70 protein-coding genes and 2 pseudogenes are annotated in these 96,327 nt (G+C 72.3%); 44 read left to right on the forward strand and 28 right to left on the reverse strand.

Annotated features, from left to right (window positions below):
- Positions 1-209: 209 nt before the first annotated feature.
- Positions 210-2,906: a PKD domain-containing protein gene (locus tag AC2TEW_RS09650; RefSeq protein ID WP_484622935.1), complete on the forward strand. Its 2,697-nt coding sequence runs from the start codon at positions 210-212 to the stop codon at positions 2,904-2,906.
- 83 nt (positions 2,907-2,989) lie between these two features.
- On the opposite strand, the gene AC2TEW_RS09655 is transcribed toward AC2TEW_RS09650, so the two are convergent.
- Positions 2,990-5,413: a DUF8508 domain-containing protein gene (locus tag AC2TEW_RS09655; protein ID WP_484622936.1), complete on the reverse strand. Its 2,424-nt coding sequence runs from the start codon at positions 5,411-5,413 to the stop codon at positions 2,990-2,992.
- 476 nt (positions 5,414-5,889) lie between these two features.
- On the opposite strand from AC2TEW_RS09655, the gene AC2TEW_RS09660 reads away from it, so the two are divergent.
- Positions 5,890-8,013 carry an NPCBM/NEW2 domain-containing protein gene (locus tag AC2TEW_RS09660; RefSeq protein WP_484623015.1) on the forward strand — a complete coding sequence of 708 codons (2,124 nt, stop codon included), beginning with the start codon at positions 5,890-5,892 and terminating at the stop codon, positions 8,011-8,013.
- A gap of 118 nt (positions 8,014-8,131) precedes the next feature.
- Here the strand turns inward: AC2TEW_RS09660 and nicT are convergent, their stop codons facing one another.
- Entirely contained in the window at positions 8,132-9,238 is a 1,107-nt protein-coding gene (gene nicT, locus AC2TEW_RS09665; RefSeq protein WP_484622937.1) for a Nickel transporter NicT, read from the reverse strand.
- Between the two features lie 279 nt (positions 9,239-9,517).
- Between nicT and AC2TEW_RS09670 the strand changes: the two genes are divergently transcribed.
- Positions 9,518-11,563: a CocE/NonD family hydrolase gene (locus AC2TEW_RS09670; protein ID WP_484622938.1), complete on the forward strand. Its 2,046-nt coding sequence runs from the start codon at positions 9,518-9,520 to the stop codon at positions 11,561-11,563.
- 86 nt (positions 11,564-11,649) lie between these two features.
- Here the strand turns inward: AC2TEW_RS09670 and AC2TEW_RS09675 are convergent, their stop codons facing one another.
- Genes AC2TEW_RS09675 through AC2TEW_RS09690 form a run of 4 tightly spaced genes read right to left on the reverse strand, consistent with a single transcriptional unit; the run spans position 11,650 to position 16,093 of the window.
- Positions 11,650-12,990, reverse strand: a complete 1,341-nt coding sequence (locus AC2TEW_RS09675) for a GH1 family beta-glucosidase (RefSeq protein WP_484622939.1) — start codon at positions 12,988-12,990, stop codon at positions 11,650-11,652.
- 35 nt (positions 12,991-13,025) lie between these two features.
- Positions 13,026-13,868 (reverse strand): carbohydrate ABC transporter permease, encoded by an 843-nt coding sequence (locus AC2TEW_RS09680; protein WP_484622940.1) that lies wholly within the window; start codon positions 13,866-13,868, stop codon positions 13,026-13,028.
- The gene (locus tag AC2TEW_RS09685; protein ID WP_484622941.1) at positions 13,861-14,778 is read right to left on the reverse strand and encodes a carbohydrate ABC transporter permease; all 918 of its coding nucleotides are present in this window, start codon (positions 14,776-14,778) and stop codon (positions 13,861-13,863) included. Before AC2TEW_RS09685 ends, AC2TEW_RS09680 begins: the two co-directional genes overlap by 8 nt.
- A gap of 1 nt (position 14,779) precedes the next feature.
- On the reverse strand, positions 14,780-16,093 hold the full coding sequence (locus tag AC2TEW_RS09690; protein ID WP_484622942.1) for an ABC transporter substrate-binding protein: 1,314 nt from the start codon (positions 16,091-16,093) through the stop codon (positions 14,780-14,782).
- Between the two features lie 145 nt (positions 16,094-16,238).
- On the opposite strand from AC2TEW_RS09690, the gene AC2TEW_RS09695 reads away from it, so the two are divergent.
- The 4 genes from AC2TEW_RS09695 to AC2TEW_RS09710 all read left to right on the forward strand — a co-directional run bounded on the left by AC2TEW_RS09695 (position 16,239) and on the right by AC2TEW_RS09710 (position 23,062).
- Positions 16,239-17,483 carry an ROK family transcriptional regulator gene (locus AC2TEW_RS09695; RefSeq protein WP_484622943.1) on the forward strand — a complete coding sequence of 415 codons (1,245 nt, stop codon included), beginning with the start codon at positions 16,239-16,241 and terminating at the stop codon, positions 17,481-17,483.
- Between the two features lie 367 nt (positions 17,484-17,850).
- Positions 17,851-20,385, forward strand: coding sequence for a pectate lyase-like domain-containing protein (locus AC2TEW_RS09700; RefSeq protein ID WP_484623016.1), 2,535 nt, complete (start codon positions 17,851-17,853; stop codon positions 20,383-20,385).
- 162 nt (positions 20,386-20,547) lie between these two features.
- On the forward strand, positions 20,548-21,591 hold the full coding sequence (locus AC2TEW_RS09705) for a LacI family DNA-binding transcriptional regulator (RefSeq protein WP_484622944.1): 1,044 nt from the start codon (positions 20,548-20,550) through the stop codon (positions 21,589-21,591).
- 136 nt (positions 21,592-21,727) lie between these two features.
- Complete coding sequence (locus AC2TEW_RS09710) at positions 21,728-23,062, forward strand: VanZ family protein (RefSeq protein WP_484622945.1); 1,335 nt, start codon at positions 21,728-21,730, stop codon at positions 23,060-23,062.
- 72 nt (positions 23,063-23,134) lie between these two features.
- Here AC2TEW_RS09710 and AC2TEW_RS09715 read toward each other — a convergent pair whose 3' ends face one another.
- On the reverse strand, positions 23,135-23,911 hold the full coding sequence (locus tag AC2TEW_RS09715) for a HEAT repeat domain-containing protein (protein ID WP_484622946.1): 777 nt from the start codon (positions 23,909-23,911) through the stop codon (positions 23,135-23,137).
- A 215-nt stretch (positions 23,912-24,126) separates the two neighbouring features.
- Between AC2TEW_RS09715 and AC2TEW_RS09720 the strand changes: the two genes are divergently transcribed.
- Together AC2TEW_RS09720 and AC2TEW_RS09725 are read left to right on the forward strand one after the other, a co-directional pair.
- Positions 24,127-25,266, forward strand: a complete 1,140-nt coding sequence (locus AC2TEW_RS09720; RefSeq protein WP_484622947.1) for an alpha/beta hydrolase — start codon at positions 24,127-24,129, stop codon at positions 25,264-25,266.
- A 211-nt stretch (positions 25,267-25,477) separates the two neighbouring features.
- The gene (locus AC2TEW_RS09725; protein WP_484622948.1) at positions 25,478-27,853 is read left to right on the forward strand and encodes a glycosyltransferase family 39 protein; all 2,376 of its coding nucleotides are present in this window, start codon (positions 25,478-25,480) and stop codon (positions 27,851-27,853) included.
- 106 nt (positions 27,854-27,959) lie between these two features.
- On the opposite strand, the gene AC2TEW_RS09730 is transcribed toward AC2TEW_RS09725, so the two are convergent.
- On the reverse strand, positions 27,960-28,577 hold the full coding sequence (locus AC2TEW_RS09730) for a TetR/AcrR family transcriptional regulator (RefSeq protein ID WP_484622949.1): 618 nt from the start codon (positions 28,575-28,577) through the stop codon (positions 27,960-27,962).
- 48 nt (positions 28,578-28,625) lie between these two features.
- Between AC2TEW_RS09730 and AC2TEW_RS09735 the strand changes: the two genes are divergently transcribed.
- Both AC2TEW_RS09735 and AC2TEW_RS09740 read left to right on the forward strand, forming a co-directional pair.
- A complete protein-coding gene (locus AC2TEW_RS09735; protein WP_484622950.1) occupies positions 28,626-28,952 on the forward strand; it encodes a rhodanese-like domain-containing protein in 327 nt (108 codons plus the stop codon).
- A gap of 212 nt (positions 28,953-29,164) precedes the next feature.
- Positions 29,165-30,010, forward strand: coding sequence for a hypothetical protein (locus tag AC2TEW_RS09740; RefSeq protein WP_484622951.1), 846 nt, complete (start codon positions 29,165-29,167; stop codon positions 30,008-30,010).
- Between the two features lie 317 nt (positions 30,011-30,327).
- On the opposite strand, the gene AC2TEW_RS09745 is transcribed toward AC2TEW_RS09740, so the two are convergent.
- A complete protein-coding gene (locus AC2TEW_RS09745; RefSeq protein WP_484622952.1) occupies positions 30,328-31,089 on the reverse strand; it encodes a transposase family protein in 762 nt (253 codons plus the stop codon).
- A 1,137-nt stretch (positions 31,090-32,226) separates the two neighbouring features.
- On the opposite strand from AC2TEW_RS09745, the pseudogene AC2TEW_RS09750 reads away from it, so the two are divergent.
- Positions 32,227-33,046 (forward strand): annotated as a pseudogene (locus AC2TEW_RS09750) (transposase family protein).
- Positions 33,047-33,083: 37 nt separating this feature from the next.
- On the opposite strand, the gene AC2TEW_RS09755 reads toward AC2TEW_RS09750, so the two are convergent.
- Positions 33,084-33,464 (reverse strand): hypothetical protein, encoded by a 381-nt coding sequence (locus AC2TEW_RS09755; protein ID WP_484622953.1) that lies wholly within the window; start codon positions 33,462-33,464, stop codon positions 33,084-33,086.
- A 1,023-nt stretch (positions 33,465-34,487) separates the two neighbouring features.
- On the opposite strand from AC2TEW_RS09755, the pseudogene AC2TEW_RS09760 reads away from it, so the two are divergent.
- Positions 34,488-34,859: pseudogene (locus AC2TEW_RS09760) on the forward strand (tyrosine-type recombinase/integrase); the annotation flags it as partial.
- Positions 34,860-34,865: 6 nt separating this feature from the next.
- Here the strand turns inward: AC2TEW_RS09760 and AC2TEW_RS09765 are convergent.
- Positions 34,866-35,165 (reverse strand): hypothetical protein, encoded by a 300-nt coding sequence (locus AC2TEW_RS09765; RefSeq protein ID WP_484622954.1) that lies wholly within the window; start codon positions 35,163-35,165, stop codon positions 34,866-34,868.
- 20 nt (positions 35,166-35,185) lie between these two features.
- Positions 35,186-42,718 (reverse strand): polymorphic toxin-type HINT domain-containing protein, encoded by a 7,533-nt coding sequence (locus AC2TEW_RS09770; protein WP_484622955.1) that lies wholly within the window; start codon positions 42,716-42,718, stop codon positions 35,186-35,188.
- 484 nt (positions 42,719-43,202) lie between these two features.
- Here AC2TEW_RS09770 and AC2TEW_RS09775 point away from each other — a divergent pair, with 484 nt between their 5' ends.
- Complete coding sequence (locus tag AC2TEW_RS09775; RefSeq protein WP_484622956.1) at positions 43,203-47,369, forward strand: LamG-like jellyroll fold domain-containing protein; 4,167 nt, start codon at positions 43,203-43,205, stop codon at positions 47,367-47,369.
- Between the two features lie 261 nt (positions 47,370-47,630).
- Here AC2TEW_RS09775 and AC2TEW_RS09780 read toward each other — a convergent pair whose 3' ends face one another.
- From AC2TEW_RS09780 to moaA, 3 genes are all read right to left on the reverse strand, one after another.
- Positions 47,631-48,860, reverse strand: a complete 1,230-nt coding sequence (locus AC2TEW_RS09780; RefSeq protein WP_484622957.1) for an AI-2E family transporter — start codon at positions 48,858-48,860, stop codon at positions 47,631-47,633.
- 153 nt (positions 48,861-49,013) lie between these two features.
- Entirely contained in the window at positions 49,014-49,766 is a 753-nt protein-coding gene (locus AC2TEW_RS09785; RefSeq protein ID WP_484622958.1) for an HNH endonuclease family protein, read from the reverse strand.
- 228 nt (positions 49,767-49,994) lie between these two features.
- Positions 49,995-51,011, reverse strand: coding sequence for a GTP 3',8-cyclase MoaA (moaA, locus tag AC2TEW_RS09790; protein WP_484622959.1), 1,017 nt, complete (start codon positions 51,009-51,011; stop codon positions 49,995-49,997).
- A 130-nt stretch (positions 51,012-51,141) separates the two neighbouring features.
- Between moaA and AC2TEW_RS09795 the strand changes: the two genes are divergently transcribed.
- The 4 genes from AC2TEW_RS09795 (at position 51,142) to AC2TEW_RS09810 (ending at position 55,154) form a co-directional block, all read left to right on the forward strand.
- The gene (locus AC2TEW_RS09795) at positions 51,142-51,780 is read left to right on the forward strand and encodes a nucleotidyltransferase family protein (protein ID WP_484622960.1); all 639 of its coding nucleotides are present in this window, start codon (positions 51,142-51,144) and stop codon (positions 51,778-51,780) included.
- Between the two features lie 178 nt (positions 51,781-51,958).
- Entirely contained in the window at positions 51,959-52,819 is an 861-nt protein-coding gene (locus AC2TEW_RS09800; RefSeq protein WP_484622961.1) for a hypothetical protein, read from the forward strand.
- 197 nt (positions 52,820-53,016) lie between these two features.
- Positions 53,017-53,826: a hypothetical protein gene (locus tag AC2TEW_RS09805; protein WP_484622962.1), complete on the forward strand. Its 810-nt coding sequence runs from the start codon at positions 53,017-53,019 to the stop codon at positions 53,824-53,826.
- A gap of 254 nt (positions 53,827-54,080) precedes the next feature.
- Positions 54,081-55,154, forward strand: a complete 1,074-nt coding sequence (locus AC2TEW_RS09810; RefSeq protein WP_484622963.1) for a DUF2637 domain-containing protein — start codon at positions 54,081-54,083, stop codon at positions 55,152-55,154.
- Positions 55,155-55,308: 154 nt separating this feature from the next.
- Here AC2TEW_RS09810 and AC2TEW_RS09815 read toward each other — a convergent pair whose 3' ends face one another.
- From AC2TEW_RS09815 to AC2TEW_RS09825, 3 genes are all read right to left on the reverse strand, one after another.
- Positions 55,309-57,537 carry a SpoIIE family protein phosphatase gene (locus tag AC2TEW_RS09815; RefSeq protein WP_484622964.1) on the reverse strand — a complete coding sequence of 743 codons (2,229 nt, stop codon included), beginning with the start codon at positions 57,535-57,537 and terminating at the stop codon, positions 55,309-55,311.
- A gap of 327 nt (positions 57,538-57,864) precedes the next feature.
- Positions 57,865-58,662, reverse strand: coding sequence for an ATP-binding protein (locus AC2TEW_RS09820; protein WP_484622965.1), 798 nt, complete (start codon positions 58,660-58,662; stop codon positions 57,865-57,867).
- Positions 58,663-58,944: 282 nt separating this feature from the next.
- On the reverse strand, positions 58,945-59,922 hold the full coding sequence (locus AC2TEW_RS09825; RefSeq protein WP_484622966.1) for a quinone oxidoreductase family protein: 978 nt from the start codon (positions 59,920-59,922) through the stop codon (positions 58,945-58,947).
- Between the two features lie 307 nt (positions 59,923-60,229).
- Between AC2TEW_RS09825 and AC2TEW_RS09830 the strand changes: the two genes are divergently transcribed.
- The 3 genes from AC2TEW_RS09830 to AC2TEW_RS09840 all read left to right on the forward strand — a co-directional run bounded on the left by AC2TEW_RS09830 (position 60,230) and on the right by AC2TEW_RS09840 (position 63,822).
- Positions 60,230-60,940, forward strand: coding sequence for an urease subunit gamma (locus AC2TEW_RS09830; protein WP_484622967.1), 711 nt, complete (start codon positions 60,230-60,232; stop codon positions 60,938-60,940).
- Between the two features lie 52 nt (positions 60,941-60,992).
- Positions 60,993-62,711 carry an urease subunit alpha gene (locus AC2TEW_RS09835; RefSeq protein ID WP_484622968.1) on the forward strand — a complete coding sequence of 573 codons (1,719 nt, stop codon included), beginning with the start codon at positions 60,993-60,995 and terminating at the stop codon, positions 62,709-62,711.
- A gap of 73 nt (positions 62,712-62,784) precedes the next feature.
- Positions 62,785-63,822, forward strand: a complete 1,038-nt coding sequence (locus AC2TEW_RS09840; RefSeq protein ID WP_484622969.1) for an agmatine deiminase family protein — start codon at positions 62,785-62,787, stop codon at positions 63,820-63,822.
- Between the two features lie 367 nt (positions 63,823-64,189).
- On the opposite strand, the gene AC2TEW_RS09845 is transcribed toward AC2TEW_RS09840, so the two are convergent.
- Genes AC2TEW_RS09845 through AC2TEW_RS09855 form a run of 3 tightly spaced genes read right to left on the reverse strand, consistent with a single transcriptional unit; the run spans position 64,190 to position 64,804 of the window.
- Positions 64,190-64,426, reverse strand: a complete 237-nt coding sequence (locus AC2TEW_RS09845; protein ID WP_484622970.1) for a hypothetical protein — start codon at positions 64,424-64,426, stop codon at positions 64,190-64,192.
- Complete coding sequence (locus AC2TEW_RS09850; RefSeq protein WP_484622971.1) at positions 64,419-64,637, reverse strand: hypothetical protein; 219 nt, start codon at positions 64,635-64,637, stop codon at positions 64,419-64,421. The genes AC2TEW_RS09845 and AC2TEW_RS09850 overlap by 8 nt, the downstream gene beginning before the upstream one ends.
- Entirely contained in the window at positions 64,634-64,804 is a 171-nt protein-coding gene (locus AC2TEW_RS09855) for a hypothetical protein (protein ID WP_484622972.1), read from the reverse strand. Before AC2TEW_RS09855 ends, AC2TEW_RS09850 begins: the two co-directional genes overlap by 4 nt.
- Positions 64,805-64,912: 108 nt before the next feature.
- Here AC2TEW_RS09855 and AC2TEW_RS09860 point away from each other — a divergent pair, with 108 nt between their 5' ends.
- The 7 genes from AC2TEW_RS09860 (at position 64,913) to AC2TEW_RS09890 (ending at position 71,004) form a co-directional block, all read left to right on the forward strand.
- Positions 64,913-65,671, forward strand: coding sequence for a helix-turn-helix domain-containing protein (locus tag AC2TEW_RS09860; protein WP_484622973.1), 759 nt, complete (start codon positions 64,913-64,915; stop codon positions 65,669-65,671).
- Positions 65,658-66,122 (forward strand): NUDIX hydrolase, encoded by a 465-nt coding sequence (locus AC2TEW_RS09865; protein WP_484622974.1) that lies wholly within the window; start codon positions 65,658-65,660, stop codon positions 66,120-66,122. The genes AC2TEW_RS09860 and AC2TEW_RS09865 overlap by 14 nt, the downstream gene beginning before the upstream one ends.
- Positions 66,123-66,408: 286 nt before the next feature.
- Positions 66,409-66,723, forward strand: coding sequence for a hypothetical protein (locus tag AC2TEW_RS09870; protein ID WP_484622975.1), 315 nt, complete (start codon positions 66,409-66,411; stop codon positions 66,721-66,723).
- A 138-nt stretch (positions 66,724-66,861) separates the two neighbouring features.
- Entirely contained in the window at positions 66,862-68,289 is a 1,428-nt protein-coding gene (locus AC2TEW_RS09875; protein WP_484622976.1) for a M1 family metallopeptidase, read from the forward strand.
- 100 nt (positions 68,290-68,389) lie between these two features.
- On the forward strand, positions 68,390-69,028 hold the full coding sequence (locus AC2TEW_RS09880; protein ID WP_484622977.1) for an HAD family hydrolase: 639 nt from the start codon (positions 68,390-68,392) through the stop codon (positions 69,026-69,028).
- A gap of 226 nt (positions 69,029-69,254) precedes the next feature.
- Positions 69,255-70,139 carry a spherulation-specific family 4 protein gene (locus tag AC2TEW_RS09885; RefSeq protein ID WP_484622978.1) on the forward strand — a complete coding sequence of 295 codons (885 nt, stop codon included), beginning with the start codon at positions 69,255-69,257 and terminating at the stop codon, positions 70,137-70,139.
- Positions 70,140-70,305: 166 nt separating this feature from the next.
- Positions 70,306-71,004 (forward strand): TetR/AcrR family transcriptional regulator, encoded by a 699-nt coding sequence (locus AC2TEW_RS09890; RefSeq protein ID WP_484622979.1) that lies wholly within the window; start codon positions 70,306-70,308, stop codon positions 71,002-71,004.
- Between the two features lie 15 nt (positions 71,005-71,019).
- On the opposite strand, the gene AC2TEW_RS09895 is transcribed toward AC2TEW_RS09890, so the two are convergent.
- On the reverse strand, positions 71,020-72,516 hold the full coding sequence (locus AC2TEW_RS09895; RefSeq protein WP_484622980.1) for a protein phosphatase 2C domain-containing protein: 1,497 nt from the start codon (positions 72,514-72,516) through the stop codon (positions 71,020-71,022).
- 295 nt (positions 72,517-72,811) lie between these two features.
- Between AC2TEW_RS09895 and AC2TEW_RS09900 the strand changes: the two genes are divergently transcribed.
- The 3 genes from AC2TEW_RS09900 (at position 72,812) to AC2TEW_RS09910 (ending at position 74,887) form a co-directional block, all read left to right on the forward strand.
- Entirely contained in the window at positions 72,812-73,321 is a 510-nt protein-coding gene (locus AC2TEW_RS09900) for a hypothetical protein (RefSeq protein ID WP_484622981.1), read from the forward strand.
- 112 nt (positions 73,322-73,433) lie between these two features.
- Positions 73,434-74,147, forward strand: coding sequence for a thioredoxin-like domain-containing protein (locus tag AC2TEW_RS09905; protein WP_484622982.1), 714 nt, complete (start codon positions 73,434-73,436; stop codon positions 74,145-74,147).
- Positions 74,148-74,278: 131 nt separating this feature from the next.
- Positions 74,279-74,887: a DUF305 domain-containing protein gene (locus AC2TEW_RS09910; RefSeq protein ID WP_484623017.1), complete on the forward strand. Its 609-nt coding sequence runs from the start codon at positions 74,279-74,281 to the stop codon at positions 74,885-74,887.
- A 219-nt stretch (positions 74,888-75,106) separates the two neighbouring features.
- Here AC2TEW_RS09910 and AC2TEW_RS09915 read toward each other — a convergent pair whose 3' ends face one another.
- Positions 75,107-76,654, reverse strand: coding sequence for an MFS transporter (locus AC2TEW_RS09915; protein ID WP_484622983.1), 1,548 nt, complete (start codon positions 76,652-76,654; stop codon positions 75,107-75,109).
- Positions 76,655-76,885: 231 nt separating this feature from the next.
- Between AC2TEW_RS09915 and AC2TEW_RS09920 the strand changes: the two genes are divergently transcribed.
- On the forward strand, positions 76,886-77,488 hold the full coding sequence (locus tag AC2TEW_RS09920; RefSeq protein ID WP_484622984.1) for a MarR family winged helix-turn-helix transcriptional regulator: 603 nt from the start codon (positions 76,886-76,888) through the stop codon (positions 77,486-77,488).
- Positions 77,489-77,619: 131 nt separating this feature from the next.
- On the opposite strand, the gene AC2TEW_RS09925 is transcribed toward AC2TEW_RS09920, so the two are convergent.
- Positions 77,620-78,126: a methylated-DNA--[protein]-cysteine S-methyltransferase gene (locus AC2TEW_RS09925; protein ID WP_484622985.1), complete on the reverse strand. Its 507-nt coding sequence runs from the start codon at positions 78,124-78,126 to the stop codon at positions 77,620-77,622.
- Between the two features lie 9 nt (positions 78,127-78,135).
- Entirely contained in the window at positions 78,136-79,779 is a 1,644-nt protein-coding gene (locus tag AC2TEW_RS09930) for an AlkA N-terminal domain-containing protein (RefSeq protein ID WP_484622986.1), read from the reverse strand.
- Positions 79,780-79,938: 159 nt separating this feature from the next.
- Between AC2TEW_RS09930 and AC2TEW_RS09935 the strand changes: the two genes are divergently transcribed.
- The 3 genes from AC2TEW_RS09935 (at position 79,939) to AC2TEW_RS09945 (ending at position 82,241) form a co-directional block, all read left to right on the forward strand.
- Positions 79,939-81,012 carry a LacI family DNA-binding transcriptional regulator gene (locus AC2TEW_RS09935; RefSeq protein WP_484623018.1) on the forward strand — a complete coding sequence of 358 codons (1,074 nt, stop codon included), beginning with the start codon at positions 79,939-79,941 and terminating at the stop codon, positions 81,010-81,012.
- An 83-nt stretch (positions 81,013-81,095) separates the two neighbouring features.
- A complete protein-coding gene (locus AC2TEW_RS09940; RefSeq protein WP_484622987.1) occupies positions 81,096-81,518 on the forward strand; it encodes a DNA-binding protein in 423 nt (140 codons plus the stop codon).
- A gap of 288 nt (positions 81,519-81,806) precedes the next feature.
- Positions 81,807-82,241, forward strand: a complete 435-nt coding sequence (locus tag AC2TEW_RS09945) for an ASCH domain-containing protein (RefSeq protein ID WP_484622988.1) — start codon at positions 81,807-81,809, stop codon at positions 82,239-82,241.
- Between the two features lie 79 nt (positions 82,242-82,320).
- Here AC2TEW_RS09945 and AC2TEW_RS09950 read toward each other — a convergent pair whose 3' ends face one another.
- Positions 82,321-85,233, reverse strand: coding sequence for a glycosyl hydrolase (locus AC2TEW_RS09950; RefSeq protein WP_484622989.1), 2,913 nt, complete (start codon positions 85,231-85,233; stop codon positions 82,321-82,323).
- A gap of 338 nt (positions 85,234-85,571) precedes the next feature.
- Between AC2TEW_RS09950 and AC2TEW_RS09955 the strand changes: the two genes are divergently transcribed.
- The 4 genes from AC2TEW_RS09955 (at position 85,572) to AC2TEW_RS09970 (ending at position 90,191) form a co-directional block, all read left to right on the forward strand.
- On the forward strand, positions 85,572-86,876 hold the full coding sequence (locus AC2TEW_RS09955; RefSeq protein ID WP_484622990.1) for an ABC transporter substrate-binding protein: 1,305 nt from the start codon (positions 85,572-85,574) through the stop codon (positions 86,874-86,876).
- Positions 86,877-86,953: 77 nt separating this feature from the next.
- On the forward strand, positions 86,954-87,892 hold the full coding sequence (locus tag AC2TEW_RS09960; RefSeq protein ID WP_484622991.1) for a carbohydrate ABC transporter permease: 939 nt from the start codon (positions 86,954-86,956) through the stop codon (positions 87,890-87,892).
- Between the two features lie 5 nt (positions 87,893-87,897).
- Positions 87,898-88,734 carry a carbohydrate ABC transporter permease gene (locus tag AC2TEW_RS09965; RefSeq protein WP_484623019.1) on the forward strand — a complete coding sequence of 279 codons (837 nt, stop codon included), beginning with the start codon at positions 87,898-87,900 and terminating at the stop codon, positions 88,732-88,734.
- A 29-nt stretch (positions 88,735-88,763) separates the two neighbouring features.
- Positions 88,764-90,191, forward strand: a complete 1,428-nt coding sequence (locus tag AC2TEW_RS09970; protein WP_484622992.1) for a GH1 family beta-glucosidase — start codon at positions 88,764-88,766, stop codon at positions 90,189-90,191.
- A 195-nt stretch (positions 90,192-90,386) separates the two neighbouring features.
- On the opposite strand, the gene rsgA is transcribed toward AC2TEW_RS09970, so the two are convergent.
- Positions 90,387-91,478: a ribosome small subunit-dependent GTPase A gene (gene rsgA / locus AC2TEW_RS09975; RefSeq protein WP_484622993.1), complete on the reverse strand. Its 1,092-nt coding sequence runs from the start codon at positions 91,476-91,478 to the stop codon at positions 90,387-90,389.
- A gap of 278 nt (positions 91,479-91,756) precedes the next feature.
- Positions 91,757-93,052, reverse strand: a complete 1,296-nt coding sequence (locus AC2TEW_RS09980; protein WP_484622994.1) for a YihY/virulence factor BrkB family protein — start codon at positions 93,050-93,052, stop codon at positions 91,757-91,759.
- A 227-nt stretch (positions 93,053-93,279) separates the two neighbouring features.
- On the opposite strand from AC2TEW_RS09980, the gene AC2TEW_RS09985 reads away from it, so the two are divergent.
- From AC2TEW_RS09985 to AC2TEW_RS10005, 5 genes are all read left to right on the forward strand, one after another.
- Positions 93,280-93,363, forward strand: coding sequence for a putative leader peptide (locus AC2TEW_RS09985; protein WP_310593185.1), 84 nt, complete (start codon positions 93,280-93,282; stop codon positions 93,361-93,363).
- Between the two features lie 195 nt (positions 93,364-93,558).
- The gene (locus tag AC2TEW_RS09990; protein ID WP_484622995.1) at positions 93,559-95,283 is read left to right on the forward strand and encodes a nitrite/sulfite reductase; all 1,725 of its coding nucleotides are present in this window, start codon (positions 93,559-93,561) and stop codon (positions 95,281-95,283) included.
- Positions 95,280-95,456, forward strand: coding sequence for a hypothetical protein (locus AC2TEW_RS09995; RefSeq protein WP_484622996.1), 177 nt, complete (start codon positions 95,280-95,282; stop codon positions 95,454-95,456). The genes AC2TEW_RS09990 and AC2TEW_RS09995 overlap by 4 nt, the downstream gene beginning before the upstream one ends.
- Positions 95,440-96,138: a phosphoadenylyl-sulfate reductase gene (locus AC2TEW_RS10000; RefSeq protein WP_484622997.1), complete on the forward strand. Its 699-nt coding sequence runs from the start codon at positions 95,440-95,442 to the stop codon at positions 96,136-96,138. Before AC2TEW_RS09995 ends, AC2TEW_RS10000 begins: the two co-directional genes overlap by 17 nt.
- Before the next feature lie 56 nt (positions 96,139-96,194).
- The coding region (locus tag AC2TEW_RS10005) for an adenylyl-sulfate kinase (protein WP_484623020.1) at positions 96,195-96,327 on the forward strand (133 nt) is incomplete at its 3' end.

The following is a 96,327-nucleotide window of genomic DNA, read 5'->3' on the forward strand; positions in this document are numbered from 1 at the left end:
CCCTCCCCCCCCCCTCCCCCCCCCTCCCCCCCCCCCCCCCACCCCTCCCCCCCCCCCCCCCCCCCCCCCCCCCTCCGCCCCGGAATCCGGTTCGACGGCAGGGTCGTTCGAGTGACAAGCTGTGCGGATCTTCACCGCTTCTCCGCCCAGCGTTCGAAGGTGCGCCAGGGCGGCGTCGCGGGCTACGCCCTGACCCAGGAGAAGCCCACGTGCGTCTGAGACATGCCACCGGACTGACCGCAGCAGCGGTCACCACCGTCCTCGGACTTCCGATCCCCGCAGCGACGGCCGCCTCCGCCGTCCTGGTCGTGAACAACAACGACACCGCGCAGTGCACCGACACCGGCGGCGGCACCGTCGCGCAGCCGTACTGCACCATCTCCGCCGCGGCGAAGGCCGCCGAACCGGGCCAGACGGTCCGGGTCCTGCCGAGCCCCGCCGGCTACCAGGAGGAGGTGCACGTCACCAGGTCCGGCACGGCGGACAAGCCGATCACCTTCCTCGGCGGGACGCTCCAGGTCGACAACTCCTCGCTGCCGGCCCTCCACCACAAGACCCCCGGCGAGAAGGCCTTCGTCCTCGCGAACGTCCATGACGTCGTCGTCCGGGGATTCCAGGACGACGAGGCCGAGACCGCGGTGGCGGTCTCCGACTCCAGCCGGGTGACGGTCGACCAGAACCTCTTCACCGTCGAGACCGGCCCCGCGGCCGTCCGGGTCTCCGGCGCGAGCGACCACGTGACGGTCAGCCGCAACCTCTTCCTCGGCTCCGCCGGGGTGCTCGTCGAAGGCGCGCGGTCGACCCTGGTGACGGCCAACGACTTCAACTCGGTCATGCCGACCGCGATCACCGTCACCGACGCCCCGGACTCCGCGGTCACCAACAACACCGTCGCCTTCCCGTGCGGCGCCGGGGTGGTGCTCGGCGGAGCCTCCACGGGCGCGGTGGTCGAGAACAACCTCATCACCCTGCACAACGAGGACAACTCCCGCTACGACGGCCGCACCTGCGCACAGAAGCTGTCGCCGGTCGTGGTCTCCGCGGGCGCCGCGGCCACGGCGAAGGTCGACTACAACACCGTCCACCCGTGGCCCGGCGGGGCCTCCTACGACTGGGCCGGCACCGGCTACCAGACGGTCGCCGCGTTCCGGTCGGCGACCGGCCAGGGCGGGCACGACACCGACCTCGACACCAACTTCGACCCGTCCCTGAACTGGCCCTTCAACCGGCTCCCCGACAGCGCGCCGGCGGCCATCGACTCCGGCGACCCCGACGCGCCCGGCGTCGGCACGGACCTGTTCGGCGCCGTCCCGGTCGACCACCCGGCCGTCGCCAACACCGGTCCCCGCGGCACCACCCGGGACCGCGGCGCCGTCGAGCGCACCGGCCTGCGCACCGCCAACGTCACCCTCCGCGGCGAGCAGGTCCGCTTCCCCAAGGGAGCCGCACCGTTCGCGGTGAAGGCGCAGGCCCAGGCCGCCAACGAGTGGAACTCCCCCCTCGTCACCTACACGTACGACTTCGGCGACGGCACCGCGCCGGTCGTCAGCAGCTCGGGCGCCGAGGTCGGCCACACCTACGAACGGCCGGGCAGCTACTCCGTGGTGGCGACCCTGACCGACGCCCGCGGCGAGCGGGTCGCCACGACCGGCTTCCCGGTGCAGGTGTCCGCGCCGGCCGACCTGGTCGCCGACTTCACCACCGAGGTCGACACCACGCTCGGCGTGCAGGTCAAGCCGGCCTCGACCTCGCCCTACACGGTCACCTCCACCCAGGTCGACTTCGGCGACGGCACCGTCCTCACCAACGACCAGTACAACGTCCACACCTACTGGCAGTCCGGCACCTACAGCATCAAGGTCACGGCGACCGACGACGCCGGCCGCACGGCCTCCAGGACCAAGCAGGTCGTGGTCAAGGCCGACCCTGCCTACGAGGTCCTGCTGCCGTCGGCCCCGCGCGTCCAGGTGATCGCCCGGACCTCCGACGGGCTCCTCGACGCCGGGAACGTCCCCGACCGGAGCCTCTGGGCGCCGTTCGCCCCGGTCGGGGCCACCGGTGCGGCCTTCTCGCCCGACCAGGTGACCGCGCTGACCACCGTCGGCGTCCACTGGGACCGGCTGCGGACCTTCGCGGTCGCGGGCGGCCGGATCTACGGCGCGGACCGGAACATGAGCCAGGTGCCGATGACCGGGACCCTGGGCCAGTGGAGCGCCTGGTCCGAGGTGACCGGTGCCGCCGGCGCCGGGGCCCTCCCCAACGTGACCCAGGTGGCCGCCGCCGCCATCGGGACCACCACCCACCTGGTCGCCGTCTCCAACGGCCGGGTGTACGAGGCGACCCACGACCGCACGACCGACCGGTGGAGCGCCTGGGGCGACATCACCGGTGAGGCCCGGCTGCCCGCCGGCGCCACCCGCATCGCCGCGGCCACCATCGGCAACGCCCTGCACGTCGCCGTGCTGGGCGCGGACGGCCGGGTCCGGATCGCCGACGGCGACTACACGGCGGGCCGGTGGAGCAGCGGTGACCTCAGCGCCGCCATCGGCAACCCCTCGGGCATCACCGAGCTGTCCGCCGCCGCCATCGACGCCAAGTTCCACGTCCTGGCGGTGGCCGGCGGCAACGTCCACCAGGCCACCGGCGACTACCGGGCCGGAACCTGGACCACCTGGGCCGACGTCACCGCCGTCACCGGGCTCCGCGGCTCGGTCACCCAGCTCAGCGCCACCACCTGGGGCGGCAGCTACAACACGCTGCGCCTGTACGGCCTGAGCAACGGTCACGTCTTCAACGCGAACGGCGACTACACCGCCGGCCGCTGGTCCACCTGGGCGGACGTCACCGCGCCCGGCGCGGGCGGCGCCACCGCCCCGGTGACGCTGCTGTCGGCCGCGCAGCTGTAGCCCTCCCCGCATCCCTGCCCACGGCAGCACGAAGCCCCCGGGTCGTCCCGGGGGCTTCGTGCCGTGCGGTCACCGACGGGGCGTCACGGCTTGACGCGGACCACCTGCGGGTCGTGGTCGCTGGCCTGGTTCGCGAACTCGCTGTTGATGTGCACCACGTCGTACTTGGCGTGGGTCAGCCCGGGGCTGACCAGGATGTGGTCCAGCACCTGGGAGTTGCCCTGGTAGACGTAGGAGTAACGCTGCTTCTCCGGGAGCTCGTCGACCAGGTCGCGCAGCACGCAGTCCTTGGTCAGCGCGGTCAGCGCCGGGGAGAACTGGTAGTCGTTGAAGTCGCCGAGCGAGACCACCTTGGCCTGCGGGTCGGCGGCCAGCAGCTTGGCGACGAAGGCCTGCTCGATGCCGGCCTGCTTGACCCGCTGCACCTCGGAGGAGCGGGTCGGCGCCTGGAAGCGGCTGTCGATGCCCTGGTCGCCGCCCTTGCTGTTGAAGTGGTTGGCGATGACGAAGACCTTCTTGCCCTTGAACGAGAACTGGCCGACCAGCGGCTTGCGGCTGGTGTTCCAGGCCTCGTTGCCGGGGTCGATCCGGCCCGGGGAGGCGGTCAGCGCGGTGGTCTTCCCCTTGCCGGTGACGTCCACGGCGGTGGTGGCGCTGCCGCCGGCGATGTCGGTGAAGGAGACCCGCTGCGGGTTGAACAGGAAGACCTGGCGGATGTTGCCGCCGGGCTCGCCGCCGTCCTTGTTGTTCTCCGGGTTGATGGAGCGCCACTCGTACGCCGGGCCGCCGGCCGCCTTGACCGCGGCGATGAACTTGGCCACGGTGGCGCTCGCGTCCACGGTGCCGTCGTTGGTGGCGCCGTTGTTGTCCTGGATCTCCTCCAGGGTGACGATGTCGGGCGAGCGCAGGTTGGTCACCACGCCCTTGGCGAGCTCGCTGAACTTGCTGTCCGGGTCGCTCGGGTCGAGGTTCTCGACGTTGTAGGTGGCGATGGACAGCTCGCCGGCCGCCGCCTCCTTGGTGACCTCGCGCTGCAGGCCGTTGTCCTGGAGCGTGCCGAGGGCGGACGCCACCAGGGTGTAGCCGCCGAACTGGTTGTAGTCCAGCGGGCCGGAGGTCACGCCCTGCAGCCGGTCGCCGACGTTGGCCAGCGGGAACGGCTTCTCGGCCTCGGGCGCGAGCGCCTGCACCATCAGCCGGCCGGAGTTGGGCCGGTCGTAGCCGAGGTAGATGGCGCCGCCGCGCTTGGACTTCTCGTCCTCGCGCCGGGCCTCGACCCACAGCTCGTGGTACTGGTCGGTGGCCTGCACCACGCGGACGTTCTTGACCTGGACGTTCATCCCCTCCAGGGACTCGAACAGGTCCAGCGCGTAGCTGCCGGGCTTGAGGGTGTTGGCCTCGATCGAGGCGCCGGCCGCGTCGGCGGTGTACGCCTCGGGGATGGAGTCGTCGTTCAGCACCACCGGGGCGGGCACCGGGTTGCCGGAGGAGACCACGGTGACCAGCGGGTTGGTCAGCTCGGTGACGGACTGGCTGCCGCCGGCCTGGTTCGGGTAGTACTCGCTGACCTTGGCGGTGACCAGGACCGCGTCGCCGGCCTTGACGGTCGGGGTGGCGCTGCCGGTGTAGACGAACACGCCCTCGCTGGTGGCCGGGTCGGCGTCCGGGGCGGTGTCCTGGATCCAGAAGCCCTTGGAGCCGTAGGTGCGCACGCCGGTGACCACGCCGGGGATGCCCTGGATGGTCTGGCCGGCCTTGGGCGAGATGCGGGTGTTGCCCTGGATGTCGTGGATCCGCACCGAGCCGGGCTCGGTCGGGTTCGGCGGGGTGGTCGGGCCGCCGGTGGTGTCGCCCTTGCTGTTGGTCGGCGTCGGGTCGCCGGCCTTGAGGTCGGCCGCGTTGTCGTCGGTGTCGGCGAGGTCGGCCGCGCGGGCCACCGAGGCGGTGTTGCTCGCGCCGGCGGCGGGGCCGCTGCCCTCGCGGACCACGGCGGTGCCGAAGCCCACCAGGTCGCGGACCTTCGGGTCGGCGGCGCAGTCCGCGGCGGTCTTGCAGGTGAGCGCGGTGGTGCCCTGCACCAGGGCGACGGTGCCGGCCGTGCCGGACAGCGCGAGGGTGCCGGTGGCGTCCGGGGCGGGCAGCTCGACGGTGCCGCCGGTGCCGGCCGACTCGGCGACCAGGAAGCGGCCGCCGGGGGCTATCGAACCGGTCAGCGGGGTGACGCTCCAGGTGGAGGTCGGGCCGGGGCTGGCCGAGATGTACTGCACGCTCCAGCCGGTCAGGCCGAACGCGGCGCCGCCCTTGTTGGCGAGCTCGATGAAGTCGTTCTTCAGGGTGGCGCCGGAGTTGCCGCCACCGCCGTAGACCTCGGAGATCACCGCGTCGGCGGAGGGCGCGGCGACGGCGCCCGGCAGCGGGACCAGGACGAGCGAGGCCGCGACGCCGGCCGGGATGATGGTGGCGCGCAGCAGCGCCCGGCGTGAGCGGGCGGCGGTGGGCTTGGACACCGGTATCAGGACTCCTTAGGTCTGCCCGGCCGTCACGGCGGGCCGGTTCCGGGCAGCGAGGTGGCCCGGCCGACGGGACGTCTCCGGGCGCTTGAGGGTGTGTCAGAGCGCTTACTACTCGCGTAGATCCGAAGCCTGTGGGCGCTTCGGCGAAGCCAAGATACGCGCGTAGAAAATGACCCGACAAGGGCCTGTGCGTTAACTCTTGGCGCAGACACGCCCAACCGCCGCCCGCGCCGACCGACCCGGGCCGTTCATGATCCACCATTTTCCAACGCGCGGTCCGCGGGCTGTTGGTTTCGGTCAGTTCTCCCCGGGCGCCGGGTGCCACGCGGAACAGACGGTGTGTCAACACTCTTGACGCGGCCATGAAACGGCGCTGTCATGTGTGACATTACGTTGGAACGCGTTGGCTTTGGTTGCTTTCTGATCGCCTTCGCAACCGGCCACCCCTCACCCGCAGGAGCCCTCACGTGCTGTCCCGCAGAGCCTCCTGGCGCCGCCGTTCGGCGTCCGCGCTCACCTCGCTCGCGTTACTCGCCGGCGGCGTGGCCCTCACCGCGGCCGTCCAGCTGGCCGGCGCCCCGCCCGCGCTCGCCCTCGACAACGGACTCGCCCTCACCCCGCAGATGGGTTTCAACAACTGGAACTCCACCTGGTGCGGGGACGACTTCGACGAGGCGATGGTCAAGGGCATCGCCGACCTGTTCGTCTCCAAGGGCCTCAAGGACGCCGGGTACCGGTACGTCAACCTCGACGACTGCTGGGCCCTGCCCGCCCGCGACGCGGCCGGCAACCTGGTGCCCGACCCGGTCCGCTTCCCGCACGGCATCAAGGCGCTGGCCGACTACGTGCACGACAAGGGCCTCAAGTTCGGCCTCTACTCCAGCGCCGGCAGCAAGACCTGTGACGTCAAGGGCTTCCCCGGCGGCCTCGGCCACGAGCAGCAGGACGCCGCCCTGTGGGCGTCCTGGGGCGTCGACTACCTGAAGTACGACAACTGCAACAACCAGGGCGTGGACGCCCAGCAGCGCTACAAGGCGATGCGGGACGCGCTCGCGGCGACCGGCCGCCCGATCCTGTTCTCGATCTGCGAGTGGGGTGCCAACCAGCCCTGGGGCTGGGCGCAGCCGGTCGGCAACTCCTGGCGCACCACCGGGGACATCAGCGACACCTGGTCCAGCATGATCACCATCGCGCACCAGAACCAGCAGCTCGCCCCGTACGCCCGGATCGGCGCCTGGAACGACCCGGACATGCTGGAGGTCGGCAACGGCGGCATGACCGACACCGAGTACCGCACCCACTTCAGCCTCTGGGCCCAGATGGCCGCCCCGCTGCTGATCGGCACCGACCTGCGCACCGCCGACCCCGAGACGCTCGCGATCCTGACCAACAAGGACGTGATAGCCGTCGACCAGGACCCGCTGGGGCGGCAGGGCACCGTGGTGTCCTCCGCCGGCGGCAAGGTGGTGATGTCCAAGCCGCTCGCGGACGGCAGCCGCTCGGTGACCCTGACCAACGAGGGCTCGTACACCGCCACCGTGGCCACCACCGTCCAGGCGGTCGGCATCGGCGGCGCCACCTCGTACGCCGTCAAGGACCTGTGGAGCAAGCAGAGCAGCAGCACCACCGGTGCGATCAGCGCCTCGGTGCCGCCGCACGGCACGGTGATGCTCAAGGTCACCCCGGGCACCCCGGTCCCGCCGCCGGGCGGCATGAACCGGCTGAGCGACCTGTCCTGGAGCTCCGCGGTCAACGGCTGGGGCCCGGTGGAGCGCGACCGCTCCAACGGTGACACCGCGGCCGGCGACGGGCGCACCCTGGCCCTGCGCGGCACCCAGTACAGCCGCGGCCTCGGCGTCCACGCGGGCAGCGAGGTCGGCTACTTCCTCGGCGGGACCTGCCGCAACCTCACCGTCGACGTCGGCGTCGACGACGAGACCGGCGGCAACGGCTCGGTGGACTTCCAGATCTGGAAGGACGACGCCAAGGTCGCCGACAGCGGCCGGCTGACCGGCCGCGACCCCGTCAAGCACCTGAGCGCCGACCTCACCGGCGGCGCCCGGCTCCGACTGGTGGTCACCGACGCCGGCGACGGCATGAACTACGACCACGCCGACTGGGCCGAGCCCCGGCTCGCCTGCGGCGGCGGCCCCTCGGCCGGCACCCACCCGCTGAGCGACCTGCCCTGGTCCGCCGCCGTCAACGGCTGGGGCCCGGTCGAGCGCGACCGCAGCAACAACGAGGCCCCCGCCGGGGACGGCCACCCGATCACCGTCCAGGGCGCCACCTACGCCAAGGGCCTCGGCACCAACGCGTACAGCGAGATCACCTACTACCTCGGCGGCGACTGCACCGGCCTGACCACCGACGTGGGCGTGGACGACGAGTCCGCGACCCGCGGCTCGGTGGTGTTCCAGATCTGGAAGGACGGCACCAAGGTCGCCGACAGCGGCCTGCTCACCTACCAGGACGCGGCGAAGCACCTGACCGCCGACCTCACCGGAGCGCTGGAGCTGCGACTCGTGGTCACCGACGGCGGCGACGGCGCCGCCTCCGACCACGCCGACTGGGCGGCCCCGCAGCTGACCTGCTGAACCGCTGACCGCGGTCCGACCCGGTACCCGGCGGCACCGCGAAACGCACGCAGGGCCCGCCCGACAGCTGTCGGGCGGGCCCTGCGCCACCGGTCCGGGGCCCTGGTCCGGGGTCTGCTCAGTCGGCCTCCACGGCGGCCGGCTCGCGCAGCGCGGTCGACCACTTCTGCTCGACCTTGCCGAACTTCCAGTACGCGGCCGCCACCGCCCAGGTGAGCACGAACAGGCCGACGATGGCGTAGCCGACCAGGTTGAGGTCCAGCTCGGCGATCCAGCCGATCGGGCCGGCGGTGATGTCGAGCTTCTCGGAGAGCAGGCCGATCAGCTCGATGCTGCCGATCACCAGGGCGACCAGCACGGAGAGCCCGGTCACCGTGAGGTTGTAGTAGATCTTGCGGATCGGCTTGGAGAACGCCCACTCGTAGGCGAAGTTCATGAACGAGCCGTCGATGGTGTCCAGCAGGCTCATCCCGGCGGCGAACAGCACCGGCAGCACCAGCAGCGCGTACCAGGGCAGCGAGAAGGCGGCCGCGCCGCCGGCCAGCACCAGCAGCGAGACCTCGGTGGCGGTGTCGAAGCCGAGGCCGAACAGCAGGCCGACCGGGTACATGTGCCAGGACTTGGTGACGGCCCGGGTGACCCGGCCGAGGATCCGGTTCATGAAACCGCGCTTGTCCAGCTGGCGTTCCAGCTCGGCCTCGTCGTACTCGCCCTCGCGCATCCGGCGGAAGACCTTGAGGATGCCGTTGAAGGCGCCCAGGTTGATCAGGCCGATCAGCAGCAGGAAGGTGCCGGAGACGCTGACGCCGATCAGGCCGGTCGCGTTGTGCAGGGAGGACTCGTCCGACTCCACCTGGCCGGCCAGCGACTTGATGCCGAAGGCGAGCAGCGCGCACAGTCCGAAGACGATCGACGAGTGGCCGAGCGAGAACCAGAAGCCGACCGACAGCGGGCGCTTGCCCTGGCCCATCAGCTTGCGGGTGGTGTTGTCGATGGCGGCGATGTGGTCGGCGTCGAAGGCGTGCCGCATCCCCAGGGTGTAGGCGGTGAGGCCCATGCCCGCCCCGAAGACCTGCCCGCCGACGTCGTAGTGGTGCGGCGCGATGACCGCCAGCAGGGTGAACCAGCCGATCACGTGCAGGGCGAGGATGAACGCACCCATCCCCGCGAGGCGGATCCACTCGTCCCGGGTGAGCCGGTCGCGGAGACGGCTAGGCGCTGGCATGGGGGTCCTCTCGGTACGGGGGTCGAGCCGGGACAGTTTTCCCTGCCGTTGTACCCATGTGCAAATCATGTGCAACAGCGAATTCCCCCCGCCTGCCTGCATCTCGCATGGCGGACGCCCGAGGCTCCCGGGAGCAAGGGTCGGACGGGCCGGCCGGGCCCGGCGACGCGCAGGCGGCGGCCGCCCGGGCAGGCGGCGAGATGTCCACTATTGTCGGATTCGGCGACCGCCCGGCGGCCACCCGCCAGCAGCACCACCCACGCCCAGGGAGCAGCCACCATGCGGCACCCCGCCTCCTACCCGTACCCGACCACCCGCGAGGACGTACGCATCCCGCTGCCCGACGGCACCCTGCTGTTCGGCCGGATCTGGCGCCCTGTCACCGAGCAGCCGGTCCCGGCCCTGCTGGAGTACCTGCCGCACGGGCTCACCGACCGGACCGTCGTACGGGACGCCGAACGGCACCCCTGGTACGCGGGCCACGGCTACGCCAGTGTCCGGGTCGACGCCCGCGGCCACGGGAACTCCGAGGGCCTGCCGGAGGACGAGCAGACCGGGACGGAGGCGGCCGACGGCGCCGCCGTGGTGGAGTGGCTGGCCGGGCAGGCCTGGTGCAGCGGCCGGGTCGGCATGTTCGGCCTCGGCCGCGGCGGCCGCACCGCGCTGCGGGTCGCCGCGCTCGACCCGGCCCCGCTCCGGGCCGTGGTCGCGGTCTGCGCCGGCGACGAGGACCACGAGGACGCCCACTACCTGGGCGGCACCCTGCTGGCGACCGGCCTGCAGAACCGCACCTGCGCCGACCTGGCCTCGGCCGCCCGCCCGCCGGACCCCCGCTACGTCGGCGACCGCTGGCGGCAGCTGTGGCTGGAGCGCCTGGACGCCCTGGAACCGGTGGTCCACCGCCGGCTCGCCCACCAGAGCCGGGACGCCTACTGGCGGGACGGCGGCATCCGCGACCGCCACCACGCGGTCACCGCCGCCGTCCTGGCCGTCGGCGGCTGGGCCGATCCGCACCGGGACGCCGTGCTGCGGCTGGTCGAGCAGCTCGACGCGCCCACCCGCGGCATCATCGGCCCGTGGCCGCGGCAGTACCCCGACCAGGGACTTCCGCCGGGCCCCGCCATCGGCTTCCTCCAGGAGACCCTGCGCTGGTGGGAGCAGTGGCTGCACGGCCCCGGCGGCGACGGCGGTTCCGGCAGCGGCACCGCCGGCGGACCCGCGCTGCGCAGCTGGATGAACGAGTCGGTGCCGCCGGCCGCCGCGTACGCCAACCGGCCCGGCCGCTGGGTGGGCGAGGACGGCTGGCCCTCCCCCGACGTCCGGGAGGTGCACTACGGTCTCGACGGCGCGCTGCGGGGCGCCGGGACCGCCTCCGCCGACCGGTTCGTACGGGTCCGCTCGCCGCAGCACACCGGGGTGGACGCCGGACGCCAGGTGCCCGCCGGTGGCGGCGCCGACCTGCCGCCGGACCAGCGGGAGGAGGACGGCAGGTCGGTCTGCTTCGACTCCGCGCCGCTGCCCGAACCGGTCGAGCTGCTCGGCCGGCCCGCCGTACGGCTGCGGCTGCGCTGCGACACCCGGCGCGGGCAGGTCGCCGCCCGGCTCTGCGACGTGGCGCCGGACGGTTCGTCCGCGCTGGTCACCCGGGGGGTGCTCGGCCTGTCCGCCCGGCACGGCACCGACCGGGTGGTGGACTGGGAGCCGGGCGCGGTCGAGGAGGTGGAGTTCGACCTGGCCGGCATCGCGCACGACGTCCCGGCCGGCCACCGGATCCGGCTGGCACTGTCCTCCGCGTACTGGCCGTGGGTGTGGCCGCAGCCGGACGCGGCCGGTTTCGAGGTCGACCCCGGTGGCAGCGTGCTCACCCTGCCGGTCCGCCACCTGGCCGCCGACGCGGGCAGCCCGCCGGTCGCCTTCGAGCCGCCCGAGCAGGCGCTCCCGCCCGCCGTGCGGGTGTCCGAACCGCTCACCGCCAGGCCCGAGCGGCTGCTGGTGCACGACGTCGCGGCCGGCGAGTGGCGGCTGGAGACCTCGCCGGGCCCGGCCGGCCCGTACACCCTGCCCGACGGCCTGGTCGTCGCGGAGCACACCGTGGAGGCGTACCGGATCCGCGCCGACGACCCGCTCAGCGCGCAGGCCAGGACCGATCTGACGGTCCGGCTGGAGCGTCCGGAGATCGGCTGGGACGCCACCGTGCAGCTCCGGGCCGAGATCCGCTGCGATGCCACGCACTTCGTCACCCGCAACCGGCTGCGGGCGCTGGAGGGCGGCGCCGTGCTGTTCGAACGCGACTGGGAGCGCCGGATCCCGCGGTCGGCCTGCTGAGGCCGCCCGGCAGGTCCGGCATGCCGCGGGGCCCGGCGGCCGGCGCCGCCGGGCCCGTTTCGGGGGCGGTCCGGAAGGGGGTGGGCTCAGCGGGCCCGGTGGGCGCGGATCAGCTCCGCGTACCGGTGGCCGCTGGTCTTGACGGTGCGCCGCTGGGTCTCGTAGTCGACCCGGACCAGGCCGAAGCGCTTGTCGTAGCCGTAGGCCCATTCGAAGTTGTCCAGCAGCGACCAGGCGAAGTACCCGGCCAGCGGGGCGCCCTGGGCGGCGGCGGAGGCGCAGGCGGCGAGGTGCCGCTCCAGGTAGGCGGTCCGCTCGGGGTCGTGGACGGTGCCGTCGGGGGCGACGGTGTCGCGGTAGGCGGCGCCGTTCTCGGTGACGTAGAGCTGCCGGGCGCCGTACTCCTCGGTCAGCCGCAGCAGCAGTTCCTCGATGCCGGGGGCGTGCACCTCCCACGGCATCGCGGTGTGTTCGGGGCCGGGGCCGGGCAGCTGGCGGAAGTACGGGGCGGGGCCGGTGGGGTCGTCGGCGACGATCTGGCGGAAGTAGTAGTTCAGGCCGAGCCAGTCGAGCGGGGCCGAGATCAGCTCCATGTCCCCGTCCTGGACGGGGAGTTCGACACCGTAGAGGTCGACCATGTCCTGCGGGTAGCCGCGGCCGAGCACCGGGTCGAGCCACCAGCGGTTGATGTGGCCGTCGGCCCGGCGGGCGGCGGCGTGGTCGGCCGGGCGGTCGCTGCCGGGCCGGATGGTGGAGAGGTTGTTGACGATGCCGATCCGGGCGCCGGGCACGTGCGCCCGCAGTGCCTGGACCGCGAGGCCGTGGCCGAGGTGCAGGTGGTAGGAGGCGCGGACGGCGGCGGTCAGGTCCTGCCACCCGGGGGCCATGTCGCCGTCGAGGTGGCCGATCCAGGCGGAGCAGAGCGGTTCGTTGAGGGTGGCCCAGTGGGTGACCCGGTCGCCGAGGCGCTCGGCGACCACGGCCGCGTACTCGCCGAAGCGCAGCGCGGTGTCGCGTTCGGGCCAGCCGCCGCGGTCCTGCTGGGCCTGCGGGAGGTCCCAGTGGTAGAGGGTGGGGAAGGGGGTGATGCCGGCCTCCAGCAGGGCGTCCACCAGCCGGTCGTAGAACGCCAGGCCGGCCGTGTTGACCCGGCCGTCGGCGTGCGGCACCACCCGGGGCCAGGCGATGGAGAACCGGTAGGCGTCCAGGCCGAGTTGCCGCATCAGGGCGAGGTCCTCGGGCCAGCGGCGGTAGTGGTCGCAGGCGGTGTCGCCGGTGTCGCCGCCGGCGACCTTCCCCGGGGTGTGGGAGAAGGTGTCCCAGATGGAGGGTGCGCGGCCGTCAGCGGCCACGGACCCCTCGATCTGGTACGCGGCGGTGGCCGCACCCCAGACGAATCCGTCCGGGAGAGCACTGAGGTCGTTCACGGCATGCCTTTCGGGGAGGGTTGTCCGACGGTGGATCACTTGACGGCGCCGGCCGTCAGCCCGGCGACCAGGAAGCGCTGCAGCAGCAGGAAGCCGGCCACCACCGGGACGCTGACCACGAGGGACGCGGCCATCACCTGGTTCCAGTACACGTCGGTCTGGGTGGCGTAGCCCTGGAGGCCGACGGCGAGGGTGCGGGTCTCGTCGTTGGTCATCACGGAGGCGAACAGCACCTCGCCCCACGCGGTCATGAAGGCGTACACGGCGACCGCGACGATGCCGGGGACGGCGGCGGGGACGACGATCCGCACCAGGGTCCGCAGCGGCCCGCAGCCGTCCACGGCGGCGGCCTCGTCGAGGTCGCGCGGGATGGAGTCGAAGTACCCGGCCAGCATCCAGATCGAGAACGGCAGCGAGAAGGTGAGGTAGGTGAGGATCAGTCCGCCGCGGCTGCCGTAGAGGGCGACGCCGGTGGAGTTGCCGATGTTGACGAAGAGCAGGAACAGCGGCAGCAGGAACAGGATCCCCGGGAACATCTGGGTGGAGAGCACCGTGACGGTGAACAGCCGCCGCCCCCGGAAGCGGTAGCGGCTGACGGCGTACGCGGCGAGGATCGCGATCAGCACCGAGCAGACGGTGGCTCCGGCCGAGACGATCAGCGAGTTGACGAAGTAGCGGCCCAGCGGGACGGTCTTCCAGATGTCGGCGTACGGCCGGAGGGTGACGGTGCTGGGGATCCAGCGGAACGGCCCCTGGACGTCCCGCAGCGGTTTCAGCGAGGAGCTGAGCATCACCAGCACCGGGGTGAGGGTGAAGGCCAGCAGGACGGTGAGGGCGATCCGGCGGGTCCACCGGTAGGAGGCGGGCGGGTCAATCATCGGCACCCTTCCGGCGCGAGGTGGCGAACAGGTAGCCGGCCGTCACCAGCAGCAGGAAGAGCAGCAGCAGGACGGACATGGCCGAGCCGGAGCCGAAGTTCCAGGTGACGAAGGAGGACTGGTAGATGTGGATGGAGATGAGGTCCGCCGCCTGCGGAGCCGACTTGCCGAACAGCACGTACGGCGTGTTGAAGTCGTTGAAGGTCCACAGGAACAGCACCAGGACCAGGACCAGGTTGACCGGGCGCAGCGAGGGCAGCGTGATCCGGCGGATCTGCTGCCACACGCCGGCGCCGTCCATCGCGGCGGCCTCGTAGAGCTCGCGTGGGATGTTCTGCAGGCCGGCCGTCAGGGTGAGGAAGGCGAACGGCCAGGACTTCCAGACCGAGACGGTGACCAGGGCGGTGAAGCTGTTGTCGCCGATCAGCCAGAACGGCCGGCCGGAGGTGAGGTGGAGCTGGTCGTGCAGCAGGTGGTTGACCAGGCCGGTGTCGCGCTGGAACATGAACGACCAGGTGATCACGGCGGCGTACACCGGCAGCGCGTACGGGAGCAGGAAGGCCGCCCGCAGCAGGCCCCGGCCCTTGAAGGTGTCCTGCATGAAGATCGCCGCCGCGGTGCCGACCAGCCAGGACAGGCCGACCGACAGCGCGGTGAAGGCGCAGGTCACCCAGAACGAGTTGAGCAGCGACCGGCCGACCGGCGCGCTGAGGTCCACCGCCACCCGGTAGTTGCCGAGGCCGGCCCAGGGTGCGGCGGACCAGTCGCGGATGAAGAACTGGGTGAGCTGTTTGACGCTCATCACGATGCCGACCACCATCGGCGCCAGGTGGATCAGCAGCTCCAGCGCGAGGGCGGGGAGCAGGAGCAGGTAGGGCAGGCCGGTGCGGCCGAGTCGCTTGCGGATCACGTCAGTTGGCCGGCATCTGCTGCTGGGCCTTGGTGAGTTCGGCCTTGACGGTGTCGTCGGTGACCGGCTTGCCGGCGGCGGCCTCGGCGAGCAGGTTCTTCACGGCGGTGCCGACCAGGGTCTCGAACTGGCTCTCGTTCGCGACCTGGGGCAGCGGCTGGGCGCTGGTGGCGAGGACGTCGGAGAGCGCCTTGAGCTCCGGGGTGGCGAAGGCGGGGTCGGCCTGGGCGGCCTTGACCGGCGGGATGGAGCCGTAGGTCCTGTTGAGCTGCTTCTGCTCCTCGTCGCCGGTCATGAACTTCACGAACTGCAGGGCGCCGTCCAGGTTCTTGGTGTTCTTGAAGACGGCGAGGTTGATGCCGGCCACCATCGAGGTGGTCGCCTTGGTGCCGGTGGCGCCGGCCGGGACGGGGATCGGGGCGACCGCGAAGTCGTCCGGGTTCATGCCGTGCGACCTGAGGTTGGCGCCGGCGGACTGCCACATCAGCATCGCGGCCTTGCCGGTGGCGAAGTCGGTGACGGACTGGTTGTTGGCGTACTCGGCGTTGCCGGGGGCGGCGATCTTGTCCTTGGCGATGAGGTCGACGTACTGCTTGACCGCGCCGACCGCCTCGGGGCTGTCGAAGGCGGGCTTGCCGGCGGCATCGAACCAGCCGGTGCCGTGCTGCCGGCCGAGCGCGAAGGCGTGGTGGACGTTCTCGGAGACGTTGCCGCCCTCGATGGCGAGGCCGTACTTCCCGTCCTTGGTGAGCTTCTGGCCGTCGGCGACCAGTTCGTCCCAGGTGGCGGGCGGGTTCGCGATGCCGGCTTCGGCGAAGGCCTTCTTGTTGTAGTAGAGGCCGTAGGCCATGGAGTAGAGCGGGACGGCGGCCGGGTCCTGGCCGGCGGCGCCGGCCGAGGCGATGGTGGCGGGCAGGAAGCGGTCCTTGCCGCCGATCTTGGCGAAGGTGGCGTCGTCGAAGGGCAGCAGGGCGCCGGTGGCCTGGAGCGAGGCGGACCAGGTGTTGCCGATGTTCAGCACGTCGGGGCCCTGGCCGGAGGCGGTGGCGGCGAGGATCCGGTTCAGCAGGTCGGACCAGGGCACCACCTCCAGCTTCACCTTGATGCCGGTCTGCTGTTCGAACTTTCTCAGCTCCGGCTCCAGGACCTCCTTGTCGTTCTCCAGGCTGGTGCCCTGGTTGGAGGCCCAGTAGGTGAGAGTCCCGGGGCTGCTGTTGTCGCCGCCGAAGCTGCTGGAGCCTCCGCCGCAGGCGCCGACGGTCAGGGCGAGTGTGGCGGCGAATGCGGTGGCGGCGGCGAGGCGGTTGATGCGCATGACCGTTGCCCCTCTCGGGCGGGGTGGCGTGGTGGGGGGTGAAGTACGAGGCCCAGCGGCTTACTTCAAGGCGTGATTTAACGTGTGAGAAAAGCTGGCGTCAAGACTTCGCGCAGCGATAGATTCAACCCAGGAGGGAGAGTCCATGACGCTTCGAGGCAAGCAGACCGTACGTGACCTGCGGCGGGGCAGCAGATCCACGCTGCTGCGCCGGCTGTACTTCGACGGGCCGCTCAGCCGCCAGGAGTTGGGGCGGATCACCGGCCTCAGCGCCGGCTCGGTCAGCAACGTGACCGGCGAGCTGCTCGCCGACGGGCTGGTCGAGGAGTGCGGCTCGGTGGAGTCGGACGGCGGACGGCCGCGGATCCTGCTCCAGGTGACCCCGGGCCGCGCCCACCTGGTCGGCGTGGACGTCGGTGAGACCCAGGTCCGGGTCGCCCTGTTCGACCTGGCCCTGGGCGAACTCGCCGCCAGCGACCACCCGCTCTCCGACAAGGGCCACGACGTCGACCACGTGGTCGAGCTGATCCTCACCGGACTCGCCGAGGTGCTGGCCCGTACCGGCACCGACCCGCGGACCGTGCTCGGCGTCGGCGTCGGCGTGCCCGGCATCGTCGAGCAGGACGCGGCGGCCGAGGACGGGCTCGGCATCGTGGTGCACAGCCAGACCGTCGACTGGGACGCCGTGCCGCTCGGCCGGCTGCTGCGGGCCGGCACCGACCTGCCGCTGTTCGTCGACAACGGCGCCAAGACGCTCGGCCAGGCCGAGATGTGGTTCGGCGCGGGCCGGGGCGCGCTCCACGCGGTGGTGGCGCTGTTCGGCTCCGGCGTCGGCGCCTGTGTGATCGCCGACGGCGCCCGCTTCCGCGGCGCCACCAGCAGTGCCGGCGAGTGGGGCCACACCAAGGTGCACGTGGGCGGGCGGCTGTGCCGCTGCGGTTCGCGCGGCTGCCTGGAGGCCTACGTCGGCGCGGAGGCGCTGGTCGAGCGGTGGGGCGCCGCCCCGGCCGGGAGCAGCGAGAAGGCGGGGCTGGCCGCGCTGCTGGCCGCCGCGGAGTCCGGCGAGAGCGCCGCCGTCGAGCTGCTGGACGAGGCCGCCGAGTACCTCGGCGCGGCCATCGCCGACCTGGTCAACCTGTTCAACCCGGAGCGGATCGTGATCGGCGGCTGGGCGGGCCTGATGCTCGGCCCGCGGCTGCTGCCCGCCGTCCGGGACGCCGCCACCGCGTACGCGCTGCGCTTCCCGCGGGCGCAGACCTCGATCGAACTCGGCCGGCTCGGCCCGGACGCCGTGACGGTCGGCGCGGCCACCCTGCCGCTGTCCCGGTTCCTCGACTCGGGCGGCGAGTTCCCGGCCCGTTCCGGTCCCGCCGCGCCCGCCGCGAGCTGACCGGCCGGGACCGCCCCACCAGCGCCGATCCCGTCCGCGCAGGCCGCCCCTCCGCTCAACCCGGCTGCCCGGAACGGGAGATGACGCCCGATGCGATTCTGGGCACGGGGGTTGACACCCGCTCTCGGGCGCCCCGACACTCCTGCCGGGGAGCGCTCTCCCGGCCATCGCCCCACCCGGGCCCGCCACCTGACCGGCGCCCCTGCGCCGCTCGCCGGACACCTTCCGCCGGGCCCGGCCGGCCACCCCCGCGCGCCCCCACCCGCGTCACCCCCACCCACCCCACCCATCGCAGGAGAAGCCCGTGAGGCTCACTTCAGCACGCCCCGACGGCCGGACCGGCCCCGGCCGGCGCGGCTCGGCCGGACTGCTCGGCCTGGCCCTGCTCTCCGGTGCGGTGCTCGCCCTTCCGAGCACCGCCGCACACGCCGCCGACACCCTGATCTCCCAGGGCAAGGCGGTCACCGCCTCCTCCACCGAGAACGGCGGCACCGGCGCCGCGCTCGCCGTCGACGGCAACACCGGCACCCGCTGGTCCTCCGCCGCCAGTGACCAGCAGTGGCTCCAGGTCGACCTCGGCGCCACCGCCACCATCGGCAAGGTGGTGCTCAACTGGGAGGCGGCGTACGGCAAGGCGTACCAGATCCAGACCTCCGCCGACGGCACCACCTGGACCACCGTCTACGCCACCACCACCGGCACCGGCGGCACCGAGACCCTCACCGTCGCCGGCTCCGGGCGGTACGTGCGGATGAACGGCATCACTCGGGGCACCGGCTACGGCTACTCGCTCTGGGAGTTCCAGGTCTTCGGTTCCTTCGCCGGCACCACCCCGGGCGGCTGCGGCACCACCGACGCCGCCCAGGGCCGGCCCGCCACCGCGTCCTCCACCGAGAACGGCGGCACCGGCGCCGCGCTCGCCGTCGACGGCAACACCGGCACCCGCTGGTCCTCCGCCGCGAGCGACCCGCAGTGGCTCCAGGTCGACCTGGGCACCACCCAGCAGATCTGCCAGGTGGTGCTCAACTGGGAGACCGCCTACGGGAAGGCCTACCAGCTGCAGACCTCCGACAACGGCACCAGCTGGACCACCGTCTACTCCACCACCACCGGCACCGGCGGCACCGAGACCCTCGATGTCACCGGCTCCGGCCGCTACCTGCGGATGAACGGCACCGCGCGCGGCACCGCCTGGGGCTACTCGCTGTGGGAGCTGGCCGTGCACACCGCCAGCGGCGGACCGAGCGTGCCGCCGGTCCAGGGCGGCGGCGACCTCGGGCCGAACGTGCTGGTCTTCGACCCGGCCACACCCGGCATCCAGGCCAAGGTGGACGAGGTCTTCGCCAAGCAGGAGTCCAACCAGTTCGGCAGCGACCGCTACGCGCTGCTGTTCAAGCCCGGCACCTACAGCAACCTCAACGCCCAGATCGGCTTCTACACCTCGATCGCGGGCCTCGGGCTCAGCCCCGACGACACCGTGTTCAACGGCGACGTCACCGTGGACGCGGGCTGGTTCGGCGGCAACGCCACCCAGAACTTCTGGCGCTCGGCGGAGAACCTCTCGCTGAAGCCGGTCAGCGGCACCGACCGCTGGGCGGTCTCGCAGGCCGCGCCGTTCCGCCGGATGCACGTCCAGGGCGGCCTCAACCTCGCCCCGAACGGCTACGGCTGGGCCAGCGGCGGCTACATCGCCGACTCGAAGATCGACGGCACCGTCGGCAACTACTCCCAGCAGCAGTGGTACACCCGCGACAGCGCGATCGGCGGCTTCACCAACGGCGTCTGGAACCAGACCTTCTCCGGCGTCCAGGGCGCCCCCGCGCAGAGCTTCCCCAACCCGCCGTACACCACGCTCGCCACCACCCCGGTCTCCCGGGAGAAGCCGTTCCTCTACCTGGACGGCAACGACTACCGGGTCTTCGTACCCGGCAAGCGCACCAACGCCACCGGCGTCTCCTGGGCGAACGGCCCGGGCGCCGGCACCTCGCTGCCGCTGAGCCAGTTCTACCTGGTCAAGCCCGGCGCCACCGCCGCCACCATCAACCAGGCGCTGGCCCAGGGCCTCAACCTGCTGTTCACCCCGGGCGTCCACCACGTCGACCGGACCATCGAGGTGACCCGGCCGGACACCGTGGTGCTGGGCCTGGGCCTGGCCACCGTCGTCCCCGACAACGGCGTGGTCGCGATGCGCACCGCCGACGTGGACGGCATCCGGCTGGCCGGTCTGCTGTTCGACGCCGGCACCGTCAACTCGCCCGCCCTGCTCCAGGTCGGCCCGGACGGCGCCACCGCGGACCACGCGGCCGACCCGACCACCGTGCAGGACGTCTTCGCCCGGATCGGCGGCGCCGGACCCGGCTCGGCCACCACCGCCATGGTGGTCAACGCCAACAGCACCATCGTCGACCACACCTGGCTGTGGCGCGCGGACCACGGCGCCGGCGTCGGCTGGACGGCCAACCCGTCCGACTACGGCATGGTGGTGCGCGGCAACGACGTGCTGGCCACCGGCCTGTTCGTGGAGCACTTCAAGAAGTACGACGTGGAGTGGTCCGGCGAGCGCGGCCGGACGATCTTCTACCAGAACGAGATCGCCTACGACGCGCCCAACCAGGCCGCCGTCCAGAACGGCGCCACCAAGGGCTTCGCGGCCTACAAGGTGGACGACAATGTCACCGTCCACGAGGGCTGGGGCCTCGGCTCGTACTGCTACTTCAACGTCGACCCGACCATCCGGATGGACCACGGCTTCGAGGCCCCGAACCGGCCGGGCGTCAAGTTCCACGACGTCCTGGTCAACTCGCTCGGCGGGAACGGCCAGTTCGACCACGTGATCAACGACGTCGGCGCCGCCACCTCGGGCACCTCGACCACCCCGTCCAACGTGGTCTCCTACCCGTGAGCCGTCCCGACCGCGGCTGACGCCCCCGGGCAGGTCCGCCCGACGAGCGGTCCCCCTGGACGAGCGCTCCACCCGCGGGGCCGGCCGGTCCCGACCGGCCGGGGGTGGAGCGCTCTCCCGGCCCGCCTGACGGCATGTCGCCCAAGTGCTATAACAACGCGTATGACTGACGCCCTCCAGCGCACGGCAGCCCGCCCGGCCACCCTGGAGGACGTCGCACGGGTCGCCGGGGTGTCCCGCTCCACCGTCTCCAGGGTGGTCAACGGCGTGCGCAACGTCGACCCCGCCATCCAGGAGACCGTCCGCCGCGCGGTCACCGCCACCGGGTACGTCCCCAACGGCGCCGCCCGCTCGCTGGTCACCCGGCGGGCCGACACCGTCGCACTGATCGTCTCCGGGGCCGGGCGGACCGGCGGCGACGGGATGCTGTTCACCGACCCGTTCTTCGGCCGGGTGGTCGGCGGGGTGCTCGGCGGACTCCGCCCGCTCGGCATGCACCCGGTCCTGATGCTCGCCGACGACCCAGCCTCCCGCGACCAGGCCGTCGGCTACCTGCGGCGCGGCAGCGCCGACGGCGCCCTGCTGGTCTCCACCCACGCCGGGGACCCGCTGCCCGCCCGGCTCGCCGAGGCCGGACTCCCGACCGTGCTGTTCGGCCGGCCCGCCACCCCGCTGCCGCTCGGCTACGTCGACCTCGCCAACCACGACGGCGCCCGACTGGCCGCCGACCACCTCGCCGCCCGCGGCTGCCGGCGGGTGGTCACCGTCACCGGGCCCGCCGCCCTGCCCGCCGGACAGGACCGGCAGGCCGGCTTCCGGGAGGCGATGGCCCGGCACGGCCGGCCCTGGGCGCCCGAGGCGGCCGGCGACTTCACACTGGCCGGGGGCGCCGCCGCGATGACCCGGCTGCTCGCCGAACACCCGGACCTGGACGGGGTGTTCGCCGCCAACGACCTGATGGCCCAGGGCGTCCTCGCGGTCCTGCGCGAGCACGGCCGCCGGGTGCCCGACGACGTCGCCGTGGTCGGCTTCGACGACAGCAGCGCCGCCACGACCGCCCACCCCCGCCTCACCACGGTCCGCCAGCCGGTCGAGGAGATGGCCCAGCGGATGACCGCCCTGCTGCTCGACCGGATCGAACACCCCGGCGAGGGCCCCGTCTCGGTCCTGTTCGAACCCCGCCTGATCGTCCGCGAATCCGCCTGACCGCCGCCCACCGCCGTCAGGCCCGGCTCCGGCACCTCGAGCTCGAGGTTGCAGAACTTCACCGATCCGGGCTTCACCGACTGTTCCGGTGTGGTCGGCTGGTCTGCTGACACTCCGACCCAGGAACGCCCGCCTCATGATCGAAGCAGCCCTCCGCGGCAACCAGTCCATCGTCGTGCTCTGCGCCGTGCTGTCCGTGCTGGCCGGCGCGCCGGTGTGGTTCGCCGCCCGCCGGTACCGGCTGCCGGTGGTGGCGGCGCTCGGCGCCACCGTCTCGCTCTCGCTGGTCCTGGCCGCCACGCTCTACCCGTTGAGCCCGCAGGCCCCGGCCTCGATGGCGTGCACGGTGCAACGGGACGTCGTCGGCGCGCTGCTGGCCGACCAGGGGCTGCTGAACGTGGCCCTGTTCGTGCCCGCCGCCGTCTTCCTGACGCTCACGGTCCGGCGTCCGCTGCCGGTCGCCGCCTCGCTCACCGTGCTGTCCGGGGCCGTCGAGGTCACCCAGGCGCTGGTCTCCGGCATGGGCCGGGCGTGCGACTCGGTGGACCTGGAGGCCAACCTGGCCGGGGCGCTGCTGGGCTGTCTGATCGGCCGACTGTGCCTCGGGCGGGGCGGTCGGCGGCGGCTCGGCCGGGAGCTGCGATTCGGCCGGGAGCTGCGGCTCGGTGCACTGGTCGGCGTCGGCGGGGCGGCGGTGCTGACCGCCGTCGCGGCGCCGACCCTGCTGTTCGTGGTCTCCGACACCAGCGACGGCCACCGGGCGGACCAGGCCCAGACCACGGCCGCGATCGACGCCACCCACGCCTTCTTCGGCGCCGGCACCTCGCCGGGGCGGGTCCAGTTCACGGCGGGCAGCTTCGGGCAGCCCGGGCGGCTGGAGGTCGCCACCCCGGCGGGCAATCTGGTACTCGACTGGCCCTCACGTGAGATCACCTCCGGCGTTCTCGGCGCGGTCGCCGAGCAGCCGGGCGGCCACCCGCCGTTGCCGGACCAGGACGCCCTGGCGATCGGGACCGACTTCGCCCGCGCGCACTTCCCGTGGGCGGTGGCCGACTCGGCCACCACGGTCCTCCCCGCGGGCGGCCCCGGCAGCCAGGCGAAGCTGGTGCAGTGGCGGTCCCGGGTGGACGGTGTGCTGATGCCGATGCGGCTCGACGTGATCGTCGGCGACGACCGCCGGGTGGTGTCGTTCACCGCCCGCAACGTGCCGCGTCCGGCGCTGCCGAAGCCGGCCGTGACGGCCGAACAGGCCCGGGCGCTGGCCGCCCGCCCCGGGATGGCGGTGACCGGTGGTGAGCTGCTGGCGAAGGCGGACCGCTCGGGCGGCTGGCGCGTGTGCTGGCTGCTCTCGCTGACACCGGCCGGCCTCGCGACACCCGCGCCGGACGGACCGGGCCGGGCCCTGGTGGTGCTGGACGCGGTGACCGGCGCACCGTTCACGGACGGCGATCCGGCCGGACCCGGCCGCTGACCCCGCCGGACGGCCGGCCGACCGCTCAGGGGCCCGACTGCTCAGGGGCCCGGCCGCCGAGTCCTCGGCCGTTCAGGAACCCGGCTGCTCAGGGACCGGCCGCTCAGGACCCGTCAGCAGCCCGCGCAGCACGGCGTCGTCGTCCGGTGCCAGGGTCGAACCGAGGTGGTGCAACTGGGCCAGCCGCTCGGCGTCACCGTCGGCGTCGGCGTCGGCCACCAGCCCGGAGGCCCAGCCCCGCCGCCGCTCGGCGTCCGGCCCTACCGTCCCGTCCCCCGCCGTCCCCTCCCCCACCATCCTGTCCCCCACCGTCTCGTTGAACAGCGCGTACAGGGCGTACCAGCGGACGTCGGAGTCGGTGTCCCGGCCGAGGGTCAGCAGTGCGTCGACGACGCGTTCCTCGGTCCGGTCCGGGTCGGCGAGGGCGGGCAACGCCTCGGCGACGGCGAACCGGACCGGCTGCGCGGCGTGGTCCCGGTAGGAGAGCACCAGGTCGAGCGCCTCGCGTGCGCCGTGGTAGCCGAGGACGGAGATCAGCACGCGGGTGACCCAGGGGTCGGGCTCGTCGGCCAGCTCGCGCACCACCACCGCCACCGTCTCGGCGGCGAACGGGCGTCGCCCTTCCTCGTCGGGCGCCCCGAGCTCCCGCAGGATCCACGCGCCGAGCTCCCGTTCCTGCGGCTCGTCGTGGCCGAGGAGGGCGGCCGCCCGGTCGAAGACCTCCCGGGTCGGCCGGCGGTGCAGCGCAACCAGGTGCGGCACCGGGGCGTCCTCCTCCCCGTCGGCCAGTTCACACCGGGCGGCGGCGAACAGCTCGTCGGTGGTCGGTCCGACCGGATCGATCGTCATACGGGTGCCGTCTCCATGCCTTCGGCCGCACCGGTCGGCGGGCCGGCGCCGATCCTAGGGCCGCCCGAGGCACCGCGTCCGGCACCGCGTCCGGCGAACAGGCCTCACGCGAACGACCCGGGTGATCAACGGCGGCGGGGCTGACTCCTAGCCATCCCTCAGACTGCACCCAGCCCGCTCTCAGATCGGCAGCACCGGTCAATTACGATCAGCGGGTGCCAAGCCTCACCGGACTCCCGCTCCAGATCATCGTCGCCCTGCTGGCGGTCGCCGCGTTCGCCGCCACCATGTGGCTGTGGCCCAGACTCGGCGGGAACGGCTGGAAGGCGTGGCTCGGGCGGCTCGGGGCGTTCTTCGGGACCCAGGCCGTGGTACTGGCGGCGCTCGGGCTGGTGGCCAACTCGTACTTCGGCTTCTACAGCACCTGGAGCGACCTGCTCGGCCTGGACGGCGCCCCCGGCCAGGTGGTGGACCACCAGCCGGGCGGCAAGGCGATCCGGGTGACCGGCGAGCAGAAGATGTACTCGGCGCAGGGCCCGGCCAAGGAGCGCTCCGGGAAGATCGAGAAGATCGACATCCGCGGCGAGGCCTCCGGGCTGAACTCGGACGCCTACGTCTACCTGCCGCCGCAGTACTTCCAGCCGGAGTTCGCCGGCAGCCGGTTCCCGATGGCGCTGGTGCTGTCCGGCTACCCCGGCATCCCGGAGAAGCTGATCAGCCTGCTGAAGTACCCGGAAACCGCGCTCAAGGGCATCGAGGCCGGGCAGCTGCCGCCGACCGTGCTGGTGATGATGCGCCCGACCCCGGCCGGCGTCGGCAACCGCGACACCGAGTGCATGGACATCCCGAACGGTCCGCAGGTGGAGACCTTCTTCACCACCGACCTGCCCAAGGCGATGGCCACCGACTACCGGATCTACGACAAGCCGGAGGCGCGGGCCGTGATGGGCGACTCCACCGGCGGGTACTGCGCGCTGAAGTTCGCGCTGCGCAAGCCCGACGCGTACCGCTCGGCGGTGTCGCTGTCCGGCTACTACGAGGCGCCGTCCGACCCCACCACCGGTGACCTGTTCGGCGGCAACGCCGACCTCGAGCGCGAGAACGACCTGCTGTGGCGGCTGGAGAACCGGCCCGCCCCGCCGGTCTCGCTGCTGCTCGCCACCAGCCTGAACGAGGACAACTACCACGCCACCCAGAAGCTGGTGGCCGCCTTCAAGGCGCCCACCCAGCTGTCGACGATCACCCTGAACTCCGGCGGCCACAACTTCCACACCTGGACCCGGGAGATCCCGCCCGCGATGGCCTGGCTGGGCAAGCGGCTGACCCCGCCGCAGCCCGCCTCCCCGCAGGCCTGACGCGCCGCCACCCCACCCCCGTACGCCGCGGCCACCGCGCTCCGGCCGCGCCCCTGGCCACACCGCCAACGGCGCTGCGGCCCTGCCCGGAGGGCCGAGCGGAGGGGCTGACCGGAGCCGCGCTCCGCCGGACGGGTGACTTCCGGCAGATCACAGGGCGCTCATAGGACGCGTTCACGGACCTCTCAGGCGGGGCCGCGAGCGTATGCCCATGACCACGACCGACTCCGTTCCTCCGACCAGCGAACCGTGGCCCGAGGCTGCGGACCACCCGCCGCCGGTGCCGCCGGCCCGGGCCGCGGTCGACGACCCGTTCCCGCCCGCCACCGCACCCGCGCCCGCACCCGGCCCCAAGGGCCCGGGGTCCTGGGGCGGACGGCTGCGCACCCTCCCGGCCCGCGCCTGGCGCGGCCGCCCGGACGACCCCCGCTGGGCCCGCCCCGCACTGCTCGGCCTGCTCGCGGCCACGGCGGCGCTGTACTTCTGGAACCTCACCGCCTCCGGCTGGGCCAACGCCTTCTACTCGGCGGCGGTCCAGGCCGGCAGCCAGAGCTGGAAGGCCTTCTTCTACGGCTCCTCGGACGCCGCGAACTTCATCACCGTCGACAAGCCCCCGATGTCGCTGTGGCCGATGGCCCTGTCGGTGCGGCTCTTCGGCCTCAGCTCGTGGAGCATCCTCGCCCCGCAGGTGCTGATGGCCGTCGCGACGGTCGGCACGGTGTACGCGGCGGTGCGCCGCCGGTTCTCGCCGCTCGGCGGCCTGGTGGCCGGCGCGACGCTGGCGCTGACCCCGGTGGCGGCGCTGATGTTCCGGTTCAACAACCCGGACGCGCTGCTGGTGCTGCTGATGACGCTGGCCGCGTACGGTCTGCTGCGGGCGACCGAGACGGCGAGCACCCGGTGGCTGCTGTTCACCGGCGTGATGTTCGGCTTCGGCTTCCTCACCAAGACGCTGCAGGCCTTCCTGGTGCTGCCCGGGTTCGCGCTGATCTACCTGGTGATCGCGCCGACCGGGCTGGGGCGCCGGGTCCGCCAGCTGCTGCTGGCCGGGCTCGCGCTGGTGGTGTCGGCCGGCTGGTGGGTGGCGATCGTCGAGCTGGTGCCCGCCTCGGCGCGGCCGTACATCGGCGGCTCGCAGGACAACGACTTCCTCTCGGTCACCTTCGGCTACAACGGCTTCGGCCGGATCACCGGCGACGAGACGGGCTCGGTCGGCGGCGGTGGCGGTGGCCGCGGCGGCCCGGGCGGTGGCGGCGGGATGTGGGGCAGCACCGGGATCACCCGGCTGCTCGACGGCGACATCGGCGGCCAGATCGCCTGGCTGATCCCGGCCGCGCTGATCCTGCTGGCGGCCGGCCTGTGGGCCACCCGCCGCTACGGCCGCAGCGACAGCGCCCGCGCCGCGTTCCTGGTCTGGGGCAGCTGGCTGCTGGCGACCGGGCTGACCTTCAGCTTCATGTCCGGCATCTTCCACCAGTACTACACGGTGGCGCTGGTCCCGGCCGTCGCCGCACTGGTCGGCATGGGCGTCGACGGCCTGTGGCGGGCCCGCCGCCGGATGCCGTACGCGGCGCTGCTGGCCGGCGTGGTCGCGGTGACCGCCTGGTGGGCGTACGTGCTGCTGGGGCGTAGCGCCGACTTCCTGCCGTGGCTGCGCTGGACGGTGCTGGTGGGCGGGCTGGCTGCGGCCGTGCTGCTGCTGGCGGCGGGCCGGATGACCGGCCGGACCGGCGCCCGGGTCGGGGCGGTGGCGGGGCTGGCCGCGCTGGCGGCCGCGCTCGGCGGCCCGGCCGCGTACGCGGTGGACACCGTCTCCACCGGGCACTCGGGCTCGATCGTGACGGCCGGGCCGCGGGTGCAGAGCGCCAACGGCTTCGGCGGTCCCGGCGGCGGGGGTCCGGGCGGCGGCCGGATGGGCTTCCCGGGCGGCGGGTTCCCGGGCGGCGCCTTCCCCGGTGGCGGCACGGCCCCGGGCGGTACCGGCCAGGCCGGCGGCACCGGGCAGACCGGCGGCTTCCCGGGCGGTGGCTTCCCGGGTGGCGGGTTCCCCGGCCAGACGCCGGGCGGTACGGGTACGGGTACGGGTACGGGTGGCACCGGTACCCGTGGCGGGGAGGGCTTCCGCGGCGGGATGGGTGGCATGGGCGGCGGTGGCGGCATGGGCGGCCTGCTGAACGGCGCCCAGGTCAGCAGCGAGGTCGCCGCGCTTCTGAAGCAGGATGCCGGTTCGTACACCTGGGTGGCCGCGGCGGTCGGTTCGCAGAACCAGGCCAGCTACCAACTCGCCACCGGTGAGCCGGTGATGGCGCTCGGCGGCTTCAACGGCACCGACCCGTCGCTGAGCCTGGAGGCCTTCCAGCAGTACGTCGCCGAGGGCAAGATCCACTACTTCATCGGCGGTGGCGGCATGGGCGGAGGCATGGGCGGCGGGATGCGCGGCGGTACGACCGGCGGCGCGGGCGGCGAGGGCGCCTCCGCCACTGGCTCCTCCGGCAACGACTCCTCGAAGATCACCGCCTGGGTCGAGGCCAACTTCACCGCCAAGACGGTCGGCAGCACCACGCTCTACGACCTGACGGCGAAGTAGCACCACACGTCCCCGCACACGGACCGGCCCGTCGGAGCACCCCTCCGGCGGGCCGGTCCGCTGTCCGCTGTCCGCTGCCTGCTCGTCGACCGCCGACCCGCCCGGCTCAGCCCGCGGCCCGGGCAAGGCGCCGCAGGCCCGCCCGCATCCGCTGTTCGCCGAGTTCCGGCAGCAGGGCGGCGACGTGGTCGGCGGCCAGCGCGGCGAGCAGCGCGTGCGCGGTCTGGTCGGGGTCGGGTGCGGAGCCGAGCAGGATCGCCAGGTGGCGGTGCCAGAACCGGTACGCGCCGATCCGGTAGCGGGCGCCGGGGGTGGCGGTCTCGGACATCCGGACCAGGTCCAGGTGTTCCAGCAGGTAGTCGAAGTAGGCGTCGAGGAAGGCGTCGAGGCGCTCGGCCGGGGCGGCGCCGGGGCCGAGCGGCGGCGGCCCGTGCAGGACCTCCTCCTGCAGTACGCGTTCGCGGGCGTCCAGCAGGGCGGCGGCCAGGCCGGACTTGTCGCCGAAGCGCCGGAACAGGGTGCCCTTGCCGACGCCGGCGGCCGCGGCCACCTGGTCCATCGACACGGCCTCGACGCCGCGTTCGGCGAACAGCCGGGCGGCCGCCTCCAGAACCGCGGCCCGGTTGCGGGCCGCGTCGGCGCGCTCCTTGGGGGGCGGGGTCCGCAGCAGCTCCAGCGGCTCTAGCGAAACGGACTGCGGTCCGCTACTGTCATGGTGAGTCACAAGAGGACTGTAGTCCGATTCTCTCGGAATTCTCTCGGAGGCACTGCCATGACCACACTCATCTCCCGCGACGACCTCGCCAAGGCGATCACCGACGGCACCGTCACCGTCGTCGACGCACTCGGCGGCGCGTACTACGAGCAGCAGCACCTGCCCGGCGCGGTCCCGCTGACCCTGGCCGACACCGACGCCCAGGCGCCCACCCTGCTGCCCGACCGGCACGCCACGATCGTCACCTACTGCTCCAACCCGGCCTGCCCCAACAGCGGCCAGGTCGCCGACCGGCTCACCGCCCTCGGCTACACCGACGTCCGCAAGTACCGCGAGGGCATCCAGGACTGGGTCGAGGCGGGCCTGCCCACCGAGACCTCCTGACCCCCGCCCCCACCGTTCACACCGCTCACACCCCGGCCCGTCGGAGCACCTTCCGGCGGGCCGCTCCCGCTCCACCGCCCGGATCACTCGATCGTGTGACGCAGCGTCATATGCGTTTCAGGAGCCCTACGATGTCCTCAGTTGGTCTCCGAACATAATCGACCCCGGCGGTGCGCCAACACCCCGGGGTCCGGCAACAGGGAACAAGCCTGATGCACGTCCATCGTAGCGCGCCCACGCGCAATTTCACGGTCCTCCCCAACACCGTCCTGCAGGACCGGCGGCTGAGCTACACCGCCCGCGGCCTCCTGCACGACCTGCTCTCCCGCCCGGACGGCTGGCGCGAGGACGGCCGGCAGATGGCGGACTCCAGCCCCCAGGGCCGGGGCGCGATCCGCCGGGCCCTGAAGGAGTTGACCGAGGCCGGGTTCTACCGCGTCGACAAGGTCCGCCGGGCCGACGGCACCGTACGCTCCGAGGCCCACGTGTTCGACACTCCCCAGCGGGCGGTACCGGATGCCCCCCGTCCGGCCGCCGGTGAATCGGCCCCCGGGCCCCGTGACACCCCTGAAGTAAAGGACCCCGGGAAAGAACCCACCCTCCCTCCCCCGGACCGCCGGATCCGCGAGGCGGTCGCCACGCTGTTCCGGGTGATCCGGCCCGAACCGCGCCTGCGGCTCGGCGAGCCGGAGGCACGGGAGCTCGCACCGCTGGTCGCCCGCTGGCTGGAACACGGCAGCACCCCCGCCGACCTGGCCCACGCACTGCTGCCGGGACTGCCCGCCACCATGCACTCCCCGGCCGGGGTGCTCCGCAGCCGCCTGGAACGCAAACTGCCGCCCCCACCGTCCACGGCCCGCCGCGCCCCGCTCCCGGAGTGCGCCCGCTGCCACGACCCGGTGCCGCGGCCCGGCATCTGCCGCCCCTGCGCCGGCCTGGGCAGACCGGCCGCCGAGGTCGGCGGCGGCGCAGCCACCACCCGAGCGGGCGCAGCCCGCGCCCGGCTCGCGATGCACAGCGCCAGAGCACTCGCCGGGCCGGCGCCTTCCGCTCCGTGATAAACCATCCGCAGTGCGCCGAGCCTCACGACCCCGAACGCGCCCTTCCCGGTGGCCACGACGCTCGTCGACTCCTCCGCCGACGCCGATGACCAATCTGGTAATCCAGCAGCAGTTCGCCATTTGGGCTGATCAGAGGTCGTGTGAGTCTAATGGACTGATGCCAGGAGCGGGTTCGGGGGCGGGAACCACTCAGCAGGGCGGTGCGGCGCCGGTGGCGGCAGCATTGGGCACCGGCCTGGCGTCTGCGCCGTCGAAGAGACCAGGCCAGATTGGGGTCCAGCACACTTCGGTGAACGCCCTTCACTGAGCCCTTCTCATCCTGAGCGCCAGGCGATCTCGGCGGTGTGAACGGCAGCGACTGTCAGCCCGATGCGGTTGGTACTACAGCGGGCCTTTCGAAGGATCCGCCACTGCTTGAGCCGGGCGAAGGCCCGTTCGCCCGGTGCGCGGAGTCGCGCATGGTCGTGGTTGAACTGTCGGTAGTTCTCCGTAAGTTCGCGGCCCTTGTACGGGGTGCGGACCGTGCCGTTCGCGCCTTGGTAGCCCTTGTCGGCCAAGACGAGCACCATCCGGGACAGGCAGTGCTGGATGACGCCGTGGGCGTGGGCCGCGGTGATGTCCGCGGTCCAGCCGGGCAGGGCGCGGGAGAACCACAGTGGAGTGCCGTCCGGTGATGCGATGACCTGCACGTTCATCCCGTGGCGCTTGTGCTTCTGCGAGTAGTAGGGCTCATCCGCCCGCACGCGGTCGATCGGAATCAGCGTGCCGTCCAGGATGACGAAGCCCTCGGGCGGCAATGTCCGCAGGGCCTCGTGCAGCGTGGGGGCGTGCTCGGCGAGGACGTCAACGGTCTCGTTCACGTACCGGCCGGCGGTCGCGGTGGAGACGTCGAAGCCTGTGGCGAGTTCGGCGAGCGTCTCGCCCTTGCGGAGGCGGACCAGGGCCAGCAGGGCTTGCCTGAAGCAGCCGATCTTGCGCCAGCGTGAGCCCAGCTCACACCTTCGGGCGTAGATCAGCGACGAGACGTGCTCCACTACCTCGTGTGGAACATCGAGCATGGCACGATAGGGAACCAACAGGGCTCCTGTGTCACAGTGTTGGCGAGTGGAATCACCGACGCAACGACCAGGGGCCCTGCCGCGTCACGCGCCCCCGCAGGAAGCCCTGTCACCATCACAGCTCAGGATGAGAAGGGTTCACTGAGTAGCCAGTTGCCATGAGTCGGTGGATCTCTACCACAGTGTGTCGCCGACTCGTGAAAAAACTGGTTCTGGACGCTTTCCGTGCCTGAGCCACGGAGCGTCACCGAAGCCGCGATCATGAACGGTCGTGACTGACTGCTTGATCCGTTGATATGTGGAGAACTCGCCAAGATCCCCGTGGTTCAGTCCAGGCGTGACTGGGCACATGCCTACGCCATTGCCGTTGTGGACCAAGATCAGGACGGTCCCCGCGAGCACACAGTACGTTCGCTGTGCGACCCCTCTTGACCCGAATTTTCGCAGGTCAACGACGGCTCGACGGTCTGGCTACGTCCCTGGATGTGTGGTGAGGTCCGCGGTTGCTGCCGTCGCCGCTCCGTCAGAGGTGTAAGTCAATTTCTTCGCTGCCGGCTGCGCGCCAGTTCGGCACGGATGATGGCGCGGACGTTGTGCTCGTGGGACGGATGGCCAGCCTGCGCACAGCGTCCGGCAATCCAGCGGGTGAGCACCTCGCGCGTATGCATCTCGCCTGACGCTGCGGCGCAGTCCTGATCTTCGCCGGTGACACAGACCGCCTCGAATAACGGCAGCGCGAGGGGGTTAGTGACGGTGCTGACGTGGCACCTGCGGAACCGGCGGCAGCCGGTGGTCTGGCCCGTCAGCGTTCCTCTGCCCCCTTGCTCGGGAGCAGGGATGCGCCGCCCGCGCGAGTCAGCGACCCGGAGCGCGTCCGGCAAGGCCCCTGTCAGCCGGCAAGCGAGACGCCATCGACCTCGACCTTCCCTGACACTCGCTCGGCCCCACCAAGACCGCCGATGATCTCGACGACACACCACCCGTTTAAGCACCGCCCGTCCGCTGACGTTGCCGTCAACTACTGCTGTCAGGGACCTCAGTGTCCCACCGGAAACAGATCCCGGTGGGACACTGAGCCTCTTTCATCCTGTTCCGGCAGGGTGAAATGGCTGGTCAGCAGGGCGTAGTGACGCGACAGGGCCCCTCGTCGTTGCCGTGGTGATCTCACTCATCACGTCGTCGCCGGGGGGCCCTGTTGGTTCCGTATCCTGCCATGCTCGATGTGCCGCACGAGCTGGTCGAGCACGTCCCGTGGCTGATCCATACCCGAAGGTGTGAACTCGGATCGCGATGGCGGAAGTTGGGCTGTTTCAAGCAGGCCCTGCTGGTCCTGGCCCATCTACGCAAGAACGAAACGCTCGCCCAGGTCGGAGCCGGGTTCGGGGTGTCGCAGGCGACCGCCTGGCGGTACGTCGACAAGACCCTGGACGTTCTCGCCGCTTGGGCGCCGGGCCTACGCGAGGCCCTGGTGGGCCTGGGCGAGGGCGACTTCGTGATCGTGGACGGCACCTTGATCCCGACCGACCGGATCGCCGCGGACGAGCCGTACTACTCGCAGAAACACCGCAAGCACGGGATGAACGTGCAGGTCATCGCCGCCCCGGACGGCACACCTCTGTGGTTCTCCCGCGCCCTTCCGGGCCGCACCCACGACCTGACCGCCGCCCGCGCCCACGGCATCGTCCAAACCTGCCTGACCAGGGAGATCCTCGTTCCGGCAGACCGCGCCTACCAGGGCGCCGGCGCGACCGTCCGCACCCCCTACCACCGGCACGACGAGCTTCCCGAGCACTACAAGCAGTACAACCGCGACCACGCCCGCCTGCGCGCACCCGGCGAACGCGCCTTCGCCCAGCTGAAGACCTGGAAGATCTTCCGCAAGGCCCGATGCTCCACCAACCGGATCAGCCGCATGATCACCGCCGTCCACACCCTCATGATCCACAGCCCCGCGACCTGCGGAAACTCAGGATGAAAGAGGCTCACTGAGATGCTTCTCTTCCCCTGAGATGTTACTCGAGACCGGAGATGGGGTCAGCTTCGGAGGAGGAGCCAAACCCTATACATCCGACCACCTTGAGCGGCTGTGGATCGAGATAGAGGGGAAATAGATATCCGGCTCGTTTGCGATCGTCCACGTAGGCTACAAGAAGTCCCTGATCGCCCTTTTCGGCAAGACTCGCAAGGCATTCCGAAACCCCGAAAACCGACTTGCCGCGCCGCCGTAAGCCCCCCACCCTCCCCCGAAGGATGCCCCGGAGCCTCGATGCCGGAGGTGGCTCGAGCCAGATCTTGAAAGGCGATCCGGAAATCAATGCATTCTTGGCCTGAATGCCGACATCGGAGTCGGAATCGAATGCAGCGATCAATTCACTTGCAGAGACTTCCTTCATCTCATTTTCTCCCGACGGACGACCAGGTTAGCCCGAAGTCGAAGCTGAAATCGCCAGCCATGATTTCGCCAGCTATGAGACGTTCGTCTTCGAAGAATCTCCCATACTGGGTCCCATGGATCTGAATGATTCTTGACGGATCGATGCAGCTCACCCTGGCGCGCAGCATCACGCCTTCTCCAATAGAGGTGTCACCCAGAGTTTCGACAAAGAACTGGGCAGTCTCCGGATCGTCCGCCTGACGTATAGATGCTATCCGTGGCATTTCCGCCTATGTGAGAATCTATGTCCGCGCGGGTTCCGCGAGGTCCCGCAAGGCCTTGTGCGGCTTTGTCGTATTCATGGCACCCCTTAGCGAGTCCGCGATACAAATAGCCATCGTTGAGATCACAAATATTGTGAACCAGGATCGGCGTGGTTCCCGCAAGGACATAGTACGTGTGATAGGCGACCCCCTACTGACTGCATCTTCGCAGGTGGGCGGCAATCTACCGGTCCGTCAACGTCCGCGGAAGTGCGCTGTTTATCCGACCCTGTCACCGTCAGCATTGCCGTCATAGGTCTACACCACTAGGGGTTTGTTGCAGGTGGCACTGAAAGGGAGGCGGAGCGGGCGTTGGCCGGTGTCCTGCCCGGATTGGGGTCGGGCATGGTCAGGGGGCCGCAAGCTTGCCCGCGATCTCGGGCAGGCTTCGGGCCTGCCCGAATTTGGCCGAGTGGCCCCCTGACCATGCCCGACGCGGGCCCCGGACCGGGTAGGTGGGTAGACCAGGCTTCGCCGCCCGGCCCGCGCCGGAGCACCGATCCCCGCCATGGTGTGTCAATGTTGAGCCACCCTGCCGATGGCAAGCCCGTCGGCCCTTCGTTCAGCATCAACCCGGAGGCGCGGCTCGGATGCTGGCCGATCCCGCCTTCCCTGGCCGGCCTCATCGTTGGCCTGCTGCCAGGCCATCGCCGGGCCCTGCCCGGCCCTTTCCCGCTTCTGCGCGCGCAGGTGGCCGGGCCGTCGCGCGGTGGGGCGTAATCGACCCGGCCAGCTTGACCCGCCACTACATCGCACAGTGCCGGGCAGGCAGGCTCCGCCGCATCCGGTTCCACGATCTCAGGCACACCGCCGCAACCCTGCTCCTCGGACAGGGCGTCGAGCTCGTGGTGATCAAGGAACTACTCGGACACGCCCACATCGGCGTCACTGCCACCGTGTACGCCCACGTCCGGCTCCGCGTCCAGCGCCAGGCTATCGATTCGGCGACGCCCTCCGAGCTGCCGAGAGCCCTGACGACCCGCCAAGTGAAGAGCCCGTCCGCTGACGTTGCCGTCAAACCACCCCAGACAGCACAGAGGCCCCACCGGAAGCAAACTCCGGTGGGGCCGTCGGGATTTAGTGGAACTTAGTCCGGGCTACTCGTCATCCCCAACGAGCCTAGCCCCCAAGGAAATAGCAATCGACTCCGCCAAGGCCCAGTCGTCGTCGTCCATATGCCCCGTTACAACGACACGCCCATGCCTCCAGGAGAAGGACGCCGATGAACTCTTGATTCCATAGACAGGCTGAGTTCCAATATCTGCCCACCGGACAAATCCCTGACGTTCCAGCCTTGAATTTCCGTCAGCAAGAGCCTCCCACTCCTCGCGGGAAACTGGTTTACGCTCACTCTCTGTCCAGAGTTCAGCTCGCGTGATATGGAAGTCGTATCCCATTCCCGGCTCCTCTCGGTGAACTATCCACTTGTATGCCCAAAGAAGAGGCCGACTCCTCGCTCCTGCGCGTAGTTTACGGCTCTGGACATCTGCGCTAGATGCATGTCATTGAGCGTTCCGGACCTTAGGATCACGTAGACCGATCGGCTTCCAATATTCGCCGGATCAGTGAACGCGTACGGCCCAACTCCATCATACTTTGCCGCATCGTCAACCGCTCCCTTAAGGCGCTGGAACAGCTGGCCCCTAACTTGGAAGCTGGGGAGACTCGTATCCATCGCCTTGAGGCTGATCGCATTACCCGTGTCAGGCTCGAACTGGTCAAATGCCTGATGGTTTGCTGGAAGGTTCGAGAATCCCATTTCTTCCTCGAATGCAAGTCCCTTATCACGCGAACTCATGGTCCAGATATTCTGTTGGGCACCACTCGTCATGGCGCCGAGGTCCTGAATTTCGGGACCACATTCATTGTGGACGAGGACCGGCGTCTTGCCCGCTAGCACATAGTACGTGTGGAAGCTGGCGACGGTGAGGTTGTACATCGACTTGGTACCGGGCACTGCGACCACTGAGGCGATCTGTACCTGCTTGCCGTCAGCACTCTTCAGGCTGTGGCCTGCCACGAGGTCCGAGGCCGGCGTCCACGATCCCGTCGTCTCGTCCCAGAAGGGGTGTCGGGCGGTTGTGTGGAGAGTGACGTCGGTCCCCGCGACATCCTTGACCGTGACGTCGATCAGGTCCTCGTCCGAGTGGACCAGTTTTGCCGTGACGGGCTGAGCACCCTGGGTCCCGACGTCGTGCTGGTCCGCCGCCTCGACCTGGTCACCGACGGACAGATCGCCAATCGGCTTCGCCGCCCCGTCCGCCATGAGGACCGGAGTGTCGGGGGTGAAGCTACAGGTGACCGGCTCCGGTTCATGGCCGCCTCCGCCTGCCCCTTCGCTCGGGCTCGACGGCTCGGCGGCGGGTTCGGCCGGTGGCGAGGGATCGGACGGAGGGTGGGGGTCGTCGCCCTTGGGCGTGGCGGGCTTGTCGGTCTTTCCGAGGCGCAGGGTGTCGTCGAACGTGTTCTCGGCGACAGCAGCGCTGTCCTCGGCCCCCTTGGTCAGAAGCCCCTTGACCTTGGACCCGATCTTGGCCGCGTAGCGTCGGGCAAATGCGCTGAGCCCACCTTCCACCTCGATCTCGGGACCGACCGCAAGGGTCGATGCATCTGCCAGGAACTTCCCCGCCTCGTACTGCGACGTGTTCTTCCTGGGTTTCAAATGCTTTGAAACCGACTCCGAGATAGCGGAGTTGATCTTCTTTTTGATCGGCGCGGCCCAGGGGAAGAGGACCTTGGCCGTGAGATTGTCGATCTCGAGACCTTCGTCGATGAAGCCACCAAGGGTGTCGTGGTAGTCACCCTGCGGTGGTGGTGCGTCCCCGCCGCTCATGTCGAACCGGTTGGCGATCAGGCCGGTTGGGTCGCTGCCGGTGATGGGGTTGTTGGCGGCGTACGTATAGCCGCCCATCTGGTCCGGGTCGCCGGCCTCGAAGACGGGATCGACGGTGAGGAAGCGGCCGATGGCGGCGTCGTAGTTGCGGGCACCGAGAAGGCTGAGGCCGGTGGTGGTGTCGGTGGGTCGGCCGAGGTAGCCGTGGTTGTCGGCCCAGGCGTTGGGCGGGGTGCCGCGCGGGTTGCCGTAGGGGTCGAAGCTGCGCCGGGTGATGGCGAGGGTGGTGCTGTCGACCTGGAGTTGGGCGGTGCCCTGAGTGCTGGTGGGCTGGTAGCTGATGGTGCCGTTGCTGGAGCGGACGATGGCGGTGCCGTCGGGTGAGGAGTAGTACCGCTGCCCGGCGACGGCCTTGGTGGTGTTGTTGAGGGTGAGTTGTTCGGCGCCACCGAAGAGATAGAGGACGTTGGAGCCGGTGGTCGGCCCGCGCTGGACGAGCAGCCCGCCGTCGGCGTCGTAGACGTACTTGGTGGCGGTGCCGTTGGTGGTGACGGTGTCGGTGCGGCCTTCTTCGTTGTAGGTGAAGGCCTGGTTACCGGTCTTGCTTCCGCTTGTATCGCGACTGGTGGTGTTTCCTGCGGGGTCGTAGTGGGGGGTGAGGGTGGTGGTGCCGGTGGTCGGGTTGGTGGTGGTGATGGCGGTGGCGGTGTTGGGCTGGGCCGCGACAGCGGTGCCCGCGCCGGGGTAGGTGCTGGTCTGGGTGGTGTTCTTGGCGGGGTTGCCGGTGATGTCGTGCTGGACCTGCTGGGTGCGGTCGCCGAGCTGGTTGTACTGCCAGTCGATCCAGTACGGGGCGGGGCCGCCGATGGTGGCCGGCGTCGGCTGCGTGTTGACGCACTTGGCGAGCTGACCGGCGGTGACCGCGGTGATGCCGCCGGTGTCACTCCAGGCAGTGGTCAGGCGGTTCTGGGCGTCGTAGCCGAAGCACTGGGTGTCCGTGGTGCGGTCGGTTCCGCCGCTGGACTGGGTGTCGGTGATGGTGGTGGGGTTGCCGGCCTGGTCGTAGCCGTAGGTGGTGTTGGAGATGGGGTTGGCGGTGTTGGTCTGGAGGGTGACCTTGTTGGTGGCGAGCCGGCCGGTGGCCTGGTCGTACGTCCGGTTGGTACGCAACTGCTTGCCGGGCATACCGACGGTGGTCTGCAGGACCTGACCGAGCGGGCTGTAGGCAACGGGACCGGAGTACTTGGTGGAGTCGGATCCCGCGCCGATCAGCAGGCCCTGGGCGTTGTACCCGTACCCGACGGTCTCGGCCGGCAGACCTCCTTCGGTGCCGTAGGTGGTGGATCCGAGCCAGCCGACGTCCTGGGTGTAGTCGGTCCTGGCGGTGTAGCTCCCGGCGAGGTTGCCCTCGGCCGCCGGGATGGTGGTGGTGGTGCTGGTGGGCTGGTAGTTGGAGTTGTAGGAGTCGATCTTCTTGATGTAGGCGCTGCCGGTCTTCCCGCCGACGTACCGGGTGGAGCTGTCGGGTAGGCCCTTGTACTTCTGGTCGTAGGTCCACTCGGCGAGGAGCTTGGAGCTGTCGGTGGTGCTGGTCCCGGAGTATTCGCCGATCCGCCGGCCCGCCAGGTCGTAGCTGAAGGCGAGGCTCTGGTTTCGGGCGTCGGTGGTGGTGGCAGTGCGGCCGTACTGGTCGTAGGTGGTCCTGGACGAGCCGGTGTCGGGGTCGGTCTTGGACGTGAGCTGACCCTGCAGGTCGTAGGTGTAGGACCAGGTGTTTCCGGCGCTGTCCTTGACGGTGTCGAGCTGGCTGCCAGGGGTGTACGTGTAAGTGGTGGTGATGTCGGCGGCGGGTGCGGCGTTGGCGGTGTTGCTGGACCAGATCTTGACGTTGGCCGCGTCGTAGAGGGCGAGGTTGGCATCGCCCTGGACCTTGAGGTAGCCGCCGGGGTGGGTGCCGGAGCCGCTGGACCACAGTTGGGTGGTGCCGTTGGTGTCGAGGACCACGAGGTTGCCGTCGGCCGTGACCTTTGCGCAGGCACCCGGGTGGCCCGCGGTACCACTGGACCAGAGCACCTGGCCGCTGGCGATGCCGGTCAGGACCAGGTTTCCGTCGGCCTGCATCGACAACCGGACGCTCTTGGAGAGCACGGACGTTCCGGGCGTGATCGTCGTCCCGCCGGCCAGCTGCCGGTCGGGGGTGGTGTCACGTGCGACGGTGGAGGTGGTCCGCCCGAGCGCGTCCGTGTAGGTGGTGGTGGCGGTTCCCCCCGCGGGCGGAGTGGTGTCGACCCGGTCCGCGCCCTTGAAGATGGTTGCGGACTGCCAGAGCACGTCCGCGAAGGAACGGAGCGAGCTGGTCACGGCACGGCCCTGACCGTCGTAGCCGATCTGGGTGACCGATGGTCCGGTCTGGTTGGTCTCCGCCCACAGGGTTGTACCCGGCGCAGTCGTCGTGTCGACGTACGGGGCGATGCTGCGGACGTTCCAGCCGTGCGAGTCGTAGAAAGCGGAAGAGATCAGCCGCCCGGCACCGTTGTCGGGTCGGGTCGACTGGCCCTGACGGGGCTGCAGGAAGCCGTCGTAGAGAGTGACGGCGGTGTTGTAGAGGCCGCCCTCGAGAAGGGTCTGTGTGGTGACAGTTGTCGGGTCGGGGTTGTCGCCCGCGCCGTGCACGGAGTAGCCGAACTTGCGGTCGGGGCTCTGGGTCGCCTTGTCCCGGCCCGGGGTCCACACCGCGAGACGGCGGCCCAGCGTGTCGTAGGTCGACTCGGTGACCTTGCCGTTGGCGTCGACCGCCTTCGTCACCAGCCCACGAGCCGGCGCAATGCTGCTGGTACCGGTCCAGCCCATCGGATTCGTGGTGGAGAACGACGTCGGCAGCGTCGACGTCGCCGGGGAGTACGCCGTGAGGGTCGCCTGACCACCAACGTCCAGGCTCTTGATCACCCGGCCGTAGCCGTCGTAGGCCACCGCGCCGGTCGTCTGGAACTGCGGAGCGCCGGCGCCGTCGTAGCCCGTGATGATCTGGTTCGAAGTCACGAGGCCGAGCGTGGAGCCGTTCTGACCGAGGGTACCGAGCGCGCCGGGGTTGGTGACGGTGCCGTCACCGTCGTAGAAGACGCGATTGTGGTTGATCGTCGTGGCGCTGCCGGCCGCAGTGGAGCACGACCCGGCGACCGTGACGGTCTCGCTCGGGTAGCCGAGCATCATGGGATTGCCGACCGGAGCAGCCGCGTAGGAAGTGGTGGTGCAGGTCTCCTGCGAGGGGACTGCGAGGTCACCCGTGCTGTCGACCTTCGACACCCGCCCGAGGCCGTCGAATGTGGTGCGATCCTGAGCGGTCCGCCAGGTGACGCCGTCCGACATCAGTCCGAGCGAGCGGGAGGACACGGCCTGGGTCCGGTGGACGGTCAGGTCCGGCAGGGTCGACAGGCGCGCCGGCGCCGGGGTCTCGGAGGTCCACGCGGTGCGCGGAAGATCGAGCACTGTCGCAACCACAGGCTCGTCGATCAAGGCCTTGCCGGTGACGGTTCCGCCAGCCTGGGTGTAGGAGGCAGCCTCCTGCGGCGTGCCCGCAAGCCAGGAGCTGTCGGTGATCTGCTCCCCGAGCGAGTTGGCCGGCTTGACGCTGCGCCGGGTCCCGTCGGCCTTGTAGTCGCCATCCATACCGCGCAGGTACGAGACCGTGCTCTGGGTGATCGGGTCCGGAGCGGTGCCGGCAGTCGTGGTGACGGTGCGGTAGCCGCGGAAGTCGTTCCAGGTGCGGTACTTGTCGTCGGTGAGCTCGGAGTCGTCACGGTGCCAGGCAGCGCCGCCGATGTAGTCGTACTTGACGACATGTCCGGGGGATCCGGCCTTCGTGCGGTCACTGGAGGCGATCTGAGTGACGAGGGTTTTGTTGAACCAGTCCGCAATGGGGTCCTTGGCCCCCGGAGTGGCCCAGTAGACCGGGTAGCAGGCCATGGTGTTGCTGTCGGCGGAGATCGGCATGGTGCCCTTGGAACGCGAGCACTCGGGGTCGCGGTAGGTGACCGCGATGGATGCGCCGGTCTCGGTCTGGACGCTGGAAATGCGCGGGTGGTAGAGCGGCGGGGCGGCTGGGGTGAGGCCGTCGACCCGGTTGTCCATCTCGATTCCGGTGAAGGTGACCGGGTCGAGCGGGATGCTGTCGGTGCCGCCCGCCGAGGTGTCCCTGCCGGTGTGCTGGATGGACTGGAGCCACATCACGGCTTGGAGGGCACCGACGTTCTTCGGGTCCTGCGTCTTGCCGGTGACGGGGTCCATGGTGCCGCCGGCGTCCGAGAAGGCATGGGTCAACGTGTAGGAGTCCACGTCCTGCCAGCCCGACCCGGTGCGGATCCTGGTGTCCACGGACTTCAGCCGGTAGGTCGACCAGAACGTCGGAGCCGCGACCTGACAGACGTCGTCGCCGGTGCCGGAGGTCTTGTCCGTGGAGGGGCAGTTCAGGTCGTACGGGCTGTCCGGCCAGTTGGTGGCGGTGGTCTTCGACAGGTTCCCGTACTGGCATACGGCATCGGAGACGGTGCAGCGCTGGGCGGTGTTGAAGACGACCTTCGCGGCCGGCTCCCGACCGCCGACGGCGTCGGCGAGCTTGTAGCCGTAGGAGATCTGGGTCAGGTACCCGCCGCGGGTGTAGGCGGTCAGGGTTCCGCCGGTGCCGCTCTGGGCGACCTGCCCGTAGCCCATGTTGTAGTAGTTGGACTCGTTCGCCCAGTCGTAGCGCTGAACGTTGCCGTTCGGGTCAACGATGAAGTCGAGGTTGAACCGGTAGCCGGGCTGCTTGTCGCACTGGGAGTCCTTGCCCTTGACAGCCGAATAGCAGGGATCACCGTTGTTGGGGTGGTAGACAGGCACGCCCCAGGCGCTGTTGGTCGCAGCATCCGTGGTCGTACCCGGTGCGTGGTTCAGACCAAGGTAGAAGGCCGTACCGTCGGTCGTGGTGACCTTGAAGTACTCGCCTTCCCAGAGTCCGTTCGACGCACCCGTCAGTCGCTCGATCCGCGTCCCGTCGTCGGTCTGGAGGTGGTACAAACCACCGCTGTCCCGAACCAGCTGGCCGGTGTGGGAGCCGAGCGAAAGGGTCGCGTTCCAGCCGGCCCAGCACTGATCGCCGGAGTCCTTGATGCCGGAGTTCGCACAGGCCTTGTAGGAGCGTTCGATGAAGCCCGGGCTGTAGGACCAGCCGTCGCCGATCCACGAGGACTGCGAGTTGCGTGCCGAGGTCTCACCGTCGATGGACTGGGAGTCGTACGAGAGACCGACCACGGGTGCGTCACCGGTGAGCGACGGCGGCACGGTGACCGGGTAGCTGTACGTGAACGACCCGGCCGCCGAGGCCGACCAGGATCCCGCGGCGGACAGCGATGTCGCCGTGTAGTCGCCCTGCGAGCCGCCCGTGCCCGCCACCGCGGCCACCGCGGTACCTCCCGAGGCCGCCGCGGTGGCCATCGGCGCGGCGAACGCCGACTTGGCCGGCGAGGCCGCCCCGGCAAGTGCGACCGTACCGGTGATCTTGCGGGTCAGCGGGTCATTGGTGAACTCCATCGGCTGCTGCACCCGGCACGCCGCCACCTCGGGGGTGGTGAGCGCGCAAGCCGGCATCCTGACCAGGTGCAGGCGGGAGGCCCAGCCTCCGCCGTAGGCCTGCTCGATGGAGGTGTAGTCGAGGGACACCGCGACATTGTCGGAGCCGGAGCCGCCGTCGGCGCGGGTCAGGCCGACCAGCAGACCGTCAACGTCGGCGGACTTGGCCTGGCTTCGGTCGGCGACCTGCACCCTCACCGACGGAGGCGGCGAACTCTTCGCTGCGGACGTGGCCATCGGCCCGACAGGGGTCGCCACACGCAGGGAGACCGGTGACGGCTTCGGCGCCGACGTGGGGTCGGCCTGGCTGGTCGAGGCCTTCGGCCAGGCGACCGGAACAACCGCGTGCTGCGTGAGTTCACGTGCACCGGCCGGTACGCGCGTCGTCGGCTTCGCGTCCCGTCCATCCGCAGGATGTCCGGGTACCTTCGGCGACTCGGGCAGCGGGTCGGCCGCCCAGCTGCGGTCGATGGCTTGGAACGGACCGATGACGACCTCGGCGGCGGCAGCCACCGGCACCGTCAGGGAGAACGCGGTGAAGGCCGCGACCGCGACCGTCCCCCGTCTGCCCCAGGCCCGGGCCCGGGCCCGTAGGAATGTGTGATACCTCGCGCGCAAAGCTGACCCTCACTCGGGGGAGAGGACGAATGCCGGGGCGCGATCCATCCAGAAACCACCCCCGACCACGGTCAGCGAGAACCGTATTGCCACGCACTGACAGCAGCAATAGCCTTTCCCGGCAAGCTTCCTGAGTGACTGCCATGGCAGCGCTGACCTGTGGAATCGCCACAGGACGAAGACCAACAAATGAGTTCCAAATCCGACACTTCGTCAGCTCCGACACGAACGGTGTGACTTCCGTCACGAAAGCTGCGAATGATGCCGTGCTCCTTCCGGAAAGGGATATCTCGTGGGGGAATCCGCCAAGGCCCGCGGCCACGCCAGTCGGCGAGGCCGCAGGTCACCAAGCACACAACTGGCCACATCGGCCGTACTGATGGGTCTCCTGCTCGCCGGGATGCCGGCGGGCGCCGCAGCCGCTGCGCCCGCCACCAATGAGCAGGTCGGCCCGTTGGCCGCTGCTCGTACGGCTGCGGCGACGTCAGGCAAGCCGGTCACCGTGGACGCGCTGACCACCGAGACCGCGCAGACCGTGGCCAACCCCGACGGCACGTTCAGCCTGACCTCACACATCCTCCCTGCCCGGGTGAAGAGGAACGGCACCTGGACCGGGGTGGACGCCACGCTCGCCAGGAACAGCGACGGCACGCTGTCCCCGAAGGCCACCCCATCCGGACTGGCTCTCTCCGGGGGCGGCACCGGCCCGCTCGCCACCCTGGCCGATGTCAAGGGCCGCAGGCTCTCACTCACCTTCCCGGTCTCCCTTCCCGCCCCGGTCTTCTCCGGCGACACTGCCACCTACAGCGCGGTCCTGCCCGGGGTCGACCTCAAGGTCATCGCCTCCGACCAGGGCGGCCTGCGTGAGGTCCTGGTCGTCCACGACGCGGCCGCAGCCGCGAACCCGAAGCTCCAGTCCCTCAAGCTCGCGACCGGCACCAGCACCGGCCTCGAGCTCGCCGCCGGCCAGGACGGCACCTTCACCGCGAAGTCCCCCGACGGCAGCACAGCGTTCGCCGCGCCCGCCCCCGTCATGTGGGACTCGTCCACCGCCGGTGGCGACACCGCCACGCAAGCGGCCGCCCCGAAGGCGAAGTCCGCCGCCCGGGGATCGGCCGCCGCCCCGGATAGCGCCGCCGTCCCGCCTCAGTCGGGGTCCACCGAGCGGGAGCCCGGTACCGGCGCCAAGGTCAAGCCGATCACCCTCACGGCGGAGGCCGGCACACTCACCCTCACCCCCGACAGCGGAATGCTGACCGGCCCTGACACCGTCTGGCCGCTGTACATCGACCCGTCGGTCAGCCCCGTCACCACCGGTACCAACCACTTCGCCACCGTCAAGGAGGGCTGTCCCGGCCAGGGCGCCTACGACATCGCCCAGGACAACGGCCAGGGAGTCGGCTACCAGCACTGGGACACCTGCCAGGGCCTCTATCGGTCGTTCTACGAGCTCAACACCAGCAACCTGACCGGCGACATGGTGGTCTCCCGGTCGGAGTTCCACATCACCGAGACCTACGGTGCGGTCTTCGACTGCAACCACCAGGCGCCGGTCGCCCTGGCCACCGTCAGCGCGCTCAGGTCCGACGTCTCCTGGAACACCAACCAGCCCTGGGTCGCCGGTGACGGCTGGCTCGGCAGCACCCAGTACCCGAAGAGCTCAAACATCTCCAACCACTGCGGCAACCATGAGGCCGTCTTCGACGTCACCGGCCAGATGCAGAAGATCCCCGGACACGGCGACACCTGGACCGTCGGCATCTACGGCAACGAGACCAAGTCCGGCACCAACAATGACTTCATGCGGTTCAACGCCAACCCGTACGTCGTCACCGTCTTCGACATCGCACCCGACGTTCCCGGCGACATCGGCAGCACCCCCAGCCCACACAACCCGGACGGCAACGGCTGCGACGGCACCCCCGGCTGGATCGGCGACACCGGCTCCACCAACGGCGTCTCCAACATCACCCTCAATGCCCGTCTCAGCACCAGGATGAGCGGGGTCAACCTGCGCGCCGGCTACCACGTGTGGGACGACATGGTCGACAACGGAAGCGGTGGCTCCGCCGACGCGGCCTGGCTCGCCAGCAACTGGGTCGCCAGCGGCGGCACCGTCCTTACCAGTATCGGAGGCATGGTCAGCGATGGCCACCAGTACGGCTGGAACACCTGGGCCAACGACGGCACGCTCAACAGCGCCTTCTCCCCCTACTGCTACTTCAAGGTCGACCTGACCGCCCCGAGCATCCCCTCCATCACCGACAACGCTGCCTTCCCCCCGATCGGCAGCACGAAGGCACCCACCGGCCACGCCGGCGACACCGGCGCCACGGTCACCGTCACCGCCAACGACCCCACCCCCGGGGGCTGCAACCGCGCCGCCTGCGTCAGCAGCGGCATCGACCGCTTCGAGTACTCACTCGACGCCAGCATCGCCGCCGTCGGCGCCCGCTCCGTCGCGGCGACCGCCACCGGCGCCGGGAACGCCACCGCGGCCGTACCGATCGATGTCCCGCGCGACCTCTGGGGGGCGCACACCCTGTTCGTCCGCGCCGTAGACAAGGCCGGCAACACCCGGGCCACCGTCGCCCAGTACAACTTCTTCGCGCCCTGGAACCCGACCACCACTGTCGCCCCCGGCGACCTCACCGGCGACGGCGTCCCCGACCTCGCCGCCACCACCACCGACGGCAACCTCGTCCTCATCTCCGGCGGCACCGACCCCAACGCCACACCGGTCACCGCCTCCACGCCCGCGCAGAGCCCCGGCGGGGCCAGCTGGTCCGACTTCCTCATCACACACCGAGGCTCCGTCAGCTCGAGCATCGACGACCTGTTCGCCTTCAACAAGAACACCCACCAGCTCTGGCTCTACCCCAATGACGGCAGCACGCTGATCAACGGGGAAGCCGGCGTCCCGGGGCACTTCACCAACGGCGGCTACAGCAACATCAAGAATGTCGGCAGCTGCCCCGCCAAGGGCTCCGACGGCACCTGGAACAGGGTCACCCAGATCCTCGCCGGCGGTGCCCTCGCCCAGCCCAATACCCCCAGTGACCTCATCACCGTCGACAACAAGGAGCTCTGGTACTACCCCGGCACCTTCCGAGACGGCTGCTACCTCGGCACCGGCGTCCGGATCGGCACCGGCGACTGGTCCAACACCACCCTGATCGCCCCCGGAACCGTCGCCGGAGCACCCACCCTGTGGGCCCGCGACAACTCCACCGGAGCCATCACCAGCTACCCCCTCACCTTCGCCAACGGCATGCCCACCACCGCCATCACCGCCCCTGCCGCCTCCACTCTGGTCTCCGGCGTCCGCAATGCCGCCGGGCAGACCATGTGCCTGGACGGCACCAACAGCGGAACCGCGAACGGCACCGCCATCCAGCTGTGGGACTGCAACGGCACCGGCGCCCAGCAGGTCACCTTCGGCACCGACAAGACCGTCCGGGTCAACGGAAAGTGCCTGGACGTCAGCAGCTCCGGCACCACCGATGGCACCACCGTGCAGATCTGGGACTGCAACGGCACGGCCGCCCAGCAGTGGGAACCGGGCCCCACCCCCGGCAGCCTGAAGAACACCAACTCCGGCCGGTGCCTCGACGACCCGTTCGCCTCCAACACCCCCGGCAACAAGCTCGTCATCTGGGGCTGCAACAGCGACGGCAACCAGAAGTGGACCACCGCCGCCGACAGCACCACCCAGCCCGCCCCACAGAACATCCTGGCCATCGGTGGCGGCAACCGGACGACCACCATCTCCTCCCCCGGTGACATCGACGCCGACACCTACCCCGATCTCTACACCACCACCGGCGGCGAGATCACCCGCTACCCCGGTATTCGGCCCACCGGCGGCCTCGCCCGATTCGGCGCCCCCGTCCCCATGGGCGCCGTCCACCAGCCCAGCGACCGCTGGACACTCACCGACACCACCGACAGCGTCCGGCCCGCCAACAACCTCACCCTCACCGGGGCCGCCACCATCAGCACCGGCCGGACCAGCAAGGCCCTCAACCTCGACGGCAACAGCCCGTCAACGGCCAAGACCACCGGCCCGGTGCTCGACACCACCCAGAGCTACACCATCTCCGCCTGGGCCTACCTCACCAACACCAACGGCTACGCCACCGTCGTCGGCCAGTCCGGCACCAACCTCAGTGCCTTCTACCTCCAGTACTCGAAGGCCTACGGCGCCTGGACCTTCATCAGCCCCGACAGCGACACCGCCGGTCCTGGCTTCTCCACCCCCGCAGCCGCCCCGAGTCCGCCCGAGCTCAACAAGTGGACCCACCTGGTCGCCACCTACGACATCACCAGCAAGGCCATGAAGCTCTACGTCAACGGCACCCTCGTCGCCACCGGCAGCAACCCCAGCCCCTGGAACTCGAGCGGCCCTCTCACCATCGGCAGCGCCAAGACCGGCGACTACTTCCCGGGCCAGATCAGCGACGTCCAGACCTGGAACACCGCCCTGACCTCCGCCACCATCGCCACCCTCGACACCGACCGGCCCAACTTCACCCAACTCGGCTGACCAGCAATTGCTTCCTGCCGACAGCGGCCCTGCCGTCCACCCTGGACGGCAGGGCCGCGTTGCTGCTCCCCCGAGCCGGCCTCAAGGCACCGAGCGCCTCCTCCTCGGAGTCGAAAGGAGAGCGCCATGCCCTTGTGGCGTTGCAGATCTCCCACCCCACCGAAGGCATGCTCTCCAGCCCCGTACCGCCCGCTCCCCTCCCACTGCTCCCCCGCGCCGAGGGAGCTCGGGCCCGCACGCCGTCCAGCGGGCCGCGCGCCGTCAGGAGGACCTTCCGGCCGCCCGGTCCGCGGCGTCGGTCGGCTCGTCGCCGCGCCGCAGTTCCCTGGTGACCGCCCAGACCACCGAGACCGCCGGGACGGCGACCACCGCGCCGATCACCCCGGCGGCGATGCTGCCGCACAGGACCGAGGCGGCAACCACCACCGGGTGCAGGTTGACCGCCCAGCTCATCACCAGCGGGTGCAGCAGGTGCCCCTCGATCTGGCCGATCACCACGATCAGCGCCAGCACCACCAGCGCGATCACCGGCCCCCGGGAGGCCAGCGCGACGACCGACGCGACGACCATCGCGATCGGCGAGCCGACCAGCGGGACGAAGGAGGCGAAGAACTCCAGCAGGGTCAGCGGCAGCGCGAGCGGGACGCCGAGCAGGAAGAGCGCGATGCCGACCAGGATCGCGTTGGTACCGGCCACGATGACGATGCCGCGGGTGTACCCGGAGAACGTCCGCCAGGCGGTGCGCCCGGCCCGGTGGTACGGGTCGCGGGCGCCCTCCGGGAGCTGCCCGCTGGTCCACAGCCACATCCGGTCGCCGGAGTGCAGCATGAACACGGTGGTGAACAGCGCGAGCGCGGCCCCGGTCGCGACCTCCGCCACCCGCCCCGCACCGCTCAGGGCGCTGCTGATCAGGGTGGACCGGTGCTCCGAGACGTAGGTGGTGACCTTGCCGCGCAGGTCGTCGAAGACCTTGGGGTCGATGTGGAACGGGTTGCCCGCCAGGAAGCGTTCGAGCCGGTCCACGCCTCCGGTGAACTCCTCGCCGAGGCTGGACGCCTCCATCGCCACGGTCTCCCCGATCAGGGCCAGCAGGCCGGCGATCACCAGCACCGCCCCGACCAGTCCGAGCAGCACCGCCAGGGACCGCGGCATCCGCCGGGCGAGCAGGTCGACCAGCGGGCGCAGCACCGAGGTGATCACCAGCGCCAGGAAGAAGGCCAGCGTGACCAGGTGGAACTTCCCGAGCACCATCAGGATCAGGTATCCGGCCCCGGCGACCACCAGCAGCCGCCAGGCGTAGTCGGACAGGTGCCGCAGGGCGGGCCCGGCGTACGGGCCCGGCCCCTGGTTCGCGCTGGCGTGCCGTCGGGTCGCCGGCCGGTCGCCGCGGGCGGACCGCCCGCCACGGCCGGATGTGTCGCCGCGTCCGGATCGGTCGCCGCGTCCGAATCGGTGGCCGCGGCCCGGCCGGACCGGGTGCTGGTAGGACATCAGTCCTGCATACCGGCGACCGGCCGGGGCGGGCGGCTCCCGCGCCGGGGAGCGGCCCGGGTCAGCCCGACCGGCTCAGGGCCGGGACCGGTCGCGCGGTCCGGCCGCGTGGTCCGGCCGCGTGGTCCGGCCGCGCGGTCCGGCCGCGGGCGGTCAGCCGCCGCACTGCGCCAGCATGGCCTTCTTGTCGGCGGGCGTGACCGGCAGCTGGTACTTGAGCGAGACCTGGGCGAACCGCACCACGTACGAGCAGCGGATCTCGGCGTTGGCGGGCAGCCAGGCGGCCGGGCCGGAGTCGCCCTTGGACGCGTTCTGCGAGCCGTCCGCCGGGATCAGGTTGAGCGGGTCGTTGGCGATCTGGACCCGCTTGCCCTTGTCCCACTTGGCGGCGCCCTGCTGCCAGTCGTAGGACAGCGGCATCACGTGGTCGATCTGGATCTTCGACGCCTGCTGCTTGGTGAACGTCACCAGCTTGCCGGTGTAGGGGTCGTAGATGGTCATCCCGGTGACCACGCAGGCGGAGCCGTCCTTGTGCTCGACCTTGGTGCCGTCGCGGCTGAGCAGGTCGTCGCGGGTGGAGCAGTTGTTGTGGCCGAGCGGGACGCCGTCCACGTTGTCCGTCCAGGCCGGGCCGAACTGGTCGCGGTCGTAGCCGGTCTTCGGGCCGGGCTCGGCGGTCTTCACCTGCGCGATCAGGTCGCGGGCGGCCTTGCGGTCCTGGTCGGAGGTGATCGCGGCGAGGCCGGGCCGGGTGCCGTCCGGGTTCTGCAGCGGGTTGGTGCCGCGGGCCCGGGCGGACACGGCGTCGGAGGAGGAGGTGGCGGGCCCGCCGGTGCAGGCGGCCAGGGCGAGGGCGGGCAGCAGGAGGAGGGTGGCGGCGGACAGGGCGGGGCGGCGGGCGCGCACGGAGTTCTCCCCCGTTGGAGTGAGGCTGACGGCGCACCAGGAGACCAGGGCCGCTCTCGCCGGGTCAAGTCGGCGCTGCGGGGCTCGCCGGGAGCGGGTCGAAGCTCACACCGGGCGTACGGGCTGCCGCCGGGCGGACCCGGGACAGTCGACCGCCGGGCGGGCTCCCGGGGCGGTCAGCCGCCGGGCGAGCCCGGGACAGTCAGCCGCCCGGCGGGCCCGGGGCGGTCAGCCGCCGATCGCCGACATCGGCCGCTCGGGCCGGACGAAGTCGGCGGAGTTGATGGCGTGCCCGGGGCCCTTGCGGGCGATGGTGTTCCGCCAGGCCGACTCGACGGCCGCGTCGTCGGCGCCGCCGCGCAGCAGCGCCCGCAGGTCGGACTCCTCGGTGGCGAACAGGCAGTTGCGCAGCTGGCCGTCGGCGGTGAGCCGGACCCGGTCGCAGCCGCCGCAGAACGGCCGGGTGACGGAGGCGATCACGCCGATCACGGTGTCGGTCCCGGCGATCCGCCACTCCTCCGCGGGGGCGTTGCCGTGCCGGCCGACCGGCACCAGGGACCAGCGGCGGCCGAGGACCTCCAGGATCTCGTCGGCGGTGACCATGGTGGCGCGGTCCCAGGCGCCCTGGGCGTCGAGCGGCATCGACTCGATGAACCGCATCCGGTAGCCGTGCCCGGCGGCGAACTCGACCAGGTCGAGGATCTCGTCGTCGTTGGTCCCGCGCACCGGCACCGCGTTGATCTTCACCGGGTCCAGTCCGGCGGCCCGGGCGGCGGCCAGGCCGGCGAACACGTCGGCGATCCGGTCGCGGCGGGTGATCGCCGCGTACCGCTCGGGCCGCAGGGTGTCCAGGCTGACGTTGACCCGGCCGAGGCCCGCCGCGGCGAGTTCGGCGGCGGTGCGGGCGAGGCCGATGCCGTTGGTGGTGAGCGAGAGCTCGGCGCCGAGCGCGGTCAGCCGGGCGACCAGGCCGGGCAGGCCCCGGCGCAGCAGCGGTTCGCCGCCGGTGAGGCGGATGGTGCGGATGCCGAGGCGGTCCACGGCGATCCCGACCAGCCGGGCGATCTCATCGTCGGTGAGCACCTCGGCCTTGGGCAGCCAGTTCAGGCCCTCGGCGGGCATGCAGTAGGTGCAGCGCAGGTTGCACCGGTCCGTGAGGGAGACCCGCAGGTCGGTGTGGATCCGCCCGAAGCGGTCCACCAGGGGGGACGGTGCGCCGTGCCCGTTCGCTGTACGTGGTGCCATCGACCCAGTACAGGGGGCGCCGGGCCGCAGATCCAGCGGCTGAAGCGCCGGGCCGGGCCGCCACCCCGCCCCCGCCCCTCGTGCGATCATCCAACTGTGCGGCGTTGACCTGGGAGGACAGACTGTGGACATGGCAGCTCCCCCCACCCCAGGGGCTCCCCCCGCCCCCGGGGCACCCTCCGTCCCCGCGCTGATCCTGGCGGCCGGCGGCGGCCGGCGGCTCGGCGGACGCCCCAAGGCGCTGATCCGCTACCGCGGCCGGCCGCTGGTCGAGCACGCCCTGGCGGTGGCCCGGGCCGGCGGCTGCGGTCCGGCGGTGGTGGTGCTCGGCGCGGCGGCCGCCGAGGTCCGGGCCGCGGCCGACCTCGGCGGCTGCCGGGCCGTCGACAACCCCGACTGGGCCACCGGCATGGGCTCCTCGCTGCGGACCGGCCTGGCCGCCCTGCCGCCCGGCGCCCCGGCCGCGCTGGTGCTGCTGGTGGACACCCCGGGGGTCACCCCGGCCGCGGTGGCCCGGCTGCTGGCGGCGCACGCCGCCGGGGCGCAGCTGGCCGCCGCCGGGTACGCGGGCGTACGCGGGCATCCGGTGCTGATCGGGGCGCGTCACTTCGCCGAGGCGGGCGCCGGCGCGGTCGGCGACGCGGGCGCGCGGGCGCTGCTCGCGGCGCACCCCGGGGAGCTGCTGCTGGTCGAGTGCGGTGACGTCGCGACCCCGGAGGACCTCGACACCCCGGCGGACCTGGCCCGCTGGACGGGCCCGGCCGACTGACCGTCAGCCGTCCCGCGGCTCGCCGGTGGCGGTTGTACGACGGTGCGGGGCCCTCCTCCCACGGCGGGACCTCGCCCCCGAACTGTCCCGGAGGATTGCCGCATTCCGCGTCCTAACCTGCGCGAATGGGCGAGGATGGGAGGAATAGCCGCCCAGCCGACGGAACGGGGTGCCAGCCATGGCCGCAGTGCCGCTGCCCGACGACTTCAGCGAGCCGGCCCGGTTCGGGTCCAACCCGCCCTCGGGCGCGAGCGCCATCCGCTGCCCCGCCTGCCGCCGGGAGCACCTGTACGAGCCGCCGAGCCTGCCCTGCCCGTGCGGGGCCCAGCTGCGGGTGCCGCTGCTGCGCGGCGGGGTGCCGGTGCAGGTCCGGTTCCGCTCCTGGGAGGACTCCTGGCTGAGCATGCGGTGCCCGCACTGCGGCCGCAGCGACCAGTGGCCGCAGCCCGAGTTCACCTGCAACTGCGGCGCCACGGTCCGGCTGCCGGTCGACCGGGCGCCCCGGCTGCAGAGCACCGGGCTGCCCGGCGCACCGGCGGCGGGCCCGCAGGGCAGCCGGCCCGCGGCCGCCCGGCCGTACACCACGGCGGTGCCCTCGGACCCGGTCGAGCCCTCCGGGCCGCCGGGCGGGCACGGGCAGCGGCTGATGCGTCCGCCGTTCCGGCCGCAGCCGGTGCACACCTCGCAGGACGCGGTACTGACGGCGGCGCGCTACCTGCAGTGGCTGGGCTTCGACGACCTGGAGCTGACTGAGGGTCAGGACCGGGATGCGATCACGCTGTTGGGCGGTCACATGGTGGCCAGGGTGGACACCTGGGCGGAGCCGGCCGATGTGAAGGCGGTGGAGTGCCTGTGGCTCGAGACGCTGCACGCGGAGCAGGTGGCCGCCGCGATGTTCACCACGGCGGGCTACTCGCGGCAGGCGATGGTGCGCGGTGAGCAGTTGCTGGTCGCCCTGTTCACCCTGGACGCGGCCGGGATCCCGCAGGCGGCCAACGGCGCGGCCGAGGCGCTGATGGAGACCGGCTGGACCTCCTGACCTGCGCGCCCGAGGCCGGTCCCGGGTTCCGGGCCGTCCGTCGGCGGCCGGTGCAGCCGTTTGACGGACCGCCGGATTCCGGATCCCGTCGCGCTCGTGATCTGGTGCACAAGCTCACCCCCGTGTTGAATTGCGGCCACAGCGGGCCCGCTTGCCGAGAATCCCGCTTGCCGGATGGCGCACACAAGGAGGTGGCGTTGTCGGAGCACGGAACGGCCCCGGGGGGGACGGCGGGCGCGGTGTGGCGGCTGCGGTCGCGCGGCTGCTGGCAGGAGGCCGCGGAACTGCTCAGACCGGGCGCCGCCCACGACCCGGCCGCGGCCCTGCACCGCGCCGAACTCCTCATCGAGCAGAGCCTGTTCACCGCCGACCACTGGGAACCCGCCGAGGACGCGCTGCGGCTGGCGGAGGCCCGGGTGGCCGGGACGGAGCAGCGCGCCGCCGCGTCCTGCGCCCGTGGCTTCCTCGCCTACGTGGCCAGTGTGCTGGGTCCGCGCGACCGGCTGGACGAGGCGCAGGCCGCGCTCGGCCGGGCCTCGGCGATGCTGCCGCCGGCCTCGCCGCGCCGCCCGCTGCTGGACTTCCGGCGCGGACTGGTCGCCGAGAACCTGCTGCGCGACCCGGGGGCGGCCTGGATCGCGTACCGGCGGGCGCACGACGGCGCCGCCGAGCACGGGGACCGGCTGCTGCACTCGTACACCTGGCAGCACCTGGCGTCGCTGGCGCTGGCCGGCGGGGACCGCGAACGGGCCAGGGAGGGCTTCCGGGCCTCGCTGCGGCTGCGCGAGGAACTCGGCTTCACGGTCGGGGTGGCGCCGGTCCTGGCCGCGCTGGCCGACGCCTCGGACGGGACCGAGGCGGCCCGGCTGCGCGCCGAGGCGGCCCGGCTGGTCCAGGCGCTGGGCGGGGTACCGGTGTGGCTCGCGCGCCGGTTGCGTGCGCTGCCCGCGCCGGGCGCTCCGGCCGACGGGCGCATCGACCGGCCGGTGGCCGACGGGATCGGCTGAGCCGGCGGCGGTCCGGTCCCGGGGGCGTCGGCACCCGGGACCGGGAGGCCCGCCGCCGGGCCCGCACGGGGCCCCGGCGGGCGGAATTCCTTTTCGAACACCCGCACCGGGATACATTCTGACGATATTTCGATCCCGCGTTCGGAATTCCCTCTCCCCGGTGTATCGACGGCAAACCGGTCATTCCCTCCGCATTTCTCCGCCATGATGGTCCCCGCCCATCACTAGGCAGGAAAGCGAGGCTGGTTCAGGTCATGAGACTGTCGGACATACCGCTGGGCTGGGCCGTCGCAGGGGTGGCCACCCTGGTGGTCACCGCCATCCTGGTGGCCGTCGCCCGGACCCGGGCCGCCGCGGCAGCGGCGAGCAGCTCGGATTCCTGGGAGCGCAGCGAGGAGCGCCGACGGCGCAAGGAATCGATGTACGGCGGCGCCTCGTACGTCCTGCTGTTCTGCTGCGCGGCCGTCGCGGCGGCGCTGTCCTTCCACGGCCTGGTCGGGTTCGGCGTGCAGAACCTCAACCTCTCCGGCGGCTGGGAGTACCTGGTGCCGTTCGGCCTGGACGGCGCGGCGATGTTCTGCTCGGTGCTCGCCGTGCGGGAGGCCAGCCACGGGGACGCGGCGCTCGGATCCCGGCTGCTGGTCTGGCTGTTCGCCGGCGCCTCGGCCTGGTTCAACTGGGTACACGCGCCAAGGGGGTTCGGCCACGCCGGGGCGCCGCAGTTCTTCGCCGGGATGTCGCTGTCGGCCGCCGTGCTCTTCGACCGGGCGCTGAAGCAGACCCGGGTGGCGGCGCTGCGCGAGCAGGGCCTGGTGCCCCGTCCGCTGCCGCAGATCCGGATCGTGCGCTGGCTGCGCGCTCCCCTGGAGACGTACGCCGCCTGGTCGTTGATGCTCCTGGAAGGGGTGCGGACGCTGGACGAGGCGGTCGAGGAGGTCCGCGACGACAAGCGCCAGGCCGCGGTCAACCGCGAGCAGCGCCGGATGGCGCAGCGCCGTGAGCGGGCCGAGATCCGGGCGATCGGCCGGACCAACGGCGGGGTCTGGCGGCAGCGAGCGGCGCCGCGTCAGCTGGAGCACCATCTGGAGCACCAGCTGGAGGCCGGTTCGGAGCCTGCCATAGCCGGCGTCACCGAGCAGGAGCAGGACCAGGTCCTCGCCGCCCCGGCGGTCGAGGGGCGGGCCACCCAGCCCGGGCTGCCGGCCCGGCCGGCCCGCGGCGCGGACCGCAGCAGCGTCGACCTGACGCCGGAGGAGGACACCCTGGCCATCCCCCGGCTGGACTCGCTGGAGCAGAAGCTGAAGGACCTGGAGCAGCAGTTCGGCTGAGCCGGGGCCAAGGGGCCTCGGATGCAGGCTCCCTCGAGAGGGTCGGGCGGGTCACCGGAGCGCTCCTCCGGTGACCCGCCCGGCCGCGTACCACCCGACCGCGTACCACCCGACCGCGTACCACCCGGTGTACGGCGGCGCCGGGTGCGGGCCGTCAGCCCTCGGGGCCGGCGGCCGGCCCGGCGTCCGCCGAGAGTTCGAACCACATCCGCTTGCCGGAGCCGCGCGGCTCGACGCCCCAGCCGTCCGCGAGCGCCTCGACCAGCATCAGGCCGCGGCCCGAGGAGGCCTGCTCGCCCGGGGTGCGGCGGGTCGGCCAGAGGTCGGACTCGTCCTCCACCTCGACCCGCAGCCGGGCGCCGCTGCCGGGCTCCCGGTAGAGCCGCGCGGTGAACATCGCGTCCCGGTCGGTGTGCCGGATCGCGTTGGTGACCAGCTCGGAGGAGAGCAGCTCGGCGGTGTCGATCAGGTCGGGCACGCCCCAGCGGCGCAGCGCGTCCCGCAGCTCGCCGCGCAGCTCGGCGATCCGGGCCAGGTCGGCCTGGCCGATCCGGCGGCGCAGCTGCTGGGCGGCCAGGCCGCCGGCGGGACCGTCCCAGCGCAGCAGCAGCAGCGCTATGTCGTCCTCGCGTTCGCTGGAGTCGGCGGCCTGGGAGGCGATCCGGTCGGCGAGGTCCTCCAGCGGTTCGCGGGCGGCCTCGTCGATGCCGGGGAGCCGGCCGGAGATCGCCCGGCAGAGCCGGTCGAAGCCGGTGTCCAGGTCCATCCCGCGGGCCTCGACCAGCCCGTCGGTGCAGAGCACGACGGTCTCGCCCGGGTCGAGGCTGAACCGGGTGACCCGGTACTCCTCGTCGGGGGAGATACCGAGCGGCAGCCCGCCGGCGACCGGGACGAGGTGGGCGGAGCCGTCCGCCCGGCGGACCACCGGGTCGAGGTGGCCGGCCCGCACGGCGTAGACCACGCCGTAGTCGACGTTGACCTCGGCGTAGGTGCAGGTGGCGAAGTGGTCGGTGTCCAGGTCGGCGAGGAACCGGGAGGCCCGTGCCATCACGGCGGCCGGCGGGTGGCCCTCGGCGGCGTACGCGCGCAGCGCGATCCGCAGCTGGCCCATGATGCCGGCGGCGTGCACGTCGTGGCCCTGGACGTCGCCGATCACCAGGCCGACGTGGCCGCCGGGCAGCGGGACGACGTCGTACCAGTCGCCGCCGATCTGCAGGCCCGAACCGGCCGCCAGGTAGCGGACGGCGGTGGTGACGCCGGGGACGGCGGGGACGGTGCGCGGCAGCATCACCCGCTGGAGGCCCGCGGCGAGCTCGTGCTCGGCGTCGTGCAGCCGGGCGCGGGCCAGCGACTGGGCGACCAGGCCGCCCAGGGTGGACAGCAGGGTGCGCTCGTCGGTGTCCAGTTCGCGGTCGTCGTCGAAGCTGACCACGCAGACGCCGATCGCCCGGCCGCTGGCCACCAGCGGCAGGAAGGCCCAGGCGCTGCGGCCGGTGCTGCTGGCCCAGTCCCAGGCGTCGGGGTAGCGCTCCCGGTACTCGGTGCCGCTGGCGATGAAGATCGGCGCGCGGGTGCGGACCGCCTCGGCGAGCGGGTGGGCGGGGGCCAGCGGGGAGCGGTCGTACAGGGCGACGTCCTCCTCCCGGTAGCCGCTGGCACCCAGGATGGCCAGCCGGCCGGCCTCCATCGCGGCCAGCACCAGGCCGTCCGGCGGCAGGCCGGGCAGCGGCAGCTCGGTGAAGACCCGGGCCACGTCACGGACGGTGACGGCTTCGGCCAGCGCCCGGGCAGCCTCCTTGATGAAGCGCGAACGCTCCTCGCGCAGCGCGGCCAGCTCACCGGCGCGCTCGCGCTTGTGCAGTTCGACGGTGGCGTCCCAGACGAAGCCGACCATCCGGGAGGGCCGCCCGAAGGCGTCCGCCAGCACCCGGCCGCGGAACCGGACCGCGTGCAGCTCACCGCTGGGGAACAGGGTCCGGTAGTAGGCGCCGCACTGGCCGAGCTCGGCGACGGCCCGCTCGACCCGGCGGCGCACCACCGGCGCGTCCTCCGGGTGCAGCATGGCCAGGAAGGCGGCGGCGCTGCGGTCGAAGCGGTCGGCGTCCAGGCCGAGGATGGCGCAGGCCCGCGGGTCCGCCTCCAGCACGTCGTGCCGGATGTCCCAGTCGAAGGAGCCGATGCCGTTGGCGGCCATCGCCGGTTCGAGCCAGTCCGGCGTGGAGTCGCCGGTGCGGGTGGGCAGGCCGCGGGAGACCGCCGGGCCGATCCGGCTCATCGGCATGCCGGAAGCGGTGCGCAGCGGGTTGACCGCGGCAATGCTCCTGGTGGCCTGGGCCGGGGGGACGCGCCGGGCGGACCCGGGCGGCTCGGGCTCTGTGGCCATGCTTCTCCTGCCGCTGCCGGGGCATGCGGTCCGGTCGGTCGGACGGACTGCGTTAGCCGTGGGATTGGTCTGGCTGGTGTGCCTGCTGTGTCACGGTGACCGGTCGAGGCGCTTTTCTCCCCGCCGTCCCGGACACACATTCTCACTAGCCTCTCGTATGTTCGGCAAGGCGGCAATGCCGACGAACCATCCGGGGGACAATCGTGGACGATCCGAGTGACCTCGCGGCGCGGCGGGCCGCCTCCGGGGCCGCCATCGGCTTCCGGCCGCGGGGCCGGGGCGAAGCCGGGTCGGGGCGAAGCCGGCACCGAACGGGGCCGGGCCGGCTCAGGCCGCGTCGGCCCGGGCCGGGCCGAGCTCGAACCAGGTGACCTTCCCCTCGCCTCGCAGCTGGACGCCCCAGGCGTCGGCCAGCGAGTCCACCAGCAGCAGCCCGCGGCCGGAGGTGGCCCACTCCTCCGGGACCCGGCGGCCGGGCAGCCGGGTGGTGCAGTCCTGCACCTCGATCCGCAGCCGCTGCCCGGCCGTGAGCACCGCCTCCAGGACGGCCCCCTTGGTGGTGTGCAGCAGGGCGTTGGTCACCAGCTCCGAGGTGAGCAGCTCGGCGGTGTCCGCGAGCTCGGGCACGCCCCAGTGTCCGAGCGCGGCCCGGAGCCGGTGCCGGATCGCCCCGACGGCGACCAGGTCCGCCGGGGCGAAGGAAGCGTGCAGCCGGTGGTGCAGCACGCAGCCCGGCTCGTACACGGGTGTGCCGGTGCCCGCGTACGAGGGTGTGCCCTCGTGGCCGGGCGGGCCGGCGTCGTGGGGCGAGCTGTCGTCGTGGGGCGAGTCGTCCGGCGTGCTGTCGTCGTCGGACGTGCTGTCGTCGTGCGCGTGGCCGCGCTCGCGCTCGCGGTCGCGGTCCTGGTCATGATCGTGGTCGTGGCGGTCCTGATGGCCGTGGTCGTGCTGCTCGGGCCCGTCCGGCAGCCCGGGCCGGCCGGGGCGCGGGCCGGCTGCCGGGGCCGGGATCCGGGCGGGGCCGTCCGCGGAGGACGGGCCGCCACGGGGAAGCCTGCCGCCGGGGATGACCGGGCCGCTGCCCGAGGCCGAACGCTGTCGTGGAAACCTTGCCTGTCCATCCATCACGTACGCCCCCGCCCTTCTCCTGACGGCCGCGCCGAGTCCCCCAGCGGCGACGTCCGCTTGCCGACCATCCTCCTGCCCACTCTCGGGGGATGGCAACAGTGCATCCGCGTCCACCTGGGGTGAAGCGGGGCTCGGGGGCGGGCAAGTGATCCATCTGGTGCGGCCGACGAGGTTTGCGGTGTCCGATGACCAGTTCGGACCGGGAGCGCCCAGGCGTACGCCAGTCCCCCGCACGCCTCTTGACGCCCCATCAGCTCCAGGACTCGGCCGCCTCCCGGGTCAGGCGGTCCGCAGCACGTACTTGACCTCGGCCGAGCGGCCCTCCAACCGCCGGTGCGCCTCGGCCACCGCGTCCCAGCCGATCTGCTCGACCTCCGGACGCAGCGTGCCGTCGGCGACCAGCCGCAGCGCCTCGGCGAACTGGGCCCGGAAGAGGTCGGGCCGGCGGCCGATCAGCGCCCCCAGGTTGTAGCCCGCCAGCGAGTAGCTGTCGTACCAGACCTGGTTGGCCGCCATCGAGGTGTCCCGGTCGGCCGCGTCCCCGATCACCACGTGCCGCCCGAGCACGGCGAGCAGCGGGCGGATCCGCTCCCGGAGCGGGCCGCCGATCGGGTCGACCACCACGTCGAATCCCTGACCGTCCGTCAGCTCCATGGCCTGCGACTCGATTTCTCCGTAGGTGAGCGCCCGGTGGTAGCCGCGCCCGGCCGCGGCGGCGGCCCGCTGAGGGGTGCTCGCGGCGCCGACCACCAGGCCCGCACCGTAGGACCGGGCGAGGTCGCCGAGCAGGGCGCCGAGCGCCCCGGCAGCGCCGAGCACCAGGACGCGCTCCCCCTCGGCGAGCCGGGCGGCGCCCCGGAGCGTACCGACGGCGGTGGTGCCGTTGCAGGCGGTGGCGGCCGCCAGGAGCGGGCTCAGGCCGGCCAGCGGGCCCTCCAGCGCGATGGTGGTCGCGGCGCTCGCGACCGCCTGCTCGGCATGGCCGCCGAAGCCGGTGAGCACGGCCGCGACCGGGGTGCCGATCTCGAGTCCGGTCACCCCGTCACCCAGGGCGGCCACGGTTCCGGCGGCCTCGATGCCGGGCACGGCGGGCAGCCCGAGCGGGAACCGCCCGCGCCGGAACATCACGTCGGCGAAGTGGACCCCACTGTGGGTGACATCGATGAGCACCTCGCCGGGCCCCGGCTCGGGGGCCTCGATCTCGACCGTCTCCAGGACCTCCGGGCCACCGGTACGGGTGTAGCGGACAGCGCGCACGGCTGCTCCCCCTCAGTTCGATCTCCCCGTCCACCCCGATACAGAGGCAGACCACACCCGAAAGGGCGTGTTCTTATTTGTATCAGAGTTCTGTCATAACCCCGACCATGGAGACCCACGGAGGCTCGCAGAGGCCCGCAGCCGCGGGCGATCGGGGCGAGATGGCGGCCCGGCGGCGCGCCCGGCACGCGGACCGGCCCGGAAGGAGGAACGCTGGACATGACGGCCGGGCCCGGGTTCAATGGGCCGCAGATGTTTGAACGCCGTTCTAACCTGACCACCCACCGGCACCCGTGAGCGAGGAACCGTGCGACTGACCCCCACCGAACGGGACCGGCTGCTGATCTTCACGGCGGCCGAACTGGCCCGCGCCCGCCGTGCCCGCGGCGTGAAACTGAACGTGCCCGAGGCCACCGCACTGATCGCCGACACCGTCTGCGAGGCCGCCCGCGACGGGCGGCGCCTCGCCGAGGCGATCGAGGCCGGACGCACCGTCCTGGGCGCCGACGACGTGCTGCCGGGCGTACCGGACGTGGTCACCGTGATCCAGGTCGAGGCCGTCTTCGACGACGGCACCCGGCTCGCCGTGGTCAACGACCCCTTCCGGGGGCGCGGCTCGCTCGGCGACGACGCCCCCGGCGCGGCCCTGGCCGGCTCCGGCGCGGGCTACGACCCGGTCGAGGAGACCGTGGTGCTCCCCGTGCACAACACCTCCGCCGTCCCGATCTCGGTCACCTCGCACTTCCACTTCTTCGAGGCCAACCCGCGGCTGGCCTTCGACCGCGAGGCGGCATACGGCACCCACCTGGCCGTGCCGGCCGGCTCCTCGGTCCGCTTCGACCCGGGCGCCACCGTGGAGGTCGGCCTGGTCCCGATCGGCGGCGCCCGGGTCGCGATCGGCTTCGCCGGCCTGGTCGACGGCCCGCTGGACGCCCCCGGCGCCCGGCAGGCCGCCCTGGCGAAGGCCCGCGCGACCGGCTACCTGACCACCTTCGACGAGTCGGAGGTGGAGTCGTGACCGGCCGTCCCGCCCCCGTCACCCCCGCGTCCCACACCCCGGAGGCCGGCGCATGAGTGCCATCACCCCCCACGACTACATCGCGGTGCACGGCGCCCGCACCGGTGACCGGATCCGGCTCGGCGACTCCGGACTGATCATCCGGGTCGAGTCGGACTCGCAGGAGCCCGGCAACGAGTTCCTGGCGGGCTTCGGCAAGACCGCCCGCGACGGCCTGCACCTCAAGGCCACCGCCGTCCGCGAGACCTGCGACGTCGTGATCAGCAACGTGGTCGTGATCGACGCGGTGCTGGGCATCCGCAAGACCTCGATCGGCATCCGCGACGGCCGGATCGTCTCGATCGGCCGGGCCGGCAACCCGGACACCATGGACGGCGTCGACGTCGTGGTCTCCACCGGCACCACGATCGTCTCCGGCGAGGGCATGATCGCCACCGCGGGCGCCATCGACACCCACGTCCACCTGCTCTCGCCGCGGATCATGGAGGCCTCGCTCGCCTCCGGCGTCACCACCATCATCGGCCAGGAGTTCGGCCCGGTCTGGGGCGTCGGCGTCAACTCCCCCTGGGCGCTGCGCCACGCCTTCAACGCCTTCGACGCCTGGCCGGTCAACATCGGCTTCCTGGGCCGCGGTTCCTCCTCCGACCCGGCGCCGCTGATCGAGGCGCTGGCCGAGGGCGGCGCCTCCGGCTTCAAGGTGCACGAGGACATGGGCGCCCACACCCGCGCCCTGGACACCGCGCTGCGGGTCGCCGAGGAGTACGACGTCCAGGTCGCCCTGCACACCGACGGCCTCAACGAGTGCCTGTCCGTCGAGGACACCCTCGCCGTCCTGGAGGGCCGCACCATCCACGCCTTCCACATCGAGGGCTGCGGCGGCGGACACGTCCCCAACGTGCTGAAGATGGCCGGCGTCGAGAACGTCATCGGCTCCTCCACCAACCCCACCCTGCCGTTCGGCCGCGACGCCCTCGGCGAGCACTTCGGCATGATCGTCTCCGCCCACGACCTCAAGGTCGACCTCCCCGGCGACGCCGCCATGGCCCGCGACCGCATCCGGGCCGGCACCATGGGCGCCGAGGACGTGCTGCACGACCTCGGCGTCATCGGCATCACCTCCTCCGACGCCCAGGGCATGGGCCGGGCCGGCGAGACCGTCCGCCGCACCTTCGCCATGGCCGGCAAGATGAAGGCCGAACTCGGCCCCCTCGACGGCGGCTACGGGACCACCGACGGCGGCGACGACAACGAACGCGTCCTGCGCTACATCGCCAAGCTCACCATCAACCCCGCCATCGCCCACGGCCTCTCCCACGAGGTCGGCTCCATCGAGGTCGGCAAACTGGCCGACCTGGTGCTCTGGCGGGCCGACCACTTCGGCGCCAAACCGCAGCTGGTGCTCAAGGCCGGCTTCCCCGCGTACGGCGTGACCGGCGACCCCAACGCCTCCACCGACCGCTGCGAACCCCTGGTCCTCGGCCCGCAGTTCGGCGCCCACGGCGCCACCGCCGCCGACCTCTCGGTCGCCTTCGTCGCCCAGGCCGCCGCCGACGGCTCGTACCTGGACGTCGCCGCCGACCAACTCCCCACCCGCAGAAGGCGGGTGGGCGTACGCAACACCCGCGGCATCGGACCGCGCAACATGGTCCGCAACGCCCGGACCGGCCAGGTCCAGGTCGAGGCCGACACCGGCCTGGTCTCGCTGGACGGCGCCCCGCTGCGCTCCGAACCCGCCGACAGCGTCTCGCTCAGCCGCCTCTACTTCCTCTGAGACCTCTGCCGGGGCTCTCTTCCTCCACACCCTCCCCCACCGCTCACCGCTGACTGCTTAGGACCCGCCACTCATGACCACTCCCGCCTCGCTCGGCTACCGGATGCCCGCCGAATGGCACCCGCACGACCGCACCTGGATGGCGTTCCCCACCGACAACCAGACCTTCGACACCCCCGACCACCTGCACGCCGCCCGACAGGCCTGGGCGCAGGTCGCCAACACCATCGTCCGGTACGAGCCGGTCACCCTGATCGTCAACACCGGTGAGAGCGCGGCGGCCCGGGAGTACGTCGCGCCCGAGGTGGAGATCGTCGAGAAGCCGCTGGACGACGCCTGGATGCGCGACATCGGCCCGACCTTCCTGATCGACGGCAAGGGCTCGGTCGCCGCCGCCGACTGGATCTTCAACGGCTGGGGCGCCCAGTCCTGGGCCAGCTGGGACAAGGACCAGCACATCGCCGAGCACATCACCGAACTGACCGGCGTCCAGCGCTTCGCCTCCCGCCTGATCAACGAGGGCGGCGGCATCCACGTCGACGGCGAGGGCACCGTGCTCGTCACCGACACCGTCCAGCTCGGCGAGGGCCGCAACTCCGACTGGACCCGCGAGGAGGTCGAGGCCGAGCTGCACGCCCACCTCGGCACCACCAAGGCCGTCTGGGTCCCGCGCGGACTGACCCGCGACTACGACGAGTTCGGCACCCGCGGCCACATCGACATCGTCGCCTCCTTCGTCCGGCCCGGCGTCGTGGTCGCCCACGTCCAGCCGGACCCCGCCCACCCGGACCACGAGGTCTGCCGCGAGATCGTGGCCGGCCTGCGCGCCGCCACCGATGCCCAGGGCCGCCCCCTCGAGGTCATCGAACTCCCCGCCCCCACCGTCCTGACCGACGAGGACGGCGAGCCGGTCGACTACTCGTACATCAACCACTACGTCGGCAACGGCGTGGTCGTCCTGTGCGCCTTCGACGACCCCCGCGACCAGGAGGCCGCCGCCATCCTCGGCAAGGCCTACCCGGGCCGCGTCATCGAACTGGTCGACGCCCGCGAGATCTTCGCCAACGGCGGCGGCATCCACTGCATCACCCAGCAGCAGCCGAAGGCCTGACAAGTTGTGAGGTCAGCTGCCCTGACCTGCATCTATGCCCTTTAACATTTTGCCGGCCCCTGCACGAAGTTGCTGCAACCCGGCAGCAGCTCCCGAAGATCATCTCCCGGGCTCTCCCATTCGATCCCGAGAGGGGGCCGGAGCCGAGTCGTCGAGCGCCTTGGGGCGCCTGGACCGACTCGGCTCCGGCCGTTCGCGGCGAGGACTCCACTCCACCTCGCACGCCCACGCGGTGGTCAGATGCCCACCGACCTGCCGAAATGGGTCCTTGCCAACAGGTCGGACTCGGGATCCGCACCCACCGCACCACCCTCGGGATCACCCAGGAGCGTTTGGCGGAGCGGGCTGGCCTGGACCGGCACACCATCTACCGCACCGGGCCGGCACCAACTCCGTCAGCATCGATGCGCTCCTGCTCATCGCGCACGCCCTCGGCGTCCCGCCAGACCGCCTGTTCCGCGACGAGTAGCCGGCCGCCCCGGCATCCGATGTGGTCGGTAATCGAGTCCGCGAAGCGGTTCAGCACCTCGGTGAACAGCCCGACGCCGTAGTCGCCACACACCACGCAGTACCCGGTGTCCGGAAATCGCTCCGACTCAGCCACGGATCCGCCGGTTGTCCCACGCCACGCTGAAACTGGTCCACGTCACCAGGCTGCCCCACGCGTCCGCATGCGGGGTGCCGTCCGGGTTGAGGACGTACCAACGGCTGATGATCTCGTTGAAGCGGACGCCGAAGCCCACGACCGGGGGCTGCTCGACGAACGCCAGGGCAACGGTCGGCGCCGCAGCCGTCACCGGGCCGATCAGGCTCACCGGGCCACGTCCAGGTGTGTAGTGCACAGCACGGTGTCGCGGACGACGCCCGGCCCGGCCGGTTGTGGCGGGCCGGGGTGCAGCGGCGGTTCGGAGATGCCGCATGTCGAGCAACGGTCCGAGATCTCCGAGATCGGGATCAGGTGCTCAGGATGTGTGTCGGTCACGCTCTGATCGTCGGCCGTAACCCATGGACGTCCTACCGCGTTTGCGGGACGTTTGGGACGCCCCGCCGGTACACCTTGACTCGTCCCCGCAGACAGGAGAGGTGGCCCGTGAACGAGCGCCTGAGAGCAGCCATGGTGCGTGCGAACATGACGGAGTCCCAGCTCGCGCGTACCTGCGGGGTCGACCCCAAGACGGTCAGCCGCTGGATCTCGGACCCCACACGCGTGCCCCATGCCCGACACCGCTCCGCCGCGAGCCGAGCGCTCGGCGTGGAGGAGGTGGCCGTGTGGCCCACCGTGCAGACGATGGTGAAGACCGGCCCCGACCGGGAGATCGTCCAGGTCTACCCCTACCGGTCCGCCGCGCCCGCCTCACTATGGCGGCAGCTCATCTCCAAGGCCGAGCGGGAGATCTCCTTCGCCGGCTACACCAACTACTTCCTGTGGCTGGAGCACGCGAACCTCGGCGCCCTGCTTCGGCGGAAGGCCGAGGCCGGCTGCCGAATCCGGTTCGTCCTCGGCGACCCGGCGAGCCCGATCACCCGACAGCGGGAGATCGAGGAGGACGTGCCGCTGACCCTGTCGACCCGGATCGAGGTGACGCTGTCGGAGCTGGCGAAGCTGCGAGACACCACAGTCGAGGCCCGCTATGAGACCGGGCACGTCAGCCTGTCGGTGTTCCGCTTCGACCAGGACATGATCGTCACACCGTTGCTACCCGGACGGATCGGCCACGACGCCCCGATGATGCACCTGCGGCGGGCCCAGGACGACGGAATTTTCGACAGGTTCGCCGGGCACGTAGAGGATCTGTGGAGCAAGGGTCGCGACATTTGGACGATGGAGGTACAGCATGCCGAGGCGTGACTTCGAGGACGATCCGGACGCGCCGAAGGCCAACAGCCTCGTACCGGCTGCATCCGTCGTGGTGGTCGGCGACGACGGCCGGGTGCTGCTGCAGCGCCGCGCCGACAACGGCATGTGGGCCCTGCCCGGCGGGAAGATGGAGCTGGGCGAGTCGCTGGCGGGCTGCGGAATCCGGGAGACCCTGGAGGAGACCGGGATCCGGATCGAGATCACGGGCATCGTCGGCACGTACACCGACCCCGGACACGTCTTCGCCTACGACGACGGCGAGGTCCGTCAGGAGTTCTCGATCTGCCTGCTCGGCCGTCCGGTCGGCGGGACGATCGCCGTGTCGGACGAGTCCACCGAGGTCGCCTGGTTCACCCCGGAGGAGACCAACGGCCTGCCGATGCTGGACAGCATTCGGAAGCGGCTCACGGACTGGCGCGCAGGCGGCCCGGTCGTACGCTGACCCGTCGGTGCTGTCTCGCCGCCCACCTATTGCCCGCGGGCGCAGCTTCGTCTGCGGGACGCGAGTCGGTGAACTGCCGCCGATCATGGTGGGTCGCACGCTACGGTCGGTGCACAGGAGGTGGCAGTTTGTCAGAATCGCAGCCCTGTACCGCGTGCCACGGCGCGGGAGGCACCGAGAAGGTGACGCACACCGTCGAGCTGGATGCCGAGGGCGACCAGGTGCACCGGCAGGACCGGCACTGGTCGGCGTGCAGTCTGTGCCACGGTGCGACGGTGATCCAGTGATGCGGCTGCTGTTCGTCTGCCAGCACTGCGGCGCCCGCTATCTGACGCCGGCCGACCTGGTCCGTTCCGGGGGCGGCCGGGCCAGTGCCGTCTGGTGCGGCCCGTGCCAGGCGGCCGCCCGGGACGGCGGTGTCGCCGAGCCGGCCGAGCTGGCGGCCGTCGCGATGCTGCTGGCGGTTCGCGCGCTCCGCGCCGCCCTGGCCGCCCGGGTGCGGCGGGAGGCGGCCCGGCGGCCCGACCGGCGCCCGACCCGGCCGGCCCGCACCGGCCGCGGCCGGGCCCGTCCCGGCGGGGCCCGGACCCGGCTGGGCTGACAGCTGTCGGCAGGCGGCAGCCGGCGAGGCGCCCGTGCCACCTGTACGGGTGAACCGGGGCCGGACGGGGGTGCGACCGGCCGTCCGGGCCGTGTCGCCGACCGGGCCAGCGGGCCGGGTTGGCTGATGATGCGCCATATGACGAGAAGCTCATCAGTCGCGGTCGCGTTGCGGATCGCCTGCGCGATGGTCCTGTTCACCGGCGTACCGGCCGCGACGGCCTCGGCCGCCTTCGCCGCCCCGCGCCCTGACACCGGCCCGCCCACCGCCGGAGGCGCCGGGTCCGGCGACCCGTACTTCCCGCTCGCCGGGAACCAGGGCTACGACGTGGCGCACTACGACCTGGACCTCGACTTCACCCCGGCGACCCACCACCTGGCCGCCGAGGCGACCATCCGGGCGACGGCGCAGCAGTACCTGCGCAGCTTCGACCTGGACTACTCGGGGCCGGAGATCACGGGTGTCGAGGTGGACGGGCGGCCGGCCCGGTTCCGGCGCGACGGCCAGGAGTTGGTGGTCGAGCCGGTCCGGCCGCCGCGCCCCGGCGAGGGCTTCACGGTGAAGGTCGCGTACCAGGGCGTTCCGCAGCGGATCTCGGACCCCGTGCTCGGCGACTACGGCTGGCTGAACACGGATGACGGTGCCGTCGCCCTCAACGAGCCGGACGGCGGCCGGACCTGGTACCCGGTCAACGACGACCTGAACGACAAGGCCACCTACACCTTCCGGATCACCACCCCGTCCGGGGTGAAGGCCCTGGCCAACGGGGAGCAGCACGGTGCGGCACAGGTCCACGGCGACCGGTCGACCGTGACCTGGGAGATGCGGCGGCCGATGGCGAGCTACCTGTCGATGGTGGCGATCGGGGACTTCCGGGTGACCCGGGGCGAGGCCGGCGGCGTTCCGTCGGTGACGGCGTACGACCCGGCGGCCGGGGGCGATGACACGTTCCTGCGGGCGACGACGGAGCGGGCGCTGGTGGAGCAGGCCCGGCGGTTCGGCCGGTACCCGTTCGACTCGGTGGGCGGGATCATCGACCGGATCGGGGTCGGGTACGAGCTGGAGACCCAGAGCCGCCCGGTGTACGACGGTGAGCCGGAGGAGCTGGCGGTGGTGCACGAGATCGCGCACCAGTGGTTCGGCGACTCCGTCACCCCGCGCACCTGGCGGGACATCTGGCTGAACGAGGGGTTCGCGACCTTCGCCGAGTGGCTCTGGCAGGAGGACCACGGCGGCCCGACCGCTCGGGAGACCTTCGACGGCTACTACGCGACGCCGGCCGCGGATCCGTTCTGGCGGCTGAAGACCGGCGACCCCGGGCACGACAACATCTTCGACCAGGACGCGGTCTACACCCGGGGGGCGATGACCTTGCAGGCGCTGCGCGAGCTGATCGGCGAGCGGGACTTCGCCACCCTGCTGGCCGAGTGGCCGGCCCGGCACCGCTACGGCAACGCCGACAGCTGCGACCTGCGGGAGCTCGCGGAGCAGATCTCGCACCGGGACCTGGGGTCCTTCTTCGACGCCTGGCTGTACACCGCGGCCAAGCCCGCGCCGCCGGCCTGAGGCCGGCTCGGGCCGCACCCAGGTGCGCCGCCGGGCGGTCGGCCCGGCGGGTGCGGCGCGGTTCCGCGGCCCGGCGGTACCGCGTCGATACGCTGGCGCCATGCAACGGCTCGTCCTGGTGGACCTGGACCACACCCTCGTCGAACGCCGGTGCCCGACCACCGAGTGGACGGCCGACTTCTGCGCCGGGCAGGGCCTGCCGCCCGCCGCCGAACCGGCGGTCCTGGCGGCACCGACACCGGAGACCTTCGAGCGGCTGGCGGCGGCGCACGGAACGGCCCGTTCCGGGCCGGAGCTGTGGACGCGGTACGTGGACGGGCTGGCGGAGCGGGTGTACGTGCTGCCCGGCGCACTGGAGGCGGTCGGCCGGCTCCGGGCGGCCGGCTGGACGGTGACCGTGCTGACCAACGGGTACACCGCGATCCAGGGCGCCAAGCTCGCCAGGACCGGTCTGCTGGGGGCCGTGGACGCGGTCTGCATCTCGGAGGAGGCCGGCGCCCGCAAGCCCGACCCGGAGATCTTCCGGGTCGCGGCCCGGCGTTCGGGCCACGACCTGGCGGCGGGGGCCTGGATGGTCGGCAACAACCCGGCCACCGACATCCTGGGCGCGCAGGCGGCGGGCGTCGGGACCATCTGGATCTCACCGGAGCTCCCCTGGCAGGCCGACCACCCCGCGCCGGACCACGCGGTCCCCGACGTACCGGCGGCAGCCGAGGTGCTGCTCGGCCTGGCCGGCTGACCCCGCGTCGGACGTCGCGCACGGCCGCGCGGGCGGGCGGAGGGGCGGGTACGGCGGGTACGGCGGCACGCGGGCACGGCGGGTGTGGGCCGGGAACCTTACGGAGGTGCTGGGCTGACGTTCCGTCCGATGGTCGGCGGGGGTTGCGGCAAGCGCCACGAGGCTGTCGCCCGCGGGTGCAAGAATGCGATCACGTTCGATCGATCATGGGGGATTCGCTATGCGCATGTTGACCAAGAGCCTGCCGGTGGCGCTGATCGGCGCCGCACTCGCGACCGCGAGCAGCACCTCGGGCGCAGCCGCCGCCGGGCACACCCGCGGCCTGGAGATCGCCGTTCCGGCGTACGTCGCGCCGGGCCACCCGATGCTGACGGCCATCCGGTCCGCGCAGCCCGCGGCATCGGTCGTGATCCTCAACCCGAACAACGGCTACGACCCGTTCGACGCCACCTGGCAGGCCCAGGCCGACACGCTCCGCACCGCCACCACCGCCACCGGCGGCCACACCAAGGTGCTCGGCTACGTCGACACCGACCACGGCAACCGCTCGCTCGCCGCGGTGAAGGCGACCGTCGACAACTACCTGAAGACCGCCGACCACAAGGTCCACGTCGACGGCATCTTCTTCGACCAGTCCGGCCGCGACTGCGGCACCGACAACGCACTGCGCGACTACTACCTCGCCCTGCGCACCTACGTGCAGGAGACCGTCTCCGCGCTCGACCCGGAGGTCGAGGAGATGGTGGTCGACAACCCCGGCACCGCCGTCGCCGACTGCTACCTGGAGCCCGGCCACCGCACCGCCGACACCTTCGTCACCTTCGAGAACACCTACGCCGCGTACACCGGCGCCGGCTGGCTCGGCGGCAACGTCTTCAACTACAACGTGGGCTACTACTCGGGTGCCGCCCTCGACCCGAGCGGCACCGCGTTCTGGCACCTGGTGCACACCACCCCGGACGCCACCGCGATGCACGACGCCCTCGACAAGGCCTTCGACCGCGGCGCCGGCTACGCCTACGTCACCGACGACGTGATGCTCAACCCGTGGGACGCCACGCCGAGTTGGGGCTTCGCCGCGCAGAGCGCGTACGCCGCCACCAAGGGCTGACGCCGCACGTCCGCCGGGGCCCGGCCCCTGCATGAGGGCCTCATGAAGGCGGAGGGCCATGTGCCGGCCGCGACCGGCTCCGGCCCGCCGACCGCACGGAGAACCGGCCCTGCGGCGGCACCACGTATCGTGAGTGGTCGTGCCGAACAGCCGGGAGGAACAGCAGATGGCGGAGCCACGGGCGCGCCGCGCTGCCCGGCCGCGCGAGGAGGTGTTCGCGGCGGCCCGCACGGCCATCGCCGAACACGGGCTCGCCAAACTCACCATGGCCGGACTCGGCAAGCAGCTCCAGATGAGCGCCGGACACCTGCTCTACTACTTCGGCAGCAAGGACCAACTGCTGCTGGAGACCCTCCACTGGAGCGAGGAGCAGCTCGGCGAACGCCGGCGCGCCGCCCTCGCCCGGCCCGGCGCGACGGGCCGGGAACGGCTGGCCGCCTACGCCGGGCTGTACCTGCCCGAGGGGCCCGGTGACCCGCGCTGGATCCTGTGGGTCGAGGTGTGGGGGCGCTCCCCAGCCAGCGCCGAGATCCGGCAGGGCCAGCAGGCGATCGAGGTCCCGTGGCACGCCGATCTGGTCGGCGTGATCGAGGACGGCGTGGCCGCCGGCGAGTTCACCCTCGTCGGAGCGCGGCCCGGCCCCGCGCCGGAGTCGGCACCCGCCGGGCCGGAGAACGCGCCCGCCGGGCGGGGTTCGGTCCAGGACGTCGCGACGCAGATCAGGGCACTGCTGGACGGTTTCGCGGTACCGATCGCGATCGGCCTGCCCGGTGCCGGCCGGGACGACGCCCTGGCCCAGGTGGCCGCGGTCGCCGCGGCGCTGCTCGGACCGCGCCGGTCCGCGCCCGGCCCCGGCGGCCCGTGACCGGAGCCGGTCGGCTCACTCCGTCCAGAGCGCGGCGGCCGTCCGGTCGTCGGCGTACCCCTTGGCCCTGACCTGTACCTGGCGCAGGAAGTCGACCGTGCCGGGCGGGTGCGGATGCGCCCAGTGGTTGGACAGGAAGTGCGCCACCGCCGGCTCCTCGGCGATCGGCGCGGCCAGACCAGGGGTGCAGAGCAGCAGGATGTCCCCGGGCGTGGCCGGTACCAGCCGGAACCGGAACGGCCGGGGCGTGGGCGCCGGAGCGGGCGGCAACGGAGGCTGCCCGTCGGGATGGTGCAGCAGCCGGGCCGCGTACGCGTCGATCCAGTGGCCGGAACGGAGCAGGTAGAGCGCGCCCGGGCCGGTGCCGAAGGCGGCCCGGTGGGTGGCCGCCGGATCGAGCGAGACCAGCATGCAGTGCAGCGCGCCCCGGTCCGCCTCGTCGCCTCCGAGGCCGCCGTCGCCGAGGTCGCCGAGGCCGGCCCCGGGCGCAGCGCCCGCCCGGTCGGGACCGTCCGCGGTGGGGTGGACCGTGGTGGGGTCGACCGCGGTGGGGTCGACCGCGGTGGCGAGCGGGCCGGAGGCCAGGACGGTCAGCCGCTGCAGCCCGTACCGGAGCCGGTCGCGCGCGCCGGCCCGGAGGTCCGCGGCCAGCTCGCTGCGGCTGCGGCCGATCGCCGCGGCGAGACGGCGGGCCGCCTCCGCGGCCGACCCGGCACCGGCCTCGGCGGACTCCCGCCGCCCGGGTGCCGCCAGCACCGCCAGCAGCAGCCCGTCCTCGCCCTCGCCGAAGCGCGTGACCAGCAGGGCGTCCCGGCGCGGCTCACCGCGATACCGGGCGGAGTCACCGCGCACCGAGGCCGCCCGCAGCGTCGCGGACCCGTACTGGGCGCCGTCCAGTGCGGTGTCCGGCACCAGGGCGGCCAGGGTCGCCGGCTCGGCCGCGGGAAGCGCGGTCGGCTCGGGACCGTACGTGGGCGGACGGTCGCCGACGTGCGGCACCGGGGGCTCGACGCGAGGGCGGCGCAGCGGCTGGAACGGCTGCGCGGGCCGTACGGGCCCGGCAGCCGGGGCGGGCGTGGAAGGGGCGGGGGCCGGAGTGGGGGCCGGAGTGTGCGTGGGGGCCGGGGCGGGCGCCGGCTGCGGCTCGGCCTCGACGGTGGCGGGCGCCGGGACAGGTTTGGGGACGGGCTCGGGCTCAGGCTCGGGCTCGGGCTCGGCTACAGGTACCGGTGCGGGTTCGGGTTCGGGTTCGCCCGCGGGTACAGGTACCGGTGCGGCAGGCTCAGCGGTCACCGCAGCTGCGGGGCCGGTGGCCTCGGGCGGGCGGGGAACGGAACCGGCCGTGCGCGGGGCGCCGATCACACCGGCCGCCGAGTTGAACCAGTCGTCCACACTGCCCGCGTCCGGTACCGCGTCGGGGGTGTCCGGCAGGGTGCCGGCCGGGCCCTGGTAGACCGCGTGCCACCAGCCGTCCTCCGGCCGCAACTGCGGGTGTGCACCCTGGTCGCCCAACTGGCCGCTCCTCGTCCGTGTGTGCCGTCTGCCGAGCGTGTGCCGACCGCCGAGCGGCCCCTCGTGCCGGTCTCGTCGTCATTGTTCCCGACCGGAACCGACCGTGTCCGGGATTCCGCGACAACCGGCCACCCCGTGGGAGGGGCGTTCCGGCCATCCCGGGGGACGATCCGTCCGGGCTTGTCGGAAGTGCCCCAGCCAGGCGTGATGAGGCGGCAACCCGCGTGCGACCAGCAGGCCCAGGAAGGCCGACGAGGGGCATCACATCACTCGTTCGGCTGATTAATATGTGCGCATGACCGTGCCAGGGCCGACCGTACCCCCGCCGGGGAGAGCCGCACCCGCGGTCCCCCGTCCGGCCGTGGTGCTGTGGTCCCTGCTCGTGATCGGCCTGATGGCGCTGCTGCCCTGCGCCGACCGGTCCGGCGCCGTCGGCCCGCACCCGGCCGCCGCCGCGCTCCCGGTGACCACGGTCGTCGGCCACGCCGTCGCGGACCACCAGGACCGCCGGCAGGAGCGCCACCACGGCCGGGCCCGGTCGGCGGCCCAGCCCGGCTCGGAGAACGCCCCGCTGACCTGGTGCACCGCCGACGGCGGGCACCCGATCCCGGGCAGCGGCTGCTCGAACCACCCGTTCTGCGGACCCGAGGCCCAACTCCCCAACGCTCCCCCGCAGCCCGCCACCGTGGTGGCGGCCCGGCTGGTCCCGGCCCAGGTGCCGACCGCGGCCGGGGCCTGCGCCGGGGCACTGCACGGCCCCGACCACTCGCCCGACCTGCACGTCCTCCAAGTCAACCGGACCTGAGCGGAACCCACCGCCGGATCACGGCCGACCCCGCTCGGCCCGGCGGCTCCGCCGCACCCCACCACCCCGCACACCGCTGTGCCAGAACGCACGGCGGGGACAAGGACATCCCATGGGTTCCGCCTCCAAGCAGTCCAAGCAGTCGTCGAACCGGCAGGGCCGCGCCGACCAGGCCGCCGACCGCCGGGCCCGGATCGCCGAGCTGCGCGCCGCCGAGGAGCGCCGCGACAAGCGCAACAAGTTCATCGCCATCGGTGTGGCCACCGTGCTGATCGGCGGCATGGTCGCCGTCGGCGGCTGGATCGCGCTGGACGCCAAGCAGAAGCGGGACGACAAGAAGGCCGCCGCCGCGGCCGCCGACAAGGCCCGCAAGGACGCGGCGAACGCCCCGATCGACGGCGTCCAGACCTTCGACAACCTCTCCCGCAACCACGTCAGCACCAAGGTCACCTACCAGCAGACCCCGCCGGTCGGCGGCGACCACAACCCGGTCTGGCTGACCTGCATGGGCAACGTCTACGACCAGCCGGTGCAGAACGAGAACGCCGTCCACTCGCTGGAGCACGGCGCGGTCTGGGTCACCTACAACGCCAAGGCCACCCCGGACGACATCAAGGCGCTCTCGGAGAAGGTCAAGGTCACCCCGTACTCCTTCATGAGCCCGTACCCGGACGAGGCCGGCACCATCACCCTCAACGCCTGGGGCACCCAGCTGAAGGTCGACAGCGCCACCGACCCGCGGGTCGAGCAGTTCTTCACCAAGTACGTGCAGGGGCCGCAGACCCAGGAGCCCGGCGCGTCCTGCAGCAACGGGGCCATGAAGTGACCCCGGCCGGGAAGAACCGCCCGGACGCCGACGCCGCCACCAAGGCCGACACCACCACGGCAGCCGGGTCCGAGGAGCTCAGCGCCGGACCGGCCGGGACGCCCCGTCGCCGGCTCTGGTGGCCGGCCGCGCTGGCGGCCGTGGTGGCGCTCGGCCTCGGTCTGCCCGCCCTGCTGGCGGGCGGGCCGCCCGCCTCCGGGACGGCGGTCACCGCCGCCGCGACACCCGCCACCGACTCCCCGGAGGCGGGCTTCGCCCGGGACATGGCCGCCCACCACCAGCAGGCGGTGGACATGTCGTTCATCGTCCGCGACCGGACCACGGACGAGGCCGTCCGCACGCTGGCCTTCGACATCATCAACACCCAGGCCAACCAGCGCGGCATGCTGATGGGCTGGCTCGACCAGTGGGGGCTGACCCAGACCTCCGCGGCCAAGCCGATGGCGTGGATGGGCCACACCTACGAGGCGCACGACGGCTCGCTGATGCCCGGCATGGCGACCAACACCGAGCTGGACCGGCTCCGCTCGCTCAGCGGCCGGGACGCCGAGGTCTGGTACCTGCAGCTGATGATCGAGCACCACAAGGGCGGGCTCGGGATGGCCCAGGCGTACGTCGACGCCAGCACCAACCCGGCCGAGAAGCGGCTCGCCCAGACGATGATCAACGGGCAGCAGGCCGAGATCGGCCTGATCACGGACATGCTCGCCGAACGGGGTGCCAAGCCGCTCACCACCTGACAGCTGCTCACCTGAGAGCTGTCACCTGACGCCACGGGCCCGGCGGCGACGACACGCCGCCGGGCCGCCACCGGGGTGGGCCTGACCACGGCGGTCCGGCCCACCCCGGTCGCATGCCCGGGACGTTCGAACGCCCGACGTGCGCAGCGGCCCAACGTGCACACCGCCGACGTGCACAGCCCCCAACGTGCGCAGCGCGACAGGGCGCACGGCGCCGCGTCAGCTCCGGGCGGCGGGCCGGTCGGAGGCGCCCGCGAACCCGGCGGCCGCGAGCGCGATCACCGCGAGCAGCAGCAGGACCGCCCGGCCACCGGACCGATGGCCCGCCAGGTGGACACCCAGTACCGGCAGCGCGGTGCCCAGTGCGGTACCGAGGCTGCGGACCGTGTTCACCATGCCGCCGCCGACCGCCGAGCTCTCCGCCGGGATCGCCCGCATCACCAGCGCGTTGTTGGCGGGCAGCAGCAACCCGAGCCCGAACCCCACCACCAGCAGGGCCGGTACGGCGGTGCCCGCCCCGATCGGGAACAGCGCCATCGCGCCCAGGCCCGCGGTCGCACCGAGCGCGCCCACCCGGCACCGCGTGGCGTCGGTGCACCGGCGCGGCAGCAGCAGGCCGCCGAATGTGGCGGCGACCGCGAAGGCGCCCGGCAGCGCGGTGATCACCAGGCCCGCCGTGGTCACCGGCACACCGGCGCCGGCCAGCATCACCGGGCCGAGCACCAGCGGACAGAACAGCAGCAGGTACCCGACCAGCGCGAGCACCAGACCCGCCCTGATGCCAGGGGTGTTGACCAGACCCGGGGCGATGATCGGACGGTCGGCCCGCTGCTCCTGGCGCACCAGGGCCACCGAGAGCACCGCCGAAGCGACCAGCAGCACCAGCACCGCCCAGCCCGGCAACGGGAGCCCGGAGGCGGTCGACAACGCCAGCAGCAGGGTGGCCGACGCACCGGCGAGCAGCAGCAGCCCCGCCAGGTCGAACCGCCCCTCCTCCGCCACGGCAGCACGGAGCTCCGCGGCACACGGCTGTACGGGCGCCGGTCCAGGCACGGACGCGGGTGCCGGTAGCGGTACGGGCGCCGGAGGTACGGGCACCGGTGCGGGCGCGGCGGCGGATGCCGTCGGGCGGGTGCGTGGCAGCAGGAACCAGCCGGCCAGGATGCCGAGCAGGCCGATCGGAACGTTGATCCAGAAGGCCCACCGCCAGGAGGCGTGGGTCACCAGCAGGCCGCCGAGCGTCGGGCCGAGCGCCAGGCCGAGCGCCTGCGCGGCGGCCTGGATGCCGAGCGCGGTCCGCATCGCGCGCGCCGGCACCCCACGGGCGACCAGCGCGACGCTGTTGGCCTGCATCATCGCGCCGCCGACCGCCTGGACCGCGCGGCAGACCACCAGCAGGCCGAGGCTGCCGCACAGACCCGCGGCCAGCGAGGCGAGCGCGAAGACGGCGAACCCGCCGAGGTAGACCGTCTTCCGGCCGACCGCGTCGGAGAGCCTGCCGACCGGCGCGAGCAGGGCCACCAGGACCAACAGGTACGCGAGCGCCGCCCACTCGACCTCGGCCAGGCCGGCGTGGAAGCCCTCCTGCAGCGCCGGGAACACCAGGGCGGTGATGCTCGCGGTGAGCTGCCCGAGGAACGCGCCGACGCAGACCGTACCGACGGCGAGCCAGTGCGCGTACGGCCAGGCGGCAACCGCTCGCGGGCGCGGCCGCTCGGCGAGCAGCGGGCTGTCGAGCAGGCGGCGGGCGGGGGCAGGGGTCGACACCCGGCCAATATATCGCCCGCAGAGATAATCCGGAACAGAGAGGTTCCAGCCACGATCGGATCCGATGCCGAGCAGATCTACCGCCGAGTAGATCCGACCCCGAGCAGATCAGGCCCCGAGCAGATCGGGCCTCGACCGGATCGGGCGCCAAGCGAATCGGGCACCAAGCGGATCTACTCCGGAGCTGGTCAGCGGCCGACCGGACGTCGGCGACCGGATACGCTGTCCGCCATGCCGCCGCAGCCTACGCCTGTTCCACCGCCGTCCGAACCCTCGGTACCGGGGTCATCCGCCCTGGAGGAGTCGGCCCGGCTGGCCCGCGCGCAGCGGCTGACCGATGTGATCACCCGGCTCCGCCGCGCGCTGCGCAGCAGCATCCGGACGGACTACCCGTGGGAGTCGCTCCCGATGGCGCAGGTGGAGCTGTTGCAGACGCTCGCCACCGCGCCGCTGCGGGTGGGTGAGCTGGCCGAACGGCAGCGGCTGGCGCCGAACACCGTCAGCGGGCTGATCGGGAAGCTCCTGGACGCCGGCTTTGTGGACCGCCAGGCCGATCCGGGTGACCGCCGGACCGCCCGGATCGCGCTGACCGAAGCCGGCCACCGGCAGTTGCAGGACTGGCGCCAGGCCCACGAGCGCCGCCTCGCCGATGCACTGGAGAGCCTCTCCCCCGAGAACCGGGACGCCGTCATGCTGGCCCTGCCCGGACTGGAGCAACTCGCCCGCTCCCTCACCAGCGGCAGTGGAAGTGGAAGCAGCGGCGGAATCAGCGCCGCCGGCAGCAACGCCGGCAGCAGCAGCGCCGCCACGGTGACCGGGTCCGGCACCGCCTGACGGCACCGGCGGACGGCACCGGCCCCGCTCGAAGGCCCGCCCACGCGGACCAGCGCAGGCCGACCACCGCGCCCCGACCTCCGCAGGCGGACCGACCGGGCGAGCCCGAGCGGGCGGCCACAGGGGCCGGATCAGAACAGGGCCGCGCCCTGCTCGAGTTCCAGCAGCAGCCGCTTGTTGTCGGTCCCGGCGGCGAAGCCGGTCAGTGCGCCGTTCGCGCCGAGCACCCGGTGGCACGGGCGGATCACCAGCAGGGGGTTGGCGCCGACCGCGCCGCCGACCGCCCGCACCGCGCGCGGTGACTGCCCGGCCGCGTCGGCCAGCCAGCCGTAGGTGACGGTGGTGCCGTACGGGATGTCGTCGAGCGCGGTCCAGATCCGCTGCCGGAACTCGGTGCCGACCGGGGCGAGCGGAAGGTCGAAGGTGGTCAGCTCCCCCGCGAAATAGGCGGTGAGCTGTTCCACGGCCGGGGCCAGGGCATCCGCGTCCGGTACCCAGCCGTCGGCCGGTTCGGTCTGCGCGCCCTTCTGGCCGGGGGCGGTGACCGCGGTGAGTGCCAGCGGACCGTCGTCCTGGTAGACGCCGCTCAGCAGCAGTTGCCCGAGCGGGCTGTCCATGGTCGTGAACGCCGTTGTCATGCCTTCTCCTCAGTTGTGCTGTTCACGAGTCGTGCTGTCCACGATGGTCACGCCGTTCGGCCCGGCCACCGGGCCGCCGACCTGCCCGGCGATCTGCCCGCCGGCCGACCCGCCGGCCGACCCGGCGTCGGGCTCCACGTCCGGCCCCACGTCCGGCCCGGCCACCGGCCCGGCGGCCGCGACCCAGAGCCGGTGCACGGCGTACGAGCGCCAGGGTGACCAGGCCGGTGCGGCCGCCTGGGCCGCCTTCGGGTCGCCCGGCAGGCCGAGGCGGAGCAGGCCGTGGCGTACGCCCGCGTCCGTCGGCAGGAACACGTCGGGGTCGGCCAGCGCCCGCATCCGCAGGTAGCCGACCGTCCAGGGGCCGATGCCCGGCAGTGCGAGCAGTTCGGCGGCGGCCTGCTCGCGGTCCACCCCGCCGTCGAGCCGGACCGCGCCCTCGGCGAGGGCCGCGCACAGGCCGCGCAGCGCCCGGCGCCGGGATTCCGGCATCGCGAGGTGTTCGGGGGCCGCCTCCGCGAGTGCTCCGGCGGTCGGGAAGAGCAGCCGCAGTCCGCCGCTCGGCTGCGGCAGCGGCTCCCCGTACTGTTCGGTCAGCCGTCCGGCCAGCGTACGGGCGGCCGCGACGGTGATCTGCTGGCCGAGCACGGCCCGGACGGCGAGTTCGTGCGGGTCGACGTGGCCGGGCGAGCGGATGCCGGGGCGGGCCCGGACCAGGGCGCCGAAGGCCGGGTCGGCGCCGAGCTGGCCGTCGACCGTGTCGGGGTCGGCGTCGAGGTCGAACAGCGCCCGGAGCCGGTGCACGGCCGTGGTGAGGTCGCGCAGGTCGGCCAGGACCAGTCGGCAGTCCAGCCAGCCGCGGGTCGGGGGGTCGCCCGGCCGGAGCCCGTCGACCTCGGCGATGCCGTGGCCGTACGGGAGGGCGAGGGTGCGGCGGTAGGTCCGCGCCCCGGGCGCGGCCGCGGGGACGACCTCCTCCACCCCGGGGACGGCGCGCAGCGCCAGGAAGTCGATCAGGTGCGCGCTGTCGAGCGCGCCGCGGTAGGCGAGCCGCAGGCTGATGGTGCCCGGTGTGCCGCCGCCGCGGCGGCCGGCCGCGACCTCGGTGCGCAGGCCGCTCGGGGTGCGGTCGTACACCTCGCGCACGGTGTCGTTGAACTGCCGGACGGAGGCGAAGCCGGCGGCGAACGCGACTTCGGTGACCGGGAGTTCGGTGGTCTGCAGGAGCAGCCGGGCGGTCTGGGCGCGCTGGGCGCGGGCGAGCGCGAGCGGCCCGGCGCCGAGTTCGGCGGTGAGCTGGCGCTGGAGCTGGCGGGCGCTGTAGCCGAGGCGGCCGGCCAGTCCGGCCACGCCTTCGCGGTCGACGATGCCGTCGCCGATCAGGCGCATCGCGCGGCCGACCAGGTCCGCCCGGTGGTTCCACTCGGGCGAGCCCGGGACGGAGTCCGGGCGGCAGCGGCGGCAGGCGCGGTAGCCCGCGCCCTGGGCGGCTGCGGCGGTGGGGTAGAAGGAGCAGTTCACCCGCTTCGGGGTGACCGCCGGGCAGCTCGGCCGGCAGTAGATGCCGGTGGTCCGGACGGCCGTGAAGAACACCCCGTCGAAGCGGGCGTCGCGGCTGTCCACCGCCCGGTACCTGGTCTCGTCGTCGATCACGCTCTCCAGTCTGCGGCATCCGCGGAGCCTCGACCGGCGGGTTTCGGACACGGCGGTCGGGCCGGGGACGACCCCCATCGTGGGAGCGCTCTCAGCCGCTGGACCGACCCGATAGGCTCAGCGGGGAACAGTCCGCGAGAGGAGCACACCGTGGCCGAACTGCCGGAGCAGCAGCCGCCGGGCAGGGTCACCGCCGGGCTCGCGCGACCGACCCTGGAGTCGGTCGCCGAGCGGGCCGGAGTCTCCCGGGCGACCGCCTCGCGGGTGGTCAACGGCGGCGCGGGGGTGCGCGAGGAGCTGCGGGAGAAGGTCCGGCAGGCCGTCGAGGACCTCGGGTACGTGCCCAACCTGGCCGCCCGCACCCTCGTGACCCGGCGCAACCAGGCCGTCGCGGTGGTCGTCGCCGAGCCGGAGAGCCGGATCTTCTCCGATCCGTTCTTCGCCCAGCACCTGCGCGGCATCGGCCGCGAGCTGTCCGCGGCCGACAACCAGATGGTGCTGCTGATGATCGAGGAGCAGCGCGACTACGACCGGGTCGGCCGCTACCTGGCCGGCGGGCACGTCGACGGGGTGCTGCTGTTCTCGCTGCACCACTCCGATCCGCTGCCGCAGATCGCCCGGCGGGTCGGCCTGCCGTTCGTGGTCGGCGGCCGGCCCGGCTGGGCGGGCGCCGAGTCGGACCGGGAGCTGGTGTACGTGGACAGCGACAACCGGGGCGGGGCCCGGCTCGCCGTCCAGCACCTGCGCGAACTCGGCCGCAGCCGGATCGCGACCATCACCGGCCCGCTCGACCAGACCTCGTCGGTCGACCGCCTGGACGGCTACCGCGATCTGCTGCCCGACGGCGACCCCGGGCTGATCGCCGAGGGGGATTTCACGCCGGACGGCGGCGGCCGGGCGATGGCCGAGCTGCTGGCCCGGCGGCCCGACCTGGACGCGGTGTTCGCCGCCTCGGACTCGATGGCCTCGGGCGCGCTGCGGGTGCTCCGGGAGGCCGGCCGCCGGGTGCCGCAGGACGTCGCGGTGGTCGGCTTCGACGACGTGGAGTCGATCGCCGCGTGGACGGAGCCGCCGCTGACCACCGTCCGGCAGGACATCGAGGAGATGGGGCGGCTGATGGCGCGGCTGCTGCTACGGCACCTGTCCGGCGAGGGCGGACCGGCGGTCGGCCGGGGTGCGGCCCCCACTTCGGTGATCACCCCGACCAGGCTGGTGCGGCGCGGTTCGGCCTGAGCAGCGGCAGACCCCCGACAACTTGAACGAAGTGTTCAACATAATCCGTTGACAATGGATCGCGCCCGGAGGAGGGTCGACCCATGACCTCCGACGACCCCTTCGCGCTGCCCGACGCCCATCAGGCGCGGGCCGGGCGCACCGCCGCCGCCCTGTTCCGGATCGCCGAGCGGCACGCCGCCACCGAGGAGCAGCGCCGCCGTCAGGCCAACGCCTACCTGCCCTCCCCGCACGAGGCCGCCAGGCTGGTGTCACTGCTGCTCAGCGGCACCGCGCTGCCCGACGCGGACGAGCCGGAGGTGGACCGGGCCGACATCGTCGCCGCGCTGACCCTGCTGCCGCAGGCCCGCGCCGAGCTGGAGGAGCTCGAGGAGGGGCTGATCACGATGGCCCGCGGCCGCGGGTTCACCTGGCAGGAGGTCGCGTTCGGCCTCGGCCTCGGCACCCCGCAGGCCGCCCGGCAGCGCCACGAACGGCTCTCCGGGCGCACCGGCGAGAGCGGCTAGCCGGCAGCCCTGCGCGCCGTCGCGGTCAGGACACGGGGGCGGCAACCCCTGAGGCCCGCCACCGGTCCGTGCTCGGCGAGGGCCGGGACGGCGCCGGTCCGTCCTGGCCGGTACCGCAGCCCGCAGCAGCCGCCACCGCCAGGACGGCGGCACCCACCGCACGCCGTCCCCTCACACAACCGCCCCCTCGCGCAGCCGCCTCCCCGTACTCACGGCCACCCCGCCGGCGTGGAACGCCCGCCGGGAATATTCGCAGCGCCGCGGGGGTGAACGACCTACCGTCGGACCATGACTGATGATCCGTATGCCGGCTTGCCCAAGTCCGAGTTCGCCTTCCCCGGGCCGCTCCGGGACGCCCTGGTGGCCGCCGTGCTGAACGGCGCCAAGACCAGCACCACTGGCCTGCTGGCCGAGTACCGCAAGCTCGGCGAGGAGTTGCCCGCGCCCGGCGACCGGCAGGCGGTGGTCGACTCGGACGACCGGCCGGTGGCCGTGATCGAGGTGACCGACGTGCGGGTGGTCCCGCTCGGCGAGGTCTCCCTGCAGCACGCCCTGGACGAGGGCGAGGGGTACCGGACGGTGGCGGAGTGGCGGGCGACCCACGAGGGGTTCTGGCGCAGCCCGGAGCTGCTGGAGATCCTGGAGGACCCGGAGTTCACGGTGGACGACTCCACCGAGGTGGTGCTGGAACGCTTCCGGGTGGTCGCGGCGCCGGGCCGCTGAGCAGGGGGAGGCGGCAGCGGGACCACGGGCGGCCGGGCGGTCCCGTGACCGCCCGGCCGCCCTCCACGGCTCCCGCCCGTCAGGTGAACGGGATCCGCAGCACGGAGGCGCTGCCCTGGGCCTGGGTGGCGCCGACCCGCAGCTGCGCCGGGGCGTTGCCGATGGCGGGCCAGACCTCCACCCGGACGGTGCCGTGGTCGAGGGTCCCGAGCGTGCCGGTCGCGGCGGCGAGCCCGGCCGTGGTGCCCGAGTAGCGCTCCCAGCCGGCCACCGGGTCGGTCGCGAAGTAGCGGTAGGTCTCGACGCGTTCGAAGGTGCCGTCACCGGTCAGGTCGTAGGAGACCCTGACCTGCTGGCCGAGGCCGACGGCGGGGCCAGCGTCGAGGTAGAGGTCGAAGTCGGTCACCGCGCCGGGCTTGGGGGTGCCGTTCAGGTTGCGCACCTCGTAGACCTTGGCCTGGTACGGCGTGCCGTCGTGGTTGCCGCCGCCGGCGGACGGCAGCTGGTCCGCGGTGGCACCGCTGCCGTAGGCGGTGGTCAGGGCGCCGCCGGGCTGGAGGTAGAAGGTGCTGCCGGTGGCCGGCGGCACCGACGGCGACGAGGACGGCGACGGCGAGGGTGAGGGTGAGGGCGACGGGGAATCGGACGGCGAGGGGGACGAGGACGGCGAGGGCGACGGGGAACCGGTCGGGCCGCCGGTGCCGCCGTCGGGGGTGGTGCCGCGTTCGCTCGCCGTGGAGCGGGCGGGCACGGTGAGGGTGTAGCCGTCGGAGAAGCGGACGGTGCGCGCCGCGGTGGTGTAGTTGTGCGCCACGTGGGTGCGGGTGGCGCCGTTGGCGAAGACGGCCGCGGTCGGGGTGTCGGCGGTGGTGGCGGGGTCGAGGGTGCCGAGCGTCGCGAGGCCGTAGATCCAGTGGTAGGTGTGGGCCCTGGACTCGCCCTCCTCCGGGGTGTAGCCGGTGTTGCCGGCGTCCCAGGCGGCCTTGGCGGCGGCCGGGTCGGCGAGCGCCTGGAACTCCCAGAGCAGGTCCCGCCAGTCGGTGAACACCCCGCCGTTGCCGGCCTTGAGCTCGGCCAGGTTGGCCCGGATCTCGTCCTGGCGGCGCCCGAGGTAGAGCGAACCGCCGGTGACCGGCAGCACGTTGATGCCGTGGATCATGCCGGGGGCCGCGGTCCACCAGGTGGAGTAGGCGGCGCCGCTGCCCCAGACCATGCCCACGGTGTCGTGGCCGAAGGCGGCCGGGAAGGTGGCGTGGTCGGCGTCGAACCAGTACTGCTCCACCGCGTTGGCCTCGGTGGTGTAGAGGTAGACGCCCAGGTCGCGCAGGGTGGTGTCGCCGGTGGCGGAGCCGTAGAGGATCAGTCCGGAGCTGAAGTTGAGCGACTCCGAGGAGGACTCCTGGTTGTTCCCGGCGGCGAAGCCGGCGTGGCCGGAGGCCCAGCTGTGGCCGGCGTAGACGTCGAAGTTGCGCAGCAGCGGGAAGCGGGTGTCGGTGCGGTCGGCGTTGGCGGCGTCCTTGGCGAGCAGCTTGACCATTCCGCCCCACGCGCTGTCGGCGGCCCAGGCGGAGTCGTACCGGGCGACGGTGGCGGCGGCCTGGATGAAGTAGCCGTAGTGGAAGTGGTGGTCGTTGAGTTCGGCGTCGGTGCCGTAGGAGGCGGGGTAGCCGATCAGGGTCTTCCAGACCGCGTCGTAGGAGAAGCCGGGTGAGCCGGTGCCGCGGAACCAGGTCTGGAGCTTGCCCTTGATCAGCCCGAGCAGCTTGTCCCGGGTCGCGGCGTCGCCCAACTGGTCGGCAATCGGGACGAGTTGGGCGAGCCGGCCGAGCGCCTTGCCGGTCCAGTAGGTGTCGGTGGCGCCGGCGAACGGATCGGCGGCGTCGGCCTCCTGCCGGACCAGGGCGCCCAGTGCGGCGCGGTCGTAGGCACCGGCGTCCGGCAGCGACGGCAGCACGCCGCCCACGCTCTGAACGGTGGTGAAGCCGCTGCCCTCGCGGACCTTCATCGGCCCGCGCGGCGAGACGTAGCCGAGGCCGGTCAGCGGGTCGGTGGCGGCCTGCCACTGGTGCGGGTAGAGGGCGAGCAGGGTGCCCGTGCGGGTGCCCTCCTGCGGGACGGTGGTGACGGTGTAGCCGGTGGTGAGGGTGGCGGCGGCGGCCTGGTAGCTCCAGTCGGCGCGGGTGCCGGTGACGAAGCTGTAGGCGTAGCCGCGGTAGAGGTCCAGGTCGGCGGGGGTGGGCAGGACGGCGACCGAGTAGTAGTCCTTGGACCCGAGGGCCGCGCTGAGGGTGGTGCCGTTGACGTTCCAGGTGGTGCCGGTGGGTGCGAACAGGCCGTAGTGGTGGCCGGCCACCGTGATGCCGAGGACGTTGCCCTGGCTGGCGAAGACGGTCGGGGTCCCGGCCGTGGTGACCTGCGCCGCGCCGCCGGTGGCGTGGGCGTAGACGTACGGCAGGCCGTGGCCGATGGTGGCGCTGAAGGTGTGCGCGCCGTCCGCCCAGTACGGGGTGACGGTCCAGTCGCTCCAGCCGTCGACCTTGGTGTCCGGGGAGTTGAGGCCGGCCACGCCCAGGGTGAGGTCCCGGGTGTGGGTGTAGTCGTACTGGCGGCCGTCGGGCGTGATGGTCGGCACGGTGGGGTAGCCGACCTCCAGGCCGGCCGCCACCGCCTTGTAGGTGAGCGGGTGGCCGTACATGTTCTCCGAGTACGGGTTGCCCGCGTAGCGCTGGTAGACCAGCGAGGACCACCAGTCGTTGGTCGGGACGGCCTGGCCGGCCATCCGGGCGGTGACCTTGGGGGTGACGGGCGCGCCGTCGGAGTTGCCGGGGCCGGGCGCGCCGGCCGGGCGGCTGTCGCTGTAGCCGCCGAGGCCGACCGGGACGGTCGCGGCGGCGGCGCTGCCGGCGCCGACGGTCGAGGCCAGCGCGGCCGCGGCGGCGAGGGCGAGCGCCACCACGGCGGCTGCCGGGCGGCGCGCGGATCTGAGCTTCATGGGTCCACCTCGGGTGGGGGGCGGTGGGTGAGAGCGCTCTCAGCGGTGGGGACGCTAGAGCCGCCGCCCGGCACTGTCAACGCTCCTGACGGGACTCGCGCTTCCAAGGCGTGAAGACGCCACACCGTCAACCCGCGAGATTACGTTCAGGTTTCGGAGGCTTGACGGGCCGGTCCGGCGCCGGGCACTCTCCTGGCATCACCTGAGAGCGCTCTCAGACTTCTCTCCGCACCCCAGCTCCGCACCCCTGCTCCGGCACCCCAACTCCCCACCCCAGCACCGGCATCCCTGCTCCGGCACCCCGCCACCCACGACCTGCTGCGCCAGGAGGCACCCCCATGCGCCCGTTCAGAGTCCGTCGCACCACCACCGCCCTCGGATCCACCGTGCTCGCCGCCACCCTGCTGCTCACCGGCTGCGGCTCCGGCGGCTCGGGCTCCGCGGACTCGGCCGGCGGCCCGATCACCCTCACGGTGGACCTCTTCGGCACCTTCGGGTTCAAGGAGAGCGGCCTCTACGACGAGTACATGCAGCTGCACCCCGGCATCACCGTCAAGCAGACCGACACCCAGGACGAGGCCCAGTACTGGCAGGCGCTGCAGACCAAGCTGGCCGGCGGCGGCGGGCTGGCCGACGTCCAGGGTCTGGAGGTCGGCCGGGTGGCCAGCGTGGTGCAGAAGCAGGCCGACAAGTTCACCGATCTGAAGACCCTCGGGCTCGGCGGCGTCAACGACGACCTGGTGCCGTGGAAGGGCGCCGCCGTGAAGACCGCCGACGGACGGGTGCTGGGCGCCGGCACCGACATCGGCCCGGAGGCGATCTGCTACCGCACCGACCTGTTCAAGGCCGCCGGGCTGCCCACCGACCGCACCGAGCTGGCCGCCAAGTGGTCCACCTGGCAGGGCTACCTGGACCTGGGCAAGCAGTACGCCGCCAAGGCGGAGGCCGGCAACGCCTGGACCGACAGCGCCGCCGGGATGTTCACCGCCGAGGTCGGCCAGCAGAAGGTCCGGTACGCGGACGAGGGCGGCAAGCCGGTCTACGACAGCAGCCCCGCCGTGAAGACCGCCTGGGCGGACGCCACCCGACTGGTCGCGGACGGGCTGTCCGCCAAGCTGCCGCAGTGGACCCCGGAGTGGAACAAGGCCTTCACCACCGGCAAGTTCGCCACCCTGAGCTGCCCGGCCTGGATGATCGGCTACATCAAGGGCCAGGCCGCGGACGCCGGTTCCGGCAAGTGGGACATCGCGCCCGGCCCCGGGAAGACCGGCAACTGGGGCGGCTCGTACCTGACCGTGCCGAAGACCGCCAAGCACCCCAAGGAGGCGGCCGAGCTGATCAAGTGGCTCACCGCCAAGGAGCAGCAGGCCAAGCTCTTCACCAAGCAGGGTTCCTTCCCGTCCAGCACCGGCGCGCAGGCCGCCATCAAGGACACCACCGACCCCTACTTCAACAACGCGCCGATCGGCCTGATCTTCAGCGAGTCCGCCGCCAACATGCCCGCGCAGGTGCTCGGCACCGACGACGGCGTGATCACCAAGGCGTTCACCGACGCGCTCGGCGAGGTGGAGCGCACCGCGACCGCGCCGCAGACCGCCTGGCAGCACGCCCTGGACAACATCAAGAAGGCCAACGGCAGCTGACGCCAGGCCGGTTCACCGCTCCCGGCCGGGTCCCCGACACCGGACCCGGCCGGAGCCCCGTCGAAGGACCCAACCCCATGGCCGTCCCCACCTCCGCCAGGCTGCCCGCCGCGGTCACCGCCCCCCGGCCCCGCCGGACCGGGCGGCTGGCCCCGTACGGCTTCGTCGCGCCGTTCTTCACCCTGTTCGCCGCCTTCGGGCTGTTCCCGCTGCTCTACACCGCCTACGTCTCGCTGCACCGGGTCGAGTTGCAGACCGCCGACCGGATGGACTGGCTCGGGCTGCAGAACTACACCCGGCTGCTCGAGGACCCGTTCTTCTGGAACGCGCTGCGCAACACCTTCACCATCGGCGTGCTGTCCACCGTCCCGCAGCTGCTGATGGCGCTGGGCCTGGCGCACCTGCTCAACTACCGGCTGCGCGGGCGGACCTTCTTCCGGGTCGCGATGCTGATGCCGTACGCCACCTCGGTGGCCGCCGCCACCCTGGTCTTCGCCCAGCTGTTCGGCCGCGACTACGGGCTGATCAACTGGCTGCTCGGCAGCGCCGGGCTGCACCCGGTCGACTGGCAGGCCTCCACCTGGGCCTCGCAGCTCGGCGTCTCGACGATCGTCACCTGGCGCTGGACGGGCTACAACGCGCTGATCTACCTGGCCGGGATGCAGGCCATCCCCGGCGAGCTGTACGAGTCGGCGGCCGTCGACGGCGCCTCCCGCTGGCAGCAGTTCCGGCACATCACGGTGCCCGGGCTGCGGCCGACCATCGTCTTCACGGTGGTGGTCTCCACCATCGGCGCCACCCAGCTGTTCGGCGAGCCGCTGCTGTACGAGGGCAACGCGGGCGGCGGCATCTCGCACCAGTACCAGACCCTCGGCCTGTACCTGTACGAGCAGGGCTGGTCCTTCTTCCACCTGGGCCGGGCCGCGGCGGTGGCCTGGGTGATGTTCCTGCTGATCGTGGTGCTGGCCCTGGTCAACGCGGCCGTGGCCGCCCGGCGCAACCGTACGGACCGGTGATCGTGATGAAGCTCGCCAGGCGTTCCCCGCTCCAGGGCGGCCCGCTGGCCTACGCGGTGCTGGCCGTCGCCACCCTGCTGGCGGTGTTCCCGTTCTACTGGACGCTGGTCGCGGCCAGCCGCTCCAACGCCGAACTCAGCGCCCCGACCCCGGCGCTGACCCCCGGCCCGCACCTCTTCCACAACATCGGCGAGGCGCTGGCGCAGGCCGACATCGGCGGCGCCCTGCTCAACTCGCTGGTGGTGTCCTCGGTGGTGACCGCGGGCGTGGTGCTCTCCTCGACGCTGGCCGGGTTCGCCTTCGCCAAGCTGCGCTTCCGCGGGCGCGGTCTGCTGCTCGCGGTCACCGTCGGCACCATGATGATCCCGCCGCAGCTCGGGGTGATCCCGCTGTTCATGGTGATCGTCCGGCTCGACCTGCAGAACAAGCTGCCGGCCGTGATCCTGCCCTCGCTGGTCTCCGCGTTCGGGGTGTTCTTCATGCGGCAGTTCCTGCTGCAGGCGCTGCCGGACGAGCTGATCGAGGCCGGGCGGACGGACGGCGCCTCGGCGCTGCGGATCTTCGTGTCGATCGTGCTGCCGGTGGCCCGCCCGGGGATGGCCGTGCTCGGGATGCTGACCTTCATGGCCACCTGGAACGACTTCTTCTGGCCGATCGTGGCGCTGAGCTCGCAGAACCCCACCGTGCAGGTCGCCCTCAAGTCGCTCGGCCAGGGCTACGTGCCCGACCAGTCGATCGTGATGGCCGGCACCCTGCTCGGCACCCTGCCCGTCCTGGTGGTCTTCGCACTGCTCGGCCGCCAGATCGTCGGCGGCATCATGCAGGGAGCCGTCAAGGGATGAACCCCCGACCCACACCCCCGGAAGGTGAGATGACCGTCGACGTACTGCCCTCCCCGGTCCGCGCCGGCGGCTTCCCGGCCGGCTTCGTCTGGGGCGCGGCCACCGCCGCGTACCAGATCGAGGGCGCGGCCGCCCTGGACGGCCGGACCCCGTCCGTCTGGGACACCTTCAGCCGGACCGCCGGCAAGGTCCGCAACGGCGACACCGGCGACATCGCCGCCGACCACTACCACCGGTACCGCGAGGACGTCGCCCTGATGGCCGGACTGGGCCTCGGCGCCTACCGGTTCTCGCTCGCCTGGCCCCGGATCCGCCCCGGCGGCCGCGGCCCGGCCAACCCGGCCGGCCTGGACTTCTACGACCGCCTGGTGGACGAGCTGCTGGCCCACGGCATCGCCCCGGTCGCCACCCTCTACCACTGGGACCTCCCGCAGGAGCTGGAGGACGACGGCGGCTGGACCAACCGCGACACCGCGTACCGCTTCGCCGAGTACGCCGCCCTCGCCGCCGGGCGGCTCGGCGACCGGATCGCCACCTGGACCACCCTCAACGAGCCCTGGTGCAGCGCCTTCCTCGGCTACGGCTCCGGGGTGCACGCCCCCGGCCGGACCGACCCGGTGGCGGCCCTGACCGCCCACCACCACCTGCTGCTTGCGCACGGCCTGGGCACCGCCGCGCTGCGCGACGCGCTGCCCGCCGGCGCCGAGGTCTCGCTCACCCTCAACCTGGCCGCGGTGCGCCCGCTCACCACCGGCCCGGCCGACCTGGACGCGGCCCGCCGGATCGACGGCCTGGCCAACCGGATCTTCCTCGACCCGGTGTTCCACGGCCGCTACCCCGCCGACGTGCTCGCCGACACCGCGCACCTGACCGACTGGTCCTTCGTCCGGGCCGGCGACCTGGCCGAGATCTCCCGCCCGATCGACTCGCTGGGCATCAACTACTACACCCCGACCGTGGTCGCCGCCGACGACCCCGCCGACCCGGCGCCCCGCCAGGACGGCCACGCCGGTGAGCTGTCGCCGTGGCCGGCCGACGAGGGCGTGCGCTTCCTGCCCGCCGAGGGCAGCCGCACCGCGATGGGCTGGCCGGTCGACGCGGACGGCCTGTACGAGCTGCTCACCCGGCTGCGCGACGACCTGCCGGGCCTGCCGCTGCTGGTCACCGAGAACGGCGCCGCCTACGAGGACTACACCGACCCGAGCGGCGCGGTGCACGACCCCGAGCGGGTCGCCTACCTGCACGGCCATCTGGCGGCGGTGCGCCGCGCGGTGGCGGACGGCGCGCCGGTGCGCGGGTACTTCCTGTGGTCGCTGCTGGACAACTTCGAGTGGGCGTACGGCTACAGCAAGCGGTTCGGCATCGTGCACGTGGACTTCGCCAGCCAGCGGCGCACCCCCAAGGACAGCGCCCGCTGGTACGCGGAGGTGATCCGCACCGGCGAGCTGCCGCACTGACCGGCCGCGCCGGGCCGGCCGCGCCGATCGGCCGGCCGGACCGGCCGGCGGCGGGGGAGCCCCCAGCCCCCCCCGACAAGGAGGAACCCCCGGTGAGTGGGGTGATTGCCCGCCAGGACTGCCCGAGGGTGGTCCCCCCCCGGGCCTTCACGTCGGGGTCGCCCCCGCGGTGCGGTGGTGCGGTGGCGCGGTGGTTCAGCGGTGCCTGGTCGGGCTGTTCGGCCCGCGCATCGACTTGGTGATGGCCTTCCACTTCTGCAGCTGCGCCTTGCGCAGCCGCGCGTCGGTGCGCGAGGCGATCCAGGCGCTCTCGCGCTGGAGCTTGCGGTAGCTCTCCATCCGGCGGTGCGCCAGGGTGCCGTCCTCCAGCGCGGCCAGCACCGCGCAGCCCGGCTCGCTGTGGTGGCCGCAGTCGTCGAAGCGGCACCGTGCGGCGAGCTCCTCGATCTCGGCGAAGGCCTGGCCGAGGCCCTCGCCGCCGTACAGGCCGACCTCGCGCAGGCCCGGGGTGTCGATGACCAGTCCGCCGCCGGGCAGCGGGATCAGCTCGCGGGTGGTGGTGGTGTGCCGGCCCTTGCCGTCGCTGTCGCGGGTCTGCTGGACGGTCATCACGTCCCGGCCCGCGAGGGCGTTGGTGAGGGTGGACTTTCCGGCGCCGGACTGCCCGATCAGGGCGCTGGAGCCGGGTGCGCAGGCCCGCAGCACGTCGATGTTCTCGCCGGTCTCCGCACTGACCGCGAGGACGGTGACGCCGGGGGCGATGCCCTCGACGTCGGCCCGGATGTGGTCGGCGTCGTCGACCAGGTCGCACTTGGTGAGGACGACCACCGGCTCCGCGCCGGACTCCCAGGCCAGGGCCAGGAAGCGTTCGATCCGGCCGAGGTCGGGGTCGAGCGCCAGCGACACGGCGATCAGCACGGTGTCGATGTTGGCGGCCAGCACCTGGCCGTCGGAGCGGCCGCCGGAGGCCTTGCGGACGATCGCGGTGGAGCGCGTCAGCAGGGCGGAGACGGTGGGCAGCGGGGTGGCGGCGAGGTCGACCGCGGCCCAGTCGCCGGTGCACGGGCTGTCCACCGGGTCGGGGCCGGCGACCGGCCGGGTGTCGGCGCGGACGGTGCGCAGTTCGCCGGTGTCGGGGTCGGCCAGCAGGACGTCGCAGCGTCCGCGGTCGATCCGGGCGATCCGCGCGGGGGTGAGGCCCGCCTCGGCGAGGGGGGCGAATTCGGCGGCCCGGCTCTCGTTCCAGCCGAAGCCGGAGAGCGGGTGGGCAGCGTCGATGAGGTTCAACTGGGGGACCCTTCGAGGGTGCGGCCCCGGCTGCGCGCACGGCGCGTCGGCGCACCGGTGGTGCGCGGTGGAACAGGGGGATCGGAGTCAGCCGGAGACCACGGGGGTGGGAACAGTGGGCTTCTGGGCGCACGCGGCGCTCACCGCAACGACGGCCATCACGGTCCTCACCTCCTGGTTCGTACGACGGCTGACGGGGCCCCGCGAGGGGGCCGGTCCGGATGTCCCCGACCGTAGCCCACCGGCCCGGCGGGCCACCACCGGTTTTCCGCGGGCGGCTACCGGCCGTCCCAGGAGCCCGGGAAGGGGGCGTCGGGAGGGTGCTGCGGCCAGTCGGGCCGGTCGCTGTCCGGCGGCGGCGGGGGCGTCCGGCGGGGTCCGGAGCCGCCGAGCCGGCCGCGGAGGTTGTGCGGGGGCAGGACGGCGGCCCACCGTTCGGGGTACTCGGAGGGCGGCAGGCCGTCGTCGTCCTCGTCGAGCTCCTCGTCGACGCCGTCGCCGAGGCCCAGTTCGCGGGCGCGTTCGGCGCGTTCGGCGGCGCGCCGGGCGGCCACCTCGCGGACCAGGGTGGCGGCCGCCTCCTCGCTGGCGCGCTCGTTCTCGGCGCGGGCGTCGGCGGTCTGCACGGTGGGCCAGCGGCGGTCCAGGGCGGCGTTCATGGCCGCGCCGATCAGGACGGCGAGAGCGACCACGCCGATCCACAGCAGGACGGCGACGGGCGCGGCCAGCGAGCCGTACACCGAGGGGCCGTCGGCCGAGCTGCCCTCGATCGAGCTGACCAGGTAGAGCCGCAGCAGCACGCTGCAGACGACCAGCACCACCAGGGCCACCAGGGCGCCGGGGATGTCCTCGCGCCACGGCGTGCTGACCGGCACCGCCACGTGGTAGAGGGTGGTCAGGAAGACGATCAGCAGCAGGATCATGGCGGGCCAGTAGAGCGCGTTGACCAGCGCCGCCGAGTCCGGCACGGCGTTGATCACCAGACCGGGTCCGGCCACCAGCAGCGGGAGCACCAGGGAGCCGATCGCCAGGGCGCCGAGGTAGAGGCCGAGGGACATCAGACGGGTCTTGACGATGCCGCGCTTGCCGTCGAGGCCGTACATCACGGTGATGGTGTCGATGAAGATGTAGAGCGCCCGCGAGCCGGACCACAGCGAGAGCAGGAAGCCGATCGAGATCAGGTCGGGGCGGCCGCTGTCGAAGACCTTGCTGAGCAGTGGCTGGACGATCTGCTCGACCGAGCTCGGTGAGAGCACCGTCCCAGTGGCTGAGACGATGTCGTCCTTCAGCTTGTCGATGGTGCCGGCGCCCAGGATGTCGTCCAGGTAGCCGAGGGTGCCGGCCAGGCAGAGCAGCAGCGGCGGGATGGAGAGCAGGGTGAAGAACGCCGCCTCCGCAGCGAGTCCGGTGACCCGGTACTCGACGCAGGTGTTGGTGGTGTCCTTGACCAGCCCCCAGATGGTCCGGCGCCAGGTGTTCTGCTTCGCCGCACGTCGGCGGCCGCCCCGGCGGCGGGCCGGGCGCTCGGCGGACTGGCCGGGGGTGTCCTGCGAGGTGTTGCCTGCTGCTTGCACGCCCCCTACGGTATCGGCCCGCACCCCCCTGCCGACGAGGCCCACCGGGGTGCCGCCGCAGCCGCCCCGCGGGCGGTCGGCGGGCCGGCTCCGCGGCCGCCGCGGCTCGGCTCCGCCGGGCGGGCGGACCGGCCGGACCCGGCCCGGCATCTCACCCTCCGAAACCATTGCGTCCAGAATGCGGACGATGGTGGACCGGGGGTCGTGCGCCATGCGAATCTCTTGCCATGCCGAGCGCCGGAACCACCCTAGTAGGTCGACTCCACGTCGATCTCCTTCGCGTGTCCAGCGCCATCTGTCCGGTGACCTGAGCCCCACCCCGCTGCCACCACCGCACCCGGCGCAACCCTCCGCCATCCCGCTCAGCGGATGCGCGGGCGCCCTCGGGCACCAGGTCACCGCTCATCGACTCCCTGCCGTCCCCCCGTCGGGAACGCGCAGGTGGGAGCGGGCCGCGCCCGGGACGCCAGCGCCCCGAACCACGCCAGCCGATAGAGGACGACACCATGGCCCCCACTCCCGAACCGGTCGAGCCCCAGGTCGACAGCGCCGCCGCGCGCCGTCCCGCCGCCGCCCGCAAGGTGACCCGCCACCGCGGCGAGGGCCAGTGGGGCATGGGGCACTTCACCCCGCTCAACCCGAACGAGCAGTTCAAGAAGGACGACGACGGTCTCAACGTGCGGACACGCATTGAGACGATCTACGCCCAGCGCGGCTTCGACTCGATCGACCCGGCCGACCTGCGCGGCCGGATGCGCTGGTGGGGGCTGTACACCCAGCGCAAGGAGGGCATCGACGGCGGCAAGACCGCGATCCTCGAGCCCCACGAGCTGGACGCCGAGTACTTCATGCTCCGGGTCCGGATCGACGGCGGCCGCCTGACGGTGGCCCAGCTGAAGGCCATCGCCGAGGTCTCCCAGCAGTACGGCCGGAACACCGCCGACCTGACCGACCGCCAGAACGTCCAGTACCACTGGATCCGGATCGAGGACATGCCCGCGATCTGGCAGAAGCTGGAGGGCGTCGGCCTGTCCACCACCGAGGCCTGCGGCGACACCCCGCGCGTCATCCTCGGCTCCCCGGTGGCCGGCATCGCCGAGGACGAGATCATCGACGGCACCCCCGCCATCGACGAGATCCAGCGCCGCTTCATCGGAAACCCCGACTTCTCCAACCTGCCGCGCAAGTTCAAGTCGGCCGTCTCCGGCTCGCCGCTGCTGGACGTCGCCCACGAGATCAACGACATCGCCTTCGTCGGCGTGGTCCACCCGGAGCACGGCCCCGGCTTCGACCTGTGGGTCGGCGGCGGCCTGTCCACCAACCCCAAGCTCGGCGTCCGGCTGGGCGCCTGGGTCCCGCTGGAGGAGGTCGCGGACGTCTACGGCGGCGTCATCGGCATCTTCCGCGACTACGGCTACCGCCGGCTGCGCAACCGCGCCCGGCTCAAGTTCCTGGTCGCCGACTGGGGCGTGGAGAAGTTCCGCCAGGTGCTGCAGGACGAGTACCTCAAGTACGACCTGATCGACGGCCCCGCGCCGAAGGAGCCCAGCGGCACCTGGCGCGACCACGTCGGCGTGCACCGCCAGAAGGACGGCAAGTTCTACGTCGGCTTCGCGCCGCGGGTCGGCCGGGTCGACGGCGAACTGCTCGGCAAGGTCGCCGACCTGGCCGCCGCCCACGGCAGCGACCGCCTGCGCACCACCGCCGAGCAGAAGATGCTGGTCCTGGACATCGCCGAGGACCGGGTCGACTCGCTGGTGGCCGGGCTGGAGGCGCTGGACCTGCGGGTCACCCCCTCCCCGTTCCGCCGCGGCACGATGGCCTGCACCGGCATCGAGTACTGCAAGCTCGCCATCGTCGAGACCAAGGAGCGCGGCCGCACCCTGATCGACGAACTGGAGCGCCGCCTTCCGGAGTTCAGCGAGCCGCTGACCATCAACATCAACGGCTGCCCGAACGCCTGCGCCCGCATCCAGGTCGCGGACATCGGTCTCAAGGGCCAGCTGGTCACCGACGAGAACGGCGACCAGGTCGAGGGCTACCAGGTGCACCTCGGCGGCGCGCTGGGCCTGGAGGCCGGCTTCGGCCGCAAGGTCCGCGGCCTCAAGGTCACCAAGGACGGCCTGCCGGACTACGTCGAGCGCGTGCTGACCCGCTTCCAGGCGGAGCGTAAGGACGGCGAGCGGTTCGCCCAGTGGACCGCCCGGGCCGACGAGGAGGCCCTGTCATGAGTGAGCGAGCGGCGCCGTTCTTCTGCCCGTACTGCGGGGACGAGGACCTGCGTCCGTCCGAGGCCGGACACGGCACCTGGGAGTGCCACGCCTGCCGCCGGGCGTTCCAGCTGAAGTTCCTCGGCCTGCTGTCACCGTCGAACGGGGGGAATCGGGATGAGCACCGCGACTGACCTGGAGGCGCTGGCCACCGCGGCCGGCCGCGACCTGGAGGAGGCGTCCGCCCAGGACGTGCTGCGCTGGGCCGCCGAGAACTTCGGCAAGCGGTTCTGCGTCACCTCCTCGATGGAGGACGCGGTCGTCGCCCACCTCGCCTCCTCGGTCCTGCCCGGCGTGGACGTGGTGTTCCTGGACACCGGCTACCACTTCGCCGAGACCATCGGCACCCGGGACGCGGTGGCGGCGGTGATGCCGGTCAACGTCATCACCCTCACCCCGAAGCTGACCGTGGCCGAGCAGGACGCCGAGTACGGGCCGAACCTGCACGACCGCGACCCCGACCTGTGCTGCGCACTGCGCAAGGTCGAGCCGCTCAACCGCGGTCTCGGCGGGTACGACGCCTGGGCGACGGGCCTGCGCCGCGACGAGTCCCCCAGCCGGGCGAACACCCCGGTGGTCGCCTGGGACCCCAAGCGCCGCAAGGTCAAGATCGCCCCGATCGCCCGCTGGACCCAGGACGACGTGGACGCCTACGTCGCCGCCAACGGCGTGCTGCTCAACCCGCTGCTGTGGGAGGGCTACACCTCGATCGGCTGCTCGCCGCTGTCCTGCACCGCCAAGCCCGGCGAGGGCGAGCAGGGCCGGGCCGGCCGCTGGGCCGGCTCGGGCAAGACCGAGTGCGGCATCCACCTCTGAACCCGAACCACCACCACCTACGTACTGGAGACCGAACCGTGACGACAGCCGACACCCTGGCCGCCGGGGGCCCCGCAGCGGCGGCCGCCCCGGCTGCCGGCTGCGAGCGCGGCGCCACCGTGTGGCTGACCGGGCTGCCCAGCGCCGGCAAGACCACCCTCGCCCTCGCGCTGGCCGAGCGGCTGCGCG

It is taken from the genome of Kitasatospora sp. NEAU-CNBT7 (assembly GCF_057220535.1).

Bases quoted from the DNA above. Each gene is read 5' to 3' on its own strand.
- nicT (WP_484622937.1), bottom strand. From the start codon at position 9,238: ATGCCAGCGCCTAGCCGTCTCCGCGACCGGCTCACCCGGGACGAGTGG.
- AC2TEW_RS09670 (WP_484622938.1), top strand. From the start codon at position 9,518: ATGCGGCACCCCGCCTCCTACCCGTACCCGACCACCCGCGAGGACGTA.
- AC2TEW_RS09680 (WP_484622940.1), bottom strand. From the start codon at position 13,868: ATGATTGACCCGCCCGCCTCCTACCGGTGGACCCGCCGGATCGCCCTC.
- AC2TEW_RS09690 (WP_484622942.1), bottom strand. From the start codon at position 16,093: ATGCGCATCAACCGCCTCGCCGCCGCCACCGCATTCGCCGCCACACTC.
- AC2TEW_RS09695 (WP_484622943.1), top strand. From the start codon at position 16,239: ATGACGCTTCGAGGCAAGCAGACCGTACGTGACCTGCGGCGGGGCAGC.
- AC2TEW_RS09705 (WP_484622944.1), top strand. From the start codon at position 20,548: ATGACTGACGCCCTCCAGCGCACGGCAGCCCGCCCGGCCACCCTGGAG.
- AC2TEW_RS09710 (WP_484622945.1), top strand. From the start codon at position 21,728: ATGATCGAAGCAGCCCTCCGCGGCAACCAGTCCATCGTCGTGCTCTGC.
- AC2TEW_RS09715 (WP_484622946.1), bottom strand. From the start codon at position 23,911: ATGACGATCGATCCGGTCGGACCGACCACCGACGAGCTGTTCGCCGCC.
- AC2TEW_RS09725 (WP_484622948.1), top strand. From the start codon at position 25,478: ATGACCACGACCGACTCCGTTCCTCCGACCAGCGAACCGTGGCCCGAG.
- AC2TEW_RS09735 (WP_484622950.1), top strand. From the start codon at position 28,626: ATGACCACACTCATCTCCCGCGACGACCTCGCCAAGGCGATCACCGAC.
- AC2TEW_RS09740 (WP_484622951.1), top strand. From the start codon at position 29,165: ATGCACGTCCATCGTAGCGCGCCCACGCGCAATTTCACGGTCCTCCCC.
- AC2TEW_RS09755 (WP_484622953.1), bottom strand. From the start codon at position 33,464: ATGAAGGAAGTCTCTGCAAGTGAATTGATCGCTGCATTCGATTCCGAC.
- AC2TEW_RS09765 (WP_484622954.1), bottom strand. From the start codon at position 35,165: ATGGGATACGACTTCCATATCACGCGAGCTGAACTCTGGACAGAGAGT.
- AC2TEW_RS09775 (WP_484622956.1), top strand. From the start codon at position 43,203: ATGGGTCTCCTGCTCGCCGGGATGCCGGCGGGCGCCGCAGCCGCTGCG.
- AC2TEW_RS09780 (WP_484622957.1), bottom strand. From the start codon at position 48,860: ATGTCCTACCAGCACCCGGTCCGGCCGGGCCGCGGCCACCGATTCGGA.
- moaA (WP_484622959.1), bottom strand. From the start codon at position 51,011: ATGGCACCACGTACAGCGAACGGGCACGGCGCACCGTCCCCCCTGGTG.
- AC2TEW_RS09795 (WP_484622960.1), top strand. From the start codon at position 51,142: ATGGCAGCTCCCCCCACCCCAGGGGCTCCCCCCGCCCCCGGGGCACCC.
- AC2TEW_RS09800 (WP_484622961.1), top strand. From the start codon at position 51,959: ATGGCCGCAGTGCCGCTGCCCGACGACTTCAGCGAGCCGGCCCGGTTC.
- AC2TEW_RS09810 (WP_484622963.1), top strand. From the start codon at position 54,081: ATGAGACTGTCGGACATACCGCTGGGCTGGGCCGTCGCAGGGGTGGCC.
- AC2TEW_RS09815 (WP_484622964.1), bottom strand. From the start codon at position 57,537: ATGGCCACAGAGCCCGAGCCGCCCGGGTCCGCCCGGCGCGTCCCCCCG.
- AC2TEW_RS09820 (WP_484622965.1), bottom strand. From the start codon at position 58,662: ATGGATGGACAGGCAAGGTTTCCACGACAGCGTTCGGCCTCGGGCAGC.
- AC2TEW_RS09835 (WP_484622968.1), top strand. From the start codon at position 60,993: ATGAGTGCCATCACCCCCCACGACTACATCGCGGTGCACGGCGCCCGC.
- AC2TEW_RS09840 (WP_484622969.1), top strand. From the start codon at position 62,785: ATGACCACTCCCGCCTCGCTCGGCTACCGGATGCCCGCCGAATGGCAC.
- AC2TEW_RS09865 (WP_484622974.1), top strand. From the start codon at position 65,658: ATGCCGAGGCGTGACTTCGAGGACGATCCGGACGCGCCGAAGGCCAAC.
- AC2TEW_RS09870 (WP_484622975.1), top strand. From the start codon at position 66,409: ATGCGGCTGCTGTTCGTCTGCCAGCACTGCGGCGCCCGCTATCTGACG.
- AC2TEW_RS09875 (WP_484622976.1), top strand. From the start codon at position 66,862: ATGACGAGAAGCTCATCAGTCGCGGTCGCGTTGCGGATCGCCTGCGCG.
- AC2TEW_RS09880 (WP_484622977.1), top strand. From the start codon at position 68,390: ATGCAACGGCTCGTCCTGGTGGACCTGGACCACACCCTCGTCGAACGC.
- AC2TEW_RS09885 (WP_484622978.1), top strand. From the start codon at position 69,255: ATGTTGACCAAGAGCCTGCCGGTGGCGCTGATCGGCGCCGCACTCGCG.
- AC2TEW_RS09890 (WP_484622979.1), top strand. From the start codon at position 70,306: ATGGCGGAGCCACGGGCGCGCCGCGCTGCCCGGCCGCGCGAGGAGGTG.
- AC2TEW_RS09900 (WP_484622981.1), top strand. From the start codon at position 72,812: ATGACCGTGCCAGGGCCGACCGTACCCCCGCCGGGGAGAGCCGCACCC.
- AC2TEW_RS09905 (WP_484622982.1), top strand. From the start codon at position 73,434: ATGGGTTCCGCCTCCAAGCAGTCCAAGCAGTCGTCGAACCGGCAGGGC.
- AC2TEW_RS09920 (WP_484622984.1), top strand. From the start codon at position 76,886: ATGCCGCCGCAGCCTACGCCTGTTCCACCGCCGTCCGAACCCTCGGTA.
- AC2TEW_RS09925 (WP_484622985.1), bottom strand. From the start codon at position 78,126: ATGACAACGGCGTTCACGACCATGGACAGCCCGCTCGGGCAACTGCTG.
- AC2TEW_RS09940 (WP_484622987.1), top strand. From the start codon at position 81,096: ATGACCTCCGACGACCCCTTCGCGCTGCCCGACGCCCATCAGGCGCGG.
- AC2TEW_RS09945 (WP_484622988.1), top strand. From the start codon at position 81,807: ATGACTGATGATCCGTATGCCGGCTTGCCCAAGTCCGAGTTCGCCTTC.
- AC2TEW_RS09950 (WP_484622989.1), bottom strand. From the start codon at position 85,233: ATGAAGCTCAGATCCGCGCGCCGCCCGGCAGCCGCCGTGGTGGCGCTC.
- AC2TEW_RS09955 (WP_484622990.1), top strand. From the start codon at position 85,572: ATGCGCCCGTTCAGAGTCCGTCGCACCACCACCGCCCTCGGATCCACC.
- AC2TEW_RS09960 (WP_484622991.1), top strand. From the start codon at position 86,954: ATGGCCGTCCCCACCTCCGCCAGGCTGCCCGCCGCGGTCACCGCCCCC.
- AC2TEW_RS09965 (WP_484623019.1), top strand. From the start codon at position 87,898: ATGAAGCTCGCCAGGCGTTCCCCGCTCCAGGGCGGCCCGCTGGCCTAC.
- AC2TEW_RS09970 (WP_484622992.1), top strand. From the start codon at position 88,764: ATGACCGTCGACGTACTGCCCTCCCCGGTCCGCGCCGGCGGCTTCCCG.
- AC2TEW_RS09985 (WP_310593185.1), top strand. From the start codon at position 93,280: ATGCCGAGCGCCGGAACCACCCTAGTAGGTCGACTCCACGTCGATCTC.
- AC2TEW_RS09990 (WP_484622995.1), top strand. From the start codon at position 93,559: ATGGCCCCCACTCCCGAACCGGTCGAGCCCCAGGTCGACAGCGCCGCC.
- AC2TEW_RS09995 (WP_484622996.1), top strand. From the start codon at position 95,280: ATGAGTGAGCGAGCGGCGCCGTTCTTCTGCCCGTACTGCGGGGACGAG.
- AC2TEW_RS10000 (WP_484622997.1), top strand. From the start codon at position 95,440: ATGAGCACCGCGACTGACCTGGAGGCGCTGGCCACCGCGGCCGGCCGC.